Here is a 110520-nt window from a genome sequence, read left to right as displayed (position 1 = left end):
CGGTGGTCGGCCGCCGCGTGCAGTTGAAGAAGGCCGGCCGCGAGTGGCGCGGCCTGTCGCCGTTCAACGCCGAGAAGACGCCGTCCTTCTACGTGAACGACCAGAAGCAGTTCTACCACTGCTTCTCGTCCTCGAAGCACGGCGACATCTTCACCTTCCTCATGGAGACGGAAGGCCTCAGCTTCCCCGAGGCGGTCGAGCGGCTGGCGGGCGAGGCCGGCGTCAGCCTGCCGGCGCCCACCGAGGACAATCGCGCCAGCGAGCAGAAGCGCGCCGGGGCGATCGAGGTCATGGAGATGGCCGCCCGCTGGTTCGAGGAGCGCCTGCGGTCGGGCCAGGGCAGCGAGGCCCGCGCCTACCTCGAGCGCCGCGGATTGCGGGACGAGACGCAGCGGGCCTTCCGCCTCGGCTACGCGCCGAACGACCGCTACGCCCTGCGCGACCACCTCGCCGGGCAGGGCGTCGAGAAGGCGCTGATGGTCGAACTCGGCCTGCTCGCGGCCGGGGAGGGCGTCTCGGTCCCCTACGACTATTTCCGCGACCGGGTGATGTTCCCGATCACCGACACCCGCGGCCGGGTCGTGGCCTTCGGTGGTCGGGCGCTCGCCAAGGAGGTGCGCGCCAAGTACCTCAACTCGCCGGAGACGCCGCTCTTCCACAAGGGCCGGACGCTCTACAACCTGCACGGCGCCCGCAAGGCCGCCCACGAGCGCGGATCGATCATCGCGGTCGAGGGCTACGTCGACGTCATCGCCATGACGCTCGCCGGCCACCCCGAGACGGTGGCGCCGCTGGGCACCGCCCTGACGGAGGACCAGCTCGCCCTGCTCTGGCGCCACGCCGACGAGCCGATTCTCTGCTTCGACGGCGACAAGGCCGGCCAACGGGCGGCCTACCGGGCCCTCGACATCGCGCTGCCGCTCCTCGAACCCGGCCGCTCGCTGCGGATCGCGCTGCTGCCGGGCGGCCAGGACCCGGACGACCTGCTGCGCTCGGGCGGCCCGACGGCCATCGACCAGGTGCTGACGGCGGCGCTCCCCCTGTCGGAACTGCTGTGGCGGCGCGCCCTCGAGGCGGGACCGGTCGACACGCCGGAGCGCCGCGCCGGCCTGACGCAGACCCTGCGCACCACCGTCGCGACGATTCGCGACGAGACCGTGCGGCGCTACTACCGCGACGATATCGAGGAGCGCCTGCGCGGCCTGTCGCCCCGCGGCAACCGCGCCGCCGGCGCGGCCCCGCGCGGGCGGCAGCGCTTCACCCGCCCCGGCGAGCCCGTCTCGCCGCGGATCACCGGGAGTCCGAGCCCCTCGGTCACGGCCTCGGCGGGCTTCACGGGCGCCGCTTCGGTCCGCGAGGCGGTCATCGTCGGTACCCTGCTGGCCCATCCCGAGATGATGGCGGAGTTCGGCGAGGAGGCGGCCGAACTCGACTTCGAGGATCCGGACGCGCGGGCGCTGCTGTCGGTCCTGCTGGCCTGCGCGGCCGAGGACGAGCACGCGGCGCCCGAGGTGTTGCAGAACCGCATCAATCGCGCCGGACTCACAGGGGCGGCCGACCGAATCCTCGCCCTGGCCCGCTCGCGGGACCGCACGACCCTGGCTCCGCACGCCGATCCGGCCCACCGCGCAGACGCGCTCCGACAGGCGATGATCTTGCACCGGCAGGCAGGAGCGCTACATAGCGAACTTCGCGAAGCACGGCAGGCGTTTGAGGACGATCCGACCGATGCCGGGTGGGCATGGCTCTGCGAAGTGAAGGCGAGGCTGGAGACCGTCATCGCCGCCGAGGCGGAGGCCGATACACCGGTGTCGAGCGACTCGACGGCCGTGTAATGCCTGTGTCATGGCGGTGGCGGGGGACCCGGTCCCGCCATAGTTAACAATCGGTCAAGCCTCGGGCTTGCATACGGAAACCGACGACTCACGGCGACTGGAGCGATCCGGCGCCGACCTCATACAGCGGCGCCGACGGCGTGGACCGGCCTCATCAGGGCCTCCGCAACGCGCCGCGTGCGAAACAATAGGCTGATCATGGCGACGAAGGCAACGGAACGGGACGAGACGGACGCTGCCCCCGAGCAGCAGACCGACGGGCCGCTCCTCGACCTGACGGATGCTTCGGTCAAGCGGATGGTCAAGCTCGCCAAGAAGCGCGGCTACGTGACTTACGAGGAGGTCAACGAGGTTCTGCCCGAGGGCCAGTCCGATCCGGACCAGCTCGAGGACGTGCTGTCGCAGCTCTCCGAGATGGGCATCAACGTCGTCGAGGCCGAGGAGACCGACGAGGCCGCCGGCGAGAAGGCCGCGGACGGCGAGGAGGAGGAGGCGGAGGGCGGCGAGGTCGCCGAGGTCGCTCCGGCGCGCGCCGTCGCGGTCGCCACGACCACCAAGGAGCCGACCGACCGCACCGACGATCCGGTGCGCATGTACCTGCGCGAGATGGGTTCGGTGGAGCTCCTGTCCCGCGAGGGCGAGATCGCGATCGCCAAGCGCATCGAGGCCGGCCGCGAGGCGATGATCGCGGGTCTCTGCGAGAGCCCGCTGACCTTCCAGGCGATCATCATCTGGCGGGACGAGCTCGTGGAGGGCAAGGTCCTCCTGCGCGACATCATCGACCTCGAGGCGACCTACGCGGGCCCGGACGGCAAGAACGCGCCGCAGCTCGCCGAGGGCGAGGAATCCGAGGACGGCGAGCCGCCGGCGCCCCCGGAGGGCGGCGACGACGAGGACGACCTCGAGAACAACGTCTCGCTCGCCGCGATGGAGGCGGAGATCAAGCCGCGGGTCCTCGAGACCTTCGACGCGATCGCCGCGAACTACCGCAAGCTGCGCAAGTTCCAGATCGAGGGCACCGAGCGCAAGGCCGCCGGCGAGCAGAACACGCCCGCTCAGGAACAGAAGCAGGCCGAGCTGAAGGACATCGTCGTCGCCGACGTGAAGTCCCTCTCGCTGAACAACAACCGCATCGAGGCGCTGGTCGGCCAGCTCTACTCGATCAACAAGCAGCTGATCGGCCACGAAGGCCGGCTGATGCGCTTCGCCGAGAGCCACGGCGTGGCCCGCGACGAGTTCCTGCGCCACTACCAGGGCTACGAGCTCGACCCGAACTGGATGGAGCGCGTCGGGACGCTGGGCGGCAAGGGTTGGAAGAACCTGGTCGAGCGCGGCTCGAAGCAGGTCGCGGAGCTGCGCGCGCAGATCCTCGACCTCGCCTCCGAGACGGGCCTGGAGATCGGCGAGTACCGCCGCATCGTCAACATGGTTCAGAAGGGCGAGCGCGAGGCCCGGCAGGCGAAGAAGGAGATGATCGAGGCGAACCTGCGCCTCGTGATCTCGATCGCCAAGAAGTACACGAACCGCGGCCTGCAGTTCCTCGACCTGATCCAGGAGGGTAACATCGGCCTGATGAAGGCGGTCGACAAGTTCGAGTACCGGCGCGGCTACAAGTTCTCGACCTACGCCACGTGGTGGATCCGGCAGGCGATCACCCGCTCGATCGCCGACCAGGCGCGCACGATCCGCATCCCGGTGCACATGATCGAGACGATCAACAAGATCGTCCGCACTTCGCGCCAGATGCTGCACGAGATCGGCCGCGAGCCGACCCCGGAGGAGCTGGCCGAGAAGCTGGCCATGCCGCTGGAGAAGGTCCGCAAGGTCCTGAAGATCGCCAAGGAGCCGATCTCCCTCGAGACGCCGATCGGCGACGAGGAGGACAGCCATCTCGGCGACTTCATCGAGGACAAGAACGTCGTCCTGCCGATCGACGCGGCGATCCAGTCGAACCTGCGCGAGACCACGACGCGCGTGCTGGCCTCGCTCACGCCCCGCGAGGAGCGCGTGCTGCGCATGCGCTTCGGCATCGGCATGAACACCGACCACACCCTCGAGGAGGTCGGCCAGCAGTTCTCGGTGACCCGCGAGCGCATCCGCCAGATCGAGGCGAAGGCGCTGCGGAAGCTGAAGCACCCGTCGCGCAGCCGGAAGCTGAGGAGCTTCCTGGACAACTGAGCCTGCGCCGCGGATCGCGCGGCGCTTCCCCGTCGCCCGCGTTGCCCCGGTGCCGCGCGGCATCCAGTCTGGCGCCATGCTCGAACGCCGCCCGCCAACGCCCGGATCCCCGACGGCCTTCGCGGACGGCTCGGAGGCTGACGACGTGCCCTTCGGCGCGCTCCAGCCCTCCGTGGGCATCCGCGACTGGCTGCTCGGCGAGGGCGCGCGGATGCCCAACGCCGAGGAGATGCTGGCCGGGCTCGCCGAGCGCCTGATCGCGATCGGCGTGCCGGTGGACCGGGCCTCCACGGCCATCGACACCCTGCACTCGGAATATGCCGGCGTCGGCCGCATCTGGACCCGGGACGGCGGCACCACCGTGCGGCTGTTCCCGCACGGCGCCCGCTCGACGGACGCCTATCTTAACAGCCCGTTCCACACGGTCCACGAGACCGGCGAGTGGCTGATCCTCGACCTGTCGAAGACCCCGGACGACGCCTACGCGATCGTTCCGGACCTGAAAGCCGGCGGCTACACCCACTACGTGGTGGCGCCCCTGTTCTTCACGAACGGCACGCAGAACGGAATCACCTTCGCCACCCGCGCACCCGAAGGGTTCCGGGACGACGACATCGCGATCCTGCGCTTCGTCATGCCGGCGCTGGCGGCCGTGATGGAGATGCGCGTCCTCAACAAGCAGCTCGACCACGTGCTCCGGCTCTACGTCGGCGACGAGCCGCACCGGGCGATCCTGGCCGGGGACATCCGCCGCGGGCAGGTGACCCGGATCCGCTCGGCGATCCTGTTCGCAGACATGCGCGACTACACCCGCACCACCGCCGACATGACGCCCGAGGAGGCCGTGGGCCTGCTCAACGTGTTCTTCGACTGCCTCGTGCCGCCGATCGAGCGGGAGGGCGGCGAGGTCCTGAAGTATCTCGGCGACGGCCTGCTGGCGATCTTCCGGGAGTCCGGCGACGACCTCGGCGGCGCGGCCAAGGGCGCGCTCACCGCGGCGCAGCACGCCCTGGCGGCCCTCGACGAGGCGAACGCCCTGCACCAGTTCCCGGTGCCGGTGGCCGCGGGCATCGCGCTCCACCACGGCGAGGCCGCCTACGGCAATGTCGGGTCCGGCTCCCGCCTCGACTTCACGGTGATCGGGCGCGACGTGAATCTCGCGAGCCGCATCGCGCAGCTGAACCGCGCCCTCGGCGAGCCGCTGCTGATGTCGAAGCCGTTCGTGGACTTCCTCTGGGGCGACCCGATCCCGCTGGGCGAGCACCGGCTCAACGGCTTCGACGAGCCGATGGCGGTGTTCCGGCCGAAGTTCCTGCGCCCGCGCAGATCCAGCTGACCAGGTCTCCGATCGCGGTCCGGCCCGGTCCCGACGTCGCGCGGCGGCCGCCAACATCCGCTCGCGAGCCCGCAGCGTGCCTGTGCGCCGGCCGCCTCACCACGTCGGCACGAACGGCATCGCGTAGGGGGTGTGCCGGCATCCCCAGACCGGGTCGATCATCTTCGCCATCACGTCCCGTGCCAGGGCGCCGGCGCGTATGGCGACCTCCCTCGGGACGTGGGTCCGTTCGAGGATCTTCAGGCAGGCGTGTCCGCAGGCGCTGTACTGGCCGAGATGGTACGCGTTGAGGGCGAATTCATCGAGCAAGCCGTACTCGTAGACCCACGGATTCAGGGAGATCCCCTCGCTCGGAAGCGCGAGCGCAAGGCCCGCCTCCGCGTATCGATACCCGTCCGCGAACCGCTTCCTGAGCCTGCAGAACCGACTGGCCCCGTGGCGCGCTTCCGCCCGCGCCGGACGGACGGAGGTCGCGCGCTCGTAGAGCTGCAGCACCCTGTCCTCCGGCTCATCGAGGCGCTCCGCGTTCACCGCGGCCATCAGCAGGTTGAAATAGATCTCCTCGTCCCATCCGCCGAGATCGGCGCGCTTCAGGAAGCATGCGAGGGCCTTCCGGTACTCGCCGGCGGCATCGTAGGTGGTCCCGAGGTACATCGTGTACCGGGCGATCATGAAGGGGTCTGTCTCGACCGCCAGCGCCTTCTCGAGGACGGCGATATCCCGCGCGTCCGCAGTCGTGTCGCGGTGCCGGGCGCCGTCGTCGCCCCGGCGCATCGCGAGGGGGAGGATCGGAGTCTCCGACACGCCGGGGCAGCTGAGGAATTCGTGCAGGACGCCCCGGTAGCGCCAGTTCTCCCGGTTGCTGACGAGCTGGTTGCGCCAGTATCGCGTGTGCTCGTCGACGATCTCGAACCGATAGCCGGGCGCGCGCAGCTTCGGCATCGTGAAGTCCGCGGGGATGATCAGCTCATCGTCAGCGTCGATGATCAGGGTGTACTGCGCGCGCCGCCGCGCGAGTTTCAGGGCCTCGTTTCGATTGTAGGCGAAATCGACCCACGGTCGCTCGACCAGCGCTCCCGGAATGTCCGCGAGCGCCGCGCGGACGATGTCCTGGGTTCCGTCCGTCGACCCGGTATCGACGATGACCCAGTGATCGATGAGCGGTCGAACAGAATCGAGGCACCGACGGATAACGTGGGCCTCGTCCTTCACGATCATGGACAAACAGATCGTCGATCCGCGATTTTTCATCCTGACTCTGCCCCACCGCGCGCTCAGAACTCGCATCCGCGGCCGTCGATGCATCTAGCACCGCCGACATGCATTGACAAAGCGATCGAGATTGTAGGTAAAGCTTCGATTAAACGGGTCAATCGTCGAAATAAGTGCGTGCCGGATAAGGAATTATAGCGAACTACGGCTCATATATACATGATTCGAGATGATTCGATTTGGTGGAAGCGTGAGACCGGTGCCGGAAACTCCAACGGCTCAGGACGGAGTGCGCGGTCGACCGGCTCCCCTGATCGATCTCGGAAGGCAAGCCGGGCGGCCTTCCAGCCGTCCTGCCGCGGCCCGGAGATCTGCACGCATCGCGCGCGTTTCAGCCCCTGAGCGTCATCGTGCTGCCGGAGACGCCGAAATCGCGCAGGCGCCTCAGGAACGACATGCCCAACAGGCTGGTCGACAGGAGCCCGCGCGGGATCACGACCGCGTCGACGTCCCGCACCGTGATCGATCCGATCTGCACGATCGCGATCCGGATCGGCGCGACGCGGACCGTCCCGTTGGCGGTATTCCAGACGCGCGTGAAATCGGACGGTCCGACCTGGATCCCGATCCGCGCGGCGTCCTCCTCCGAGAACGCGCAGGCGCTCGCCCCCGTATCCACCATCATCGGCAGCGAACGGCCGTCCACGAGGGCGTTGACGAAGAAGTGGCCGTTGCGGCCGGCCTGGAGGGCTACGCCGGCGACGGCAGCGCCCGCGAGATCCGGCTCCGGCGCCGGCGCGATGGCGAGTGCTACCGGCACCGACCGCGCGCCTTCGCGCAGCTTCAAGAGTGCCGTGACACCGAGGAAGCCGAGCATGCAGATCAAGAGGATTGTGCGCACGCGAATTCGCCCGTGACGTGGAGTGGCGGCGATCCGCGGAGTTCCCGGATCCCGGCGATGAGATGCCAGACCCGTGAAGGGATGGTGCGCGATCGCGAGCGCGGCCGCGACCGGCGGACGGATTCCGCTCCGCTTGGTGTCCAGTCCGTCACCGCGATCGGCCGATTGTCGCGGGAGAGCCGTCCTGGACGCGGCGCGGGGTTGACCGGCACCGGCCGGGAGGCCACATCTGCATCTGTTCCAGGGAGATCCCCGGCAAGGGGCTGAGAAACCGCTGGCACGTCCGTCAGGACCTGCGGCGCGGAAATCCTTCGAACCTGATCCGGCTCATACCGGCGTAGGGATTGGACCGCGGCCGCCCGAAAGGCAGGCCACAGCTTCTCACAGAAGCAGACGGCCCGGTCCCCGCGACGGCAATTCGCGGAGATGCCCGTGCCCCTCGACCGCCCCGCCTCACCGATCGGCCGCCGCCGCAGCCCCGACGGCGGTGTCGCGCCCGAAACCCTTCCGGCGCGGACCGACGTCGCCGTGGTCGGCGCCGGGCTGATCGGGCTGTCGATCGCGTGGCGCCTCGCCCAGGCCGGCAGCGCCGTGACAGTGCTGGAGCGGGACACGATCGGGGCGGGCGCGAGCCTCGCGGCCACAGGCATGCTGGCCCCGGCGGCCGAGCACGAGCCGGGCTCCGACCCGCTGCTCCCGCTCGCCCTGGACTCGCTCCGGCTCTGGCCCGAGTTCCGCGACGCCCTGGAGGCGGAGTCCGGCCGCGCGATCGACTACCGGGCCGACGGCACCCTGGTGCTGGCGGTCGGCCGCGACGAGGTCGAACGGCTGCGCTTCCGCTACGACCTGCAGCGCCGCTCGGGGCTCGAGGCCACCTGGCTGCCGGGCAGCGAGGTGCGGCGCCTCGAGCCGGGCCTGCGCCCCTCCGTCACTGCCGGCATCCACTGCCCGCTCGACCATCAGGTCGACCCCCGTCTGGTGATGGACGCCCTCACCGAAGCCTGCCGCCGGGCCGGCGTGATCCTGGTGGAGCGGACCCCCGTCACCGCCCTGGACTGGTCGGGCGGCCGCGTGACCGGGATCCGCGCCGGCGACCGCGTCGTCGCGGCGGAGACCGTCATCCTCGCCTCCGGCGCCTGGAGCGGGGAGGGCGGCCTGCTGCCCGACGCGCTCGCCCTGCCGGTCCGCCCGCTGAAGGGCCAGTCCCTGGCCCTGCGCACGACCGCCCGCACCGGTACCCTGGCGCGGATGGTCTGGACCGAGCAGGTCCACATGGCGCCGAAGAGCGACGGCCAACTCATCGTGGGCGCGACGGTCGAGGATTGCGGCTTCCGGCCCGGCGTCACCGCGGGCGGCCTCTACGCCCTGCTCGAGGGTGCCCGCCGGGTGCTGCCCGGCATCGAGGAGATGGAGGTGGAGGCGGTGTGGAGCGGCTACCGTCCGACCTCCGACGACGACGCGCCGATCCTGGACGCGATCGCCCCGGGCCTCGTCGCCGCCACCGGGCATCACCGCAACGGCTACCTGCTCGCCCCGGTCACCGCCGACGCGGTCGCCGCGCTGGTGCTGCGCGGCGCGCTGCCGGCGGTGGCGCGTCCCTTCACCCGCGCGCGCTTCGGCCAGCCGGAAGCGCTGAGGGCCTCGGCATGAAACTGCTCGTCAACGGTGAGCCGCGCGAGTGCGCGGTCGAGACGGTGGACGCCCTGTTCCGCCTCGAGGCGGAGGAGAGCGGCATCGAGAGCCCGCAGGGCGTCGCCATCGCGCTGAACGGCCGGGTTCTGCGCCGCCGGGACTGGGTCGAGACCCCGGTCTCGGAGGGCGACCGCGTCGAGATCGTCCGCGCCATGCAGGGAGGTTGAGCATGGACCAGAGTCACACGCCACCGCGCCCCGAGGGCGGGGACGACAGCCTGACCATCGCCGGGGTGACGCTGTCGTCCCGGCTGTTCATCGGCACCGCCGGCTACCCGACGCAGGCGATCATGCGCGACGCCGTCGCGGCGAGCGGCGCCGACGTGGTCACGGCCTCGATCCGACGGGTCTCGCTCCAGGGCCACGGCTCGGACACGGTCAAGATCCTGAAGGGCAAGCGCTTCCTGCCGAACACGGCCGGCTGCGAGACCGCCCGGGACGCGATCATGACCGCCGAACTCGCCCGCGAGGCGCTCGACACCAACTGGATCAAGGTCGAGGTGATCGGCGACCGCGAGACGCTCTACCCGGACGTGATGGAGCTGATCGAGGCCTGCCGCCATCTCGTGGACGACGGCTTCGTGGTGCTGCCCTACTGCAACGACGACCCGATCGTGTGCCAGCGCCTGGAGGATGTCGGCTGCGCCGCCGTGATGCCCATGGGCTCGCTGATCGGCTCCGGGATGGGTGTCGCCAACCCGGCCAACCTCGAGCTGATCTGCCGCCGGGCGACGGTGCCGGTGGTGGTCGATGCCGGCATCGGCACCGCCTCGGACGCGGTGATCGCCATGGAGCTCGGCGCCTCCGCCTGCCTGATCAACACCGCCGTCGCCAAAGCCGACGATCCGGTGCGGATGGCCCGCGCCATGGGCCGGGCCGTGGAGGCCGGGCGCGACGCGCACCGCGCCGGGCGGATCCCCCGCCGCGGCCGGGCGGAGCCGTCGAGCCCGCAGCTGGGCCTCGTCGGCTCGTGAGGGCGCTGCCGTCGCCGCTGCTCACGGTGACGGATCGGCACGGGCATCCGCGGCCCCTCGCCGAGACCGTGCAGGCGGTCCTCGACGGCGGCGGGCGCTGGATCTGGTTCCGCGACAAGGACCTGGAGCCGGAAGCGCGTCGGCGCCTCGGCGCGGGCGTCGCCGCGCGCGTGCGGGCCCTGGGGGGCTTCCTGACGGTCGGCGGCGACGTCGCGCTGGCGCGGGCGCTGGAGGCCGACGGCGCGCATCTCGGCGGCGGCGCGGGGCCGGAGGCGATCGCCGCGGCGCGGTCGGCGCTCGGTCCGAGCGCGCTGATCGGCGTCTCGGTCCACGCGCCGCGCGAGGCCGCGGCCGCCGCGCAGGCCGGGGCCGATTACGTCACCCTCAGCCCGATCTACGCGACCGCGAGCAAACCCGGCTACGGGCCGGCGCTGGGTCTCGAGGGACTCACGGATAGCCTCGGCGCCGGCCTGCCCGTGGTGGCGCTCGGCGGTCTCGGTCCCGGGGCGGTCGGGCCCTGTCGCGCGGCCGGGGCGGCGGGTTTCGCTATCATGGGCGGCCTGATGCGAGCCGCGGATCCCATCGAAGCGACCCGGGCGCTCTTGAAGGCGTGGGGCGCCACGTAGATCTCCGCCGCCCCGTGAAAGTCAGCCGCCGGCTCTGCGAGCACAGCGAAGCCATCCGGGGACGCGCGACGTCCGGGGATGCCGCGCGGCCCTCGATCGCCCGCGCCGCGCTAGGACGGCCGATGCCGGGGCAGCACTAGGAGCTGGTAGGCCCGTAGGGCGGCCGCGGGATCGCCCGGTGCGCTGCGCGGAGCGCCGCCGACCAGCGCTCGCGCAGATCGTGGAAATAGCCCTCGCCGGCCTCGATCCGGTGATTCACCTCGAGTGTCAGCGCGTTCCGGCGGGCGACCGCGATGTCGATCGGCAGGCCAACACCGAGGTTCGACCGCATGGTCGAGTCCATCGAGACGAGGCTCACCTTGAGGGCGTCGTAGAGGTCGGTCGTGTACTTCACCGCCCGGTCGAGGATCGGCTTGCCGTACTTGTGCTCGCCGATCTGGAGGAACGGCGCGTCGGTGCTGCACTCGATGAAGTTGCCCGCCGAGTAGATCAGGTACAGCCGCATCTCGCCGTCCCCGATCTGGCCGCCGAACAGCAGCGAGATCGAGAAGCGGATGTTGGCCGCCTCGAATCCGTCCTTCTCGATGGCGCGCACCCGCCGGATGGCGCGGCCGATCAGCTGCGCCGCCTGGAACATGGTCGGCGCCTCGACGAGTTTCTGCAGCGGCTCGCCCTCCTCCTCGCCGGGGACACCCTCCTGGAGCAGGCTGAGGACCGACTGGGTGATCGAGAGGTTGCCCGCGGAGGCGAGCATCATCACCCGCTCGCCGGGAACGTTGAAATGGTGGAGCTTGCGGTAGGTCGAGATATCGTCGAGCCCCGCATTGGTGCGGGTATCGGCGACCATGACCAACCCTTCCTCCACCAGGACACCGACGCAGTAGGTCATCGTCTTCGGGCTCTCGTGCGGTCGGCGGACCGGTCTCGGAACGATCAGGATTGAGCGGCGGCCCTGCCTTGCTCGACCCGCAGCTTCACGTCCAGTGTCTCGGTGCCACCGCCGGTGCGGCTGCCGCGAATCGGCGCGGCCCCGAGGTAGTCCAGGCCGGTGGCGACGCGGATGTAATTGTCCGCCGGGCTCACGTCGTAGCACGGGTCGAACGCCACCCAACCGAGATCCGGCACCAGGGCCTCGACCCAACCGTGGGGCGCCTCGACATCCGCCTGCCCGTCGTCCCGGGCCCGGTAGCCGGCGACGTAGCGGGCCGGGACGCCGATGTGACGCGCGGCGGCGATGAAGACGTGCGCGAGGTCCTGGCAGACGCCGCTTCCGGCCGCGAACGCCTTGGCGGCCGGCACCGCGTTGCTCGCAGGTCCGGCCTCGTAGGCCACCGCGCCGTGGACTGCCCCCATCAGCCGGTGGAGCAAGCCGAGGACGGCGCCGTCGCCCTCGGCGGCCACGCGCTCCGCGAAGGCGTGCAGCTCCGGGCTGGCGGCACACAGGTCCGTGTCGCGGAGGTAGAACTCGTCCGGCAGGCGCTCCACCGTTCCGCGGACGACGCCGTGCGTGTCGTCGGTATCGACCTCGCCGGTGACCCGGATGGTCAGAGCGTCGGCCGGCTCGTCCGGGGTGAACCAGTGGACGACGTTGCCGAACCCGTCCTCGCGGGCAGTCAGCCGCCCGTCGACAGTGGTATCGATTCGCCACCCGCGGACGTACTGCCCGTCATGATCCCGCGGCGTCAGCCGTAGGACCTGCACGAGCCCGCGGGCCGGCTGCTCGTAGGTGTAGATGGTCTCGTGAACCACGCGGATGCGCATGCGCCGTCCCGTCCGTCTCGTTCAGCCGACCAGATACTGCTTGGCGATCGCCTCGCCCACCCTGTTGTTCTCGGCGATGAACGCCTCGACGAACTCGTGCAGCCCCGTGGCGAAGACCCGGTCGATGTCCTCGCCCTCCAGCTTCGCCAGCATGTTGCCCGCGAGGCGCTGGCTCGGTCCCCGGCGGCCGTAGGCGTCGGCGATCAGGTCGAGATACTCGACGATCACGCCGTAGCAGTTCGCGAAGGAGCGCGGCATCTGCTTGTTGAGCATCAGGAGGTCGGCCACCAGCAGCGGCTTGATGCTCTCCCGGTAGACCCAGTGGTAGGCGTTGAACGCCGACACTTCGCGCAGGATCGTGGTCCACTGGAAGTAGTCGAGGCTGCCGCCCACCGTCTCGTCGTGCGGCAGCAGGATCTGGTACTTGACGTCGAGGATCCGGGCAGTGTTGTCGGCCCGCTCGATCGCCGTGCCGAGCCGCGTGAACCAGAAGGCGTCGTTGCGCAGCATCGTCCGGAAGGCCGAGCCGTCGAAGGTGAGCGAGACCGTCTTCACCCAGTCGAGGAAGCGGCCGAACTCGTCGCGGTTGAGGTCCTTGCCGGAATAGTTGCGCAGCTCCAGCCACGCGCCGTTGATCGCGTCCCACATCTCGGTGGTCAGCGCGGTGCGCACCGAGCGGGCATTCTCGCGGGCCGCCTCGATGCAGGAGCGGATCGAGGACGGGTTATGCGGGCTGAAGGCCAGGAAGTCGCAGACCGTGTCGGCGTTGACCGCGCTGTAGTGCGTCTTGAACGCGTCGGGGTCGCCGGCCGAGGCGAGGGCCGATTCCCACTCGTTGCTCCCGCCGCCGCCGTAGCTCGTCGGCAGCGACGCGAAGCGGTGCGCCGCGTCGAGGATGCGGGCGACGAAATCGGCGCGCTCGACGTAGCGCGAGAGCCAGAAGAGGTTGTCGGCAGTCCTGGAGAGCATCGGTCTTCAGCCAAGTCGTGCGGACCACAATGTCCGCGCCTCGGAACGTCGGGACGGCCTGGACCTCAGGCGTCGAGCACCCAGGTGTCCTTCGTGCCACCGCCCTGGCTGGAATTGACCACCAGGGAACCTTCCTTCAGCGCCACCCGGGTCAGGCCGCCCGGGACGATGCGGATCTTGTCGGCCCCGCACAGCACGAAGGGCCGCAGGTCGACGTGGCGGGGCGCGACGCCCGAGGCCACGAAGGTCGGGCAGGTGGAGAGCGACAGGGTCGGCTGGGCGATGAACCCGTCCGGGGCGTGCTTGAGCTTCTTGGCGAAGTCGTCGAGCTCGCGCTTGCTGGCGTGCGGCCCGACCAGCATCCCGTAGCCGCCCGAGCCGTTGACCTCCTTCACCACCAGGTCGGACAGGTTGTCCATCACGTACGCGAAGGCGTCCTTCTCGCGGCAGCGGTAGGTCGGCACGTTGTGCAGGATCGGCTCCTCGCCGGTGAAGAACTTCACGATCTCGGGCATGTAGCTGTAGACCGCCTTATCGTCCGAGATGCCGGTCCCGACCGCGTTGGCGAGGGTCACCGAGCCGCGCTCGTAGGCGTTCATCAGCCCCGGCACGCCGAGGACCGAATCCGGGCGGAAGACCAGCGGGTCGAGGAAGTCGTCGTCGAGGCGGCGGTAGATCACGTCGACCTTCCGCGGCCCCTCGGTGGTGCGCATGTAGACGACGTCGTCCTTGGTGAAGAGGTCGGACGCCTCCACCAGCTCGACGCCGAGCTTGTCGGCCAGGAACGAGTGCTCGTAGAACGCGGAATTGTAGCGCCCGGGGGTCAGGAGCACGACGGTCGGGTCGCGGGTCGCCGAGCCCGGCGCGAGGCTGCGCAGCGTGGCGAGCAGGGCGTCCGGGTAGTTCTCCACCGGCGCGACCCGGTGCTTCGAGAACAGGTCCGGGAACAGGCGCAGCATCACCTCCCGGTTCTCCAGCATGTAGGAGACTCCCGAGGGGATGCGGGCGTTGTCCTCCAGCACGAAGAAGTCGTTCTCGCCGGTCCGGACGATGTCGATGCCCGCGATGTGGACGTAGAGGTCGTGCGGCACGCGGAAGGACCGCATCTCCATGCGGTAATGGGCGTTGCGGTAGACGAGGTCGGCCGGGATGATGCCGGCCTTGATGCATTCCTGGGCGCCGTAGATGTCCTTCAGGAACAGGTTGATGGCCGTGACCCGCTGCGTCAGCCCGCGCTCCAGGAAGGCCCATTCCGGCTTGGTGATCACCCGGGGGATGATGTCGAACGGGATCAGCCGCTCGGTCGATTCGTTGTCGCCGTAGACCGCGAAGGTGATGCCGATCCGGCGGAACAGCAGCTCGGCCTGGCTGCGGCGGGTGTTGAAGTGCTCCGGCGGCGTCGAGTCCAGCCACGCCTTGAGCTGGCCGTAGGCGTCGCGAACGGCGGCCGGATCGGCGGCGCCGGTGCCGAGTCCGTTCATCTCGTCGAAGGCCGTCACCGCCATCTCGCTCCTCCCGTACGCTCCCGCTCTTGAGGCAAGAGGCGCGCCACCCGTTCATGGCTATATCCGCGGGCGATAACGCTCAAGGCGGCCGGAGGATCAGATCAACTTGAGGCCTTTCAGGCTGGCGTGACCGTTTCGGCCGAGGATCACGTGGTCGTGGACGACGATCTTGAGCGGCGCCAGGACCGCCACGATCTCGCGGGTCATCGCCACGTCGGCCGCGGAGGGGGCCGGGTCGCCGGACGGGTGGTTGTGGGCCAGGATGATGGCCGTGGCCGACAGTTCGAGCGCCCGGCGGGCGACTTCGCGCGGATAGACCGGCGTGTGGTCGACGGTGCCGCGTCCCTGAACCTCGTCGGCGATGAGGTGGTTGCGCTTGTCGAGGAACAGGACGCGGAACTCCTCGCGCGGGGCGAACGCCATGGTGGCGCGCAGGTACTCGTGCAGCGCGCTCCACGAGCCCAGGAGCGCGCGCTCCCGGATCGCGCCCCGGGCGAGCCGCCGCGCCGCGGCCTCGATCACCTTGAGGTCGGACGCGACCCCGGCGCTCACGCCCTCCACTTCCATCAGCCGCGCCGGCTCGGCGCTGACCACCTCGGCGAAGCTGCCGAACCGGGCGACCAGCGCCTTGGCGAGGGGCTTGACGTCCCGCCGGGGTATCGCCCGGAACAGGACCAGCTCCAGCAGCTCGTAATCGGGCAGCGCGTCGGCCCCCGCCGTCGCGAACTTCTCCCGCAGGCGGTCGCGATGGCCGTGGTAGTGCGGCGCCTCCTTCTCGACCGGGGACGGGGCGGCGCTGTCGGCGAACAGCCCCGCCTCACCGTCGTCCGGCCGCGGCGACACGGCCGGTCAGGCGGCCGGGTTGACGGGCTGATGCAGCCCCTTCGGCGAGATCGTGAAGATCTCGACGCCGGTCTCGGTGACGCCGACCGTGTGCTCGAACTGGGCGGAGAGCGAGCGGTCGCGGGTCACGGCGGTCCAGCCGTCGCCCAGGACCTTCACGGCGGGCCGGCCGAGATTGATCATCGGCTCGATCGTGAAGAACTGTCCGGGCTTGAACGGCACGTCGTAGCTGGCCTCGACGTAGTGCAGGATCGTGGGCGCGTCGTGGTAGGTGCGCCCGAGGCCGTGGCCGCAGAAGTCGCGCACCACCGAGCAGCGCTCGCCCTCGGCGTAGGACTGGATCGCCCGGCCGATATCGTTGGTCGAGCCGCCGGGCTTCACGGCGGCGACGCCGCGCATCAGCGCCTCGTAGGTGATCTCGCACAGGCGCTGGGCCTTGCGGGGCACCTCGCCGACATAGGCCATCCGGCTCGAATCGCCGTGCCAGCCGTCGAGGATCAGGCAGATGTCGAGGTTGACGATGTCGCCCTCGCGCAGCGGCTTGTCGTTGGGGATGCCGTGGCAGACCACGTGGTTGATCGAGGTGCAGATCGACTTCGGGTAGCCGCGGTAGAGGAGCGAGGCCGGATAGGCGCCGTGATCCATCGCGAAGGTGTAGGCGAGCTTGTCGAGTTCCTCGGTGGTGACGCCGGGCTGCGTCGCCTCCATCAGCAGGTCGAGGGCCTCGGCGGTGAGCCGCCCTGCGCGGCGCATGCCCTCGAATCCCTCGGGACCGTGGATCGGCGGTTCCGGGGCGCGGCGCGCACCCTGCGCACTGGCCTGTTCCTGCTGCATGATCGGGACTTTTTTCGCGGCGGCGTCAATCGGGCTCCGCCTTATGTACGGCGCGGGGCGCGGGAGTCCAAGCCGCATCGGTCACCGGTCGGGCGAGGCTTGCGCCGGTCGCGGGGCTGGCGGCATAAGCGGCCGCGAGACGCCCGGGTGCGCGCAGGCAGATTCGCCGCGCGGTCGGTCGCGGGGCAGGCGAGGGCCGGATGGCAGGCAAGGCGGTACCGCACTTCCACAACGAGCCGGGCGTGCCGGTGATCACCGTGGGCGTTAAGGAGTTCATGTGCATCGGCGCGCTGCCGCCGTTCGACCACCCGCACGTGTTCCTCGACATGGGCGCCGACAGCGAGATCATCTGCCAGTACTGCTCGACGCTCTACCGGTACAGGGCCGGCCTGAAGGCCGATCAGGCTGAGCCGCAGGCCTGCGTGTGGCGGGACGACGCCAAGGTCGCGGCGGAGTAGGCGCCGCCGACCGTGCCCTCTGGCAGTCCATCTCTGCGGATCGGGATCGTCGGGGCCGGGATCGGCGGCCTGACGGCGGCGCTGGCTCTGTCGGATGCCGGCCACGCCGTCACGGTGATCGAGCGCCGGACCGGCTTCAGCGAGGTCGGGGCCGGGATCCAGATCTCGCCCAACGCGAGCCGGATCCTGGCCGGGCTCGGGCTCTCGGCGGCCCTGCGTCGGGCGGCGAGCGAGCCGCCCGCCGTCGAGGTGCGCGCCCTCGACAGCGGCCGCCGCATCGGCGGCGTGGCGCTCGGCGCGCAGGCGCTGAGCCGGTTCGGCGCGCCCTACTACGTGATCCACCGCGCCGACCTGCAGACGCTGCTGCTCGACGCGCTCCGGAGTCGCTCGACGATCCGCCTGCTGATGGGCCGCACCGTCACGGCCGTGTCCCGGACGGCCTCGGAGGCCGTCCTCACCGTCGAGGGCGCGAGCGGGGCCCAGCCGGCCGCCTTCGACCTCGTGATCGGCGCGGACGGGCTGCGGTCGCGCCTGCGCGCGCATCTCGATCCGGCCCCGCTCCGGCCCGGACAGGCCGCGGCGTGGCGGGCGCTGATCCCCATGGAGGCGGCCCCGCAGGCGCTGCGCGGTGCCGCCACCGGCCTGTGGCTCGGCCGCGGCCGGCACGTGGTGCATTACCCGGTGCGGGACGGGCAGTTCCTCAACGTGGTGGCGGTCGTGCCCGAAGCTGTGGGCGACGAGGGCTGGGGCCGGCTCGGCGAGCCGGCCGTGCTGCGCGGGCATCTGCGCGGCTGCGCCGCGTCGCTGCGCGACCTCCTGAGCCTGCCGGATTCCTGGCTGGTCTGGTCGCTCGCCGACCGGGCCGTGGCGCGCCCGCTCGCCCGCGACCGGCTCGCGCTGATCGGCGATGCCGCCCACCCGGTGCTGCCCTACCTGGCGCAGGGAGCGGCCCTGGCGATCGAGGACGCCGCGGTCCTGACCCGTGCCCTCGCGGACCACGCCGACGTGCCGGCCGCGCTCGTGGCGTTCTCGGGCGCGCGGACCGCCCGGGTGCGGCGGGTCCAGAAGGCGGCGCGGAGCAACGGCCGGACTTACCACGCCGGCGGCGTGGTGGCGTTCGTGCGCAACGCCGTGATGGCCCGCCTCGGCCCGGACGGCATGCGGGACCGCTACGCGTGGCTGTACGGCTGGACGCCCCCCGCTTGATCGGACCCGCCGCCCCCGCTACCGAGGGCGCATGCGGACGTGGCGGAACCGGTAGACGCACGAGACTTAAAATCTTGCGGCCGCAAGGCCGTGCGGGTTCGAGTCCCGCCGTCCGCACCAGCACGCATCGCGACGCCGGACCGGGGCTCCGGAGGGGAATGGCGTGGTCTACGTGCTCATCATCATGCTGGCCGGCTCGGGCTCGGCGATCGGGTCCGTGGAGTTCAACACCCGGCAGGCCTGCGAGGCCGCCGCGAAGCAGATCGCGGACGCCGAACGGCCCTATGGCGGCGCCTCCCCGGTCACCGTGTGCGCGCCGAAGGGGTGAGCGCCGGGCGGTCCGGAATGCGCGGGATCGGTCGCATTCGAGCGATCGCCGAAACCGGCTCTTCGCGCCTCCCTGCCAGGGTCAGGCCCGGGAGATTCCGGCATGATCGACGCCCTTCAGACCGCCGCGACCGGCATGACCCGGGCCACCGATCGGCTCGGGAAGGCCGCCGAGACCATCGCGGCGAGCGGCGCGCCCGTCGGCGACGCGGGCCTGCCGCCGGCCGCGCAGGTGGACCTGTCGGGGGCCGCGCTGGACCTGATCGGGTCGCGGTCGGCCTTCGCGCTGAACGCCGCGGTGGCGCGCTCCGCCGACCGCATGATGGGTCAGCTCCTCGACGTCACCGCCTGAGGGCGGGGAGGGCGAGACCGGCCAGGATCGCGGCCGCCGCGAAGAGCAGCGTCACGCCGACGAGGCGGTAGGCCACGACCCCCACCACGCCGCCCGCCAGGAAGGCGCCCACGGTCGAGAGGTACAGCCGCAGCCGCACCGGATCGTGGGCCTTCAGCGGGTCGGCGCCCGGCGCGCCGCGATCGAGCCAGCGCGCGAGCTCGATGCCGATATCGGTGATCATGCCGGTCACGTGCGTGGTCCGGACCCGCGACTCGGAGATCTTGGTCACGGCCGCGTTCTGGAGACCGAGGACGAAGCTCAGGCCGAGCACGAGGGCGTGGCTCCGTGCCGGCTCGTGGAGCGGCAGCACGAGCAGGCCGACGGCGACGAGGAGGATCGCCTCCGCGCAGACTCCGTAGGCGTAGGCGCCCGGACGGCGCCCGCGGCGGCGGCGGCGGATCAGCAGCGTCGCGGTGGCGGCGCCGAGGACGAACAGGATGACGAGCAGGCCCGCCTGCAGGGCCAGCAGCAGGTCGCCCGTGCCGGTCCGGTCGGAGATGGCCGAGACGTTCCCGGTCATGTTCGAGGCGTAGAGGCCCACCGCGTAGAAGCCGGCGGTGTTCAACGCGCCGGCCACCCCGGCGAGGGAGAGGGCGAGCGCCCTGTCGGCCTCCGGGGTGCGCGTCTCGCCTTCGTGGACCAGCATGGACCCGTCGATGACCCGTCGGTGGGTGCGGACCGCCGGATTCGGCCGGCGCCGCCACCGTCTTAAGCCACGAGCCCGGGCCCCGTCACGGCGCCCGGCGCAACCCCCGGCTCACCAGCCGCGATAGCCGTAGCCACCCTCGTATTCGCCGCGCCAGTGGCGGGCCGGGCCGTAGCCGACCGGGACCCGCTCGTAGGTCACGGTCCGGCGGGTGGCGTAGACCGGCGCCTCCTCCTCGTAGACGCGGTAGACCGGGGCCGGCCGCACGACCACGGGGGCCGGGGCGTAGCCGTAATCCGCGTCGCCGTAACCGTAGCCGGGCGCCGCGTGGGCCTGGGTCGCGGCGCCGATCAGGGCGCCGGCCGCGAGGCCGCCGATGATGCCGGCCGCGATGGCGCCGCCGCCGCGGGCCTCGGCGGCGGTGGAGGCCAGGGTGCCCGCGCCGATCAGCGCGGCGGCCGAGAGCAGAGCGATGCGTGTCATGACCTGTCTCCGGTGGGTGCGGGGAGCGCCTGCGGCGCCCCGGATCACACGAGGGACAATGCCGCGCCCGCGCTGCACCGAAGCTGAAGCCGGCCTGCAGCCACGGTTCAGCTTGTCGGCCCGGCCTCCGGATCGGGGGCGGTCCGGACGTAGCCGCGGGAGATCAGGCGGCTGCGCTCGCGCGTGCGCCGCTCCGCCTCCATCAGGTCGGACAGGGCGTCGGCGATCGCGCAGCGCAGGGCGATCCCGGCATCGCCGCCCGCGAAGCCGAGATAGGCGGAGCTGATCGCCTCGACGGGGCATACGTGATCGTCGCGCTGGGCCAGGACCTGGGTCAGCATCGGGTTCTCCTTCGTCGCATCCAGGAACGAAAAGAGAACAAGCCATAAGGGTTAACGTTCCGTCAACGGCGGCCGGGCCGGCCGCGCTCGACCGGCCAAACCCTGTGGACAACGCCGTTTCCGGTGCCGGGCAGCTGTGGATAAGCCGGCTCACTCGGGCATGCGCGGCAGCGGCTTGCCGTCGGCGGGAATCGGGTAGCGGGCCGCGTTCAGCTCCATCGCCAGGAACGTGTAGTAGCCCGAGATCGCCGCCAGATCGACGACGCCGGGCTTGCCGAACCGGGCCTCGGCGCGCGCGAAGGTCGCGTCGGAGACGCGCCTCGTGTCCTGGAGCTCGGCGGTGAAATCGTACACGAGGGTCTCGTCGTCGCTCATCTTCGCCGGCCGGCGGCCGTCGCGGATCGCCGCGATGATGTCGGCGGAGATGCCGGCCTTCTCGGCGATCGGCGCGTGGACGTACCACTCGTAGTCCTGCGTCCAGCGGCGGGCGGTCATCAGGATCACCAGCTCCGAGAGCGTAGTGCCGATCTTCGGCTTGAAGCGGAGATAGTCGCCCATCGACCGGGCGAGCGTCATCACCTCCGGCGAGTACATGAGCGGCTCGAACGGCCCGAAGGGCGGCTTGCCGCGTGCCTGCGCGAAGGCCTCGGCCGCCTGCTTCTGCTCGGGCGTGTAGTCCTGGGGCGGGATGGTCGGCAGCCGGTCCTGCGCCCGCGCCGCGCCGGTCGCCAGCGGCAGGGCCAGGGAGAGGGCGGCCAGGGTCAGCGCGCGGCGGCGGAGGGTCATCGTTTCGCTCCCGTCGGATCTGTGCAGTCGCGCCGCACGATCGCGGCGGCGCCGCGCAGTTGCCAGAGCTCGGGACGGGGAGCCCGTGTCGAATCGTGCCCGGCGTCACGGGACGCCGGACGCGGCGCCGACCCGGGTTCGCGCCGGTTGCGCTCGGCGCCGCGCCGCGCCATCAGCGGCCGCGATGGCCGGTTCCGTACCCGTGCTGCCGATCGAGGCGGCGCTCCCCGATCTGCGCCGCGCGCTCGCCGCGCGGAACGCCGCCGTCCTGGTGGCGCCCCCGGGCGCCGGCAAGACAACCCGCGTGCCCCTCGACCTCCTGGCGGCGCCCTGGCTCGACGGGCGCAAGATCATCCTGCTGGAGCCGCGCCGCCTCGCGGCCCGGGCCGCCGCCGCGCGGATGGCCCAGACGCTGGGCGAGCCGGTCGGCGGCACGGTCGGCCTGCGCGTCCGCCTCGGCTCGAAGATCTCGGGCCGCACGCGGATCGAGGTCGTCACCGAGGGCGTCTTCACCCGGATGATCCTGGACGATCCGGAGCTGTCCGGAATCGGCGCCGTCCTGTTCGACGAGTTCCACGAGCGTTCCCTCGACGCCGATCTCGGCCTCGCGCTGGCGCTCGACGCGCAGGGCGGCCTGCGGGAGGACCTGCGGATCCTCGTCATGTCGGCGACCCTCGACGGCGCCCGGGTCGCGCGGCTGATGGGCGACGCCCCGGTGGTTGCCTCCGAGGGCCGCGCCTTCCCGGTGGAGACCCGGTACGTGGAGCGCGACCCGAACCGTCGGGTCGAGGACTCGGTTGCCGAGGTCACCTTGCGCGCCCTGCGGGCGGATCCGGGCTCGATCCTGGTGTTCCTGCCCGGACAGGCGGAGATCCGCCGGACCACCGACCTGCTGGCCGAGACGGTCGGGCCCGACGTGCAGCTCGCGCCGCTCTACGGCGCGCTGACGCCCGCCGAGCAGGACCGCGCCGTCGCGCCGGCATCCGCCGGCACGCGGAAGGTCGTCCTCGCGACCAGCATCGCCGAGACCTCCCTGACCATCGAGGGCGTCCGGATCGTGGTCGATTCGGGGCTGGCGCGGGTCCCGGTCTACGAGCCGGGCCTCGGCCTGACCCGTCTGGTCACGGCCCGCGCCTCTCGCGCTTCCGTGGACCAGCGCCGGGGCCGTGCCGGACGCACCGAGCCCGGCCTCTGCTGGCGGCTCTGGTCCGAGGCCGGCACGAACGCCCTGGAGCCGTTCACGCGGCCCGAGATCCTGTCGGCCGACCTCGCCGGGCTGCTCCTCGACTGCGCCGCCTGGGGCGTGACCGACCCCGGCGCGCTCGCCTTCCTCGACCCGCCCCCGGCGCCCGCCCTGGCGGAGGCCCGCGCCCTGCTGAGCGAGCTGGGCGCGCTCGACGCCGACGGCCGCCTGACGCCGGTCGGCGCGCGGCTGCGGGCGCTGCCGCTGCCGCCGCGGCTCGCCCGGATGGTGACGGTGGCGGCCGGCACCGGTCAGGCCCGGGCCGCCGCCGACCTCGCCGCCGTGCTGGTGGAGCGGGGCCTCGGGGGCGACGGGGTCGACCTCGACGAGCGGGTCGAGCGGTTCCGCCGCGACCGGGGCGGGCGCGCCGCCGACATGCGCCGGCTCGCCGAGAGCTGGTCCCGGATCGCCGGGGCGGGAGGTCCCGCGAGCCCGGACGCCGGCGCCTCCGGCGCCGGGCCGCTCCTGGCGCTCGCCTATCCGGACCGCGTGGCCCGGGCGCGCGGCCGCGAGGGCGAGTTCGTGATGGCGAGCGGCCGGGCCGGGCGCCTCGACCCGGCGAGCCCGCTCGCCCGCGAGACCCATCTGGTGATCGCCGACCTCGCCGGATCGGCCGGGAACGCCCGGATCCTCGCCGCGGCGGCGATCGGCGCCGAGGCGATCGAACGGCTGTTCGCCGACCGGATCGAGTCGCGCACCGAGATCGCCTTCGATCCGCCGGCAGCCGCCCTGAGGGCGCGGGCGGTCCGGCGGCTCGGCGCGGTCAGTCTCGGATCACGGCCGCTGCCGGTGCCGTCAGACATGGACAGCGCCGCGATTCTGGCGCGCGGCATCGCCGATCTCGGGATCGACCGGCTTCCGTGGACGCCGGCCCTGGCGCAGTGGCGAGCCCGGGTGAACTTCCTCCACGCCGCCGAGGGCGCTGCGTGGCCCGACCTGTCGGACCAGGCGCTGGCCCGGGCGGCGGAGACGTGGCTGGCGCCGTCCCTCGTGGGTCGCGCCGGCCTGGCGTCGGTCACGGCGGGCGATCTGGCGGACGCTCTCCAGACGCTGCTGCCCTGGGACCTGCGCGCCCGGCTCGACGCGGAGGCGCCGACCCATGTCGAGGTGCCGACCGGCTCGCGCATCCCCGTGGATTACACGGCCGAGGAACCGGCGCTGGCGGTCCGGGTGCAGGAGCTGTTCGGCCTCGACCGGCACCCGCGGGCCGGTGGCCGGCCGCTGGTCCTGCACCTGCTGTCGCCGGCGCAGCGGCCGATCCAGATCACCCGGGACCTGCCGGGCTTCTGGCGCGGTTCCTGGGCGGCGGTGCGGTCCGAGATGCGCGGGCGCTACCCGCGCCATCCCTGGCCGGAGAATCCGCTCAGCGAGGCGCCGACCCGGCGGGCCAAGCCCCGGGGAACCTGACATCCGCCCACCGAAACCTCGACACGAACGGACCCGACGCGATGACTACGGATAAGGATGCCTACGATCCCGCCGCCGAGGGCTGGGCGCTGGTGGAGGACAAGGGCTTCATCGCCCATGTCGGGCCGCTGCACGTCCGCGGCGCGGACGGCGCCTACGCGTTCCGGGCCGATCAGAAGCACGCCAACCTGATCGGCGTGGTCCACGGCGGCATGCTGATGAGCTTCGCCGACCGGGCTCTCGGCGAGACCGCGATGCGCGCCGCCGAAGGCGCCAACTGCGTGACGATCCAGCTGGAGATGAAGTTCATCGATGTCGGCCGCCTCGGCGACTGGATCGAGATCCGGCCGCAGGTCGTCAAGCGCACGGGCTCCCTCGTGTTCATGCGCGGCGACGTCCGCGACGGCACCCGTCTCCTCGCCTCGGCGGACGGCGTCTGGAAGATCCTGCGGCGCCGGCCGAGTTGACCGGCTCAGGACAGGTGTCCTAGCCTGTCGGCGCGCGTCGCGGCCCGTTGCAGGATGCGCGGTTGGAGGATCGTATGCGACCGTCGCGGACCGATGCATCCGGGATCGCGGCCGAGCGCGGCCGTGTCCCGCCCTCCCGGCGCACGGTCCTCGCGGCCCTGGGAACACTCGCCGTCACGGCCGGCGACGCGGCGGCGCAGCCCGCGCCGCCCAGCACGGTGACGAGCCCGCCGCGCGACTTCCGCCCGGGAGCGCCGCCGACCACCTACTTCACCGATCCGGACATCGTCACGGTCGACCCGGCCTTCGAGCCCTACATCGTGTCGAACAGCGCCATCCGCCGGCTCTGGACCGGCGCCCTCTGGGCGGAGGGACCGGCCTGGAACGCCGTCGGCCGCTACCTCGTCTGGAGCGACATCCCGAACAACCGACAGATGCGCTGGCTGGAGGAGGACGGGCACGTCTCGACCTTCCGCATGCCGAGCAACAATTCCAACGGCAACAGCTTCGATCGCCAGGGGCGGCAGCTCACCTGCGAGCACGCCACCGGGCGCGTCGTCCGCTACGAGCTCGACGGCTCGGCGACGGTGCTGGCCGATTCGTTCGAGGGGAAGCCGCTCAACTCCCCCAACGACGTGGTCCAGCACCCGGACGGCGCGTACTGGTTCTCCGATCCGCCCTACGGCGCGCTCCTCTACGAGGGCCTCCCCGACGCGGCGGGCGGTCCGAGCAACCCGCACGGCCATCTCGATCCGCGGCTCGGCCAGCCGGCCGGGACCGGCCCGCGGCGCCGCGTGCTGCCGAACGCGGTCTACCGGATCGACCCGTCCGGGCGGGTCGACCGGGTTCTCACCGACGACGAGGTGCCCGACCCCAACGGCCTGTGCTTCTCGCCCGATCACCGGACGCTCTACGTCTGCTCCACCGGGAAGGGGCCCGGCGATACCGGACCCGGCGGCAAGGGCGAGATCTACGCCTTCGACGTCGGGACCGGGGCGGCGCTGTCGAACAAGCGCCTGTTCTCGGACTGCGTCGTGGACGGGGTGAAATGCGGGCCCGACGGCCTGCGGGCCGACGTAGACGGCAATCTCTGGGTGTCGAGCAACGCCGGTCGTGCCGTGGGCTACAACGGCGTCACCGTCTGGACACCGCGGGGCAAGCTCATCGGGCGGATCCGCCTGCCGGAAGTGTGCGGGAATCTCACCTTCGGCGGTCCCAAGCGCAACCGCCTGTTCATGGCGGCGAGCCAGTCGCTCTACGCCGTGACGGTGAACACCCAGGGTGCCGGTCCGGCCTAGGATCCCGCCCCTGCGATCCGGCAAGGGAGCGGCGCCGATCCTCCGATCGGCCATGGCTGAGCGGGCATCGGGACGCTATCTGTCACGGGCATGAGCGAGGATCCCGCCCCCGACCCGACCTTGAGCCGCCTCAGCGCGGCCCTGGGGGAGTTGCCGAAGCGCGGACTGCCGCCGGTGGAGCGGTGGGACCCGCCCTATTGCGGCGCCATCGACATCCGCATCGCGGCGGACGGGACGTGGTTCCACAACGGCTCGCCGATCCGCCGGGACAAGCTGGTCAGGCTGTTCGCCAGCATCCTGCGGCGCGAGCCGGACGGCCGGACCGTCCTGGTCACGCCGGTGGAGAGCGTCGGCATCACCGTGGACGACGCGGCCTTCGTGGCCGTCGAGATGGCGGTGGACGGGAGCGGGGCGGAGCGGCGCGTCTCCTTCCGGACCAACGTCGACGATCTGGTCAGCGTCGATGCCGAGCACGCCCTTCGCTTCGAGGCGGCACCGGACGGGGCGCTGAAGCCCTACCTCCATGTCCGCCGCGGGCTCTGGGCGCTCGTGACCCGGGCGCTCACCTACGACCTCGTGGATCTCGCCGAGGAGCGCGTCGTCGACGGGAAGCCCTGGCTCGGCCTGTGGGCCGGCGGCGCCTTCCACACGATCGCGCCGGTCGCCGCCGCGTGAGCGACCCGCTCGCCGATTTCCTCGCCCGCGCCGCCGCCGGCCTGTCGCCGGATCCGCCCGGGCCGGACGATCCGACCTCCAATCCGCGGGGCGACCACAGCCTCGATCCGGACGGGACGGCCGTGATCCCGCCGCCGCCGCACCGCCGGGCCGCCGTCCTCGTGCCGGTCGTGCCGCGCGCGGACGGTCCGACCCTGATCCTGACGATGCGGGCCGCCAACCTGCGCGACCATTCCGGGCAGGTGGCGCTGCCGGGGGGCAAGATCGATCCCTCCGATCCCGGGCCCGCGGACGCGGCCCTGCGCGAGGCCTTCGAGGAGATCGGGCTGCCGCCCGAGGCGGTGCGGCTGCTCGGCTATCTCGACCCGTACCTCTCGGGCACCGGCTTCCTCGTGACCCCGGTCATCGGCTTGGTCGATCCCGGCGCGGTCCTGACGCCGAACCCGAACGAGGTGGCCGACGTCTTCGAGGTGCCGCTCCCGTTCCTCTTGGACCCGGAACGCTACCGCCTGCGCTCCCGCGCGTGGCAGGGCCGCGAGCGCTGGTTCTACGCCCTGACCTTCGGCGAGCGGCTGATCTGGGGCGTCACCGCCGGAATCCTGAATAATCTGCGCGAACGGCTCTACCCGGAGGCCGGGCCGGGCGACGCCGGGCGCCCGGCGCGTTAGGCTGGCCCCATGCTCCGCCGCGTCCTCGAAGAGTTCGGCCTCTTCCTCGTCCCCTTCGCGCTGTTCCTGGTCTACCTGCTGCTGTCCGGCCGCAATCCCCTGCGGCGGGTCCACTGGGACGCCCACCTGTTCCGCCTCGTCCTGGCCGGGCTGGCGGTGGTGATCGGCACCCTCGTCTACGAGGGGCTGTTCTCCGAACGCCGCCAGGGGGGCTACGTGCCGACCCACATGGAGAACGGCCGCCTCGTGCCCGGCGGCTTCCGGTGAGCCGCGCCCTCGATCCGGCGGGCCTGAGCGCGCTGCTCGAACGCCCGGGGGTGCGCCGCGTCCTCGCCGCCCTGGACGCGCCGGGCGCGGAGACCCGGCTGGTCGGCGGCTGCGTCCGCGACGCGCTCCTCGGCGCGCAGACCGCCGACATCGACATGGCGACCACGCACCGGCCCGAGGCGGTGATGCGGGCGGCGCAGCGGGCGCACGGCCTCAAGGCGGTGCCGACCGGCATCGAGCACGGCACGGTCACCCTGGTGACCGAGGAGGGGCCGATCGAGGTCACGACTCTGCGCGAGGACGTCGAGACCGACGGGCGGCACGCGGTCGTCCGCTTCGGCACCGACTTCCTGCGCGACGCCGAGCGCCGGGACTTCACCGTCAACGCGCTCTCCCTCGGCGCCGACGGGAGCCTGCACGACCCGGTGGGCGGCCGCCCCGACCTCGCGGCCGGGCGGGTGCGCTTCATCGGTGACCCGGCGACACGGATCCGCGAGGACGCCCTGCGGATCCTGCGCTTCTTCCGCTTCCATGCCCGGTTCGGTGCCGGCGCGCCCGACGCCGCGGCCCTGGCTGCCTGCGTGGCCGCGCGGGACAGCCTCGACCGGCTCTCGCGCGAGCGCGTGCGCGCGGAGTTCCTGAAGCTGCTGGCGGCCCCCGGCGGCCCGGCCCTGGTGACGACGCTGAGCGCGACCGGCCTGCTGGCGCGGATCACCGGCGGCGTCGGGGAACTCGGGCGGCTCGCGCGCGCCGCCGGGGCGGGCCTGCCCCCGGTGAAGCGCCTCGCGGCTCTCGCCGTCGGCGCCCGGCACGACGCCGACCGGCTGCGCGAGCGGCTGCGTCTCTCGAAGAGCGAGCACGGACACCTCCTCGGCTACGCCGAGGTGCTGGCCGATCTCCACGGATGCGCGGTGCTGGACGCGGTCGCGGCGCGGGCCCTGGCGGCGCGGCACGGGCTGTCGTGCCTGGCCGATACGCTGGCGATCCTGGCCGGAGAGCCGCGGCCCGCGGTGACGGAGGCGGCGCGGGCGGCCCTGCGGGCCCTGGAGGGGGAGGGGGCGTCGCCGGCCTTCCCCCTGGCGGGTGCGGATCTGGTGGCGGCCGGGGTGGCGCCAGGCCCCGGCATCGGGCGTGGGCTGGCCGCGGCGCGGAAAGTCTGGCTGGAGCGGGGCTGCCCGACGGACGCCGCCGCGCGGGCCGACCTGCTGGCGCGGGCGCTGGAGAGCGCCCGCTGACCGGGATCAGAGCTTGAGGAGCGCCTTGGTCTCCTGGAGCTGGACGATCTGGCCGTTCAGCTCCTCGCGCTTCTGCAGATCCTCGGTGGCGTCGCGCTGCATCTCGACCGCCTCGATGTCCCGGTCGAGGGATTCGTGGGTCAGCTCCTCGATCGGGGCGGCGCGCTCGGCCAGCACGGTCACGGCCGTCGGCCCGATATCGGCGAAGCCGCCGCGGACGTAGATCCGCTTGCCGCTGCCCTGGCTCTCGGTGATCACGATGACGCCGACGCGCAGGGAGGTCAGCACGGGCGCGTGGCCCGGCATCACGGTCATCTCGCCCTCGGTGCCGGGCAGCTGAACGGCGGTCACCTCGCCGGAATACAGCGTCCGCTCGGGGCCGACGAAATCGAAGTGGAAGGTGGCCATGGCCTGACGTGTTCCCGGATCGGCGGCGCGCGCCCCGCCTCGCGGGCGGAGCGTCTCGGAAAAGGCTGCGCGGACGGCACCGGTCAGGGTCGCCCGCGCAGCCTCTGCCCCCTTCCCGCGCGGGGAAGGGGTGGTGTCGTCTTACGCGGCCTTGAGCTTCTTGGCCTTCTCCTGGGCCTCCTCGATGGTGCCGACCATGTAGAAGGCGGCCTCCGGGAGGTCGTCGTAGTCGCCGTTCACCAGGCCCTTGAAGCCCTTGATGGTGTCTTCCAGCGCCACCTGCTTGCCCGGCGAGCCGGTGAAGACCTCGGCGACGGAGAAGGGCTGCGAGAAGAAGCGCTCGATCTTGCGGGCGCGGGCGACGGTCAGCTTATCCTCCTCGGACAGCTCGTCCATGCCCAGGATCGCGATGATGTCCTGGAGCGCCTTGTAGCGCTGCAGGGTCTGCTGGACGCGGCGGGCGACGTCGTAGTGCTCCTCGCCGAGGATCGCCGGCGACAGCATGCGCGAGGTCGAGTCCAGCGGATCCACCGCCGGGTAGATGCCCTTCTCGGCGATCGAGCGCGACAGCACGGTTGTGGCGTCGAGGTGGGCGAACGAGGCGGCGGGCGCCGGGTCGGTCAGATCGTCGGCCGGCACGTAGATGGCCTGCACCGAGGTGATCGAGCCCTTGGTCGTGGTGGTGATGCGCTCCTGGAGGGCGCCCATGTCGGTGGCGAGGGTCGGCTGGTAGCCCACCGCCGAGGGGATGCGGCCGAGGAGCGCCGACACCTCGGAGCCCGCCTGCGTGAAGCGGAAGATGTTGTCGACGAAGAACAGCACGTCCTGACCGTCGTCGCGGAACTGCTCGGCGATGGTCAGGCCGGTCAGGGCGACGCGGGAGCGGGCGCCGGGCGACTCGTTCATCTGGCCGTAGACCAGGGCGCACTTCGAGCCCTCGGCGGAGCCGTGCTCCTTCGGGTCGACGTTCACCTTGGACTCGATCATCTCGTGGTAGAGGTCGTTGCCCTCGCGGGTGCGCTCACCCACGCCGGCGAAGACCGAGTAGCCCGAGTGCACCTTCGCGATGTTGTTGATCAGCTCCATGATCAGCACGGTCTTGCCGACGCCGGCGCCGCCGAACAGGCCGATCTTGCCGCCCTTCGCGTAGGGGGCGAGCAGGTCCACCACCTTGATGCCGGTGACGAGGATCTGCGCCTCGGTCGACTGCTCGGCGTAGGAGGGGGCCGGCTGGTGGATGGCGCGGTAGGTGGTGGCCTGGACCGGGCCGGCCTCGTCGATCGGCTCGCCGATGACGTTCATGATGCGGCCGAGGGTGTTCATGCCGACGGGAACCTTGATCGGCTCGCCGGTGTCGGTGCACTCCTGGCCGCGGGTCAGGCCCTCCGACGTGTCCATGGCGATGCAGCGGACGGTGTTCTCGCCGAGCTGCTGGGCGACCTCGAGGACGAGGCGGGCGCCGTTGTTCTTGGTCTCCAGGGCGTTCAGGATCTCGGGCAGGTGGCCCTCGAACTGCACGTCGACCACGGGGCCGATGACCTGGGTGATCTTGCCGACCTTGTTGGAGCCGGTGCCGGGGAGTGCGGTGTTCGCCATGGTAAACCTACCCTTCAAGCTGTGCGGTCGGGTCGCGGTGCCTCAGAGGGCTTCCGCGCCCGAGATGATCTCGATGAGTTCCTTGGTGATCATGGCCTGACGGGTCCGGTTGTAGACCAGCGTCTGCTTCTTGATCATCTCGCCCGCGTTGCGGGTGGCCGAGTCCATGGCGCTCATGCGGGCGCCCTGCTCGGAGGCGGCGTTCTCCAGGAGCGCCCGGTAGATCTGAACCGTCAGGTTCTTCGGCAGCAGGGTCTCCAGGATCGCCTCCTCGGACGGCTCGAATTCCAGGGCGGCGTTGCCGGCAGCCGCCTTCGCGGTCGTGTCGGCAGCGGGCAGCTCCGCCGGGATCAGGCGCTGGGCGGTCGGGATCTGCGAGATCACCGAGCGGAACTCGGAGTAGAACAGGGTCGCGACGTCGAACTCGCCGGCCTCGAAGCGCGTCAGGATCTTGTCGGCGATGCTGGCGGCGAACTCGTAATCCACCGGCCGGTTGCCGCGGATATCCATGCTCTCGACGATCTGGTCGCGGTACTGGCGGCGCAGCGCGTCGAGGCCCTTCTTGCCCACCGTCATGATCTTGACGGTCTTGCCCTCGGCGGCGAGCTTCTGAGCGTATTCGCGCACCGCGAGGCGGACGATCGACGAGTTGAACGCGCCGGCGAGGCCGCGGTCACCGGTGCAGACCACCAGCAGGTGCGTCTGCTCCGAGCCGGTGCCGGAGAGAAGCTTCGGGGCGCCGACGCCGCCGACGAGGTTGCCGGCGAGGTTGCCGAGCACCGCGGACATCTTCTCGGCGTAGGGACGGCCGGCCTCGGCGGCCATCTGCGCCCGGCGCAGCTTGGCGGCGGCGACCATCTGCATGGCCTTGGTGATCTTCTGCGTCGCCTTCACCGAGGTGATGCGGTTGCGCAGGTCCTTCAAACTCGCCATCGGGTGAGGTCCAGGTCCGTTCTATGGGCCTCTCCTTCCCTCGGCGGGAAGGAGCCGGAAGTGCGGGCGGTGCAGCGGGGACCGGGATCCCCCCGCACCACCCGAGATCCCTCCCCGCGGGGAGGGGCCTCACATCAGCCGATCGACTTGGCGACGCTCTCGACGACGCTCTTGAGCTTGCCGGCGTTCTCGTCCGACAGGTCCTTGGAGGCGGCGATCGAGTCGAGCAGGTCCTTGTGCTTGGAGCGCAGGGTGCTCAGCAGCGAGTCCTCGAAGGCGCGGACCTTGGTCACCGGGAGCTTGTCCAGGTAGCCGTTCACGCCGGCGTAGATCACCGCGACCTGCTCCTCCATCTTCAGCGGCGAGAACTGCGGCTGCTTGAGGAGCTCGGTGAGGCGGGAGCCGCGGTTCAGCAGCGCCTGAGTCGAGGCGTCGAGATCCGAGCCGAACTGCGCGAAGGCCGCCATCTCGCGGTACTGCGCGAGCTCGCCCTTGATCTTGCCGGCGACCTTCTTCATCGCCTTGGTCTGGGCCGAGGAGCCCACCCGCGACACCGAGAGGCCGACGTTCACCGCCGGGCGCACGCCCTGGTAGAACAGATCGGTCTCGAGGAAGATCTGGCCGTCGGTGATGGAGATCACGTTCGTCGGAATGTAGGCCGAGACGTCGTTGGCCTGGGTCTCGATGACCGGCAGGGCCGTCAGCGAGCCGGCGCCGGCGGCGTCGCCCATCTTGGCGGCGCGCTCCAGCAGGCGGCTGTGGAGGTAGAACACGTCGCCCGGATAGGCCTCGCGGCCCGGCGGGCGGCGCAGCAGGAGCGACATCTGGCGGTAGGCCACGGCCTGCTTGGACAGGTCGTCGTACACGATCACGGCGTGCATGCCGTTGTCGCGGAAGTACTCGCCCATGGCGCAGCCGGCGAAGGGCGCGATGAACTGCATCGGCGCGGCGTCCGACGCGGTGGCGGCGATGACGATGGAGTATTCCAGGGCGCCCTGGTCCTCCAGCACCTTCACGAACTGGGCCACCGTCGAGCGCTTCTGGCCGATGGCGACGTAGATGCAGTAGAGCTTGGCCTTCTCGTCACCGCCGGCGGTGTGGCCCGGCTTCTGGTTGAGGATCGTGTCGAGGGCGATGGCGGTCTTGCCGGTCTGGCGATCGCCGATGATCAGCTCGCGCTGGCCGCGGCCCACCGGGATCAGGGCGTCGATCGCCTTGAGGCCCGTGGCCATCGGCTCGTGCACCGACTTGCGCGGGATGATGCCCGGGGCCTTCACGTCGACGCGGCGACGCTCGGTGGACTGGATCGGTCCCTTGCCGTCGATCGGGTTGCCGAGGGCGTCGACGACGCGGCCGAGGAGCCCCTTGCCGACCGGCACGTCCACGATGGCGCCGGTGCGCTTGACGGTCTGACCTTCCTTGATCTCGCGGTCGGAGCCGAAGATCACGATGCCGACGTTGTCCTGCTCGAGGTTCAGGGCCATGCCGCGCACGCCCGACTCGAACTCGACCATCTCGCCGGCCTGGACGTTGTCGAGGCCGTAGGCGCGGGCGATGCCGTCGCCGACGGACAGGACCTGCCCGACCTCGGAGACCTCGGCCTCTTCGCCGAAGTTCTTGATCTGGTCTTTCAGGATCGCGGAGATCTCGGCGGCGCGGATGTCCATACTCGGGCCTCTGTCGCTGATGCGTCTATGCGTGTTCGGTTCGGATGGGGGCGCTTATCGCGCGGCCCGCATCGCGAGGCGGATACCGTTGAGCTTGGTCTTGAGAGAGGCGTCGACCATGCGCGAGCCCATCTTCACGACGAGGCCGCCGATCAGGCTCGGGTCGACCACGAGGTCGACGTCGACGTCGGCCTTGGCGATGTCGCGCAGCGACGCCTTGATCTCCTCGATCACCGCGTCGGACGGCCTCTCGGCCACGCGCACCTGGGCCCGGACGATGCCCTTCGAGTCCTGGACCAGGGCCCGGAACGCGTCGATCATGTCGGGGAGCGCGAAGAGCCGGCGGTTCGAGGCCGCGAGGCGGATGAAGTTTCCGGCCAGGCCGCCGATCCCGGCCTTGTCGAGCACGGCGCCGATCGCGGCCTCCTGCTCCTCGGCGCTGAAGACCGGGCTGCGGACGAGGCGGCGGAGATCCGCGCTCTCCTTCAGCAGCCCGTCGAATTGATTGAGGGACTCGGCGACCGCGTCGACCTGGCGCTCGTCGCGCGCGAGTTCGAACAGGGCGGAAGCGTACCGGCCCGCCACGCCTGCGACCAGGGGACCAGCCTCGGAACCGTTCTGCGCCACCCGTCGCTCTCTTCTCTGGTTGCCCGCCCGCTCCGCGCGCTCCGGCTGGAGCGCGGTGCGAGACCGTTCGGGACGTGGGATCGCGCCGACAGCGGACAGGTCGAGAACTGTCCTCGTGGCGCGGCGACCGCCTAGCATGCCAGCATGGCCGCGCGCAACACGGCAGGCGCGCGTCGCTGCGCGTCAGGACGGCGGAAGTGTGACGCGGGGAACGCGTCAGCAGGCGAGCCGGTCGCAGCGCCGCACGCTCGCGATCATCTTGGCCATGGCGCCGGCGCCCGGATGGCCGAGGATGCCGCTGTTGCCGAGGACGTAGGACGGCGTCGCGTAGAGGCCGAGATCCGCGGCCATCCGCATCTGGCTCTTGAGCGCCGCGCGCACCTCCTCGCTGTCGGCGATCGCCTCCACTTCTGCCTGCGGGATCCCGAGCGCGGCCGCGGCCGTGAGCGCGCCCGGCCCGTCGATGCGGCCGGGCTTGCCCAGCAGCGTCTGGTAGAAGCGCCACGCCGCCTCGGAGCCGATCTTGCGCTGCACCGCCAGCATCACCTTGGCGGCCTGCGCCGATTGCGGCGACAGGATCGGGTTGTGGACAAGACCGATCCGCAATTCCGGGTCGCTGTCGTGCAGGGCGACCACGTCGGCGGCCGCCTTCCGGCAGTACGGGCAGTTGAAGTCGAAGAACTCGTAGAGCGTGGTGCCGGCATCCCGCGGCCCGACATAGGTCACGCCGCGCAGGCCCGGGATCTGCCCGGTGATCTCGCCCGGCAGGATCGAGTTCGCCACCGCGCGCCCGTCGTCACCGGTGACCGCGACGCGCTGGCCGTAAGATTGCGCGGAGGCGCCGGTCAGGCCGGCCCCGAGGGCGGCGGCCGCGGCGAGGAGGAGGCGTCGCGAGACAGGCTTCGAAACAGGCATGGACTCGTCCGGGGCGTGGCTGTCCCGCTCCGGCCGCGCCGAAGCGGAGCCGGACCAGAACCAGGGGGTCGAGTCGGTTTGATGGCCGAGCGGCGTGAACGTCGCCCTACCGCGTGGCCGGCGCGGCCTAGCGCAGCCCCTTCGGCCGGTCGCCGGTCGCCCAGGCCAGGGCCTGCTCCAGCCGGTCGTTGCCCCAGAACAGCTCGCCGTCGTCGGCCAGGAAGGTCGGCGCCCCGTAGATCCCGCGGGAGCGCGCCTCCTCGACGCTGACCCGGAGCTTGGTCTTGTTGGCCTCGGCGGCGGCGGCGCGCACGGTCTGCGTGCCGTCGAGCCCGAGCGAATCGAGGATCTCCGCCACGGCCGCCGGCTCCGCGATCGAGCGGCCCTCGGCGAAGCTCGCGGTGAAGACCGCCTTCGAGAACGGCACCAGCCACGCCTGGTCCTGGCCGAGGATCGCGACCCGCACCGCGCTGAGGCTGTTCTGTGGAAACTGGGCGGGGCGCGTCACCGGCGGCAGGCCGAGGCGGGCGGCCTCGCGCTCGACGTCGCGCCACATGTTCTTGCCCTTGGCCGCGTAGAGGTTGAACGGCGAGGTGGTCCAGCCCTGCGCGGCGAAGAGCGGCCCGACCAGGAAGGGGCGCCACCGGATCGCCACGTCCGCCTCGGCGGCGGCGGCCTCGACGCGCATGGCCGCGAGGTAGGAGTAGGTGGAGGCGAATTCGTACCAGAACTCCAGAATTGGCTGGCGCGCCATAGACTTCGCTTCTCCGATGCACTCTCGCGGCGATGACGACTGGCAACGCCCGCGCCGTTTCTGACACAGCCGCAAGGCCGCCGTGAGGCGAAACGCGGCCGATCCTCCGGCATTTGGCCTACGCGCGAGATGGCGCGCCGGTTGCAGGCCGGTGACACCCGCGATAAGCCGCAGACGCCCCGTCCCAGTTCCGGAAGCCGCATGTCCGTCCCCGCGAAGAGCCCCGTGAAGAAGGTCGTGCTGGCCTATTCCGGCGGCCTCGACACATCGATCATCCTGAAGTGGCTGCAGACCACCTACGGCTGCGAGGTCGTGACCTTCACGGCCGATCTCGGCCAGGGCGAGGAGCTGGAGCCCGCCCGCCGCAAGGCGGAGCTGCTCGGCATCAAGCCCGAGAACATCTACATCGAGGACCTGCGCGAGGAATTCGTCCGCGACTACGTCTTCCCGATGTTCCGGGCGAACGCCGTCTACGAGGGCGTCTACCTGCTCGGCACCTCGATCGCCCGGCCGCTGATCGCCAAGAAGCAGATCGAGATCGCCGAGAAGGTCGGCGCCGACGCGGTCTGCCACGGCGCCACCGGCAAGGGGAACGACCAGGTCCGGTTCGAGCTCGGCTACTACGCGCTCAAGCCGGACGTCACGGTGATCGCGCCCTGGCGCGAGTGGGACCTGCGCTCCCGCGAGCAGCTCATCGCCTTCGCCGAGCAGCACCAGATCCCGATCGCCAAGGACAAGCGCGGCGAGAGCCCGTTCTCGGTGGACGCCAACCTCCTGCACGCCTCCTCCGAGGGCAAGGTGCTGGAGGATCCGGCCGTCGAGGTGCCGGACTACGTCTACTCGCGCACGCTCTCGCCCGAGGAGGCGCCCGACCAGCCGACGATCATCACGATCGGGTTCGAGCGCGGCGACGCCGTCTCGATCGACGGCGAGAACCTGTCGCCCGCGAGCCTGCTGGCCAAGCTCAACGAGCTCGGCCGCGCCAACGGCATCGGCCGGCTCGACCTCGTGGAGAACCGCTTCGTCGGCATGAAGAGCCGCGGCATGTACGAGACGCCCGGCGGCACGATCCTGCTGCCGGCGCACCGCGCCATCGAGTCGATCACGCTGGACCGGGGCGCCGCGCACCTCAAGGACCAGCTCATGCCGCAATATGCCGAGCTGATCTACAACGGCTTCTGGTTCTCGCCGGAGCGCGAGATGATCCAGGCCCTGATCGACAAGAGCCAGGAGAAGGTCACCGGCACGGTGCGGCTGAAGCTCTACAAGGGCGGCGTCCACGTCGTCGGCCGCGAGAGCCCGCACTCGCTCTACGACCAGGATCTCGTGACCTTCGAGGAGGGTGCGGTCGCCTACGATCACCGCGACGCGGCCGGGTTCATCAAGCTCAACGCCCTGCGGCTGCGCACGCTGGCCCAGCGGAAGAAGCGCGAGGGCTGAGCCCGCTTCCGGTCGCCGCCGCGCGGGCGGCGACCGGCCTCGGCCGTCAGGCGGGCAGCCAGCGCTCGGCCGCCCGACGGAAGTCACCGGGTCCGAGATCGGCGTAGCGCAGGAAGATCTGCAGCGCGGGCTGCAGCTCGCGGTGGAGGCGCACGAGCCGCGTCTCCGCGTCCTCGTCGTCGTTCGCGGCCGCGCCCGGCACGCCGGCGAGATGGCGCTTCATCGCGTCCGTGTAGGCGCCGTCCGCGCCGTAGGGCCGCTCCGGATCGACGCGCGGCACCCCCTGCTCGGCATTCCACCCGATATGCAGCCGCGGGATCAGGGCGAGGTGCTCGGGCGTCACCGCGAAGGTGATGACGTCCGGTGTCTCGCCGGTCGCCGCGTCGCGGAAGACGTCGCCGACCGCGCTCGGGTCGAGCTTCGCCAGGCCGTTGTGGTACTGGTACCGGCCCGGCTTCAAGTGCGCGTTCTGAACGAAGACCGCGAGGCCGTCCTCCAGCGCCCGGTGCTCCTCCTCGGCGCCCTCGTCGTCGCCGGTGACGTTGGCGATGTCGCCGTCGCGATCCAGGCTGCCGTAGGGCGCCGCGGGGTGGATGGTCGGTGCGCCCGGCGCGGCGCCGCCCCAGGCGACGACCATCCGGCGGATCAGGGCGATGCGCTCCAGGCTCAGGTCGTAAACGGCATCGCTCATCGTGGGTCGGTCCCGGGTCTCACGCTTGGAAGGCCCGTCTTACAGAGGCGCACCGCCCCCTGCTACCGCCGCAGGCAGCCCGTCAGCCCGTCGATCTGCCCCATCATGGCCTGGATCCGCGCGGCCCGTCGGCGCACGCCGGGAGAGGGCCGGCCGGCGCTGCGGGTGATCGGGTTCGGCAGGACGGCGGCGAGGAGGGCGGCCTCGTTGCGGGTCAGCCGGCTCGCGTCCTTGCCGAACCAGTGCCGGCTCGCGGCCTGCGCACCGTAGATCCCGTCGCCCCACTCGGCGACGTTGAGGTAGATCTCCATCATGCGGCGCTTGCCCCAGAGCGTGTCGAGCGCCAGCGCCAGCGGGATCTCGATGGCCTTGCGGATGTAGGAGCGGCCGGGCCAGAGGAAGACGTTCTTGACCGTCTGCATGGCGATCGTGGAGGCGCCGCGGCTCGGCGAGTCCTCGTCCTCGACCACGTCGCGGATCGCGCCGAAATCGACGCCGTGATCCAGGCAGAAGCGCTGATCCTCCGAGGCGATCACGGCCTGGGGCAGGGCCGGCGCGATGGCGGAGAGCGGGACCGGATCGCGGCTCACCGGCTGAAGCGTCAACCACCGTCCCAGCATCAGGGTCGACGGCGGCATCACCGCGCTATAGACGAGCGCCAACGTCAGCGCGAGGACGAACCCGACGGCGGGGAGCAGCAGCAGCGCTCCCACGGCCTGGCGGACGCGGCGGGAACGGCGCGGGCGCGCGAGCGGAAGGTCGCGACCTGCCGTCTCCCGCCTGCGTCGAGCCCCGTCCACCGTGAGTCCGTCCCCGCCCAACTGACACCCGATTGGTTTCCGCAAGGCCAGGACCGGACGTAAGCCCGATGACCCCGACCCCCTCAACGCAGGCACCGACCGGTTCGGTCAAGGCAGTCACGCCGGCCGCCGATTTTACCCACAGGTTGACGGAGGTCGCCGGCACCGTCGAGACCTTCCTGGTCGAGCGCCTCGGCCCCGCGGTCGGACCCGGCGAGATCGCCCGGCCGCCGCGCCTGATGGAGGCGATGCGCCACGCGGTGCTCGGCGGCGGCAAGCGCCTCCGGCCGTTCCTGGCCATCGAGACCGCCCGGATGCTCGGCGGCTCCGAGGCCGCCGCGCTGGCGGCCGGCGCCGGCGTCGAGCTGGTCCATTGCTACAGCCTCGTCCACGACGACCTGCCGGCGATGGACGACGACGACATGCGCCGCGGCAAGCCCACGGTCCACAAGGCCTACGACGAGGCCACCGCCATCCTGGTCGGTGACGCCCTGCAGACGCTGGCCTTCGAGATCGTCGCCGACCCGGCCTGGCAGCCGGACGCGCGCGTCCGCGCCGATCTCGTGCTCGGCCTCGCCCGCGCCTCGGGCCTGGGCGGCATGGTCGGCGGCCAGCTCCTCGATCTCACCGCCGAGGGCCGGTTCGGCGCGGCCAACATGGACGTGGACGACACCCTGCGGATGCAGGCGATGAAGACCGGGGCGATCCTGGCCTTCTCGGTCGAGGCCGGGGCGATCGTCGGCGGCGCCGACAAGGACCAGCGGGCCGCCCTCCTGCGCTACGGCCTCGCCCTGGGGCAGGCCTTCCAGATCGCCGACGACATCCTCGACCGGGAAGCCTCGCCCGAGGCCATGGGCAAGGCCACCGGCAAGGACAAGGATGCCGGCAAGGCGACGCTCGTCGACCGTCTCGGCATCGACGGCGCCCGCGCCGAGTGCGACCGCCTCGTCGGCGTCTGCGAGGACGCGGTGTCGTCCTGGGGGGAGGGCGCCCGCGTCCTGCGCGACGCCGCCCGCTTCACGGTCGCCCGCAAGACCTGATCGCGCCGGGCGGGGAAACCCGCCGGCCGCCTCGGGCGGCCGGGCCGGGCCCGACCACCGCGAGCACCGCGCCACGTCCGCGGTCGGCGCGCCACGGGCGGTCGCGACACCGCCGGATCGACGCGCTCCGCGGGGCGGACCCGCGCCGTCCCGATCGGGGCGATCCGAACCGGACGCGGGGCCGCGGAGCGCGCGGCGCCCGTCAGAGCCGGTTGTTCTTGTTGTGGACGTCGAGGCACACGGCGGCGAGCAGGACGACGCCCTTGATCACCTGCTGCCAGTCGACGCCGATCCCCAGGATCGACATGCCGTTGTTCATGATGCCGATGATGAAGGCGCCGATCACGACACCCGAGACCTTGCCGATGCCGCCCGCCGCCGAGGCGCCGCCGATGAAGCAGGCGGCGATCACGTCGAGCTCCATGCCGACGCCGGCCTTGGAATTCGCGGTGTTGAGCCGCGCGACGAAGATCATGCCGGCGAGACCCGCCAGCGCGCCCATGTTGGCGAAGGTCAGGAAGGTCAGCCTCTCGGTCTTGATGCCAGAGAGGCGCGCGGCCTTGATGTTCCCGCCCAGCGCGTAGATCCGGCGCCCGATCGTCGTCCGCGTCGTCACGAAGCCGTAGAGCGTCACCAGCGCCAGCAGCACGAGGAGCACGTTGGGCAGGCCCCGGTAGGCGCTCATCTGCCAGGCGAAGGCCAGGATCAGGATGGCGGTCACGCCGTTGCGGCCGATGAACGCCGCCACGGAGTCCGCCGGGCTCCCGTTCCGCAGCCGCGCCTGCCACCTTCGCCAGCCGAGCCCGATCAGCGTCGCGACCAGCGCGAGGGCGATCAGGACGGAGGTCCAGGGTCCGGCGACATTGACGAGGAAGCCCTTGGCGAGGAGCTGGAACACCTCCGGGAACGGCCCGACGGAGGTGCCCTGGAGCAGCACCTGCGTCAGGCCGCGGAACACCATCATGCCGGCCAGGGTGACGATGAAGCTCGGTATGGCGAGGTAGGCCACGAAGTAGCCCTGCAGACCGCCGATGGCCGCCCCCACCGCGAGGCACAGGAGGGCGGCCGGGACCGGGTCGACGTGGAAGCGGACCATCAGCAGGGATGCGAGCGCCCCCACGAATCCGACCACCGAGCCGATCGACAGGTCGATATGCCCGGCCACGATGACCAGCAGCATCCCGAGCGCCATCACCACGACGTAGCTGTTCTGGAGAATCAGGTTGGTCAGGTTCAGCGGCTGGAACAGGACGCCGCCCGTCGCGACCTCGAAGAACAGCGTGATCACCGCCAGTGCGACGACGAGCCCGTAGGCGCGCAGCTGCGCCACCGGCAGGCGGCCGCGCCGGGCCCGGACCTCCCCCGTCGCGGCCGCGGCGGCCGGGATGATGTCGCTGCCGGGCCTCATGGATTTGCTCGCTGTGATGTCGGTCATCCGTTCAGGCCCCTGGAGCGCATGATCGCGCGCATGATCGCTTCCTGGCTGGCCTCGCCGCGATCGAACGCGCCCACGAACCGCCCCTCGTTCATCACGTAGATGCGGTCGCAGAGGCCGAGCAGTTCCGGCATCTCGGACGAGATCATGAGGACGCCGCGCCCGTCCTCGGCCAGCTCGTTGATGATGCTGTAGATCTCGTACTTGGCGCCGACATCGATGCCGCGCGTCGGCTCGTCGAGGATCAGCACCTTGGGCTGCGTGAACAGCCACTTGCTCAGCACGACCTTCTGCTGATTGCCGCCCGACAGGTGCACGGTCGGCTGCGTCACCCCGAGGGAGCGGATGCGCATCTTGGTGCGGTAGCCGGTCGCGACCCGGTGCTCGGCCGCCTCGTCGATCACCGCGGCGGTGGAGATGCCCGGCAGGTTCGCGAGGGTCGTGTTCCGGGCGATGTCCTCGCCGAGCACCAGCCCGAGCTGCTTGCGGTCCTCGGTGACGTAGGCGAGGCCGGCCGCGATCGCCCGGTCGATCGTCGAGACGTCGACCTCGACACCGTCGATCCGGACGGTGCCCCGGATGTCCTGCCCGTAGGACCGGCCGAAGAGGCTCATGGCGAGCTCGGTCCGACCGGAGCCCATCAGGCCCGCGATCCCGACGATCTCGCCCATGCGCAGGCTCAGGCCGACGTCGCGCACCACCGCCCGCTCGGCGTGGATCGGGTGATGGACCGTCCAGTCGCGCACCTCCATCAGCACCGCGCCGATCCGCGGCGTGCGGACGGGGTAGCGGTTCTCCAGCGTGCGGCCGACCATCGCCCGGATGATGCGGTCCTCGTCGATCAGGCCGCCGCGGCAGTCGAGGGTCTCGACGGTGGTGCCGTCGCGCAGGACCGTGATCCGATCGGCCACCTTGGCGATCTCGCTGAGCTTGTGAGAGATCAGGATCGACGCGATGCCCTGCGCCTTGAAGCGCAGCAGCAGCTGCAGCAGCGCCGCGCTGTCGGTCTCGCTCAACGACGCGGTCGGCTCGTCGAGGATCAGCAGCTTGACCTCCTTGGAGAGCGCCTTGGCGATCTCCACGAGCTGCTGCTTGCCGACACCGAGATGGGTGACGAGGGTGTCGGGGCTCTCGTCGAGTCCCACCGTCGCCATCAGCGCGCGGGCGCGGGCGTGGACACGGTCCTGGTCGATGATGCCGAAGCGGGCCGGCTCGTTGCCGAGGAAGATGTTCTCGGCGATCGACAGGTACGGCACCAGGGCCAATTCCTGGTGGATGATCACGATGCCGAGGCGCTCGCTGTCCGTGATGTCCCGGAAGTGGCCCGGCCGGCCCTCGTAGGTGATGTCGCCCGTGTAGGACCCGTGGGGATACACGCCGCTCAGAACCTTCATCAGCGTCGACTTGCCGGCCCCGTTCTCGCCGACCAGGGCGAGGATCTCGGCGGGCTCGACGGTGAGATTCACGTCGTCGAGAGCCTTCACACCGGGGAAGGTCTTGGAGATTCCCCGCATTTCGAGGACGGGCTGCATGCGGCGCCTACCAGCTCGGACTGCACGTTCGGCCCCCGCGCCGGCCATCGCGGCGCGGGGATGGGATCGGGCGGAGCCGCCGGGCTCCATCCCGGCTGCGATCACTTGAGCTGGTCGAGCGTGTAGTACCCGGTATCGACCAGGGCCTGCTTCCAGTTGGCCTGGGTGACGATCACCGGCGTGAGCAGGTAGGAGGGGACGACCTTCTTGCCGTTGCTGTAGGTCTTCACATCGTTGACTTCGGGCTGTCGGCCGGCCTCGATGGCGTCGATCATCGCCACCGCCACCTTGGCCAGATCCCGGGTGTCCTTGAAGATGGTCGCCGTCTGCTCTCCGGCGATGATCGACTTGACCGATTGCAGCTCGGCGTCCTGGCCGCTGATTACCGGCAGCTTCACGTCGCCCGAACCGTAGCCGACGCTCTTCACCGACGAGAGGATCGCCGTGGAGATGCCGTCGTAGGGCGAGAGCACGGCGTCGAGATGGGCGGTGCCGTAATAGGCCGAGAGCAGGTTATCCATCCGCGCCTGAGCGGTCGCCGCGTCCCAGCGCAGGGTGGACACCTTGTCCATGCCGAACTGGCCCGAGCGCACCACGAGCTTCCTCGCGTCGATGTAGGGCTTCAGCACCGACAGGGCGCCGTCGTAGAAAAAGTATGCGTTATTGTCGTCGGGCGAGCCGCCGAACAACTCGATGTTGAAGGGGCCCTTCCCGTCCTTCAGGCCGAGGGCGTCGACGATGGATGTCGCCTGCTGAACGCCGACCTTGTAGTTGTCGAAGGTGGCGTAGTAATCGACGTGCGGCGTCCCTTTGATGAGCCGGTCGTAGGCGATCACCCGGACGCCGCGCTCGCCCGCCTTCGACAGCACATCGCTGAGGGTCGTGCCGTCGATGGAAGCGATCACCAGGATCTTCGCGCCCGTGGTGAGCATGTTCTCGATTTGGGCGAGCTGCGTCGGGATGTCGTCGTCCGCGTATTGCAGGTCCGGCTTGTAGCCCTTGGCCTTCAGAAGCCTGACGATGTTGTTGCCGTCGTCGATCCAGCGCTGCGACGACTTGGTCGGCATGGCGACCCCGATCGGATCCCCGCCGGCCGCCTGCACCGATGTCACGGCCGACGCTCCCAGGAGCGACAGGCCCAGGAAGTATGTGAGAACGGTCTGCCTGGCGTTCATAAGCCCCCCTCATGTTCACAGCTGGACTTCGTTCTGAGCTGAAGCGAGTCCGTGCTTTTGTTTTTATCGACGCGTTGCTCTTATTACTGCGAATTGCTCTCTGACTGACCGGGTCTTTGGACAATCCTCAGCTGATGCCGGCCCGTCTGACGTCGCGCCAGCCGACCCGGATGACTTCGCCGGATCGGCAAGGCGCAGCGAGAGTCCGGCGCCGCCGACGTCCCCTCCGAGAGACCGGGCCGCGACTCCGGACTCGCCGGCCTCCAAATTTGTATGAGTTATGAAACGGGCCGTCAATCGGCCCGGACAGGGTGCCGGCACGCCGCGCGGGCTCGGGCAGGGGTGGGTGCGAAGCGGGCTCGGGCGCGGTTCGATCGCCTGCTCGCGCGCTCCGTTCGGGCGCGGCAGGGCGCACGGCCCGGAGGCAGGCAGCCGGTCGGGGTCGCGCGGCCGCTCGATCGGTGCGGCGGCCGCGGCCGCTCGGCGCGATCGGATCGGGGGTGGGCTGTGTCGAGCCTTGTCTCGTCGGGCGGAGTCGGCGCGCGTCGCTGCGCGGACCCGAGAACCGCGTCGTGTCAGCCGCGGCCGACGAACGGCATCTTGGTGGCCATGATGGTCATGAACTGCACGTTGGCCTCCAGCGGCAGGCTCGCCATGGAGAGCACGGCCTGACCGACATGGTCCGGATCCATCACCGCCTCGGCCCGCAGGGACCCGTCCGCCTGCGGGACGCCGGCCTTCATCTTGCCGCCCATGGGCGTGTCGGCGTTACCGATATCGATCTGGCCGCAGGCGATGTCGTAGGCCCGCCCGTCGAGGGAGGTCGCTTTGGTCAGCCCGGTGACGGCGTGCTTGGTCGCCGTGTAGGCGATGGAGTTCGGGCGGGGCGCGTGGGCCGAGATCGAGCCGTTGTTGATGATCCGGCCGCCCCGGGGATCCTGGTCGCGCATGATCCGGAAGGCGTGCTGCGTGCACAGGAACAGCGCCGTGAGGTTGGTGTCGACCACCTGCCGCCAGGTCTCGAGGGGCAGGTCCTCGAGGGGGACCGCCGGAGCGCCGATCCCGGCATTGTTGAACAGCAGGTCGAGACGGCCGAACTCCGCCTTGGTGCGCGCGAACAGGGCGGCGATCGAGTCGGGATCGGTCACGTCGGTGGGGACCGCCAGGGCCCCGTGGCCGATCTGCGCGGCGACCTCGTCGAGGGGGGCCTGACGCCGCCCGGAGAGGACGACGCGCCATCCGGCCCCGGCGAGCGCCAGGGCGGCGGCCTTGCCGACACCCGTCCCGGCCCCGGTCACGATCGCGATCCGCTCAAGCCCCGACATGCGTTCCTCCCGGTTCCGGTGTTTCACCGCCTGTAGCGGATGGCCGCCGCCGCGCGAAGGCACCGGCGTTTCAGATGCGGGCCGCGGTCACGGGGCGTACCGGCGGCCGCCATGCGCTATGGTGGTCGAAAGACGCGGGGATGGGAACGGAACGATGGGGTTGGGTTCGTCGGCAGGCCTGCGCGGGACGATCGAGGCGGCGGTTCCAGCGTGAGCGAACCCGAGATCCCGTTCCTGGCCGGGCTCGACGCGCCGGCGGTCGCGGCCGTGCGGGCCCGGATGGTGCCGGTGGCGGTGCCGGGCGGCCGCACTCTGTTCGAGCAGGGCGATACCGGGGACGCCCTGTACACGCTGGTCTCCGGGGCGGTCGGCGTCTCGGCCCGCGACCATGCCGGGCGGCCGACCCGGATCGCGCGCCTGCGGCCGCCCGAGACGTTCGGGGAGATGGCCCTGCTGTCGGACGCCCCGCGGGCGGCCACCGTGATGGCACTGCGCGATTCGCACCTCCTGCAGCTCACCAGGGACGCGTTCGAGGCGGTGATCGCCGAGCACCCGCACACGCTCCTCTACTTCGCCCGGATGCTCGCAGACCGCCTGCGGGCGATCTACGACGGCTACTCCGTCCACCACGCGCCGCGGATCTTCACGATCCTGGCGGTGACCGAGGGGCCGGATCCGGCGCGGGTGGCGCGGCAGCTCGCCGCCGCCTTCGACGTCCTGCTGCCCGGGGAGACCGGCTGCCTGACCGACTGGCCGGAGGGCGCCGACGAGGCGTGGTTCCAGGCCTTCGAGGGCGACCACGCGCGCACGATCTTCGCGGCGCACGACATCGATTGCCCCTGGTGCCGGCAGAGCCAGCGGCGGGGCGACCACGTCCTGCTCCTGGCCGAGCCCGGCGCGCCGCCGCGTCCGGGCGCGGCGGCCTATCTCGACCGGGTGCGCTCCGACTGGATCCGCATGGATCTCGTCGTGCGCCAGGATCCCGGGGCCCGGCGCCCGAAAGCCCTCCATCCGGAGGTCGCCGCGCTGCCGGCGGCGATGCGCATCCAGGTCCGGGACGGCGACCGCGCGGATCTGCATCGCCTCGCGCGGCTCGCCAGCGGGTCGGCCCGGGGCCTCGTCCTCGGCGGCGGTGGCGCGCGGGGGCTCGCTCATCTCGGGGTGCTCAAGGCCCTCGACGAGGTCTCCTGCGCGCCGGACTTCGTCGGCGGGACCAGCATGGGGGCGATCATCGCGGCGAGCCTCGCCATGGGCTGGAGCGTCGCGGAGATCCAGGCGCAGATCGAGGCGTTCTTCGCCACCAGCAACCCGATCAACGACTACACGCTGCCGCTGCACGCGCTGACCCGCGGCGCCAAGGTCGATGCCGGCCTCGCGGCGCGCTACGGCGGCGTGCGCATCGAGGACCTCTGGCTGCCGTTCTTCTGCGTCTCGTCGAACCTGACGACCGGCAACACCATGGTTCACCGCTCGGGCGACCTGCCGAAGGCCCTGCGCGCCAGCATCGCGATCCCAGGCCTCCTGCCGCCCGTGCTCTGCGACGAGGGCATCCTGGTCGACGGCGGCATGATGAACAACCTTCCGGCCGACGTCGCCGCCGGGCTGGAGCGCGGGCCGGTCCTGGCCGTCGATGTCGGGACCGACCGGGCGTTCCAGGACATGCCGCGGCGCGGCTGGAGCGGCCGGCTCATGCGCAAGCTGATCGGCTCGCCGCTGGCGATGCCGGGACTGGCACCGCTGCTGCTGCGCGCCGCCACCGTGTCGAGCGACTCGCAGAGCCTGATGGCGGCCGCCCACGCGACCGCGGTGCTCAAGCCGCAGCTCTCCGGCATCGACCTGCGGGCGTGGTCGCGCTTCCGGGAATCGGCGGAGCTGGGCTACCGGGAAACCCGCGCGGGCATCGCGACCGGCACCCTCGCGCGCTGGCTCGACCCGGTGCGGTGAGATGTCCGCGTGCGCAGGCGCACGCGCGGCGCCCGTGGCCCTGTAACCCAGGGCGTCCGGCGACGATCTCCGCTGCAACGCGTCGTTCGGAGACCGGACCCATGACCCAGCTCGCCACGCCCCTGACCGGCACCGTGCCCGGTTCCGCGCAAGATCGGCGCACCGCGACCGACCATTCCGCGCCGCAATCCCTGCTGCACGGCGCCGCCTTCGTGCTGCTGTGCCTCTGGACGCGGACCGCGCCGGAGCGCCTGCGCGACCAGCTCTCCCCGGAGGCCGGCGACGGCGCCGCGCTCGGCTTCTGAGCGGATCGGACCGGCAGTCGCGCGCGTTCCCCGCCGCGAGGGATGCCGGGCATGACGGAGCGCGCGAGGATGACCGTCGCGGGAGTGAAGTTTCGCCGGATCGCCCTGCCCGAGGTCGCCCTGCACGTGGCCGAGGCGGGCCCCGAGACGGGTCCGCCGACCATCCTGCTGCACGGCTTCCCGGAATCCTGGTACGGCTGGCGCCACCAGATCGGGCCCCTCGCCGAGACGGGTCTGCGGATCATCGCGCCGGACCAGCGGGGCTACGGCCTCAGCGACAAGCCTGCGGGGATCGCCGCCTACCACCTGGACCGGCTGGCCGGCGACGTCCTGGCGCTGGCCGACGCCTGCGGCGCGCCCGCGGTGCGGCTGGTCGGCCACGACTGGGGCGGCCTCGTCGCTTGGTGGGTGGCGAGCCGGCACCCCGAGCGGATCGACCGGCTGGCGATCCTCAACGCGCCGCATCCGGCCGTCGTCGGCGCCTACATGCGGCACCATCCGGGCCAGTGGCTGCGCAGCACCTACGTGGGCCTCTTCCAGCTGCCGCGCCTGCCCGAGCGGCTGCTCACGGCGGATCGCTGCCGTGCCCTGCGGCGCGCGCTGACGAGCTCCAGCCGTCCGGGCGCCTTCGCGGAGGCCGATCTCGACCACTACGTCGCGGCGTGGCTCCAACCCGGCGCGATGACCGGCATGCTGAACTGGTACCGGGCCCTGGTGCAGCTGCCCCGGGCGCGGCCGCCGCGGGTGCGGGTGCCGGTGCTGATCCTCTGGGGGCGGCGGGACACCGCGCTGCAACCCGGCCTGGCGGAGGCGAGCCTCGCGTACTGTGACGCCAGCCAACTCCGCTGGTACGAGCGGGCCAGCCACTGGCTCGCCCACGAGGAACCCGAAGCGGTCAACGCCGATCTCGCCGCGTTCCTCCGGTAGCCGCCGGGGCCCCGCGCAGGAACGCCGGCCGGTTCACGCGGGCAAGTTGCAGAACGCTATTCAGTGCACGGACGGATCTCGGAAGTCTCGGCGCCGGCGCGTTCGAGCACGCGCCGGCCGCAGCGGTAATCCGTGCGGCTTCCGGGAGCCCCGCAACATTTTTCGCCTCCCCATCCGGAACATGACGAGCACTTGTCACTTGGTGGTGGCCCACGAGGGCTGATCGGAGCTACTCCACGATGTCTTTTCGTTCTTTCCTGACCGCGGGTGTGGTCTTCGGCGGCCTTCTGGCCGGAACCGTCGCGTCGCAGGCCGCGCCCGCGATCGCGCAGCCCGGCCTCGCCGGATCCGACATGGTCGAGACCGTGGCGATGCATCGCCACCACCGCATGCATCATCACCGGATGCACCGTCATCACTCGACCCGGCACGAGCGCCGGATGCGGCGCATGAACACGATGCGGCACGGCAACCCGAACGCCCGCAATCCGTCGCGCCCGGGCTACCAGCAGCAGCTCGGCAACACCACGGGCGGCCCGCGCTACTGACATCCGACCCGCGTCCGGATCCCGCACAGGCTGCGCCGGATCCGGGCGCCATCCACCGGCGATGCGCCGTCCGGGCGCCTTCTCCCCAGCCGCGTCGGTTCGCGCAGCCTGATTCGCCCGCGGCGCTCTGCTAAGACGCGGCATGGCCCGAACCGCCGTCCGCCCCACCGCCGACACGACGCCCCCGCCCGGCCTGGACCCGGCCGGCGCGACGCCGATGATGGCGCAGTACATCGAGATCAAGGCCGCCAATCCGGACTGCCTCCTGTTCTACCGGATGGGCGACTTCTACGAGCTGTTCTTCGAGGATGCGGAGACCGCGTCCCGGGCGCTCGGCATCGTCCTGACGAAGCGCGGCAAGCACGCGGGCAGCGAGATCCCGATGTGCGGCGTGCCGGTCGAACGGTCCGACGACTACCTCAACCGTCTCATCGCCCTCGGCCACCGGGTGGCGGTGTGCGAGCAGACCGAGGATCCGGCCGAGGCCAAGAAGCGCGGGCCCAAATCCGTGGTCCGCCGCGAGGTCGTGCGGCTCGTCACCCCCGGCACGATCACGGAGGACCGGCTCCTCGACCCGGCCCGCGCCAACCTCCTCCTGGCGATCGGCCGCCGGAAGACCGGGGAGGGGGCAGTCGCCTACGGCCTCGCCGCGGTGGACATCTCCACCGGCCGCTTCTCCCTGAGCGAGGTCGCGGGCGGCGACCTGTCCGGCGCCATCGCCCGGCACGACCCGCGGGAGATCGTCCTGTCGGAGGCGATCCACGCCGATCCGGCCCTCGCGCGGCTCTGGCAGGAGAGCCGCGCCGCCGTCGTGCCCCTGGCACAGGCCGAGCTCGAGCCCGCCGCCGCCGAACGGCGCCTGCGCGAGCAGTACGGCGTCTCGACCCTGGAGGGGTTCGGCCAGTTCACCCGGGCCGAGATCGCGGCGGCCGGGGCGGCGCTCCTCTACATCGCCCGGACGCAGCTCGCGGCCCGTCCGCCCCTGGCCGTCCCGACCCGCGAGGATGGCGGCGCGACTCTGGCGATCGACGCGGCGACGCGGGCCAACCTCGAACTCACCCGCACCCTGTCGGGGGAGCGCGCCGGGAGCCTCCTCGCGACGATCGACCGGACCGTGACGGCGAACGGGGCGCGGCTGCTCGCCGAGCACCTCGCGGGCCCGCTCACCCACCTCGACGCCATCGCCCGGCGGCACGCGGCGGTGGCGTACCTGGTGGAGGACGCGCGCCTGCGCGGCGGCCTGCGCGACGCCCTGGCGCGGGCCCCCGACCTCGCCCGGGCGCTCTCGCGGACCGGGCTCGGCCGTGCGGGCCCGCGCGACCTCGCGGCCATCCGCGACGGCCTCGCGGTGGCGGCGGATCTCGGCGCCCGCCTCGCCGCCATCCCCGGTCTCCCGGTGGATCTCGCCCGGCTGGCCGAGCACCTGGCCGAGGCCGACCCGGAGCTCATCGCGACGCTGGCGGCGGCGCTCGCCGACGAGCTGCCCCTGAGCCGGCGCGACGGCGGCTTCGTGCGCGCGGGCTACCACCCGGAGATCGACGAGGCGCGGACCCTCGGCCAGGATTCCCGCAAGGTGATCGCGGCCCTGCAGGCGCGCTACGCCGAGCAGACCGGCTGCCGGACACTGCGGATCAAGCACAACAACCTGCTGGGCTACTTCATCGAGGTCCCGCAATCCGTCGGCGAGGCCTGCCTGAAGGGCCTGCAGAGCGAGTTCGTCCACCGCCAGACCATGGTGGACGCCATGCGCTTCACCAGCGTCGAGCTGGGCGAGCTGGAGTCGAAGATCTCGGGCGCCTCCGACCGCGCGCTGGCCCTGGAGGCCGCCGTCTTCGACGACCTCGCGGCCCGCGTGCTGGCCCGGGCCGAGCCCATCGCCGAGGTGGCCGAGGCGCTGGCCGGGCTCGACGTGGCGGCGAGCCACGCGGAACTCGCCGTCGAGCTCGACTGGCGGCGCCCCGTGGTCGACGAATCGCTCAGCTTCGTCGTGGTCGGCGGCCGCCACCCGGTGGTCGAGGCGGCCCTGCGCCGGGCCGGCGAGCCGTTCATCGCCAACGATTGCGACTTGTCCGGCGACACGCGCGGCCGGATCCGCCTGATCACCGGCCCGAACATGGGCGGCAAATCGACCTTCCTGCGCCAGAACGCGCTGATCGCGGTGCTCGCCCAGATGGGCGCCTTCGTGCCGGCCGCGGAGGCGCGGATCGGCCGGGTCGACCGGCTGTTCTCCCGCGTCGGCGCCGCCGACGACCTCGCCCGGGGGCAGTCGACCTTCATGGTCGAGATGGTCGAGACGGCGGCGATCCTCAATCAGGCGACGCGGCGCTCCCTGGTGATCCTGGACGAGATCGGCCGCGGCACCGCGACCTTCGACGGCCTGTCGATCGCCTGGGCCTGCCTCGAGCATCTTCACGAGGTGAACGCCTGCCGGGCGCTGTTCGCCACGCATTTCCACGAGCTGACGGCCCTCGGCGACCGGCTGGCGCGCCTCGAGAACGCGACGCTGAAGGTGGCCGAGCACCGGGACGGCGTCGTGTTCCTGCACGAGGTCGTGCCGGGGGTCGCCGAGCGCAGCTACGGGCTGCAGGTGGCCCGGCTCGCCGGACTCCCGGGCAGCGTCGTGACCCGGGCCGGGGCGATCCTCAAGAGCCTCGAGAAAGCCGAGCGGGGCCGCCCGGCCCGCGCCCGGATCGACGACCTGCCGCTGTTCGCCGCGCTCGCTCCTCCGCCGCCACCGGAGCCTCCGCGGGAGGATCCGCTGGGCGCGCTGCTCGACGCGATCGATCCGGACGCGCTGACGCCGCGCGAGGCGCTCGACGCGCTCTACCGCCTGAAGCGCGAGCGCGCGGCGCGGGGCTGAGACCCGGCGGCCGCGCCGCGGCGGCTCGGCCCGAAGATCCTCAGGTCGGCGCGGGCGAGAACCCGTCCGGGCAGGCCGGCCCGTCGCGGCCGGCCCGGCGATCGGCCACGTAGTCGAGGGTGCTGGCCACGACGCGCTCGGAATAGGGCTTGGCGATCACCCCGATCGCGCCGGCGAAATCGGCCGGGATGCGCTTGGCGTTGGCGGTCATGAACACCACCGTGGTGCGCCGGTCGGCCGACAGCGCCCGAGCCACGTCGATCCCGGTCGGGCCGTCGACGAGGTGGATATCCACGAGGGCGACGTCGGGCGCCGTGGACCGGCCGAGCGCGATGGCCTCCGTCGCGTTGCCGGCGACGCCGACCGTGACGTGCCCGAGATCGTCCAGCAGGGATTCCAGCTCGAGGGCGATCAGGGCCTCGTCTTCCACGACGAGGATGCGGAGCGCGGCGTCCGCGGCGGCGTTCCCGGTCCCCATGCGCTCCTCGTCCTCCGGCCCCGCGGCCGACGAGCTTGATGCCTCCACGTCGATTTCTCAAGCCAGCTGCTTGAGCGGGATGTCGATCTCGACGGTCGTGCCCGGACCGGCATCCGCCCAGGCGATCGTCCCGCGCATCTGCCGGACCACCATCTCCACGAGATTGCGACCGAAACCCGCCGGGTTCGGCGCCGCCGCGGCGACGCCGACGCCGTTGTCGCGGATCGTCATGTGCATCCCGCCATCGGTGCGGCGGGCGACGATCGACACGCGTCCCTCCCGCTCGTCCGGGAAGGCGTGGCGCAGGGCGTTGGCCGTCAGTTCGTGGATCATCAGCGCGAGGGGGGCCGCCATCGCGGCGGCCACCGCGATCGGTTCGACATCGGCCTCCACCCGGCGCCGCTCCGGGTCGAGGCCGGCATTCATGTCGGCCAGGAACTCGGCCGCGAAGTCGCCGAGGTTGAAGTGCGTGCAGTCGCCCTCGGAGTAGAGCATCCGGTGCGCCGTCGAGAGGGCGCCGATCCGCTCCGCCATGCCCTGGAGCGCGTCCCGCGCCTCGCCCTCGGGCGTGCGCCGCGCCTTCAGGAGCATCAGCGAGGAGATCACCTGAAGATTGTTCTTCACCCGGTGATCGACCTCGTGCAGCAGGGCGGTCTTCTGCTCCAGGGCCGCTGTCAGGTCCTGGGTCCGGGCCGCGACGAGGCGCTCCAGCTCGTCGTTGGTGCCGCGCATCGCCACTTCCATCTGGTGGACGTGGGTCATGTCGGCCTGGGCGGCGTAGAAATAGGCGAGCCCCTCCGCGTCGCGCACCGGGGTGATGGTCATCGCGTTCCAGAACGACGACCCGTCCTTGCGGTAGTTCAGCAGCTCCACCGAGATCGGCTCGGCGGCCTCGACGGCCGAGCGGATGCGCTGCACCGTCGACCGGTCTGTGGCCGGGCCCTGCAGCATGCGGCAGTTGCGCCCGACGATCTCGTCGGCGGCGTAGCCGGTGGCGGTCAGGAACGCGTCGTTGGCCCAGGCGATCGGGTTGTCGGGGGCGCGGGCATCGGTGATGACCATCGGCGACGGGCTCGACGCGAACGCGTCGACGAGCGTCGCGAGGGGCGGACCGGTCTCGGATCGGGCACTCAACGCATCATTCCACAGTCAGGCGGTGATCCCGTTCGTCCGGCGGCGCCACCATCGCGCTCCGACCGCGGGACGTGGACACCGCGTTAAGCAAGCTTCTACCAAGATTGGGGCGCAAGACAGCACGATCCAGCGAGAACAGGTGCGGCGTAAGGCTGCCACGATTTCGCGGGATCAAGGCCACGAACGCTCAGGAGTTCCATGCCATGGCGAACCAGCCACAGGCGACGCGTCGCTTCCGGCTCCGCGACATCGTCGAGGACCGGCGGATCGTGCTCATGCTGGCCCTCGGATTCTCGTCCGGCCTGCCGCTGCTCCTGGTGCTGGGGACCTTCACGCTCCGCCTCGCCTTCTCGGACATCGACGTGCGGGCGATCGGCCTGTTCAGCTACGTGGCGCTGCCCTACTCGCTGAAGTTCCTCTGGGCGCCCGCCATCGACCGCCTGAACGTGCCGGTGCTGAGCGCCCGCCTCGGGCGCCGCCGCGCCTGGATGGTGACGACGCAGGCCGCGGTCGCCCTGTGCCTGATCCTGATGGCCTTCTCGGATCCGAAGACGAACCTCGCGCTCCTGGGCCTCGGGGCCTTCCTGGTGGCGTTCTGCGCGGCCAGCCAGGACGTCGTGATCGACGGCTGGCGCATCGACGCCGCCGGCAGCGACTTCCAGGGCATCCTGGCGGCGACCTCGAACCTCGGCTACCGCATCGGCCTGATCACCGCCGGCGCGGGGGCGCTGTTCATCGCCTCGGCGGGGGGCTGGACGCTGGCCTACCTGATCATGGCCGCGCTCATGCTGGTCGGGATGATCGCCGCCTTGCTGGCCCCGGCCTTCGACGCGCCGCGCGCGGCGCGAGCCGAGACGCCCGGCCGGTCCCGGTTCTGGTCGATGCGCCGCGCCATCCTGGAGCCGCTGACCGAGCTGCACGGCCGGTTCGGCGGCGCGCTCTGGGGCATCCTCCTGCTCGTGGCCCTGTTCCGGCTGCCCGACTTCCTGTCCGGCGTGATGGCGAGCCCGCTCTACCGGACGCTGGGCTTCGACCTGAAGGAGATCGCCACCGTCACCAAGCTCTACGGCATCTGGGTCGGCATCGCGGGCGGCTTCGCGGGCGGCTGGGCGCTGGCCCGGCTCGGCCTGTTCCCGACGCTGCTGCTGGGCGCCTTCCTGGCCGCCGCCTCACACCTCGCCTTCGCGTGGCTGGCGGCCGGCGCGCCCGAGATCTGGCGCCTGACGGTGGCCATCTCCATCGAGAATTTCTGCGGCTCCTTCGCGGGGATCGTGCTGATCGCCTACATGTCGAGCCTCACCAGCCCGGCCTACGCGGCGACGCAGTACGCGCTGTTCTCCTCGCTCTACGCGCTGCCGGGCAAGCTGATCGCCGGCTCGTCGGGCTTCGTGGTCGCGGCGATCGGCTATCCGGCCTTCTTCGTCATGACCTCCTTGGTGGGAATCCCCGTCCTGGCGCTCTGCCTGGCGGTCGGGCGGCGGAGCGGGCGGGCGGAGGCCGCGGCGCCGGCGCGGGACGCCCAGGAGCCGGGGAACCGCATCCCGGGGCCCGAGCTTCCTACCACGGCGCGCGCCCCGGGGGCCGCGTGAGTGGGACAGATCCAGGGATCGACGGATGAGCACGAGCGACCTCACCCTCGCCGGCGAGACGCTGCCGGCGGAGACGCCAGAGACGGTGCTGAGCGACGCGGATCTCGCCGCCCTGCGCCGTGCCGTGCAGGTGCTGGAGCGACCGAGCCTCGCGGCGCGGCTCTCCGCGGCGGCCGGCGCGCCCCTCGACATCATCGGCCGATCGCTGCCGGCCCCGGTCACCGAGGCGGTCAGCCGCAGCACCGAGGTGGCCATGCGGGGGGCGCTGCGGGTCGCCCTGGCGACGCTGCCGCGCAAGGAGCTCGTCCCGGCCGAGGGCGAGGGGTTCGGCGCCGTCGCCGCGAAGGCCGAGGGCCGTCTCGCGCGGCTGCTCGGCTCGGGCGACGCCAAGCACAAGGCGATGGCGGCGCTCTCGGGCGCGGTCGGCGGCGCGTTCGGCCTCGCCACGCTGGCGGTCGAGCTTCCGGTCTCGACCACGCTGATGCTGCGCTCGATCGCCGAGATCGCCCGGGAGGAGGGGGAGAATCTGGAGACGCCCGAGGGCGCGCTCGCCTGCGTGCAGGTCTTCGCCCTCGGCGGCCGGGCCATGGCCGAGACCGAGGCGGGCTCGGCGCTCACCGAGAGCGGCTACTTCGCGGTCCGCGCCGCCCTGGCCAAGACGCTGTCGGAGGCCGCCCGCTACGCCGGGAGCAAGACGCTCCTCGACCAGTCGGCGCCGGCGCTGATCCGCTTCACCGCCCAGATCGCGGCGCGCTTCGGTCTGGTGGTCTCCCAGAAGGTCGCCGCGCAGGCGGTGCCGATCCTCGGCGCCTTCGGCGGGGCGGCGGTCAACACCGCCTTCATGAATCACTTCCAGTCGACCGCGCGGGCGCATTTCACCGTGCGGCGGCTGGAGCGCGCCTACGGTGCCGCCGCCGTGCGGGCCGCCTACGAGGTCGAGAAGGCGGCCCTCGGGATCGCTTGATCCGCCCGCGGTAAAGCCGCAAGGATCCGGGCCATCCGCACGGGGCGGAGGCACGGAGGCGGCTCTGATCGGCAACGGCGAGATGGTGGCCCGGCTGGCGATGGCGGCCCTGTTCGGCAGCGTGATCGGCCTGGAGCGGGAGCGGCTGCTCTGGGCGGCTGGCCTGCGGACCCACATGCTGGTCTGCGTCGGTTCCTGCCTGATCATGCTGGTCTCGGCCTTCGGCTTCGCCGACGTGCTGGGCGCCGAGCACGTCGTGCTCGACCCGTCCCGCATCGCCGCGCAGGTGGTCTCCGGCATCGGCTTCCTCGGCGCGGGGACGATCCTGCTGCGGGGCGAGGTCGTGAAGGGCCTCACCACGGCGGCGAGCCTGTGGGGCGTGGCGGCGATCGGGCTGGCGATCGGCAGCGGCCTCTACGTTCCGGCGCTGGCCGCGACCGCGCTCATCGTCGGCATCCTGGCCGGCGTGAAGCCCTTCGAGGAGCGCTGGCGCGACCGGATGCGCGCCCAGACGCTGCGGCTGACCGCCCGTCGGGGCACCATGTCGATCGACACCCTGCAGGCGGCGACGGGCGAGCGCGCCTCGCGCGTCCGGACCTTCACGGTCCGTCCGGGCCCCGACCCCGACCACGACGAGGTCACCATCACCTTCGTGCGCCTGTCGCGGACGAGCTTCGAGACGATCGCGGCGAAGCTGCGGGCGATGCCGGACGTCACCTCCGTCGACGTGGCGGAGAGCTGACCGCGTCCGACGCGGTGCTCAGCGCGCCCCGGCGCCCTCGCCGTCGAGGAACAGGCGGTACGCCGGGTTCTCGGTCTCGTCGGTGGCCGGGTAGCCGAGCGCCTCGATGACGGCGTCGAACCGGGCGCGCTCGGCCGGCGGCACCGCGATCCCGGCGAGCACCCGGCCGTAATCGGCGCCGTGGTTGCGGTAGTGGAACAGCGTGATGTCGAAGTCCGGGCCCAGCGCTTCCAGGAACTTCATCAGCGCGCCCGGCCGCTCCGGGAACTGGAAGCGGAACAGGCGCTCGTGCGCCACGCCGACGGCCCGGCCGCCGACCATGTAGCGGACGTGGACCTTCGCCATCTCGTTGTCGCTCATGTCGAGGACGCGGTAGCCGGCCTCCCGCAGCGAGCCGATCAGCTCCTGCTTCTCGCGCTTGCCGCCGCCGACGTTGATGCCCACGAAGATCTGCGCCTCGGAGCCCGGGGCGTGGCGGTAGTTGAACTCGGTGACGGCGCGCGGACCGAGCGCCTGGATGAAGGCGCGATAGGCGCCCGGACGTTCCGGGATCGTCACGCCGATCAGGACCTCGCGCTGCTCGCCGATCTCGGCGCGCTCGGCGATGTGGCGCAGGCGGTCGAAGTTCAGGTTCGCCCCCGACGAGATCGCGATCAGCGTGCCGTCGCCGCCCTCGCGCTCGGCGTAGAGCTTGGCACCGGCGAGGCTCAGCGCCCCGGACGGCTCGGAGACCGCGCGGGTGTCGTCGAAGATGTCCTTCACCGCGGCGCACATGGCGTCGGTGTCCACGGTGATGACCTCGTCGAGGTGCTCGCGGCAGAGCCGGAAGGTCTCCTCGCCGGCCTGCCGCACGGCGACGCCGTCGGCGAACAGGCCGACGCTGGGCAGGCTGACCCGGGTGTCGGCCGCGAGCGCCGCGGCCATGCAGGCGGCGTCCTCGGGCTCGACGCCGATCACCTTGGTGCCGGGCCGCAGGTACTTCACGAAGGTGGCGATCCCGGCGGCGAGCCCGCCGCCGCCCACCGGCACGAAGATCGCCTCGATCGGGCCGGTATGCTGCTCCAGGATCTCCTTGCCGATGGTGCCCTGGCCGGCGATCACGTCCGGATCGTCGAAGGGATGCAGGAAGGTCAGGCCCTGCTCGGCCTCGAGGATCTTGGCCTGCGCCAGCGCCTCGTCGAAGGCGTCGCCGTGCAGCACGACCTCGGCCCCGCGGGCCCGGCAGGCATCGACCTTGATGGAGGGGGTGGTGCGCGGCATGACGATCACGGCGCGCGCGCCGAGCTTGGCGGCGGCGAGCGCGACGCCCTGCGCGTGGTTGCCCGCGGAGGCGCAGACCACGCCGCGGGCGATCTGGTCGGGCTGCAGGCCCGACATCTTGTTGTAGGCGCCGCGCAGCTTGAACGAGAAGACCGGCTGGAGATCCTCGCGCTTGAGCAGGACCGGCCGGCCGAGCCGCTGCGTCAGGCGCGGCATCGGATCGAGGGGGCTCTCGATCGCCACGTCGTAGACGCGGGCGGTGAGGATCTTGCGGATGTAGTCCGTCACGGTGTGGAGTCTCGGCCGATGCGCGGGGCGATGCCGGCCAGATAGACCCTCCGGCCCGCGGATGCGAGCGCGGCCCGCGCGCGGCAGGTCAGCCGAGGCGTTCCACCAGCGCGGCCACCCAGACGAGCAGCGCCGCCATCTGCGCCATGAAGGTGCCGGCGGAGGCGAGGTCCTTCACGGTGCCGATCATCGGGTGATGCCCCGGATGGACGTGGTCGCAGAGCTTCTCGACGGCGGTGTTCAGGAACTCCGCGGCCAGCATCAGCAGGAGGCTGACCATCAGGGCGACGCGCACCCAGAGCGTCGCGCCGAGGAACAGGGCGACCGGGATGCCCAGGGCCAGGAGCACGAGTTCCTGGCGCACGGCCCGCTCGGTGCGCGCGCCGTGGCGCAGGCCGCGCCAGGAGTTGAGGAAGGCGAGGACCAGGGCGTTCATCGGATGGCGGCCTCCGGCACGGACCGGCTGATCCACTTGGCGAGCAGCGGGCCGGTGAGCAGCACCACGAACAGGCGCAGGGTCTGGACGGCGAGCACGAAGGAGACGTCCGCCTTCGAGCCGACCGCGATGATCGCCACCGAGTCGAGCCCGCCCGGGCTCGTGGCGAGGATCGCGGTCAGCAGGTCGATGGGCAGCAGCAGGGTCAGCCCCCAGCCCCAGGCCGCGCAGAGGGCGATGACCGAGGAGGTCGCCGCCAGGATGCCCGGCAGGGCGGTGACGGTCAGGCGCAGGGTCTCCCGGGTGAAGCGCAGGCCCACGTAGATGCCGATGCAGGCGTAGGCGAGCTCGAGGAGCGGCACCGGCAGCGCCATGCGCACGAGCCCGGTGGCGTGGAGCAGGCTGCCGAGCACCATCGGCCCGACCTGCGCGCCCGCGGGAACCCGCAGGGCGAGCGCCGCGCCCGCGCCCACGACGGCGACCGCGAGCGTCGCGAGCAGCGAGAGCGGGCCGGTGACCTCGCCCACACCGGCCGACGCGCCCGCGACCGGCGTCTCCATCAGGAAGCGGGCCGCCAGCGAGGCCGAGAACACCACGGCGGCGACGCGCACGTACTGCATGAAGGCGACGAGGCGCGGATCGGCGCCGAAATCCTCGGCCATCGCCACCATGGCGGACGCGCCGCCGGGGGAAGATCCCCAGGCCGCCGTGGTGCCGGGAAGCACGCGCAGGCGGGTCAGGATCCAGCCGACGAGGCCGCTGACCGCGACGGTGACCAGCACGACGGCGACGATGAGCGGCCCGTCCTCCAGCAGGGTCTGGGCGATCTGCCCGGTGACGGCGTGCGCGACGAGGCAACCGATCGCCGCCTGGGAGGCCTGGAACGCGGCCCGCGGGACGCGCAGGCGCGACCCGCCGACACCGAAGGCGATGGCCGCGATCATCGGCCCGAGCAGCAGCGCGGCCGGGAACTGCGCCTGCATCAGGCCGTACGACACGGCCGCCGACGCGGCGGCGAGGGCGGCCCAGAGGCCGAGAGTGCGGAGAGGGGGCAAGGCGACCGATCGGGAGAGGCCCGCTTCAGCCGGCAGGCGTCAGGCGCGCGCTATACCGCAATATTGGCCCTGTCACGGCAGAGTTTCGGCACGGCGCCCCCGCGCCGGGCTCAGGGCTCGCGCGTCAGGGCCGCGAAGGCGGCGTCGAGCCGCGCCCGGGCGTCGGCCAGGCCCGTGCGGCGGGCGTCGAGCCAGTCGCGGTCGGTCCGCAGCCGCGTCTGCGCGGCGCCCAGCATCCGCCGGACCTCCGCGGGCTGCGGACCGCCGAGGCCCTTCGCGGCGTCGATCATGCCGCGGGCCGAGAGAGCCGCCCGGAAGCGGGCCTCGTCGAGGGGCAGGTCCGGCGTCAGCCCCGACCCCGCCGCGGCCTCGGCGTAGATGCGCCGCACCTCCGGGAAGGGCAGGTCGGCCGGGCGCAGGTCGTGGCTGCGGCCGTAGCTCACCAGCTCGGACGCGAAGTGGTGGCCGAGCCGGAACGGAACGTCGGCCTCGCGCTGGAGCGTGTCGGCGAGCTCGGTGGTGGTGGAATAGTCCGCCGCGACCTCGTCGGCGGCGCGCGCCCGGTCGACGACCAGCCCGTCGAGGACGCGGGTCCAGCGCCGGCACATCTCGGCGGCCTCGGCCAGGGTCCGCCCGGGCGGCTCGGCCTGGTTGCGCTTGTAGTCCGGCATGCCGGAATCGACGTTGTGCGCCATGATGACGAAGGCCTGCGCGGCCCCCACGACGTCGCTGGCCTTCATGCGCAGGCTGTAGAGCGCGACGGGGTTGCGCTTCTGCGGCATGATGCTGCTGGGCCCGGTCAGCGCGCCCTCCCGCAGCAGGATCCAGGGCCGGGTCTGGTGGTACTGCGCGTAGAGGTCCTGCGCGAAGCTGCCGGCCGTGGTGGCGAGGTTCGCCGCGAGCCCGGTCAGCTCGATCCCCATATCCATCGGCGCGAGCTGGCCGGAATCGTAGCTGTTCTCCACCGGCGCGTCGAAGCCGAGCAGCGCCGCCAGCCGCTCGCGGTTCACCGGGAAGCTCGACGTTCCCAGGGCGGCCGCGCCCAGGGGCGACAGGTTCAGCCGCGCCCAGGTCTCCCGGAGACGGTCCGCGTCGCGGGCGAGGACGGCCGCGTAGCCCAGATAGATGTGGCCGAGCGTCGTCGGCTGGGCCTGGACGCCGTTGGTGTAGGCCGGGACGATCGTGTCGGCCTCGCGCTCGGCCACGGTCAGCAGGGCCGCCCGGGTCTCGTCGAGCGCCTTGGCGAGGTTCAGGAGGCGGTCGCGCTGCTCGAGCTTCAGCACCGTCGGGATGATGTCCTGGCGGCTGCGCCCGGAATGCATCCGGGTCGCGTCGGCGCCCGCGATGGCGGTGATCAGCGGCTCGATCCGCAGGTAGTCGTCCGGCCGCTCCGCACCCGGCTTCGCGGCGTCGGCGGCGACCCGGTCGAGGGCGCGGGCGATGGTCGCGCCCAGCGCCCGCGGCACGATGCCGGTCTCCACCGTCATGACCAGAGAGGCGCGGTTGATCTGGTCGATCCGGGCGAAGCTGTCCTTCGGCTCGGCGCAAGCCCCCGCGGGCACCAGCAGCGCCAGTGCGACCCAGACCATCGTGCGCCGCATCGAGCCGCTCCCTGCCGTCTCAGTCCTGATAGACCCGTCGCGGCCCGCCTTCCTATTCACAACTGTATAATGCGGGCGTTTGCGGCGGCTCAGGCGACGGTCTCGCCGTCGCGGCAGGCGGCCGTGCCCGCCGGCGCGTGCGCGCGGAAGAAGGCGGCCAGGCTCGCGAGCCCGGCGGCGCGCGGGTCGCTCGCGCGCCAGACCAGCGCGATGGTCCGCCCGGGACCGTCGACGTCGAAGGCGCGGGTGACCGTCAGGCCGCTGGGATCGGGATTCGACGGTACCGCCAGGGCCGGGAGCAGCGTGTAGCCGGCGCCGGCCGCCACCATCGAGCGGAGCGTCTCCAGGCTGGTGGCGTGGCGGCCGACCGAGGAGCCGGCGCCGCAGGCCGCGATCGTCTGGTCGCGCAGGCAGTTGCCCTCGTCGAGCAGCAGCAGGTCCGGGCCGGCGATCTCGGTCGCGGAGAGCGCGCCGCCCCGGGCGAGGGCGTGCTCGGCCGGGCAGGCGAGCCAGAACGGCTCGACGAACAGCGGCGAGACCGCGAGCCCATGGGACGGCAGCGGCAGCGAGACCAGGGCCGCGTCGATGCGGCCGTCGCGCAGGCCCTCGACGATGTCGGCCGTCCGGGATTCCGACAGCGAGAGCATCAGCAAGGGGTACTGCTCGCGCAGGGGCCGCAGCACCAGCGGGAAGAAGTAGGGACCGAGCGTCTGGATCGCCGCCAGCACGAGACGCCCGGTGAGCGGCGAGCCGCGGCCCTCGCTGGCCAGCGCCAGCAGACGCTGCGCCTCCGCCAGGACGACCCGCGCCTGCCGGACGATGGCCTGCCCCGCTTCGGTCAGCAGGATCCGCCGGTTCGACCGCTCGAACAAAGTCAGGCCGAGCGCGGTTTCCAGCTTACGGACCTGCACGCTCAGCGTCGGCTGGCTGACATTGCAGCGCTCGGCGGCCCGGCCGAAATGCCCCTCGTCGGCGACGGCGACGACGTATTCGAGATCGCGGAGCGAGAGACCGGCCAGGTTCATAGGCTGCGTCTATCAGAACCTTTGTGACGATGCATTTGCCTCGGGGTCATGCCGCGGTCATAACCCTTCACCAGAACGGTTCCAGGCTGACCCCGCTGTCCACCGAGAGCCTTCGCAGAACGGAGAGACGGTACGCATGAGCGATCAACGCCCGATCCTGACCACCCGCCAGGGCCACCCGGTCCGCGACAACCAGAGCACCCGCACGGTCGGTGAGCGGGGCCCGGCCACGCTCGAGAACTACCAGTTCATCGAGAAGATCACGCATTTCGACCGCGAGCGGATCCCCGAGCGCGTCGTCCACGCCCGCGGCGCCGGCGCCCACGGCTGGTTCGAGGCCTACGGCAAGATCGGCGACGAGCCGGCCTCCAAGTACACCCGCGCCCGCGTGCTGAACGAGACCGGCGTCAAGACGCCGATGTTCGTGCGCTTCTCCACCGTCGCCGGCGCCAAGGAGAGCCCGGAGACCGAGCGCGACCCGCGCGGCTTCGCGGTCAAGTTCAAGACCGTCGACGGTAACTGGGACCTCGTGGGCAACAACCTCAAGGTCTTCTTCATCCGCGACGCGATCAAGTTCCCCGACATGATCCACGCGTTCAAGCCGGATCCGGTCACGAACCGCCAGGAGGCGTGGCGCTTCTTCGACTTCGTGGCCCAGCACCCCGAGTCGATCCACATGGTGACGCACCTGAAGTCGCCCTGGGGCATCCCGGCCAATTACCGCGAGATGGAGGGCTCGGGCGTCAACACCTACAAGCTGGTCAACGACCAGGGCGAGGCGGTGCTCTGCAAGTTCCACTGGATCCCCAAGCAGGGCGTCCGGAACCTGACCTCGCAGCAGGCCTCCGAGATCCAGGCCAAGGATGTGGGCCACGCGACCCGCGACCTGTACGACAACATCAAGGCCGGCAATTTCCCCGAGTGGGAGTTCGCCGTGCAGATCATGCCGGACGGCCCGAACGACCACCTGTCGTTCGACCCGCTGGACGACACGAAGCTGTGGCCGGTCGACCAGTTCCCGCTGCTGCCCTGCGGCCGGATGGTCCTCGACCGGGTGCCCGACAACTTCTTCGCCGAGGTCGAGCAGTCGGCCTTCGGGACCGGCGTGCTGGTCGACGGCATCGACTTCTCGGACGACAAGATGCTCCAGGGCCGGACGCTGTCCTACTCGGACACGCAGCGCTACCGCGTCGGCGCCAACTACCTGCAGCTGCCGATCAACGCGCCGCAGCCCGGCGTGAAGGTCTACTCGAACCAGCGCGACGGTCAGATGGCCTACACGGTCGACGGCACCGGCCCGAACAAGCACATCAACTACGAGCCCTCGACGCTGGCCGAGGGCCTGCGCGAGGCGCCGAAGCCCGCGAAGGACTACCACCAGCCGGTGGAGGGGCGGCTCGGTCGCTACCAGACCTCGCGCACCGAGGACGACTACACCCAGGCCGGCGTGCGCTACCGCTCCTTCGCGGATTGGGAGCGCGACGACCTGATCGCCAACCTCGTGGCCGACATGAAGCAGTGCCCGGAGCCGATCCAGCTGCGGATGGTCTGGCACTTCTGGCACGCCGACGAGGATTACGGCCGCCGCGTCGCCGAGGGCGCCGGGATCGATCTGGAGAAGGCCAAGGCCCTGCCGCCGCTGCCGGGCCGCGCCGCCCCGGGCAAGCGCCTGCAGTCCGAGACCTACACGGACGGCTCGCAGGCCCACCGGGTCGCCGCCGAGTAAGCCTCGGGCGCGCGCTCACCGATGCAGCCCCGCGCGGTCACCCGGCCGCGCGGGGTTCTCGTTTGGGGAACGGACGGGGCGAAGATGGCGAGTGTCGTGCACCGCGGGCCCGGCCCGAACGCCGTCATCGGCGGCATGCGGGTCACCTACCTGGCGCGCAGCGACGAGACGGCCGACGGCCTCGGCATCTACCGGGTCGCGATGGATCCCCGGACACCGGGTGCCGGGCTGCACCGCCACGCCCGGCTGACCGAGACGTTCTCGGTCGAGGCGGGCCGGCTCGCGCTCCGCGTCGACGGTGCGGACCACGAGCTCGGCCCGGGCGACTTCGCGCTGATCCCGCCCGGCATCGCGCACGCCTTCGCCAACCCCGGCGACCGGCCGGTGCGCTTCACGCTGAGCTTCGCGCCGGCTCTCGGTCGCGAGGGCTTCTTCGAGGGTCTGGCACGGCTGGCCGCGGAGGGACGCCTCGCCGATCCGGCCGCGATGACCGACCTGATGGCGCGCTACGATCAGGAACCGCTGGCCGGCTTCGCCGGCTGGAGCACCGTCAGCGGCTGAGCAGCGGCTGAGCGGCCGCCTCCTGCGGCTCGGGCTCGGCCGCGCTGACCTTCCGGTCGCGCCCGGCGGCGAGGCCGATCAGGATCGCCGCCACGGTGATGCCGACGAACAGGGCCCCGGGGACGGCCCAGCCGCCGGTCGCCTCGTGGGCCAGACCGAAGACCAGCGGCCCCAGCGCGGCGCAGGTGTAGCCGATGCCCTGCGCCATGGCCGAGAGGCCGGCGGCGCTGGCCGCGTCCGCCGCGCGCAGCACGATCAAGGTCAGGCCGAGCCCGAAGCAGCCGCCGATCCCGAAGCCCAGCGCGCAGGCGGCGGGGATCCGGAGGGAATCCGCCCCGAAGGCGAGGACGACGAAGGCCGCGGCGGTCAGGCCGGGAATCACGACGATCCAGGCGCGCTGGTCGCGGGCTCGGGCCGCCAGCATGGCGACCAGCAGCGCGCCCGGCGCCTGCACCAGCGTCGCCAGCGAGGCGTACAACCCGGCGTTGAGCGGCGTCAGGCCGCGGCCCTGCAGCAGCAGCGGCAGCCAGCCGAACAGGATGTAGGCGAGCGAGGATTGCAGGCCCATGAAGCCCGTCACCCACCATGCCAGCGGGTTGCGGAGCAGCCGCCCGGCCGAGGGCGCGGCCGTCGAGGCGGTCCGGCGGGCGAACGGGATCCACACGAAGGCCGCGACCAGCGCGGGCAGCGACCAGACCGCCAGGGCGGAGGGCCAGCCGCCGCCGAGGGCGTGCTCCACCGGCACCGACGCGCCGGCGCCCGCGGCCGCGCCGAGGCACAGGGTCATCGTGTAGAGGCCGGTCATCAGGCCGCCGTTGCCGGCGAAATCGCGCTTCACCAGCGCCGGCAGCAGGACGTTGTCGAGCCCGATCCCGATCGCCGCCAGCGCCGTCCCGGCGAAGAGCGGCACGAGGCCGCCGAGACCGCGGAGCGTCAGGCCGGCGACGAGGATCGTCGAGCCGGCGAGCACCGCGAGGTCGGGCCCGATCCGGCGGATCAGCGGGGCGGCGAGCGCGCAGGCGATGCCGAGGCACAGGACCGGCAGCGTCGTGAGGATGGCGGCGCCGCCGGCACCGAGGCCCGTGCCGTCCCGGATCGTCGCCAGCAGGGGGCCGACCGTGCTGAGCGCCGGGCGCAGGTTGAACGCGACCAGCATCAGCGCGAGGCCGAGCAGGAACCGGTTCGCGGTCGCCCTGTCCGAACTCACGGCCGCCGCCGCGCGATCACGGCCCCGCCCAGGCAGGCGGCCAGCATCAGCGCGAAGGCGGCGTCGCCGAACTGGCCGTAGAGCGTGCCGCCGACGATGCGGGCGGGCAGGTCGGCGTCGAGCCAGGTCTCGGTGTCGAGCGCGGTGCGGGCGACGACGCGGCCATGCGGGTCGATCACCGCGGAGATCCCGGTATTGGCGTCGCGCACGAGCGGCAGCCCCTCCTCGACGGCGCGCAGGCGCGCCTGGGCCAGGTGCTGGCGCGGTCCCGGCGTGTCGCCGAACCACGCGTCGTTGGTGACGTTCAGGATCAGCCCCGGCGGCCGCGGCGCCGGGGCGGCGTGGCCGGCCGGCAGGATCGCGCCCGGGAAGATCGCCTCGTAGCAGATCGTCGCCGCCACCGGCGGCAGGCCCGGCACCGTCAGGATCCGCTGGCCGGCGAGCGACCCGGCCGAGAACCCGCCGGGGACCGCCACGAACTGGCGCAGGCCCACGGCCCGCAGGGCAGCGTCCAGGGGACCCGGCAGGTACTCCCCGAACGGGACGAGGTGGACCTTGTCGTAGCTGTCGGAGATCCGGCCGTCCGGACCGATCACCATGACGGCGTTGTAGAAGCGCAGGCGCTCGCCCGGCAGCGGCTCCTCGGCGCGGGCCGCCCCCGTGATCAGCTGCTGCCCGGGCTTCAGGCCCGCCGCCACCTTGGCCAGGGCGTCGGGATCGCGCTGGATCAGGAACGGGAAGGCGGATTCCGGCCAGACGATGTGGGTCGGCTCCGGCGCGCCGGCCTCCGTCGGGCGCTGGCTCAGCTCGATGTAGCGGTCGACGATGTCGGCCCGGTTCTCGGGCCTGAACTTGGCGTCCTGGGGCAAATTGGGCTGAACGAGCCGCAGCCGGACACCGGCCACCACCGGGTCGGGCGGCCCGAGCCGCTCGGCGCCGTAGAGCGCCATGCCGACGAGCGCGATCGCGGCGGCCGCGCTCGGCCCGAACTGGGCGCGCGGGTTCGAGCCGGTGGCGATCGTCGCGGGCGCCGCGCAGATCAGGGCGGCCAGGATGCCCAGGCCGTAGAGCCCGATCGCGGCCGCCCACTGCATCAGCCAGAGGTTCTGGGCCAGAGCCATCCCGAGGGTGTTCCAGGGAAACCCCGTGAACAGGTGGCCGCGCAGCCAGTCCGCCGCGCCGAGCCCGAAGGCGAGGGCGGCGATCCGCGCCGCGCCGCGGCCCCACAGCAGGCCCGCGGCGCCGAAACCGGCGCCGTAGAACAGGCCGAGGACGAAGGGCAGTCCGATCACGCCGAGCGGCAGAGCCCAGAGAAACTCGTCGGCCTCCACCAGGAAGGCCTGGCCCAGCCACCAGAGCCCGGCCGTGAGGTAGCCGAAGCCCCAGGCCCAGCCGATCAGGAAGCAGGGCCAGAACCGCCGGAGGGTGGTCCGGTCGGCGGCGGCACCGTCCTGCAGCCAGACCGCGACCGTCAGGGAGACCGCGAGGGCCGGCAGGAGACCGTAGGGCGGCATGGCCAGCGCCCCGAGGGCGCCCGCGAGCCACGCCACACCGAGGCGGCGCCAGCCGGTCAGGCGCGCGATCGCCAGCACCGCGCCGGGCACGCGCGCCCGCTCCGGATCGGACATCGGACCCGGAACCGGCCCGCGCATCGGCGCGCCGGCCGCCGCGGGCGACCGGGCGAAACCGTCCGCCAAGCTCGTCACGCCGCGACCGTCACGGGTGCGGCGTCTCGGCGACCGGGGCGTTCGCGGGCGGGGGGAGGGCGAGCGGCACGACGTTGCCGATCCGCGCCGCGCCCTTGTGGAACCGGAGGCGCTTCAGGCGCCGCGGATCGGCGTCGAGCACCTCGAACTCGAGGTCGCCCGGGCCGGCGATCAGCTCGCCGCGCGAGGGAACGCGGCCCGCCAGGGTCACGATCATGCCGCCCAGCGTGTCGATCTCCTCGGCCATCTCGCCGACGGCCGCGACGAGGTCGACGCCCGTGACCTCGGAGACCTCGGCCAGCGGCGTGCGCGCGTCGGCCACGAAGACCTCGCCCTCGCCTTCGACCCGCTGGACGTGCTTGTCCTCGGCGACGTCGTGCTCGTCCTCGATGTCGCCGACCACGACCTCGATCAGATCCTCGATGGAGATCAGCCCGTCTGTGCCGCCGTACTCGTCGATGACCAGCGCCATGTGGGTGCGGGTGGCCTGCATCCGCACCAGCAGGTCGATCGCCGGCATGGAAGGCGGCACGAACAGGACCGGCCGCTGGATACGGGCCGCCGCGAGCGTCGTCGTCAGGTCGACCTTGCCGAGGTCCAGCCCGCGCGGCAGGCGCGCCGCGGGCCGGCGCGGGCGCGGGGCGGCCGGCGCGTCCGCCGCGCCGTCGCCCGCGACCTCGATCGGCTTCGCGACGGCGGGCGCGCTGCGCCGGGCCGGCTCGGCCTTGGCGGCGATGTGGTCGACGAGGTCGCGGATGTGGACCATGCCGCGGGGATCGTCGAGGGTCTCGCCGTAGACCGGCAGCCGGGAATGGCCGGCCGTGCGGAACAGCTTGAGCAGGTCGCCGAGGCTCGTGTCGTTCGAGACGGCGACGATGTCGGCCCGAGGGACCATCACGTCGTCGACGCGCACCTTGTGCAGGCCGAGGACGTTCTTGAGCATGACACGCTCGAGCGGGGTGAGGCCGCTCTCGCCGGCATCCGGCTCCGCCAGCGCCTCCTCAAGACCCTCGCGCAGCGAATCGCGCGGCTTGAGGTGGAGCGCCTGGAGCAGGCGGTCGTACCAGGGCTCCCGGTGCTGGGATTCGCCCTCGGTGGAACTGGGCGCGGCCAGGGCCGCGCCGCGACTTCGATCGTTGCTCATGTCTCTCGGGTCTGGGGTCGCTCGGACGTCGCGCGCTCAGGCATAGGGATCCGGGATGCCGAGGGTCGCGAGTGCCGCGACCTCGAGGGCTTCCATGGCATCGGCCTCGGTCTCGCCGATCTCGTGGTCCTGACCGAGACAATGCAGGGTGCCATGGACGAGGAGGTGGGCGAGGTGATTCTGGAGCGGCTTCGACTGCTCCGCACTCTCGCGCACCAGGGTCTCGTACGCAAGGACCACGTCGCCGAGGGGCGCGGCGGTGCCGGCATGCCGCGGCTGCGGGGCGGCCGGGAAGGACAGGACGTTGGTCGGCTTGTCCTTGCCGCGCCAGGTCCGGTTGAGCTCCCGGACGGCGGCGTCGTCCGTCAGCAGGACGCTGACCTCGACGGGTCCGTCCGGCTTCTCGGGAGCCACGGCGAGCCCGGCCTCGACGGCGCGGGTGACGAGGGCCTCGAGGTCGGCGACCGCCGTCTCCCAGCGCGCGTCCTCGACGGCGAGGTCGATCTCGTGGGGCATGGTCACGCCAGGGGCCGGCGGCGGGGATTCGGATTGCGGTCGGCCTCCTCGCTGCCGTGGGCGGCGCGCTCGTAGGCGGTGACGATCCGGCGCACGAGGTCGTGGCGGACCACGTCGACGTCCTTGAACCGCACGTGGCCGATCCCCTCGACGCCCTCCAGCACGCTGACCGCTTCCACGAGGCCGGATTTCTGACCCGGCGGCAGGTCGATCTGACTGGGATCGCCGGTGATGATCATGCGCGAGCCCTCGCCCAGGCGGGTGAGGAACATCTTCATCTGCATGGAGGTCGTGTTCTGCGCCTCGTCGAGGAGCACCACCGCGTTGGTGAGGGTCCGGCCGCGCATGAAGGCGAGCGGCGCGATCTCGATCGTGCCGGTCTGCAGGCCGCGGTCGACGTGGCGGGCCTCCATGAAGTCGTAGAGGGCGTCGTAGATCGGGCGCAGGTACGGGTCGACCTTCTCGCGCATGTCGCCCGGCAGGAAGCCCAGGCGCTCGCCGGCCTCGACCGCCGGCCGGGACAGGATCAGCCGCTCGGCGTGGCCCTGTTCCAGGAGCGAGACGGCGTGACCGACGGCCAGCCAGGTCTTGCCGGTCCCGGCCGGGCCCTCGGCGAAGACCAGCTCGTTGGTGCGCAGGAGCTTGATGTACGCGTCCTGCGCCGGGTTGCGCGCGCGCACGGCCCCGCGCTTGCGGGTGGCGATCTGCTCGAAATGCGGCCTGTCGGCCTCGGCGGCGATCGCCTCGGCGGGGAACAGGGTCGCCTGCGCGGTGGCCTCGCGGATGGCGCCGTCCACCTCGCCGAGGGTCAGCGTGCTGCCGCCGGTCCGAACCCGGGCGTAGAGCTTCTGGAAGACCCGCCGCGCCGTCTCGGCGGCGTCGGCCGGCCCCTTGATGACGAGGTGGTTCCCGAGCGCGGTGGCGGTGACTTCCAGCCGGCGCTCGATATGGGCGACGTTCTGGTCGTACTGTCCGAAGACGAGGCTCGCGAGGCGGTTGTCGTCGAAGGTCAGCGGCACCTCGACCGCCTCGTCCGATCCGGTCGGCCGCGCCGCCGGGCCGCGACCCCGGAGCGCGCCGCGCGCGCCCGCACCGTCCGATGCGCTCAAGCCGTCATCCTCGCCATCATCCCCACCGCTCCGATCCTCACGCCGCCGCAGCCTCGGAGACGAGTTCCCCGAACAGGCTGTTGGACCCCGCCTCGGTGATCCGCACCGGCACGACCTGCCCGATATGGTGAGGCGCGGCGTCGAACTGGACGGCCAGCAGGTGCGGCGTCTTGCCCGCGACCTGGCCGGGATGGCGCCCGCGCTTCTCCACCAGCACGTCGAAGACCCGGCCCGCGGCCGCCCGCTGATAGGCGTGGCGCTGGCTGTCGAGGAGCGCCTGCAGCTCGGCGAGCCGCGCCGCCATGACGGCCTCCGGCACCTGATCGGTGCGGTCCGCGGCCGGCGTGCCGGGGCGCGTGCTGTACTTGAACGAGAAGGCGCTCTCGAACCCGACGTCGCGCACGAGCCGCAGGGTCTCGGCGAAGTCCGCGTCGGTCTCGCCCGGGAAGCCGACGATGAAGTCGGACGAGAGGGCGATGTCGGGCCGGGCGGCCCGGATCCGGTCGATCAGCCGGCGGTACGCGTCGCCGGTGTGCTTGCGGTTCATCGCGGCGAGGATCCGGTCGGAGCCCGACTGCACCGGCAGGTGCAGGTAGGGCATCAGCGCCGGCACCTCCGCGTGGGCCCGGATCAGGGCGTCGTCGAAATCGTTCGGGTGGCTCGTCGTGTAGCGGATCCGCGCGATGCCGGGAATCTTCGCCACTGCGCGCACCAGATCGGCGAGTCCCGCGGGCGCGCCGTCGGGGCCGTCGCCGTGATAGGCGTTGACGTTCTGGCCGATCAGCGTGACCTCGCGGACGCCCCCGTCGGCGAGCTTCTCGGCCTCGGCGAGCACCGCCGCCACGGAGCGCGAGACCTCCGCGCCCCGCGTGTAGGGGACCACGCAGAAGGCGCAGAACTTGTCGCAGCCCTCCTGCACGGTGAGGAAGGCCGACGCCCCGAGGGTCCGCCGGCGGGGCAGGTGGTCGAACTTGTCCTCGACCGGGAACTCGGTGTCGACGACGCGGCGCTCGCGGGAGCGGGCCAGCAGGTCCGGCAGGCGGTGGTAGCTCTGGGGGCCGACCACCACGTCGACGGCGGGCTGGCGGGCCTGGATCTCGGCGCCCTCGGCCTGGGCGACGCAGCCGGCCACCACGATGCGCGTGTCGAGGCCCTGCGCTTTCCGCTCGCCCTTGAGCACGCGCAGGCGGCCGAGCTCGGAATAGACCTTCTCGGCGGCCTTCTCGCGGATGTGGCAGGTGTTGAGGACCACGACGTCCGCGTCCTCGACCGTGTCGGTCGCCGCGTAGCCCTCAGCGCCGAGGACGTCGGCCATGCGGGCCGCGTCGTAGGCGTTCATCTGGCAACCGTAGGATTTGACGAAAGCCTTCTTCAACGCGCGCCGTCCCGAACCGATCCGCCCCACTCCGCGCCGGGCCCGCGGGGACGGGGCCGGCGGGAGGCCTGTAGCACGCTTCGCGCGCCCCGTCGCGGCGCCCTCGAGACGCGACCGGCCGCCCGCAGGCGGCCGGCGCATGGCTTGGCGCATAGTCTGGCGCCCGGTCCGGCGCGCGGCTCCCGGGGAGGGGCGCTCCCCGGTCCGCCTCAGTGGGCCGCCGGTGCCGCGGCGGGCAGGTCGATGACCATCTGCTGGAAGAACGGCACGTAGGCCTGCAGCATCACGAACAGGCCGACGAGGCAGGCGAGCGCGATCGAGTGCCAGAACACGAAGCGCAGGATCTTGCCTTCCTGACCGAAATAGCCGGTCGCCGTGGAGGCGACGACGATCGACTGGGCGTCGACCATCTTGCCCATCACGCCGCCCGACGAGTTCGCGGCGGCCATCAGCACGCCCGAGAGGCCGAGCTGCTCGGAGGTGATCCTCTGGAGGCCGCCGAACAGCACGTTCGAGGCCGTGTCCGAACCCGTGAGCGCCACGCCGAGCCAGCCGAGCAGCGTCCCGAAGAACGGGTAGAGGATGCCGGTGCCCGCGAAGGCGAGGCCGAGCGTGGCGTCGACGCCCGCGTAGCGGGTGAGGACGCCGAGCGCGAGCATCGCCGCGATGGTGATCAGCGAGTAGCGCAGGGCCCAGATGGTCTCGAAGTAGGCCGTGACGAGGCGCAGCGGCGAGAACCGCATGATCAGGCCGGAGATGATCGCCGCGATCAGCACGCCCGTGCCGGTGTACGACATGTAGGTGAACAGGAAGACCGCGCCCTCCGGGACGGGCTTGGCCACCACCGGCGGCACCTTCATGATCACGTTGTGCAGGCCCGGCACCTCGTACTTCCAGGTGAAGAGCGGGTTGACGATGCCCTTGAACCAGCCGGTCCCCCAGATCGCGACGATGACCGAGAGGACGATCCACGGCACCCAGGCCATCAGGATCTCGCCCTGCGAGGCGGTGCGGGCGCCGACATGGACGGGGGGCGTGCCGGGCACGCCGGCGCCGAGCGCCACGGGCCGCGGGCCGGCGACGGCGAGCGACGGATCGTGGCCGCGCAGGGCCGGCGACGACCAGATCTCCTTGGGCTGCCAGACCTTCAGGAACAGCACGAGGGCCAGCATCGAGGCGAGCGAGGCGCCGATATCGACGATCCACGGGTTGACGTAGTTCGAGATCAGGAACTGCGCGACCGCGAAGGAGGCGCCGCAGACCAGGATCGGCGGCCACACCCGGATCATGCCGCGGAAGCCCGCGAAGACCCAGATCAGCCAGAACGGCACGATCAGCGAGAACAGCGGCAGCTGCCGGCCGATCATCGCGCCGAGGATCTCCGGCGGGTAGCCGGTGACCGAGGCGAGGCCCTGGATCGGCGCGCCGAGCGCCCCGAAGGCCACCGGGGCGGTGTTGGCGATCAGCGACAGGCCGGAGGCGGCGAGCGGCGAGAAGCCCAGGCCGATCAGGATCGCGCCCGTGACGGCCACCGGCGTGCCGAAGCCGCCCGCGCCCTCGAAGAAGGCGCCGAACGCGAAGGCCACCAGGAGCAGCTGCAACCGCCGGTCGGCGGTGATGCCGGCCACCGATTGCTGCAGGATCGCGAACCAGCCCTTCTCCACCGTCAGCCGGTAGAGGAAGATCACGTTGAGGATGATCCAGCCGATCGGGAAGAAGCCCGTGACCATCCCGAGGATGGCGGCGCGGGTGGCGAGATCGGTCGGCATGCCGAAGCCGACGATGGCCACCAGCATGGCGAGGCCGAGAGCGATGACGGCCGCGATATGGGCCTTCACGCGCCCGCTGGCGATCATGGCGAGCAGTGCGATGACCGGCACTGAAGCGGCGAGCGTCGAGAGCCACGGGCTCCCGAACGGATCATAAACCTGGTTCCAGGTTTGCACCGGGCGTCCTCCACAAAGTCCCGTCTGTTCCGGGTTGCGGCCTAGCTAGCAGAGGCGTTCCGACCGCTCAATGCGTTGCATCATGTATTCTGGCGGTGATTTCTACACATTACTCTTGCGCGGATCCCCGGATTCACCCGGCGCAACAGCGCCTCTCCGGGCGAGAGCGGATCTGACCCGTCCAGCGCGGGCCTACATCCAAGCCCTGAGACCGGATTCCCCGCCGGCTCAGGACCTTAGCCCTTGAGCAGCGCGGGGATCGCGGCTCCCGCGGCGCCGACCGGTCAGACCGTCGCGATCTCCGGCCCCTGGAGGCCGATCCCCGGGGCCGCCGGCCTGGGATCCGGCGCCGGCAGGGTCCCGACGCCGCTGCCGGCGCCCCGCAGGGCCGCGCGCACCTCCGCCTCGGCGGCCGCCGTGGCAGCCTTCCGGTCGGTGGTCGCCTCGAAGGCGATCGGCGCCCCCCAGACCACGTGCACGTCGATGGGTCCGCCCTGCACGAAGGCCGCGAGGTGCGGCACCAGCTCCATGTCGCCGTACCACGCGATCTCCGCGCGCTCGGCGCGCGTCACCGGCAGGCCATTGCGCCGGGGATAGGCGATGGCGAGGGGCTGGAGGCGCACCCGGCCGCGCCCGGCCTCGGCCTGGAGCGCCGCGCGGGCCGCGCCGACGAGGGAGGAGCGGAACGGCAGGAGCCGGGTGCCGTCGCCGGTCGTCCCCTCCGCGAACAGGACGACCAGCTCACCTTCGGCGAGGCGGTGCCCCATGGCGGTGCTGACCGCGGCGGTCGCGCCGCGGCGCTGCCGGTCGATGTAGATCGTCCGCTGCAGCCCCGCGAGAGCGCCGATCAGCGGCCAGCCGGCGATCTCGGACTTCGCCACGAAGGAGAGCGGCCGCAGCGAGCCGACCGCGATGATGTCGAGCCACGAGACGTGGTTGGCGAGCACCAGCGCCGCCTCGCCGGGGGCCGGCGGCGTGCCGCTCTGCGTGACGCGGACGCCGAACAGGCGCAGGAAGACGCGGTGGAACAGGATCGGCGCCAGGGTGGCGCGGCGGCCGAGGAGCCGCAGGGCGATCCAGTGGGGCGGTCCCAGCACAGCGAAGGCGAGGGCGAGGGCCGCGACCCGCCAGGCGATGCCGAGGCGGCTCACGGCGTCACAGGTCGGCGCTCATCGTCAGCGCGGTCGCCCGGCTGCCGTCGGCCTTGAGATAGTAGCCGGTGCGCGAGCCCACCTGCCGGAAGCCGTGCCGGGCGTAGAGCCGCAGGGCGGGGGCGTTGCCCTCGTCGACCTCCAGATGAACCCGGGCGACGCCGTCCAGGGCGAGGCTCGCCAAGTGCTCGCGGAGCAGCTTGCGGCTGTGGCCGCCGCCGCGCAGCGCCGGGGACAGCACGACTGTCAGGATCTCGGCCTCGTCGGCGGCCCGGCGCGAGAGCACGAAACCCTGGAGCACGCCCGCGCGCCAGAGGGCGTGCGCGTGGGTCGAGCGCTCGCAGAGCATGCGCTCGAACTCGTGCGCGTCCCAGGGCCGCGCGAAGGCGGTCGCGTGGAGACGGGCGAGGGCGGGGGCCTGCGCGGCGTCGCGCAGCGGGGCGACGTAGGGCTCCGGCGTCAGCGCGTCCCACCACGCGAACCACCAGTCGAAGGGCCAGAAGGGCAGCGGGCGCGTCATCGCCGTGCGATCCGCGCGTGGTCCTGCGGCCGGGCATCCGGTCCCCGCAGGTAGAGGGGGCGGGCCAGCGCCTGCGCCGGGTCGGCGACGAGACCGAGGGAGGCCACCGACGCGATATCGGGACCGCCGACATGGGCGACGCGCGCCGCGACGCCGCGCGCGGCGAGCGCGGCGGCCAGCATGGGCGCGCCCGAGCCGGTCAGCACCACCGGGCCGGCGCCCAGCTGCTCGGCCGCGGCCTCGACGGCGAGGTGCGCGGGGGCGAGGCCGTCGCCCGGTCCCAGCGCCTGCACGTAGACGGCACCGTGGCGGGCGTCGATCACCGCGGCGATCGTCCCCTCGACGGTCTCGGCCAGAAGCGGCGCGAGGAGCGCCGAGAGGGTCCCGACGCCGACGACCGGCTTGCCGGTCGAGAGGCCGATGGCGCGGGCCGCCGACAGGCCGACCCGCAGGCCGGTATAGCTGCCCGGCCCGACCGTCACGGCGACCCGGTCGATCGCCTCAAATCCGCCCTCGACCCGGGCGATCACCCGCTCGATCAGCGGCAGCAGCGACTCCGCGTGGCCGCGCGCCATCGGCAGCGACTCGGCGGCGAGGGGCGCCTCGACCTCCTCCGCCATGACGCAGGCGGCGCAGGTGTCCAGCGCTGTGTCGATGGCCAGAATACGCACGCTCACTCCCACAAGCCGGTCCGCACCGGCCGCTGCCTCCCCGCGCCGCGACGGGCGCCAAGAGCCTCCAGTGTTAGAACAAAGCCGCCGCCTCGTCAGCGTCGGGGCGACCGCGCCGCGCCGATCACCGGCGGAGTGTTGCCGGCTTGCGCCGGTGCGCGCCCGCGGCCCCGGACAGGGCCGCCGCGTCGGCCCGAAGCTCCGACGCCGGGGCAGGGACCGGAACGCGGCANGGTCGGCGTGCCGCCTCAGTGACGCGGAATCTCAGGGACGCGGAGCAGGCCGCGCGGCATGGCCGCTCGGCCGCTCACGCCGCCGCGCGGGCGTCGACCCTCAGATCGCCTGGACCTCGCGGATCTCCGGCAGGAAGTGCCGGAACAGGTTCTGCACGCCGTGCCGCAGGGTCGCGGTGGAGGACGGGCAGCCCGAGCAGGCCCCCTTCATCTCCAGGTAGACCACACCCTCCTTGTAGCCGCGGAAGGTGATGTCGCCGCCGTCGCCGGCCACCGCCGGCCGGACCCGGGTCTCGAGCAGGTCCTTGATGGTCACGACGGTGTCGTGGTCCGCCTCGTCGTAGAACTCGTCGCCCGGCTCGATCTCGCCGTGGCCGCCCTCGGCCATCACGGGCGCGCCGGACTGGAAGTGCTCCATGATCGCGCCGAGCACCGCCGGCTTGACCTGCGCCCATTCCGAACCGTCCTCGGCCTTGGTCACCGAGATGAAATCGTGCCCGAAATAGACGCCCGCCACGCCCGGGACGGTGAACAGCGCCGCGGCGAGGGGCGACCGGGCGGCCGCCTCGGCGTCCCGCGCCTCGAAGGTCGATTCCGCCAGCACGACGCGGCCGGGCAGGAACTTCAGGGTGGCCGGGTTCGGCGTGGCTTCGGTCTGGATGAACATGGTGGCAACACTCCGCTGCGCCGGTTCAAGGCCGGCCGGGACAGGCGCCCGAGGCGCCGCTGTCCATGTGGACCGGCGAGCGGATTTTCTCAACCTGTCGTCCCGTCCCGCCGGCCCGCGAGAGTGGACATTCGGACGGCGGCGCGACAGGACGAACGCCATCGAATGCCAGAGGAGCCGGCAGTGGACGTGACCGCGGACCAGACCCTCGCGCAGGACTTGCTGAAGGATCTGCGCGAGGCTCAAACCAAGCTGGACGCGGCGCGGGCGGAAGCGGCCTCGCTCAAGGTGCTGCTGGCGCTGCGCACGCATCAGCACGACCAGGCCTGGCAGGAGGGACAGCGCCTCGCCGCGGCGCTCGCGGATGCGCAGGCCCGCGCGGAGGCGGCGACCGTCGCGCGGGCGGAGGCCCAGGCGAGCGCGGCCTCGTCCGAAGCCGCCGCGATGGCCGACGAGCGCACTGAGGCGGTCCGGACGGTCCTCGGCGCGGTGCTCGCGAGCATCGGGCACCGGGCCCTCGACCGGCGGCGGTTCCAGGACCTGATCGCCCGGGCCGGCCGCGAGGCGCCGGATCAGGGCCCGGGCGCGGCCCGGCACGCGGTGCTGCTGACCGAGGCGCGGCGGGTGCTGGGGATCGCCGAGTAGCCCCCGCTCCGACGGCTCCGACGCGCCGCGACCGGTCGCGGGCGGCAGGGTTAACCGACGCTTAACCCGGCTCTCCCATCGTCGTCCCGGGACGGACAGGAGATCGATCGCATGCTGATCAGCGAGCACCACGTGCGCGAGTGCGCCTACTACATCTGGGAAAACGAGGGCCGGATCCACGGGCAGGCCGCCGCCCACTGGATCCGCGCCGAGGCCGAGCTGCGCGCCAACGCGATGCTCGCTGCCGCCGCGACGGTCGTGGTCGCCGAGGCCGCCCCGAAGGCCGCGCCGGCGAAGACCGCCGCCAAGCCTGCCAGCGCCAAGCCTGCCAGCGCCAAGCCCGCCGCGTCGAAGCCCGCCGCGTCGAAGGCCGCCGCCAAGCCTGCGGCCGCAAAGACCGCGGTCGCCAAGCCCGCGACCGTGAAGCCCGCGACCGTGAAGGCCGCCGCGAAGCCGGCCGCCCCGAAGCCCGCCCGCGCCTCCAAGGCGGCGGTGACTGCCGGCCTCGCCGCCAAGGCGAAGCCCGCCCGGACCCCGGCCTCGATGCACTGACGGCCGGCGCCCCGGCGCCGCCAGGACCTTCTCCGAAGCCCGTCCCTCGCGCAGGGGCGGGCTTCCGTCGTCGAAGGGAGCCGCGTTCGCGGCGCCCGGACGGAACAGGCCCGGCGCCGATCGGTTGTCCGCCCTGACGCGGGCGCCGGGCTCCGCGACGGGGCTGCGATGCGCGCGGTGATCTTCGACATCGACGGGACCCTGCTCGACAGCGTCGACCTGCATGCCCGCGCCTGGGTGGAGGCCTTCGCGCATTTCGGCGTGACGACCGACTTCGCGGACGTCCGCCGGCAGATCGGCAAGGGCGGCGACGAGCTGATGCCGGTCTTCCTGTCGGAGGAGCGGGTCGCGCGGGATGGCGAGACGATCGAAGCCTACCGCTCGGACCTGTTCAAGCGTCGCTACCTGTCCGAGGTCCGACCCTTCCCCGGTGTCCGGCCGCTGTTCGAGCACATCCGCGCCGCCGGCCTGACAATCGCGCTCGCCTCGTCGGGGAAGCGCTCCGAGGTCGAGCACTACACCGAGATCCTGGAGATCGGCGACCTCGTGGATGTGGCCACCAGCTCGGACGACGCGGACCGGTCGAAGCCGCATCCGGACATCTTCGAAGCCGCGCTGGAGAAGCTCGACGGCGCGCCCCGCGACGCGATCATCGTCATCGGCGATACCCCCTACGATGCCGAGGCGGCCGCGAAGGCGGGGCTGCGCACCGTCGGCCTCCTCTGCGGCGGCTTCCCGGAAGCGGACCTGAGAAGCGCCGGCTGCGTGGCGATCTACCGGGACCCCGAGGATCTGCTCAACCGATTCGCGCAGTCGCCGCTGGCGGACAGCTGAGCGGCAGACCGGCAAGCGGATTCCGCGACCGGCCCGACGTCGTCCACACTTTCCCGCCACGCTGTTGCCGCGCGGTGACGCGGAGCGATGCCGGCTACGTATTCACGCGAAAGGGACTGGTGTCGGTCGATCGAAAGGCGTAGCGACCCGCCCGCCAATCTGGACTCCTTCGAAGGACGAGCGCCTCGCATGCCCCAGACTCACCAGGCCGGCCCGGCACCGCGCTTCGTACCGGCCGCCAAGTCGCTGCCGGAGCAGATCGCCGACGCGGTCGAGAGCCGGTCGACCCCGCTCAGCCAGCTGCTCCGCCTGATGGCCGCCCTCGATGCCGAAGGCGGCAACGAGGCCCTGCGGCTGCGGCTCCGCGCCCGGATCGGCGCGCCGCTCGACGCCTGACGCCCGCGCCGCGGGTCAATGCCGCCGGTGCCGATGGCGCCGGCCACCGCTCCTCGCCGCCGGTGCGGCCGCCTTCGCGACGCGGTCCATGCAGGCGAAGTAGATGCGGCGTCCGATCTCCTCCAGTTCGAGACCCTGCGGGTTGGGCGCCGAGAACACCTTCGCGCGGGCCTCGTTGCGGCAGGCCGCGTCCTCCGGGCTCCGGATCGGCGGCTCGGCGCGGGCGGCCCCGCAGGCCAGGGCCGAGACGATCCAGGTCGCTGCGATGATCGATACTCGTGTGCTTGCCAGGGTACTCGGCATACGGACGTTCGGACCTCACTCGCTCAGGACCGAGATAGAGCGTCTCGATCACCCGTGAAGCTTGGTCAGAGTGCCGGCTCCGGCAAAAATCGACGGCGCGCGCCTCAGGGCACGATCCAGAGGCACGGACCCCCGCCGGACACGGTCAGGCATTCGTAGGGCGCGCCGCCGATCAGGGCCCGCTGCTCCACGGTGCCGATCGCGCCGCGCGGGATCCGCCTGCAGCCGGCCTCCGATGGGGCGGGGCCACCGCTGCCCGAGGCCGCGTCGATCCGGCGGGCGGCGATCAGAGTCTCGCAGGCGATCACCGAGTCGGTCCCCTGGGCGCGGGCGTTCCGGGGCGCGAGGCCGAGGGGGAGGGCGAGGAGGACGAGCGCCGCGATGGGCGCCAGCGGGGATCGGGATCGCATCGCGGCCTCGGCTGCCCGCGCCGCACGGGCGCGTCGCGGTTCGGACGCCCTCAACGCGTCGTCGCGCGCGTTGGTTGCCGGCGGCGGAAGCGGACCCCGGACGCGACGACGCCCGCCTTGCGGGCGGGCGTCGTGGGCGTCCGAAGCTCGGGGGAGCCGACGGCCGGCGCTCAGCGCTTGGTCTTCACCTTCGCCTTGCGGGCCGCGTAGCGCGCGTCGCGCTGGGCCTTCTTGGCGGCCAGGTCGGCCGACTTGCGCTCCTGCGCGGCGGCCAGCTCGGCGGCCTCGCGCGCGAGCTGGGCGGCGAGTTCCGCCTCCTCCCGCTGACGCTTCTCCTCGGCGGCCTTGCGCTCGGCGGCGATCCGGGCGGCCTCGCGCTCGCGGGAGCGCTCCTCGCGGGCCTTGGCCACTTCGGCGCGGGCCTTGGCCTTGGCGATCACCTCGGGGTCATCGGCCGCGGGGCGTGCCTTGAACTTGGCCAGCAGGGCGGCCTTGGCGTTCTGCGAGTTCTGGCGACGGTCGTCGAAATTCCTGTAGTCGAATGCGCTCATCTGACCTTTCTCAGTTGGGTACGTCTCGCGTGTCGCGGGGACATCCGGCGGGGCCGGGCACGTACTGAGTCTGCAGGTTCCGACGCCATCCCCGCGCCCCGGAACCGCACCGATCCACCGGCTGTACCGATGGTCCGACCCGAGCGTTCGCCTGCGTCTGAACGCTCGGGTCGGACCATTGTTCGAAGATCGCAAAGCCCTTAATCAGAGCTTCACGCCAGATGCAATCGGCGAGACCTGCGCAGGCGGCCGGCACAGCGACAATCCCGGCCCTCTCTGTAAGAGTCCTGGCCGGCGATGCGCAAAAACCTCAGACCGGCGTCTGGCCGAGGCCCGCTGCCCGGGTCTGCATCCGTCCCGAGGACTTCGCTGCACGCGGCAGATAGGTCGCGCACGGGACGACGACAAGATTCGCCGGCGGGTCCCCGCGGGTGCATCCTGGCCGAGCGACGCGCGCCGCAGCCCGGCGAGCGCCGAACCGATGGCTGAGGGATGGACCTATACTTCCATCACAAAGCAGACCTGCAAATTCGACAGAGTATTCCTCGTGGTTCCCCCGACGCCCGGCCCCGGCCCGGCTCCCGCCCGGGGGCGACCATCTGCCCAGGATCTGCCCATCCGCCACAGCCTATTTTCTGTGCACGTGCCGTGAAGCCCTTCGAATCGATCGCCAGCACCCGGGAAACTGCCTACGCTCTGGGCAGATCGCCCGGCCAGCGGGCGGAGGCGCCGGGGCGCTCGCGGCACGGGGCCTGCTAGCCGCGATCGATGCGACCCGTGCGGTCGGCTTGAGGAACGCCATGCCCGAGACATCCCCCCCGTACGAACCCGAGAGCTACGCCGCGGCCGCGGCGGCCCTTCTCGGCCTCACCCTCGATCCGGCGTGGATCGCGCCGGTGACCGCGAACCTGCGCGTCCTGGCCGCCGCGGCCGAGTTGGTGGAGGCCTTCCCGCTCGCCGACGAGATCGACGCGGCGCCGAGGTTCGAAGCGTGAGCGCGAGCAGCCCCGCGACGGCCGCCACGATCGCCGCAGCGGTCGCGGAGGGTCGAACCACCGCGCGCCAGGTCGTCGCGGCGGCCCTCGACCGGATCGGCCGATTGGACGGCCGGGTCGGCGCCTTCACCGACGTGCTGTCCGCCCGCGCCCTGGCCCGGGCCGACGCGCAGGACGCGGCGCTGCGGAACGGGTCGCCGCCGGGCCCGCTGGCCGGCGTGCCCTTCGCGGTGAAGAATCTGATCGACATCGACGGCCTGCCCACCCGCGCCGGATCGAAGATCAACCGGGAGCGGGCGCCGGCCGAGCGGGACGGCGCCCTGGTCCGGCGCCTGGAGGCCGCGGGGGCGATCCTCGTGGGCGCCCTCAACATGGGCGAGTACGCCTACGACTTCACCGGCGAGAACATCCACGACGGCGACGCCCACAACCCGCACGCCCTGGATCACATGACCGGCGGCTCGTCGGGCGGCTCGGGCGCGGCCCTCGCCGCCGGGATGGTGCCCCTGACCCTGGGCTCCGACACGAACGGCTCGATCCGCGTCCCGGCCGCCTTCTGCGGCTGCTTCGGCCTCAAGCCGACCTACGGCCGCCTGTCGCGGGCCGGGAGCTTCCCGTTCGTGGGCAGCCTCGATCATCTCGGGCCGATGGCGCGGAGCGTGACCGACCTCGCGCTCGCCTACGACGCCATGCAGGGCCCCGATCCGGACGATCCGGTGGCGACGCTCCGCCCGGCCGAGCCGGTCCTGCCCGGGCTCGACGCGGGCCTGGACGGGCTGCGCGTCGCGGTGGCCGGCGGCTATTTCGCCCGCGGCGGCGATCCGGAGGCCTTCGCGGCGGTGGCGCGCGCGGCCGAGGCCCTGGACGCGCGGCGCACGGTCGAGCTGCCGGAGGCGCACCGCGCCCGCGCGGCCGCCTACCTGATCACCGCGGCCGAGGGCGCGACGCTCCACCTCGACCGTCTCCGCACCCGGCCGCAGGATTTCGACCCGGCGGTGCGCGACCGGCTGATCGCCGGGGCGATGATCCCGGCGCCCCACGTGGAGCGGGCGCAGCGCTTCCGCCGCTGGTACCGGGCGCGGGTGCTCGCGCTGTTCGAGACCGTCGACGTGATCCTGGCCCCGGCCACGCCCTGCCGCGCCCCGCGGGGCGGCCAGACCCACTTCGTCCTCGACGGCGTGACGCTGCCGGTGCGCGCCAATATCGGGGTCTTCACGCAGCCGATCTCCTTCATCGGCCTCCCGGTCGTGGCGGCGCCGATCCGGCTCGACGCCGGGTTGCCGCTGGGGGTCCAAGTCATCGCCGCCCCCTGGCGCGAGGATCTCGCCTTGCGCGTGGCGCACCACCTCGAACGAATGGGCGTCAGCGCGTCGCCCGTCGCGGAGCTTGCCCGATGATCATCGACGATCCCGCCGTGAAGGCCGAAGTCGAGGCCGCGTTCCGGGCCTACGAGACGGCGCTGACCACCAACGACGTCCCCACCCTGGAGGCGCTGTTCCGGGACGATCCGCTGACCGTCCGCTACGGGATCGGCGAGAACCTCTACGGCATGGACGCGATCCGCGCCTTCCGCCGGGCCCGCTCCCCGGTGGGCCTGGAGAGGACCCTGGCGCAGACGCAGATTACGACCTACGGGCGCGACTTCGCCACCGCGATGACGCTGTTCACCCGCGCCAGCGCGCCGGGCAAGATCGGCCGCCAGAGCCAGACCTGGGCGCGCTTCCCGGAGGGCTGGCGGGTCGTCGCTGCCCACGTGAGCCTGATCGACGCCGCGTAGGCGCAACCGGCCCGCGCCCCCGCGGCGGGGCGTGTGGCCGCGGGCTTGCATAAGGTCGGGCGTATTCCGAGCCGTCTGGCGCGGACCAACGCGAGTACCCGACCCAAGATGCTGTCCCGTCTGAGAAAACTCGGCGCCCGTGCGGCGCTGGCCGGCGCCCTGGCGCTCTCCGCGAGCACCGCTGCCCTCGCGCAGGGGACGCTGCGGATCGGCATGACCGCCTCCGACATCCCGCTGACCACCGGCCAGACCGACAACGGCGGCGAGGGCATGCGGTTCATGGGCTACACGGTCTATGACGGGCTCATCAATTGGGACCTGTCGAGCGCCGAGCTGGCCTCCGACCTCGTGCCCGGCCTCGCCACGAGCTGGGGCGTCGACGCCGCCGACAAGACCAAGTGGACCTTCAAGCTCCGGCCGGGCGTGAAATTCCACGACGGCTCGGACTTCACCGCCGACGCGGTGGTCTGGAACCTCGACAAGCTCCTGAAGGCCGACGCGCCGCAATACGACCCGCGCCAGTCCGCGCAGGGCAAGACCCGCATCCCGGCGGTCGCGAGCTACCGCGCGGTCGACCCGCTGACCGTCGAGATCACCACCAAGGCCCCCGACGCGACGCTGCCCTACCAGATCGCCTGGATCATGATGTCGTCGCCGGCCCAGTGGGAGAAGCTCGGCAAGTCCTGGGACGCCTTCGCCAAGCAGCCCTCGGGCACCGGCCCGTGGAAGCTGACCCTGTTCGCCCCGCGCGAGCGCGCCGAGATGGTCCCGTTCAAGGAGTACTGGGACAAGGACCGCGTCCCGAAGCTCGACAAGCTCGTGCTGATCCCGCTGCCGGAGGCCAATGCCCGGACCGCGGCCCTGCGCTCCGGTCAGGTGGACTGGATCGAGGCGCCCGCGCCGGATGCCGTAGCCTCGCTCAAGAGCGCCGGCTTCACCATCGTCACCAACGCCTACCCGCACAACTGGACGTGGCACCTGTCGCGGGTCGAGGGCTCGCCCTGGAACGACATCCGCGTCCGCAAGGCGGCGAACCTCGCCATCGACCGCGAGGGCCTGAAGGAGCTGCTCGGCGGCCTCGCCATCCCCGCCAAGGGCTTCATGCCGCCCGGCCACCAGTGGTTCGGCCACCCGACCTTCGACATCAAGTACGATCCGGAGGCCGCCAAGAAGCTGCTGGCCGAGGCCGGCTACAGCCCGGCCAAGCCCCTGAAGATCAAGGTCGCGATCTCGGCCTCCGGCTCGGGCCAGATGCAGCCGCTTCCGATGAACGAGTTCGTCCAGCAGAACCTCGCCGACGTGGGGATCCAGGTCGACTACGAGGTCGTGGAGTGGAACACCCTCATCAACATCTGGCGGGCCGGCGCCAAGGCCGACATCTCCCGCGGCGTCTCGGCGATCAACTATTCCTACTTCATCCAGGACCCGTTCACCGGCTTCATCCGCCACCTGCAGTGCAATTTCGCTCCGCCGAACGGCACGAACTGGGGCTATTACTGCGACCCGGCGATGGACAAGCTGTTCGATCAGGTCCGCAACACCTTCGACAAGGCCGAGCAGACGAAAGTCCTGGAAAAGGTCCACGAGAAGTACGTCGACGACGCGCTGTTCGTCATGATCACGCACGACGTCAATCCGCGGGCGATGAGCCCCAAGGTGAAGGGCTTCGTCCAGGCGCAGAACTGGTTCCAGGATTTCTCGAAGATTACGATGGCGACCGCGGGGCGGTAGCGAGACGCGGCTCTCCTCCCTCGCGCGGGGAGGAGAGCCCTTACGGTCGGGCGTGACAACAGGGCCTTGAATGCTGCTCTACATCCTCAAACGGCTGGTCTACGTGACGCCCGTGGCGTTCGGGGTCAGCGTCGTCTGCTTCCTCCTCGTCCACCTCGCGCCGGGGGATCCCCTCAGCGCGGTCCTGCCCGCCGACGCCACCCAGGCCACCATCGACGAGATGCGGGCCGCCTACGGCTTCGATAAGCCCCTGCCGGTCCAGTACCTGATCTGGCTCTGGCACGTGCTGCACGGCGATCTCGGCACCTCCATCGCCACCGGCCGGCCGGTGCTCGGCGAGGTCAGCCGCGCCGTGGTGAACTCGCTGATCCTCGCCTCCGTGGCGACCGTGATCGGCTTCACCTTCGGCACCCTGTTCGGCTTCGTGGCGGGCTATCACCGCAACTCGGTGGCCGACCGCGCGGCCTCCGCCGTGTCGGTCTTCGGCGTGAGCGTGCCGCATTACTGGCTCGGCATGGTCCTGGTGATCGTGTTCTCGGCCAATCTCGGCTGGCTGCCGCCCACCGGGGCCGGGCCCGACGGCTCCAGCAACTGGCGCCCCGACTTCGAGCACCTGCGCTACCTGATCCTGCCGGCGATCACGATGTCGGTGATCCCCATGGGCATCATCGCCCGCACGGTCCGGGCGCTCGTGGCCGACATCCTGTCCCAGGACTTCGTCGAGGCCCTGCGCGCCAAAGGCATGGACGAGCGCGGCGTGTTCCGCCACGTCGTGCGCAACGCCGCCCCGACGGCGCTCGCCATCATGGGCCTGCAGCTCGGCTACCTGCTGGGCGGCTCGATCCTGGTCGAGACCGTGTTCGCGTGGCCCGGCACCGGCTTCCTCCTCAACGCCGCGATCTTCCAGCGCGACCTGCCCCTGCTCCAGGGCTCGATCCTCGTGCTGGCGATGTTCTTCGTGGTCCTCAACCTGCTGGTGGACGTGATGCAGACCGCCCTCGACCCGCGCATCGAGCGCGCCTGAGCCGGAGCCCGATGATGACCGCTCCCGTCACCGCGGCCTCCGTCGCCCTCGACGGCGGCGTGCTCGCCGCCGAGGACGTGGCCCACGGGCCCGAGGCCGCCTTCGCCCCGTCGCGGGGCTTCTGGGGCCATGTCGGCCACCGGCTCGTGCGCGACCCCGTCGCCATGGGCGCGGGCGCCGTGATCCTGATCGTCGTGCTGATCGCGATCCTGTCGCCCTGGATCACGCCCATGGACCCCTACAAGGGCTCCATGCTGCGCCGCCTCAAGCACGTGGGCGACGCCACCTACTGGCTGGGCTCGGACGAGCTCGGCCGCGACATGATCAGCCGGCTGATGCTGGGCTCGCGGCTGTCGCTGTTCATCGGCGTCACCCCGGTGCTGATCGCCTTCGTGATCGGCTCCGGGATCGGGATCCTCGCCGGCTACGTCGGCGGCTGGACCAACACGATCCTGATGCGCACCATCGACGTGTTCTTCGCCTTCCCGTCGGTGCTGCTGGCGATCGCGCTGTCCGGCGCGCTCGGCGCCGGCATCTTCAACTCGATCGTGTCGCTGACCTGCGTGTTCGTGCCCCAGATCGCCCGCGTCGCCGAGAGCGTCACCACGGGCATCCGCAAGCGCGACTACATCGACGCCGCCAAGCTGTCGGGCGCCTCGGCCCTGACGATCATGCGCGTGCAGGTGCTCGGCAACGTCGTCGGGCCGATCTTCGTCTACGCGACCAGCCTGATCTCGGTGTCGATGATCCTGGCCTCCGGCCTGTCCTTCCTCGGCCTCGGCGTGCGGCCGCCCGAGCCCGAATGGGGCCTGATGCTCAACACCCTGCGCACGGCGATCTACGTCAACCCGGTCGTGGCCGCCCTCCCGGGCGTCTGCATCTTCATCGTCTCGATCGCCTTCAACCTGTTCTCGGACGGCCTCCGGTCCGCCATGGAGATTCGCCAGTGAGCGTCATCCCGGACGCCCCCGACCCGTTCGCCCGCGACCGCGGCGGACCCGCCCAGCCGCTCCTCTCGGTCTCGGGCCTCGTGAAGCACTTCCCGGTCCGCAAGGCCGGCGGCAAGCGCCAGGTGGTCCGCGCGGTCGACGGCGTCGACTTCGACGTCCTGAAGGGCGAGACGCTCGGCATCGTCGGCGAGTCCGGCTGCGGGAAGTCGACCACCGCCAAGCTGCTGATGGGCCTCATCGAGCGCGATTCCGGCACGCTGCTGTACGACGGCCAAGCGGTCGGCGAGCGCGCCATGCCCTGGCGGTCCTACCGCCGCCAGGCCCAGATGGTGTTCCAGGACAGCTACGCGTCGCTCAACCCGCGCATGACCGTCGAGCAGTCGATCGCCTTCGGCCCGAAGGTCAACGGCGTGCCCGCCCGGGAGGCGGTGGAGCGCGCCCGCGGGCTGCTCGCCCGGGTCGGCCTGGAGCCGAAGCGCTTCGCCGGCCGCTACCCGCACGAGATCTCCGGCGGCCAGCGCCAGCGGGTGAACATCGCCCGATCCCTCGCCCTGGAGCCGCGGCTGGTGCTTCTCGACGAGGCGGTCTCGGCGCTGGACAAGTCGGTGGAGGCGCAGGTCCTGAACCTGCTCCTCGACCTCAAGGCCGAGTTCGGCCTGACCTACATCTTCATCAGCCACGACCTCAACGTCGTGCGCTTCATCTCCGACCGGGTCATGGTGATGTATCTCGGCCGGGTCTCCGAGATCGGCCCGTCCGACACGGTGCTGGACGCGCCGGCGCACCCCTACACCGAGGCGCTGCTCGCCTCGATGCCGTCGCTCGATCCCGACAACCGCACCCAGGCGGCGCTGCTCGCGGGCGACCCGCCGAACCCGATCGACCCGCCCGCGGGCTGCCGCTTCCACCCGCGCTGCGCCCTGGCGGAGGACGTCTGCGGCCGGACGGAGCCGCCCCTCGACACGATCCGGCCGCTGCACCGCGTCGCCTGCCTCGCCCGGCAGCCCGGCTCGGGCCACTCCGCGGCCCCCGCGGGCGCGCTGGCAGCATGAGCACCCCGATGTCCGGTTCAGAACCCGCGGTCGCCCTGAAGGACCTGCGCGTCGCCTTCGGCAAGGTCCAGGTCGTCGACGGCGTCGACCTGACCCTGGAGCGCGGCCAGGCGCTGGCGCTCATCGGCGAATCCGGCTCCGGCAAGAGCGTGACCCTGCGGGCGATCCTGCGGCTGTTCCCGGAGGGGCGCAGCCGGATCGAGGGCGGCATCCGGGCCGCCGGCAAGGACGTGCAGGCGCTGACCCGACGCCAGCTCGCCGATTTCCGCGGCGGCGACGTCTCGATGATCTTCCAGGAGCCGCTGCTCGCCTTCGACCCGGTCTACACGGTCGGCCGGCAGATCACCGAGGCGATCCTGCGGCACGAGACGATCTCCAGGGACGAGGCCCGCAAGCGGGCGCTCGCCCTGTTCGAGCGGGTGCGGATCCCGAGCCCGGAGCGGCGCCTCGACAACTACCCGCACGAGATGTCGGGCGGGATGCGCCAGCGGGCCATGATCGCGCTCGCGCTGGCCTGCCGGCCGCAGGTGCTGCTCGCCGACGAGCCGACGACGGCGCTCGACGCCACGGTGCAGATCCAGGTGCTGCTGCTCCTGCGCGAGCTGCAGCGCGACCTCGGCCTGTCGATCGTGATCGTCACCCACGACCTCGGCGCGGCCGTGGAGGTCGCCGACCGGATCGCCGTGATGTACGCGGGCAAGATCGTCGAGACCGGCACGGCGCATCAGGTGGTGCTGAACCCGCACCACCCCTACACGATCGGCCTGCTGCGCAGCCGGGCGGAAGGGGCGCTCGCCAAGGGCTCGCGGCTCGAGACCATCCCGGGCAGCCCGCCGGATCTCGCGAACCGCCCGCCGGGCTGCCCGTTCGCGCCGCGCTGCTTCCTGGCCGAGGAGCGCTGCCGCCGCGAGATGCCGCCGGTCGCCGAGATCGCGCCCGGCCACCGCGTCGCCTGCTGGCGGACCGAGGAGGCCTCGGCGGCCTACCGGGCCGGGCCGACCCCGGTGCGCGCCGCCGAGCCGGTCCCGGCCTGACCTCGACGCCCCCGCGCCGAGGCATTATCCGGCTCGGCGCGGTCCCGCGGCGGCGGACCGCGTCCGAACCGGCCGCGCGGGCGTCACGATGAGCCAAGTCCTATCCGGGCCAGTCCCGTCCGAGATCCTGCTCGTTCCCCGGGGCGAGGCCGGGCACTTCCTGCCGGCGGCCCTCGGCTGGCTGGGCAAGCGGGTCACCGTCACCACCCAACCCGGCCCGGCGAACCACGTCCTCTGCCTGCCGGTCCTCGATTTCGTGCGCCTCGGCTTCCCGGAGGCGAACGGGCGCCTCGACCTCCTCGAACCGGGGGATGCCGAGAACCTCCGCGCCGGGCGCGCCGCGCTGCTCCTCGACCTCTCGAACGAGGGGCCGGGCCTGCACGCGCCGACCTTCGAGGCACTGCACCGGAACCTCGAAGAACGCGCGATCCCGCGCGAGCGGGTGATCCTGGTCACGCAGAACCGGCTGCTGCGGCTCGACTACGAGCGCCTCTACGGCGAGGGCCTGCGGTTCTGGATCTTCGAGTTCTTCCCGCTCCAGGTCGCCCTCTGGCTGGACGACGCCGCGGGTCCGCGGCTCTTCCCCCAGCATCGCCTCGACCGCACCGGCTACGCGCCCTTCGCCCGCGCCGCCGGCCCGGCCCGGTTCCTCTGCCAGAACGCGGCCCTGCGCTGGCACCGGGTGCTGCTCTACCGCTGGTTCCAGCTCAGCGGGCTGGACCGGGACGGGCTGATCTCCTTCCACGGCATCGGCGAGGACAACCCGAAGGCCGGCGGCATCAACGTCTTCCACGCGCCGCCGGAGATCGAGGCGGCCTTCGGGCCGCTGCTCGCCGATGTCGGCAGCTGGATCCCGCGCCGGGCGCGGCGGATCGATGCCGATCAGGGCACCGACATGGTCATGACCCTGGACACCCGCGCCTACGCGGCGTGCGACCTCACGGTCATCTCGGAGACCGACTTCTTCGAGCCGGGCGTCGAGCGGATCACCGAGAAGTCCCTCAAGGCGGCGGCGACGGGCCTGCCCTTCGTGACGGTGGGCGCGCCGCGCGCCGTGGAGCGGCTGTCCGAGCTGGGCTTCCAGACCTTCGGCGGCCTGATCGACCACCATTACGACCTCGTGCCCGACCCGGCCGAGCGCCTGCCGCTCGTGTTCCGGTCGATCGAGCGCGCCTGGGCCGCGTGCCGGGACGACCGGGCACGCTGGCATCGCCTCGCCCGGGAACAGGCCGAGGCCAACGTGGCCCACGCGCGGCGCGGATTGCTGCCGCAGCTCGAGCGGGTGATGGTCGCGCCGCTGATCGAGCGGCTGAACCGGTTCATGGAGACGGGCGCGATCGTGCACTGAGCGCGTCTCGAGGGTGGCCGTTCGGACGGGGATCCGGCGCACCGCGCAGGGTCTCCGCCAAGCGCCGCACGGCCGGCTCGATCGCCCGCTCCGGCACGGCGGCGTAGCCGAGGAGCAGGCCCGGCTCCGCCGGCCCGGCGTGGTAGGCCGAGAGCGCGACCGCCGAGATCCCCGCGCGCCCGAGCGCCGCCGCGGCGGCCACGTCGCTCAGGGCCGGGCCCCAGGCCGGCCCCGGCCGGGCGATGACGTGCATCCCGCCCTCCATGGCGGCGACCGCCGCGACGTCCCCGGCGTGGCGGCACGCGGCCTCGATCAGCGCCTCCTGGCGCAGGGCGTAGAGGCGGCGGGTCCGCCGGAGATGACCGGCGAGGTGTCCGTCCTCGATGAAGCGCGCCAGCGCCCACTGGCCGATCCCGGGCGGGGCGGGGCCCGTCTCGGCCAGCGCCTGATTGACGGGTGCCACGAGGCCGCGGGGCAGCACGAGGTAGCTCAGGCCGAGGGCGGGCAGCAGCAGCTTCGAGAAGCTGCCGACGTAGATCACCCGGCCGCCGCGATCGAGGGTGCGCAGGGGCGCGAGCGGGCGCCCGGCATAGCGGTAGGCGCCGTCGTAATCGTCCTCCACGACCCAGCCCGAGACCGCCTCGGCCCAGGCCAGGAGGTCGAGGCGGTTCTCCAGGCTCATGGCGTGCCCGAGGGGGTAATGGTGGGCCGGCGTCACCACCGCGAGCCGCGCGCCGGGCGTCCGCGCGGCGGCCGGGGTCACCGACAGGCCCCCGGGACCGACCGGGACAGGGATCGGGTTCAGGCCCGCGCTGGCGAGGGCCTGCGCGATGCCGGGGAAGCCGGGCTCCTCGACCAGGGCGGCCTCGCCGGGATCCAGGAGCAGCTCGGCGAGCAGGCGCAGGCTCTGGCGGATGCCCGCGGTGACGATGACGTCGTCGGCCTCGCAGGCGACGCCGCGCGCTTGGCCCAGATAGGCGGCGATGGCGCCGCGCAGGGCCGGCGAGCCGCGCGGGTCCGGCCGCTCGGTCGGGCCGTGGCGCCATTCGGCCTGCAGCAGGCGGCCCCAGACCTCGAACGGAAAGGCGTCCTGGGCCGGCCGGCCGAGGGCGAAAGCGTCCGGCACCGCCGGACCCGCCATGTAGCGCCGCGGCGGCGCGGCCACGAGGCGGGTGCCCCGCCGGGACAGGTTCGGGGCCGGCTCGGTGCCCGGCCGCCGGAGCGGACCGGGCGCCGGCAGCGCGTCGTCCGGCAAGGTCGCGGCGACGCGCGTCGCGGAGCCCGGCCGCGCCGTCAGGTAGCCCTCGGCGGTCAGCTGCTCCAGCGCCAGGACGACGGTGCCGCGCGCGCAGCCGAGGTCGGCGGCCAGGACCCGCGAGGCCGGGAGCCGGGCCCCGCGCGGCAGCCGGCGTTCGAGGATCGCCGCGCGCAGAGCCTCCCGGAGCTGGGCGTGCAGCGGCGCCGCGGCCGCGGCGTCGAGGGTCAGCGTCAGGGGCAGGGGAGCCCGGGCCATGCAGCGAATTGGTCCAGTCGCAGTTCGAGAATTGGACCTTTCGCCTGGACCGCCGAACGGTCAAGCACGGGTCCGCACGACCGCCGCAGGACAGGCCCATGTACCAGCCGCCGCATTTCCGGGACGATTCCCGCGCCGCGCAGCACGCGCTGATCCGCGCCAACCCGCTCGGCCTGCTGGTGACCGCCGGGGCGGGTGGCCTGACGGCCAACCCGATCCCGTTCCTGCTGGACGATGCCGGTCCCCACGGGGTGCTGCGGGCGCACCTCGCCCGCGCCAACCCGCAGGGTCAGGATCTCGCCGCGGCGGAAGAGTGCCTGGTCGTGTTCCAGGGGCCTCAGGGCTACGTCACGCCGAGCTGGTACGCGAGCAAGAGCGAGCACGGCCGGGTGGTCCCGACCTGGAACTACGCCACCGTCCACGCCTGGGGCCGGCCGCGGGTGATCGAGGATGCGGACTGGCTCGGGCGCCAGATCGCCGACCTCACCGCCCTGCGTGAGGCGCCCCGGGCCGAGCCGTGGGCGGTCGCGGACGCGCCGGCGCCCTTCGTGGCCGCGCAGGTCCGGGGGATCCTCGGCATCGAGATTCCGATCACGCGGATCGAGGGAAAGTGGAAGATGAGCCAGAACAGGCCCGAGGCCGACCGACACGGGGTCATCGCGGGGCTGCGCGCCGAGGGCGAGGCGGGTCTCGCCGGGCTGGTCGCCGAGCGGAGCGGGCTGTGAGCGCGCGCCTCAACGGCTTCGGCCAGCCCATCGGCCAGGCCTTGCCGGACTGGAGCCCGCGCCCGCGTCCGCCCCGCGCGCCGATGGAGGGCCGGTTCTGCCGGCTGGTACCCCTCGACGCCGCGGCGCACGCGGACGCGCTCTACGCCACCTACAGCGCCGCCCCCGACACGCGCGGCTGGACCTATCTCGGCGACGAGATGCCGGAGAGCGCGGAGGCTTATCGGGCGCGCCTGGCGACGCAGCAGGCGAGCGAGGACCCGCTGTTCCACGCGATCCTGGATCCCGCGAGCGGCGACGCCCTCGGGATCGCCTCGTATCTCCGGATCGATCCCGGCAACGGCGTGATCGAGGTCGGCCACCTCCACTTCGGCCCGCGGCTGCAGCGGGCGCCCGCCGCCACGGAGGCCATGGCGCTGATGATGGCCCGCGCCTTCGACGAGCTCGGCTACCGACGCTACGAGTGGAAATGCGACAGCCTCAACGCCCCGTCCCGGGCGGCGGCGCTGCGGCTCGGCTTCACCTTCGAGGGCATCTTCCGCAACGCCGTGGTGGTGAAGGGCCGCTCCCGCGACACGGCGTGGTTCTCCATCACCGACGCCGAGTGGCCGCGGGTCCGCGCCGGCTTCGCGGCGTGGCTGGACCCGTCGAACTTCGACGGGGCGGGTCGCCAGCGGCGCGGGCTCGCGGACCTGCGCGTCGCCGCGGGCTGAGCCGACTCAGGGGCCGCCGGCCAGGAACGCCTCCGCGCTGCGCAGGCTGAGCGCCATGATGGTCAGGGCCGGGTTCGCCGCGAGCGAACTCGGGAAGGTCGAGCCGTCGCAGATCCACAGGTTGTCGATGTCGAAGCTGCGGCCGTGCGGGTCGACCACGGCGCTCGAGCCGTCGCGGCCCATCCGACAGGTTCCGAGGGTGTGGGCGACGCGCTCCAGCACCCAGATGTCGTCCGCCCCCGCCTCCTCCCAGAGTCCGCGCATGACCTTCGTGGCGTGCGCGTTGAGGCGGTTCTCATTGGTGCTGTAGCCGAAGCTGATCTGGGCCTTGCGCATCCCGTGCGCGTCGGTCTCGTCGGCGAGGGTCAGCACGTTGGCGTCGCAGGGCAGCGTCTCGCCGTTGATGCCGATGCCGGCGAGGTGGTTGTAGCGGTCGAGGTAGTCGAGGAGCGGCTGCCCCCACAGGCCGCGCCCCCGCGCCGCCGAGTTGCCGAAGGTCACCGGCACCACGCCGAGGCTCTGGATCAGGTAGCCGCCCGCGAAGTCGGCGCCGGCGCGGACGAAGTCCTCGGTGATCAGCGAGGACGGGTAGCCCCGGTTCATGCGCACCTCGTGGTCGAAGGTACCCCAGACCTGCGTCGCCACGTGGCCCATGTAGTTGCGCCCGATCTGGCCGCTGGAATTGGCGAGCCCGAGATGGAGCAGCAGGCGCGGCGTCTCCACGGCCCCGGCGCAGAGGAAGACCGCGCCGCAGCGCTGCCGCCGCTCCGCGCCGTCCTGCCGGTAGACCACGCCGGTGATCCGGCCGTCGGCGCCGCGCTCCAGGCCGTGGACGAAGGCCTCGGCCCGGATCTCGGCGCCGCGGGCGACCGCGTAGGGCAGGTAGGTCACGTCCATGCTGGCCTTGGCGCCCGTGCGGCAGCCCTGGTGGCAGAAGCCGCAATTGATGCAGGCGTTGCGGCGCGGTCCGTCCTCGGACTGGAAGTCCCGCGAGACCACGGCGGCGGGCGCGTCCGCCCAACGGATGCCGCGGGCCTCGCAGGCCCGGGCCATGATCTGCGCCGGACCGTTGCGCGGGACCGGGGGCAGGGGATAGCGGCGGTCGGCATCCCACGGGTAGCTCTGCGCGCCCGAGACGCCGAGGAACCGCTCGACCCGCTCGTAGAACGGGAGCAGGTCCTCGTAGGTCAGCGGCCAGTCGACACCTTCCCCCGACTCCGTGTGCAGACGCAGGTCGCGGGCGTCGGCCCGGGGCACGAAAGCGCCCCAGTGCAGCGTCGAGCCGCCGACGCCGGTGCCGCTGTTGTTCGCCCCGAAGGCTTCCGGAGTCGAGCCGCCGCTCAGCCGCTCCTCGGTCCAGTAGATCTCGTCCGCGAGCGTCTCGTCGAAGGCGAAGCGCTCCGGCGTGAAGTTTGGTCCGGCCTCCAGGGCCACGACCTTCAGCCCCGAAGCGGCGAGGCGCGCGAGGAGCGGCGCGCCGCCCGCGCCGGTCCCCACCACGACCGCGTCGACGACCTCGTCCGCGCGGTAGGTCCGCATCCCCGCGAGGTTCATCGTCCCGCCTCCGTCCGCAGCGCCCGTGGCTCCCAGGGTTCCGGCGCGTCGAGCCCGACGGCGCGGAAGCCCGGCAGGTCGTCGGCGATCTCGCCCGGCCGGTCGCCGCCGGCACCGATGCCCGAGAAGCCGATCCGCGCCAGCGCTGCCGGGTGGCCGAGCCAGAGACGGACCGCGTCGGCACGGAGATCCTCGAACCAGAGCCGCATCCGGTCGGCGTCGAGGCGTCCACCGAGGCTCTCCGGAACCTTCAGCCCCGCGCGCTCGCACAGGGTGAGCAGCCCGTCCTGCTCGGCCGCGTCGAGGGCGACGAAGGGGCGGTCCCGGGCGACGCGGGCGGCGGCGTCGAGGGTGCGCAGGGCGGCGCGGTAGGCCTCCGCGTCCGGCGGCAGCGCCGCGAAGCGCCAGCCATCGCCGTCGCCGGATGCCAGCCGCCGGTCGAGGCGGGCGGCCAGATCGAGGTGCGGAACCGGCATCGCGCGGGCGAGGGCGGCCCGCAGGATCGCGAGCTCCACCGCGTCGAGGGCCGCCGGTTGATAGGCGGGATCGTCCGGCGCGACGCGCGCCGCCAGGGTGCCGCGCAGGCGGCTGTTCACCCGTTCGGAGGCGATCAGCGCCGCGTAGTCCGGCGGGACCGCCGGGCCGGCCTCCACGGACCGGCGTGGCCGGTCGCCGAGATGGGCGCGCAGGTGGTCGGCCAGGGCGGCGGGTCGCTCCAGCGGCAGGAGGTGGCCGACGCCGTCGACGGTGACGAGGTGATGGTGCGCGAGATGGGGCACCGTGAGGGCCCGCTGCGCGTCCGGCCCGAGGTCGGCATCCTCGGAACCGGCCAGGATCAGCGCCGGGGTGCGCAGGATCCCGATGCGGCGGCACCAATCCTCGTTCGCGCCCTCCTCGAGCCACGCCTTCCAGGCGGCGGGCTCGGCCCGCAGGACGTCGGCCACCGCCCGCGCCTCGGTCTCCGGATCCAGGCCGTCGCCCACGTTGGCGCGCACGAAGGCCTCGGCCTCGCGGCGCCGAGTCTCGGGGTCCGCGTCGATCCAGGCGAGCATCTCGGCACGCCGGTCCTCCGGGATCGGCTCCGGGCTCGGCGGCGAGCCGGAGACCAGGATGAGGTCGGTGAGGCCCGTCAGTCCCGCCTCGCCATCCTCGGCCCGGCGCGCGAGCGCCAGGGCCACCTTGGCCCCCATGCTGTGCCCGGCGATTCCGAACCGCGCCGGTGCCCGCGCGCGGATGGCCTCGGCCACGTGATCGGCCATCGCGGCGACGGAATAGCCCGGCGTGTCCGCGGCGTCGCCGAATCCCGGCAAGTCTACCGGCACGCAAGTCAACGGCATCCCGTCGAGGGCGCGCGCGAGACGCTCCCAACTTCGGGCACTTCCGCCCAGGAAGTGCAGGCAGAACAGGACTTCGGGTTCAGACATCGCCGAGACATCGCGCGGCGCCACAATGCTTCAAGCGTACGCGACGCCGCATGCGCGAAGTCTTGTCCCGGACCCGTTGGCCCAGTCGTGACCGCGTGCGATCAGGAGGGTCGGAGGAGGCGGCGATGGCGGATCTCGAACAGGCCTGGCGCGTGGAGGAGGCCTGCCTCAACGCTTGGCCGAGCCCGCGCGAGCTCCTAGTGCACGGTTATCTGCTGCGCGCCGCCGGAGGCCGCTCGAAGCGGCAGAATTCCGTGAACCCCATGCGCGGCAGCGGCGCGCCCGGACCGGCCGTCGAGGCCGCGCGCGCGATCTACGGACGCCTGGGACAGCGCCCGATCTTCCGCGTGCCGGCGATTGCGCCGCAGATGGAGCCGCTCCTCGCCGGCGGCGATTACACCGTGGTCGACGAGACCTGCACGCTGATCCGCGCCCTCGACGACGTGCCGACCGCGCCCGATCCAACGGTGGCAGTCGCCGCGGCGCCGGGGCCGGACTGGCTGGCCCTGCGCGACGCGGTGAACCGCGCCGATGCCGCGGCCGCGCAGGTGTTCCGCGACACCGTCAACGCCCTGGCCCTGCCGCGGGCCTTCGCGGCCGCCGCGGCCGAGGGCGGCATCGGCGCCATCGCCTTCGGGGTGCTCGATCGCGAGCTGATGGTCATCGAGGCGGTGGCGACGCCCGAACCCCTGCGGGGCCGCGGCCATGCCCGGCGCGCGGTCGGCGCGCTGCTGCGCTGGGGCCGGGCGGAGGGCGCCCGGGCCGCCTGCCTGCAGGTCGTCGCCGCGAACACGCCGGCACGGGCGCTCTACCGCACCCTCGGCTTCGAGCACGAGTTGTACCGCTATCACTATCGGGTCGGCCCGGAGCCTAGCTGAGACGCGGTGGGGGGCTCGGCCCAGTTCCTTCATCCGGCCCCGGCCGTCGTCTCAGGCGTCGAACAGCGATCCCTGCCGCGTCGCGGCAGGGCGCGTGCCGGTCCGCTTGCCCGGCGCCGCCGGTGCGGCCGCGCCGCCGCGACGTCCGGGCTTCGCCGGCCGGGACGGATCGACCGGCAAGGACGGATCGTCCGTCCCGTCGGGCACGGCCGTCACGGTCCCGTCGGCGAATTGCAGGCTGAGACGCTGCGCCGCCGCCGCCGCCGCCGCGCGGCGGACGGGGAGCCCCGCGGCGTCGCGCACCAGCACGTAGCCCCGGTCGAGCACCGCGCGGTAGCTCAGGGAGCCGAGCAGGCCCGCGAGACCGTCGAGCCGGTCGCGGCGCCGCTCGATGCCGCGCGCACCCGCCTGGGCGAGGCGCTCCGACAGGGCGAGCAGCCGGTCGGTTCGGCGCGCCTGCAGCGCCCGGGCCCGTTCCAGGCTGGCCTCGCGCGCGACGACGAGGCGTCGCCCGAGCTGGATCAGGGCCTCGCCCTTGCGCTGGACATCGTTGCGCAGGGCGTGGAGCGGCCGGTGGTCGATCCGCGCCAGCCGCGCGCGTGCGTTGGCGAGGGCCACGTCGGGCGAGCGCCGGGCCATCCGGTCGAGCAGGAGCTGGAGCCGCGCGCGGTGGCGGCTCGCGCCCGCCGCCAGCGCCGGGGCGAGGCGCGCCTCGGCGAGGTCGAGCCGCTGGCGCTTGGCCGCCAGCAGGGCGTCGGCGCTCGGCAAGGCGCGCCCGAGAGCGCGCAGGTCGGAGCGGTCGCGGTCGATCCGGCGCCCGACCGCTCCCCTGCCGCGGGCCGCCAGGTCCGCCACCGTGGCGATCAGGTCGGCGCGGACCGGCACCGCCATCTCGGCGGCGCCCGTCGGGGTCGGCGCGCGGCGATCCGAGACGTAGTCGATCAGCGTGGTGTCGGTCTCGTGCCCCACCGCCGAGATCAGCGGGATCGCGCTCGCGAAGGCGGCGCGGACGACGCACTCCTCGTTGAAGGCCCAGAGATCCTCGATGGAGCCGCCGCCGCGGGCCACGATGAGCACGTCCGGGCGCGGGATCGGGCCCCCGGCCGGGAGGGCGTTGAAGCCGCGGATCGCGGCCGCGACTTCCTCGGCCGCGCCGTCGCCCTGAACCCGCACCGGCCAGACCAGGACCGGCCGGGGGAAGCGGTCCTCCAGCCGGTGGAGGATGTCGCGGATCACCGCGCCGGTCGGCGAGGTGACGACGCCGACCACCCGCGGCAGGTAGGGGATCGGCCGCTTGTGGTCCGGCGCGAAGAGACCCTCGGCGGCGAGCTGCTTCTTGCGCTCCTCCAGGAGCGCCATCCAGGCGCCGAGCCCGGCAGGCTCCAGGCTCTCGATGACGATCTGGTACGAGGACTTGCCCGCGAAGGTCGTGATACGGCCGGTGGCGACGACCTCCAGACCCTCCTGAGGTCTCTGGCGAAGTCGTCCGAACACGCCCTTCCAGACCACCGCGTCGATCCGCGCCTGCCCGTCCTTCAGGGAGAAGTAGGCGTGGCCCGAGCCGTGCTGGCCGCGATACCCCGAGATCTCGCCGCGCAGGCGGACGTGCCCGAAGGCGTCCTCGAGGGTGCGCTTCAGGGCGCCCGCGAGCTCGCCCACCGACCATTCCGGCTGGTTCGCGTTGAGCACGCTGGTCGGCGGGATGTCCGCCGCGGGCTGGGCTGCGGGGCGCGGGGGCGGCACGAGGGGCATGGCCGGACGCTAGGGGGCTCCGGCGGGACAGTCAAAGGGCCGCTGTGGAGACGGGCTCGTGCGCGTCCCGAGCCGGGCTGGCCGCGACAGCGGCGCCGTCTGTCCTATCGGAAGGTTCCGCCGCCTACTCCACGGCGAGCTCGCGCGGCCGGTCGGAGATCGCCACCGGCGGGACCAGCAGCGACAGGAGCAGGGTCAGCACCGCCACGGCGAACACCGTCCAGAACGTGCCGTGCAGCGCGTGCTGCAGGCCGCCCCGGATCGCCTCCCCGCCGGCCCCGAGGCTTGCCGGATCGTCGAGCAGGCGGCGGAGCTGATCGGAATTCACCGCCGGGCCGCTCGACGGATTGGCGAGCCGGTAATTCAGCACGGCCCCGAGGACGGTCGCGCCGAGCGTCGAGCCGAGGTTGCGCGAGAAGATGTTCGAGGCCGTCGCCGCCCCGCGCTGCGCCCAGGCGACGCTGTCCTGGATGATCACGATGGCGGCGGTGGACAGGAAGCCCATGCCGAGCCCCATCACGACCGAGCCGCAGGCCGCCACCACCGGGGAGGTGTCCGTTCCGAGCGCGACGAAGGCGACCGCGCCGAGGGGCAGGAGCGTCGCGCCGACCAGCAGGATGGGGCGCAGGCCGAACCGGACGAAGCTGCGCGCCGCCGTAGTGGCGCCGATCGGCCAGCCGAGCACCATCAGGGTCAGGGTCAGGCCGGCGATCAGGGGCGATTGCCGCAGCACGCCCTGCACGTACATCGGCAGGAACGCCGTGAGCCCGATCACCGTCATGCCGGAGAGGAGCGTCGCGGTGTTGGCGGTGGCGATGGGGCGCTGCATCCACAGGCGGATGTCGAGCATCGGGTCCGGCGCGCGCCGCTCCTGGACGACGAACAGGAGCGCGGCCACCACGAAGGCCAGCGCCGGCCACAGGGCGGCCTCGGCCGACTCGCCCGCCTCGGTCAGCGCGATCATCAGCGCCGCGATGGCGGCGGTGAACAGGGCCGCGCCGATCGCGTCGATCTGGCGAGGGCGGCGCTCGACGCCCTCGTGGAGGAAGCGCAGGAACAGGCCGGCCGCGATCACGCCGACCGGCAGGTTGATCCAGAAGATCCAGGGCCAGCTCAGGTGACCGATGATCAGGCCGCCGACCAGCGGGCCGGCCACCGAGGAGATGCCCCAGACGCTGGCGAGATAGCCCTGGACCCGGCCGCGTTCCCGCGCCGCGTACAGGTCGCCGACGACGGTCAGGCTCACCGGCTGGATCGCCCCGGCGCCGACGCCCTGGATGAGGCGGAACAGGATCAGCGAGGGCATGGACCACGCGAGCCCGCACAGGAGTGAGCCCGCCAGGAACACCGCGATGCCGAACAGCAGCACCGGCCGACGCCCGTACAGGTCCGAGAGCTTGCCGAACACCACCGTGGTGGCCGTCTGGGTCAGCAGGAAGGAGGCGAACACCCAGGCGTAGAGGTGGAGGTCGCCGAGCTGGCCGGCGATCTGCGGCATCGCCGTCGAGACGATCGTCGCCTCGATGGCGATCATGAACATCGCCGCCATCACCGCGGCGAGGACCAGCGGGCGGCGCGTCTCTGAGGGCGTGGGCATCGCGCCGGTCTAGGCCCGCCGCGCCTGCCTACCTAGCGTTGAACACGGCATCCGGCTCCTCCGCGGCGAGATCCGTGCGCGAGCGCACATACCCGGGGCGCGGGCTCCGCGTCGGACGCATGGATGAGGCGCCGCGATGCGATCCGTGCATACATAATCCGCGATGACCCGAATTTGCCGATCACGCCTCGGAATCGGCGTCGAGGTCGCGCCCGCGCGTCTCGGGCAGCAGGACAGCCGCGATCGTCCCGACGAGGCTGAACGCGGCGAGGTAGTAGGCCGGCGCGAGCCGGTCGCCGGTCGCGGCGATCAGCCAGTTCACCACATAGTTGGTGCTGCCGCCGAACACCGAGACGGAGACCGCGTAGACGATCGACAATCCGGCGCTGCGCACCGCCCGGGGCAGGGCCTCGGGGATGCCGACGATCACCGCCGCGGCGTTGATGGACGACAGGGCCGAGAGCAGGAAGGTGACCGCGTACACGCTGGCGGCGCTCGGCGCCCGCACCACCCAGGCGAAGGCCGGGATCGCCAGGATCAGGATCAGCGCCCGCGGCCAGATCATCACCGGTCGCCGCCCGTACCGGTCGGCCAGCCAGCCGCCGAGCAGCGGGAAGATCACCGAGGCGAGCCCGAGCGCGATCGGCACCGCCGTGGCGGCGGTCTCGCTCAGGCCGAGGGTTGCGCCGGCGAAGACCGGCATGTTGGTGCCGACCGCGTTCGACACGGTCGAGGCCGCGATGACCAGGAAGGTCAGGCCCAGCAGGCGGCCGTGCTCGCGCAGGAGCCGGCCGACCACCGCCGTCGTCGAGGCCGCCGCGTGCGGATCCTCCTCGGCGCCGGCCGTCTCGGGCAGGTGACTGCGGATGACGAGGCCGACCGGCACGACGCACAGGCCGAGGGCGAACATCAGCCGCCAGCCCCACTGCGCCATCGCCTGATCGCCGACCGCGAGCGCCAGGGCGGTCGCGACGATCCCGGCGAACAGGGCCGCGCAGCCCTGGCTGGCGATCTGCCAGCTCGTCACGAAGCCGCGCCGGTCCGGGGGCGCGGCTTCCAGCAGGAAGGCCGTCGAGGGGCCGACCTCGCCGCCGAGGGCGAGACCCTGCACGAGGCGGCCGGCAATGACGATGACCTGCGCCCAGCCGCCGATCGTCGCGTAGGAGGGGCAGGCGGCCAGCAGGACCATGCCGACCGCCATCAGCGCGATGGTGATCAGCATCGCGGGCTTGCGGCCGGCCCGGTCCGCGAAAGCGCCGATCAGCACGCCGCCGATGGGCCGCATGACGTAGCCGATGCCGAACAGGGCGAGCGATGCCAGCAGGCTGTGGGTCGGGTCGTTCGCCGGGAAGAAGGCCTCGCCGATCGGCTTGGCGAAGAAGGCGTAGACGGTGAAATCGTAGAACTCGAGGGCGTTGCCCAGGACGACGGCCCCGACCGACTTGCGGTCGAGGGCGGGATGATGCGCGCCGGGATGCGGTGCGGTCCGGGCTTCCATCAGCGGGACGATCCGTCGACCGGGTGCTTGGCGAGACCGCCGGTGACGGGCGTCTCGCCCTCAGCCAGCGCCTCGTCGTAGCCGGACAACCAGAGCGTGCGCGCCTCCGTCCCCTCCGCGTAGGGGCAGGCTTCCCGGGCCAGCCCCTTGGCGGGCGCGGCCCGGCCGAGGGCGCGGGCATCGAGGTCGTTCGGTGGCGTATCCATGCGGGCGCAGCTCCGTTCCGGTTGGCTGCGGCGCGATGTAGGGCGCGGAACGCGGGCGTCGCCGATCTCAGTGACGCGTCGGGGTCCCGTCCGCGGGCAGCGCCACGGCCTCGCTGAACGGGAATTCCAGCACGACCTCGCCGTCGGCGTCCGCGACCACGAGGCACGCGGTCATCAGCCGGGCCTGATCCTGCGGGTGGCGCAGGGCGGCGCGGATCGTCTCCCGCGCCGCCTCCCAGGCCGCGTCCGGATCCCGCAGCTCGATCCCGGTCGGATCGGAGATGACGTCCTCGCCGATCTGCGTGTGGAAGAAGTAGCGCGGCATGGCCTTCACCGGTTGCGGGGGCGCCACTTGGAGCGGAGCGACCCGCTACAGGTGGTGACGGCCGCGCGCCGGACCAGCCCTCGGCGCAACCCGCCCCGTCGGCCCTCAGCCGTTCGCGGCCCGCGCCTCCGGCGCGGACGGGACCGGGCGGAGCGACCGGACCTGGCCGGTGACGCCGCCCGCGCGGTGCTGCTTCTCCATCGCCATCAGCGGCCGCAATTCGGGCTCGGCGAAGTCGAGGAGCTTGGCGTTGCGCCAGCGCGGCTTGCCGGACCCGCGGCCGAACCAGCGAGGGCGCTCCTCCTCGACCAGGAGTACCAGCCGTCCCGTCCAGGTCTTCCGGAACCAGAAACGCCCCGTCAGAGACATCGTCCCATCCTCGCCGTCGAGCCGCCCCCGGTCTGGCCGCCTCAATAGCGAACTTGGCCGTTCGCGTACTGATGAAGACGCGGGTGAACCGGCGCACCACCGATATCCACAGCCCCGCGCGAGGGCCACGGCCGTCCTCAGTGCGCGATGTGCCAGACCGACAGCGCCAGCACGACGAGCCAGACGAGGCCCGAGAGACCGAACACGAACCCGCGGAGGATCGCCGTCTCGAGCGCGGCATGCGCGGAGTGCGGCTCCCGCGCCCGTAGCGCACCGTCTTGCCGCGAAGGCTTCGGACGCGCCCGGACCGGGCGCGGCTTCGGCGCGGCGAGCAGACGCGTCAGGCTGTCGGGGAGCGGTCTGGGGTCGGGCTGCACGGCAGCCGCGAGCCTAGCGGGTCACGCGCCCGCGCGACAAGCCGCGCGGGGCATGAGCAGGTCCACGGCAGCGGACCGATTTCTCGCGTACCGACCCCATGCTACAGCTCGATCCCGGGGCGGCTCGATCCCGGGGCGGCCAGTCAGCCCGTCGGTCCGCGCGCATGTCCCTGCCACCTGTTCTGATCACCGGCGTCGCCGGCTTCATCGGGAACCAGCTCGCCCTGCGCCTCCTCGAGGCCGGCCGGCCGGTGGTCGGCCTGGACAGCGTCAACGCCTACTACGACGTGCGGCTCAAGGAAGCCCGTCTGCAGCGCCTCGCGGGCTTCCCGGGCTACAGCTTCGCGCGCCTCGACCTCGCCGACCGCGACGGGCTCGACGCGCTGTTCCGCCGCCACGCGTTCCGCACGGTGATCCATCTCGCCGCCCAAGCCGGCGTCCGCTACTCGCTCACCGATCCGCACGCCTACGCGGCGAGCAACCTCGTCGGCTTCCTGAACATCCTCGAGGCCTGCCGCCACGGCGGTGTGGGGCACCTGCTCTACGCCTCCTCCAGTTCCGTCTACGGCGGCGTCACGGCGATGCCGTTCTCGGTGCACCAGAACGTCGACCATCCGCTCAGCCTCTACGCCGCGACCAAGAAGGCGAACGAGCTGATGGCGCACAGCTACAGCCACCTCTACGGCCTGCCGACCACGGGTCTGCGCTTCTTCACCGTCTACGGTCCCTGGGGTCGGCCGGACATGGCGCTGTACCTGTTCACCCGCGCCATCCTGGCGGGCGAGCCGATCCGCGTGTTCAACGAGGGGCGGATGCTCCGGGACTTCACCTACATCGACGACATCGTCGCGGGGATCCAGGCGCTGGCGGAACGGCCGGCCGCGCCGGACCCCGCGTGGAGCGGCGCGGCGCCGGATCCCGGAACGAGCTCCGCGCCCTACCGGATCTACAACATCGGCAACAACGAGCCGGTGGCACTCCTGGAGATGATCACCCTCCTCGAGGACGCGCTGGGCCGGAAAGCAGAGAAGATCCTTCTGCCGATGCAGCCCGGCGACGTTCCAGCGACCTACGCCGACATCGACGATCTCGTGCGGGATGCCGGCTTCCGGCCCGCCACACCGCTGAAGACGGGGATCGGGCACTTCGTCGACTGGTACCGGACCTATCACGGGGCCTGAGAGAGCGGCGCCGCGGCCGTCCCGCGGAGCCAATCCGATCACGCGGTGTTGAGGGAAGCGGCGACCTGGAACGGCCGCAGATCGGCCCGCGGCCGACGGCCATCCCAGACTAGGCCGTTGCGCCCGCCGGGCAGATTCATTTAGAGCTGTTCCAGGCAGCCAAGCTCTGCCCGCATCGCTGCCGCAGCGGCGGCCAACAGGAGGAAATCCATGCGTTCACTCGTTTTCGGCGCCGTCCTTGCCGTCGTCATGCCCCTCGCCGCGCAGGCCCAGGAGGCCGGTGACGCCGCCGCCGGCGAGAAGGCGTTCGCCCCCTGCAAGGCGTGCCACAACTTCCAGAAGAACGGCGTGGGCCCCGATCTGAAGGGCGTCGTCGGCCGCAAGGCGGGCACCTACGAGGGCTACAACTACTCGGCCGCCCTGAAGAACTCGGGCATCACGTGGGACGAGGCCAACCTGCACGAGTGGCTGAAGAACCCGAAGGCGAAGGTGCCCGGCACCAAGATGATCTTCCAGGGCTACCCCGACGACAAGAAGATCAACGACGTCATCGCCTACCTCAAGACGCAGTCCTGAGGCGCAGTCCTGAGGCGCAGGCTCGCGCGCAGACGGGAGCGGCCACCCGGCCGCTCCCGGCCCAGGCGCGCCGGCCTCAATCAGGCATGAGCCCGGCCTGCAGGCTCAGCCTGAGGGTGACGAGATCGTGAAGCAGATCCTTGCGGCCCTGGATATCGAGGCCGGTCATGCCGCCCGCCTCGTCGGGAAGGCAGGCGAGCTCATCGCGCAAGGCCTCGCCGGCGGCGGTGAGGAAGATACTGACCTGACGCTCGTCGACCCGGTCGCGGGCGCGGCGCACCCGCCCGGAGGCTTCCAGGCGCTTCAGGAGCGGTGTCAGCGTCCCCGAGTCCAGGAACAGGCGGTTCCCGATCTCCTTGACCGACAATCCGTCCTGCTCCCACAAAACCAGCAGGACGAGGTATTGCGGATACGTCAGTTCGTGGCGCCCGAGAAGGTTGCGGTAGGCGCGGCCGAAGGCGTGAGCGGCGGCGTAGACCGCGAAGCACAGCTGGTTGTCGAGGCGCTGCCGCTCCTGCTGGGAAAGCTGGTCGGCACGCGTGTGCCCCGCCCGGTCCGGCTCGATGCCGACCTGCGAGGCCGTGGGGCCTGACATAGGAAAACTCTCTCTGGTAAAGACGGGCTCGCGTACCGGTATGGCGAGGGGCTACTCTTAGGCAGTTCGCTAAACCTATACAATTGGGGCGACCCACCAGGAGTTGCCAGGCGTTCCGCGCGGGACCGCTCAGCGATCCATCAGCGGATGCAGATCGCGGACCATCGCCTTCAGGCGCTCGTCGAGCACGTGCGTGTAGATCTGCGTCGTCGAGATGTCGGCATGGCCGAGAAGCTCTTGGACGATGCGCAGATCGGCGCCGTTCTGCAGGAGGTGACTGGCGAAGGCGTGGCGCAGCACGTGGGGGCTCACGCGGTCCGGGTGGAGACCGGCCGCCGCGGCCAGCACCTTGAGATCGCGGGCGAAGGCCTGCCGGGTGAGGTAGCCGCTGTCGCTGTCGGCGGGAAACAGCCACGGGGAATCCTCCGGCACAGCCGGAAGATGCGCCGCCATGGCGGCGCGGGCCGCCTCGGTCAGGGGCACGAGGCGCTCGCGGCCGCCCTTGCCCCTGACGATCAGGTAGCGCTCGCGACTCGCGCCCGCCGTGCGGGGCAGGGCGACCAGTTCCGAGACGCGCAGGCCCGTGGCGTAGAGCAGCTCGAGCAGGCACACCATCCGGCGCGCCCGGCGGGCCGGGCCCGGAGGCTGGTCGGCGCCGGCGGCGGCCTGCGCCGTGGCGAGCAGCCGGTCGACCTCCGCGATCGACAGCACCTTGGGGAGCGCGCGTCCCCGGCGCGGACCGGACACCGCGACGCTCGGATCGCTCTCGGCACCGCCCTCGGCGTACAGGAACTTGTGGAAACCGCGGACGCAGGACAGGCGCCGCGCCGCCGAGGACGCCTTCAGGCCCCTCGTCTCGAGGTCGATGAGGAAGGCTCGCAGCGTGCCGGCATCCACGTCGCCGAGCGCCGTGCCCGAGCGCGCGAGATAACCGAGGTAGTCGTCGAGGTCCCGCCGGTAGGCGCTCAGGGTGTTGAGGCCGGCCCCGCGCTCGGCGGCCAGCATGTCGAGGTACTCGGCGACCTCGGGACGGGGTGCCCGGGCGGCGTCGCCGCCGCTCTCCGCCCCGCTCAACGGTTGCCCGGCTGCAGCTTCGAGGCGGGGATGGTCACGCTCATCTCCCGCGGCGTCGGCTGGACGAAATGCGCGAGCGCGAACATGGCCGCGTAGACCAGACCCGCCAGGATCGCGAGGGTGGCAAAGAAACGGAACAGGGTCGGCACGTCGGTCGAACCTCGGGCAGACGGGCGCTGGCGGCGGAGAGGGGGCGGGCGAAGGCCTTCTGCGAGCCGCCGCCGGTGCCCGGGTTCGACCACGTGAACAAGGCGCTGACAAGGCCCGCGACGACACAGCGATGCGTTTCGCAGGCCGCTTGAATCGCGCTAAGAGCCTGCCGCAGGATGTGTGGCTGCCCGGGCGACAGGCGCGCGGGGGCCGGTGGAGAGGCGGGGACGCCGCACGGATGCGATGCAGGAGCCGATGCAGGAGGCCATGAGCGGGGAGGAGGCGGGGGAACCGATCGAGGCGCGTCTGCGCCGCGCGCTCGGCCTGCGCTCGATCGTGCTCGTCGGCCTCATGGGGGCGGGCAAGAGCACCGTCGGCCGGCGCCTGGCGAGCCGCCTCGGGCTGATCTTCAAGGATGCCGATATCGAGATCGAGGCCGCGGCCGGCCTGACGATCCCCGACATCTTCGCGATCTACGGCGAGCCGAGCTTCCGCGACGGCGAGGAGCGGGTGATCTCGCGCCTGCTGCGGGCCGGCCCGCTGGTCCTGGCGACCGGCGGGGGCGCCTACCTGCGCGAGGCCACCCGCGCGCGCATCGCGGAATCGGCGGTCTCCGTCTGGCTGAAGGCCGATCTGGACGTGCTGATGCGGCGCGTGCGCAAGCGCGGCAACCGTCCGCTGCTGCAGACCGAGGATCCGGAGGCGACGATGCGGGACCTGATGGCCGTGCGCCACCCGGTCTACGCCGTCGCCGACGTGATGGTCATCTCGCGGGAGGTGTCGCACGACCGGGTCGTCCAGGACGTGCTGGAGGCGCTGGATGCCCATCTCAGCGGCGAAGGATCCATCCCCGTAGCCGCCCAGTGAGACCCGAGCGAACCGACCCATGACCGAGCCCCGTCCGGACCTCCTGACCGTCCACGTGCCCCTCGACGCCGGCCGCGCCTACGACATCCAGATCGGGCGGGGGCTGATCGACACGGCCGGCGCCGCCGTCGCCGCGCTCGGGGGCCGCCGGGCGGCGATCGTGACGGACGCGACGGTGGGCGCGCTCTACGCCGCGCGGCTGCGGACGAGCCTGGAGCGCGCCGGCCTTCAGGCGGGCGTGGTGACGGTGGCGCCGGGCGAGGCCTCCAAATCCTACGCGGGCTACGCGGAGGTCTGTGACGGGCTCCTGGCCCTGAAGGTCGAGCGCGGCGACCTCGTCGTGGCGCTGGGCGGCGGCGTGGTCGGCGACCTCGCGGGCTTCGCGGCCGCCACTCTTCGGCGGGGCGTGCGCTTCGTGCAGGTCCCGACGAGCCTGCTCGCACAGGTCGATTCCTCGGTCGGCGGAAAGACCGGGATCAACGCGCCGCTGGGCAAGAACCTGATCGGCGCGTTCCACCAGCCGCGCCTCGTCCTGGCCGACACGGCGGCGCTCGACACGCTGTCCGAGCGCGAGATGCGCGCCGGCTACGCCGAGGTCGCCAAGTACGGGCTGATCGCCGATCCGGGTTTCTTCGACTGGTGCGAGGCGAACTGGCGCGGGATCTTCGCGGGCGGCCCGGAGCGCGAGCAGGCGGTCGCGTCCTGCTGCCGGGCCAAGGCCGCGGTGGTGACCCGGGACGAGCGGGAGGACGGCGAGCGTGCGCTGCTCAATCTCGGGCACACCTTCGGCCACGCCCTGGAGCGCCTGACCGGCTACGATTCTGCCCGATTGGTCCACGGCGAGGGCGTGGCGATCGGGATGGCCCTCGCCTTCCGCTTCTCGGCCCGGCTCGGGCTCTGCGCCGGCCAGGATGCCGGCCGCGTCGCCAACCACCTCGCGCTCGCCGGCCTGCCGACCCGTCTGCAGGCCGTCCCGGGCGGGTGCGGCGACGTCGAGGCGCTCCTCGACGCGATGACCCAGGACAAGAAGGTCCGCGACGGCGCGCTGACCTTCATCCTCGCGCGGGGGATCGGCCAGAGCTTCATCGCCCCCGGCGTGGACCGCGCGGAGGTGGCGGCATTCCTGCGGGACGAATTGGCGGCGGACCGGGCCGTCTGACGCCCGCGAGGGCCGGCTGTGGCCTTGCCTTACGCGGGCCGGGCCGCTATGAGCCTGCCACGTCCGGCGCCGGACACCGCGCGTCGCTGACGGTCCCGTCGGGGCCAGGGCCGCAATAGCTCAGCTGGTAGAGCACCTCATTCGTAATGAGGGGGTCGGGGGTTCGAATCCCTCTTGCGGCACCACTTTCCTCGATAACCGAATCCTCCTCCTGGAAGGTCTGGCGCGGCCGGACCTCCGTTCGACGACCCGCGCCGGTACGAGCCCGCGAAGCCCTGTCGCGGGTCGCCCTCACGCCGTGGCCAGCACGGCCGCGATCACCGCCACGCCGACCGCGAGCCACGCCGCGTAGTCGCCGATCAAGCCGCTGTGGAGCACTTCCAGCGCGCGGGTCGGCGCCGATTGCGAGGCGCTGACTGGCCGGACCACCGATGCGGGCAGGTGCCTCCGGAACAGGCCGTAGCCCGCGCCGGCGAGGGCGGCGGCGAGCGAGGCCCAGGGAAGCCAGACCGGCCCCTCCGCCAGCGCGACCACGGCCGGCCGATGCATGAAGGCCGACGCCGCCCGCGGGAGGGCGTGCTCGATAAGGCCAGCCGGCAGACCGATATCGAGGGCGAGGAGGAGGCAGCACGGCGCCAGCATCAGCCAGAGCGGCCGGTTGGCCTTCTCACGCTCGTCCTCGCTCGGGGCCCCGGCCTCGTCGCCGGGATCGGGCCCGAGCCCGAGGAAGATCCGGCCCGCGGCCCGCAGCACCGCGGCCCCGGTCAGCGCCGCACCGATGGCGCCGGCCGCCAGGGCGATCCCGTGGCCCTGCTGCGCCAGCGCACCCTGAACGAGGCGCGTGCCCTGGTCGAGCACCCCGAGGGGCAGGCCGCAGAGCAGCAGCCCGGCCAGAGCCATGGCGACCCCGGCGGGCCAGATCCCCCGCCCGAGGCCGCGCAGGGCGATCTCGTCGATGCTGGCCTGGGTGGCGAGCAGGATGCCGGCGATCATGAACAGGGCCCCCTTCACCAGCCCGTGCCCCACCACGTAGACGAGCATCCCGCCGGTCCCGTCCACCGTGAGGGCGCCGAGACCGGTGAGCATGATCCCGGCATGCGAGATCGTCGAGAAGGCGAGCATGCGCTTGAGGTGCCGCTGCAGCAGCGCCATCCAGCCACCCAGGAGGGCGGTGAAGCTGCCGAGGCCGATGAGGAGGGCCGGCAGGGCTTGCTGGACCTGATCGGAGCCGCCGAACACGACGGCGCTCACCTTCGCGAGGCCGAACAGCCCGAGCGAGACCATCGATCCGGAGAAGATCACCGAGACCGGGCTCGGCGCCACCGCGTGGGCGTCGGCGAGCCAGAACTGGAACGGCACGATCGCGCCCTTGATCATCAGGGCGGTCGCCACGAGGCAGAACGCCCCGGCCACCACCGGATCCCGGCCGCCCCGCGCCACCGCGGCCGCGATGCCCTCGAAGTCGAGCGTGCCGGTCTGGGCGTAGATCAGCCCGATGCCGCCGAGCATCAGGAAGCCCGCGAGGCTGTTGACCACCGTGAAGTTGATGGCGCCCGCCAGCGACGATTCCGCCAGATGGTAGGCCGTGAGCGCGAAGGCGGCGACGCTCATCACCTCGAACCACACGAACAGATTGAACATGTCGCGGGTGAAGCAGAACCCGACCATGGCGGCCAGGAACAGCAGCATCAGGATGTGGAAGTGGCCGTGGGTGCGGTCGAAGAAACCCCAGGCGAACACGAAGGTCAGCGCGTAGAGCAGCCCGATGAAGGCCGCGACCCAAGCGCTGGCCT

At 72.2% G+C, this 110520-nt stretch carries 110 protein-coding genes, 2 tRNA genes and 1 riboswitch (2 of these 113 cut by a window edge); of the genes, 52 read left to right on the top strand and 60 right to left on the bottom strand.

Features of this window, described 5'->3' with window-relative positions:
• The 3 genes from dnaG to ACTJK8_RS08090 form a co-directional block, all read left to right on the top strand.
• Window positions 1-1835, top strand: partial view of a DNA primase gene (dnaG, locus tag ACTJK8_RS08100; protein ID WP_024831065.1) — the 3' portion only. 55 nt of this gene lie to the left of the window's left edge; the window shows 1835 of its 1890 coding nt (coding positions 56-1890); its start codon lies beyond the left edge, outside the window; its stop codon occupies window positions 1833-1835.
• A gap of 198 nt (window positions 1836-2033) precedes the next feature.
• The gene (gene rpoD, locus ACTJK8_RS08095; protein WP_440761771.1) at window positions 2034-4013 is read left to right on the top strand and encodes an RNA polymerase sigma factor RpoD; all 1980 of its coding nucleotides are present in this window, start codon (window positions 2034-2036) and stop codon (window positions 4011-4013) included.
• 76 nt (window positions 4014-4089) lie between these two features.
• The gene (locus tag ACTJK8_RS08090) at window positions 4090-5349 is read left to right on the top strand and encodes an adenylate/guanylate cyclase domain-containing protein (protein ID WP_024831064.1); all 1260 of its coding nucleotides are present in this window, start codon (window positions 4090-4092) and stop codon (window positions 5347-5349) included.
• A gap of 96 nt (window positions 5350-5445) precedes the next feature.
• Here the strand turns inward: ACTJK8_RS08090 and ACTJK8_RS08085 are convergent, their stop codons facing one another.
• Together ACTJK8_RS08085 and ACTJK8_RS08080 are read right to left on the bottom strand one after the other, a co-directional pair.
• Entirely contained in the window at window positions 5446-6636 is a 1191-nt protein-coding gene (locus ACTJK8_RS08085) for a glycosyltransferase (RefSeq protein ID WP_440761770.1), read from the bottom strand.
• 316 nt (window positions 6637-6952) lie between these two features.
• On the bottom strand, window positions 6953-7462 hold the full coding sequence (locus ACTJK8_RS08080; RefSeq protein ID WP_274852277.1) for a TIGR02281 family clan AA aspartic protease: 510 nt from the start codon (window positions 7460-7462) through the stop codon (window positions 6953-6955).
• 233 nt (window positions 7463-7695) lie between these two features.
• A riboswitch (TPP riboswitch) is annotated at window positions 7696-7824 on the top strand.
• 64 nt (window positions 7825-7888) lie between these two features.
• On the opposite strand from ACTJK8_RS08080, the gene thiO reads away from it, so the two are divergent.
• Genes thiO through ACTJK8_RS08060 form a run of 4 tightly spaced genes read left to right on the top strand, consistent with a single transcriptional unit; the run spans window position 7889 to window position 10753 of the window.
• Window positions 7889-9112 carry a glycine oxidase ThiO gene (gene thiO, locus ACTJK8_RS08075; protein WP_041372252.1) on the top strand — a complete coding sequence of 408 codons (1224 nt, stop codon included), beginning with the start codon at window positions 7889-7891 and terminating at the stop codon, window positions 9110-9112.
• A complete protein-coding gene (gene thiS, locus ACTJK8_RS08070; RefSeq protein WP_012317585.1) occupies window positions 9109-9321 on the top strand; it encodes a sulfur carrier protein ThiS in 213 nt (70 codons plus the stop codon). Before thiO ends, thiS begins: the two co-directional genes overlap by 4 nt.
• A gap of 2 nt (window positions 9322-9323) precedes the next feature.
• Window positions 9324-10127: a thiazole synthase gene (locus tag ACTJK8_RS08065; protein WP_012317586.1), complete on the top strand. Its 804-nt coding sequence runs from the start codon at window positions 9324-9326 to the stop codon at window positions 10125-10127.
• The gene (locus ACTJK8_RS08060; RefSeq protein ID WP_053620247.1) at window positions 10124-10753 is read left to right on the top strand and encodes a thiamine phosphate synthase; all 630 of its coding nucleotides are present in this window, start codon (window positions 10124-10126) and stop codon (window positions 10751-10753) included. Before ACTJK8_RS08065 ends, ACTJK8_RS08060 begins: the two co-directional genes overlap by 4 nt.
• Window positions 10754-10889: 136 nt before the next feature.
• Here the strand turns inward: ACTJK8_RS08060 and ACTJK8_RS08055 are convergent, their stop codons facing one another.
• The 6 genes from ACTJK8_RS08055 to map form a co-directional block, all read right to left on the bottom strand.
• Window positions 10890-11642, bottom strand: coding sequence for a peptidase (locus ACTJK8_RS08055; RefSeq protein WP_012317588.1), 753 nt, complete (start codon window positions 11640-11642; stop codon window positions 10890-10892).
• A 44-nt stretch (window positions 11643-11686) separates the two neighbouring features.
• Window positions 11687-12514, bottom strand: a complete 828-nt coding sequence (locus tag ACTJK8_RS08050; protein WP_012317589.1) for a transglutaminase family protein — start codon at window positions 12512-12514, stop codon at window positions 11687-11689.
• Window positions 12515-12535: 21 nt separating this feature from the next.
• A complete protein-coding gene (locus ACTJK8_RS08045; protein WP_012317590.1) occupies window positions 12536-13483 on the bottom strand; it encodes an alpha-E domain-containing protein in 948 nt (315 codons plus the stop codon).
• Window positions 13484-13548: 65 nt separating this feature from the next.
• On the bottom strand, window positions 13549-14988 hold the full coding sequence (locus tag ACTJK8_RS08040) for a circularly permuted type 2 ATP-grasp protein (RefSeq protein ID WP_024831059.1): 1440 nt from the start codon (window positions 14986-14988) through the stop codon (window positions 13549-13551).
• A 96-nt stretch (window positions 14989-15084) separates the two neighbouring features.
• Complete coding sequence (radC, locus tag ACTJK8_RS08035; RefSeq protein ID WP_012317592.1) at window positions 15085-15831, bottom strand: RadC family protein; 747 nt, start codon at window positions 15829-15831, stop codon at window positions 15085-15087.
• Window positions 15832-15837: 6 nt separating this feature from the next.
• Window positions 15838-16665, bottom strand: coding sequence for a type I methionyl aminopeptidase (gene map / locus ACTJK8_RS08030; RefSeq protein ID WP_012317593.1), 828 nt, complete (start codon window positions 16663-16665; stop codon window positions 15838-15840).
• A 200-nt stretch (window positions 16666-16865) separates the two neighbouring features.
• Between map and ACTJK8_RS08025 the strand changes: the two genes are divergently transcribed.
• The 5 genes from ACTJK8_RS08025 to ACTJK8_RS08005 all read left to right on the top strand — a co-directional run bounded on the left by ACTJK8_RS08025 (window position 16866) and on the right by ACTJK8_RS08005 (window position 19008).
• Entirely contained in the window at window positions 16866-17123 is a 258-nt protein-coding gene (locus ACTJK8_RS08025) for a zinc-finger domain-containing protein (RefSeq protein ID WP_024831057.1), read from the top strand.
• Window positions 17124-17135: 12 nt separating this feature from the next.
• Window positions 17136-18329 carry an FAD-dependent monooxygenase gene (locus ACTJK8_RS08020; RefSeq protein WP_024831056.1) on the top strand — a complete coding sequence of 398 codons (1194 nt, stop codon included), beginning with the start codon at window positions 17136-17138 and terminating at the stop codon, window positions 18327-18329.
• Window positions 18330-18362: 33 nt separating this feature from the next.
• Window positions 18363-18449 (top strand) — tRNA-Leu (locus ACTJK8_RS08015).
• 43 nt (window positions 18450-18492) lie between these two features.
• Window positions 18493-18657, top strand: coding sequence for a hypothetical protein (locus ACTJK8_RS08010; RefSeq protein WP_012317596.1), 165 nt, complete (start codon window positions 18493-18495; stop codon window positions 18655-18657).
• A gap of 102 nt (window positions 18658-18759) precedes the next feature.
• Complete coding sequence (locus ACTJK8_RS08005) at window positions 18760-19008, top strand: hypothetical protein (protein WP_012317597.1); 249 nt, start codon at window positions 18760-18762, stop codon at window positions 19006-19008.
• Here the strand turns inward: ACTJK8_RS08005 and ACTJK8_RS08000 are convergent.
• The 4 genes from ACTJK8_RS08000 to ACTJK8_RS07985 form a co-directional block, all read right to left on the bottom strand.
• Entirely contained in the window at window positions 18998-19696 is a 699-nt protein-coding gene (locus tag ACTJK8_RS08000) for a YoaK family protein (protein ID WP_012317598.1), read from the bottom strand. The two genes, ACTJK8_RS08005 and ACTJK8_RS08000, sit on opposite strands and share 11 nt — an antisense overlap.
• Window positions 19697-19807: 111 nt before the next feature.
• Complete coding sequence (locus ACTJK8_RS07995; protein ID WP_024831055.1) at window positions 19808-20179, bottom strand: hypothetical protein; 372 nt, start codon at window positions 20177-20179, stop codon at window positions 19808-19810.
• 107 nt (window positions 20180-20286) lie between these two features.
• The gene (locus ACTJK8_RS07990) at window positions 20287-20520 is read right to left on the bottom strand and encodes a hypothetical protein (protein WP_012317600.1); all 234 of its coding nucleotides are present in this window, start codon (window positions 20518-20520) and stop codon (window positions 20287-20289) included.
• Window positions 20521-20670: 150 nt separating this feature from the next.
• Entirely contained in the window at window positions 20671-21306 is a 636-nt protein-coding gene (locus ACTJK8_RS07985; RefSeq protein ID WP_053620242.1) for a carboxymuconolactone decarboxylase family protein, read from the bottom strand.
• A 184-nt stretch (window positions 21307-21490) separates the two neighbouring features.
• Here ACTJK8_RS07985 and hrpB point away from each other — a divergent pair, with 184 nt between their 5' ends.
• The 7 genes from hrpB to ACTJK8_RS07950 all read left to right on the top strand — a co-directional run bounded on the left by hrpB (window position 21491) and on the right by ACTJK8_RS07950 (window position 28566).
• On the top strand, window positions 21491-23956 hold the full coding sequence (hrpB, locus tag ACTJK8_RS07980; protein WP_440761769.1) for an ATP-dependent helicase HrpB: 2466 nt from the start codon (window positions 21491-21493) through the stop codon (window positions 23954-23956).
• A gap of 41 nt (window positions 23957-23997) precedes the next feature.
• Entirely contained in the window at window positions 23998-24423 is a 426-nt protein-coding gene (locus tag ACTJK8_RS07975; protein WP_012317603.1) for a PaaI family thioesterase, read from the top strand.
• Window positions 24424-24497: 74 nt separating this feature from the next.
• Window positions 24498-25721 carry an SMP-30/gluconolactonase/LRE family protein gene (locus ACTJK8_RS07970; protein ID WP_440761768.1) on the top strand — a complete coding sequence of 408 codons (1224 nt, stop codon included), beginning with the start codon at window positions 24498-24500 and terminating at the stop codon, window positions 25719-25721.
• Between the two features lie 90 nt (window positions 25722-25811).
• On the top strand, window positions 25812-26396 hold the full coding sequence (locus tag ACTJK8_RS07965) for a DUF1285 domain-containing protein (RefSeq protein ID WP_012317605.1): 585 nt from the start codon (window positions 25812-25814) through the stop codon (window positions 26394-26396).
• Window positions 26393-27064, top strand: a complete 672-nt coding sequence (locus ACTJK8_RS07960; protein WP_059408440.1) for a CoA pyrophosphatase — start codon at window positions 26393-26395, stop codon at window positions 27062-27064. The genes ACTJK8_RS07965 and ACTJK8_RS07960 overlap by 4 nt, the downstream gene beginning before the upstream one ends.
• A 9-nt stretch (window positions 27065-27073) precedes the next feature.
• Window positions 27074-27331, top strand: a complete 258-nt coding sequence (locus ACTJK8_RS07955; protein WP_012317607.1) for a DUF6111 family protein — start codon at window positions 27074-27076, stop codon at window positions 27329-27331.
• Window positions 27328-28566, top strand: coding sequence for a CCA tRNA nucleotidyltransferase (locus tag ACTJK8_RS07950; RefSeq protein WP_059408439.1), 1239 nt, complete (start codon window positions 27328-27330; stop codon window positions 28564-28566). The genes ACTJK8_RS07955 and ACTJK8_RS07950 overlap by 4 nt, the downstream gene beginning before the upstream one ends.
• Before the next feature lie 6 nt (window positions 28567-28572).
• On the opposite strand, the gene ACTJK8_RS07945 is transcribed toward ACTJK8_RS07950, so the two are convergent.
• The 7 genes from ACTJK8_RS07945 to ACTJK8_RS07915 form a co-directional block, all read right to left on the bottom strand.
• Window positions 28573-28974: a F0F1 ATP synthase subunit epsilon gene (locus ACTJK8_RS07945; RefSeq protein ID WP_012317609.1), complete on the bottom strand. Its 402-nt coding sequence runs from the start codon at window positions 28972-28974 to the stop codon at window positions 28573-28575.
• A gap of 141 nt (window positions 28975-29115) precedes the next feature.
• Window positions 29116-30570, bottom strand: coding sequence for a F0F1 ATP synthase subunit beta (gene atpD, locus ACTJK8_RS07940; RefSeq protein WP_012317610.1), 1455 nt, complete (start codon window positions 30568-30570; stop codon window positions 29116-29118).
• A gap of 42 nt (window positions 30571-30612) precedes the next feature.
• Window positions 30613-31503, bottom strand: coding sequence for a F0F1 ATP synthase subunit gamma (locus ACTJK8_RS07935; protein WP_012317611.1), 891 nt, complete (start codon window positions 31501-31503; stop codon window positions 30613-30615).
• Between the two features lie 134 nt (window positions 31504-31637).
• Window positions 31638-33170 carry a F0F1 ATP synthase subunit alpha gene (atpA, locus tag ACTJK8_RS07930; protein WP_012317612.1) on the bottom strand — a complete coding sequence of 511 codons (1533 nt, stop codon included), beginning with the start codon at window positions 33168-33170 and terminating at the stop codon, window positions 31638-31640.
• Between the two features lie 54 nt (window positions 33171-33224).
• Window positions 33225-33797 carry a F0F1 ATP synthase subunit delta gene (locus tag ACTJK8_RS07925; protein ID WP_012317613.1) on the bottom strand — a complete coding sequence of 191 codons (573 nt, stop codon included), beginning with the start codon at window positions 33795-33797 and terminating at the stop codon, window positions 33225-33227.
• A 216-nt stretch (window positions 33798-34013) separates the two neighbouring features.
• Entirely contained in the window at window positions 34014-34712 is a 699-nt protein-coding gene (locus tag ACTJK8_RS07920) for a DsbA family protein (RefSeq protein WP_440761767.1), read from the bottom strand.
• A gap of 127 nt (window positions 34713-34839) precedes the next feature.
• Window positions 34840-35466 (bottom strand): 2-hydroxychromene-2-carboxylate isomerase, encoded by a 627-nt coding sequence (locus tag ACTJK8_RS07915; protein ID WP_012317615.1) that lies wholly within the window; start codon window positions 35464-35466, stop codon window positions 34840-34842.
• Window positions 35467-35667: 201 nt separating this feature from the next.
• On the opposite strand from ACTJK8_RS07915, the gene ACTJK8_RS07910 reads away from it, so the two are divergent.
• The gene (locus ACTJK8_RS07910) at window positions 35668-36906 is read left to right on the top strand and encodes an argininosuccinate synthase (protein ID WP_012317616.1); all 1239 of its coding nucleotides are present in this window, start codon (window positions 35668-35670) and stop codon (window positions 36904-36906) included.
• A gap of 46 nt (window positions 36907-36952) precedes the next feature.
• Here ACTJK8_RS07910 and ACTJK8_RS07905 read toward each other — a convergent pair whose 3' ends face one another.
• Window positions 36953-37597, bottom strand: a complete 645-nt coding sequence (locus ACTJK8_RS07905) for a hypothetical protein (protein ID WP_012317617.1) — start codon at window positions 37595-37597, stop codon at window positions 36953-36955.
• Between the two features lie 62 nt (window positions 37598-37659).
• Window positions 37660-38430 carry a monofunctional biosynthetic peptidoglycan transglycosylase gene (gene mtgA / locus ACTJK8_RS07900; protein WP_373866300.1) on the bottom strand — a complete coding sequence of 257 codons (771 nt, stop codon included), beginning with the start codon at window positions 38428-38430 and terminating at the stop codon, window positions 37660-37662.
• Window positions 38431-38465: 35 nt separating this feature from the next.
• Between mtgA and ACTJK8_RS07895 the strand changes: the two genes are divergently transcribed.
• Window positions 38466-39437: a polyprenyl synthetase family protein gene (locus tag ACTJK8_RS07895; RefSeq protein WP_012317619.1), complete on the top strand. Its 972-nt coding sequence runs from the start codon at window positions 38466-38468 to the stop codon at window positions 39435-39437.
• A gap of 202 nt (window positions 39438-39639) precedes the next feature.
• Here the strand turns inward: ACTJK8_RS07895 and mmsB are convergent, their stop codons facing one another.
• The 4 genes from mmsB to ACTJK8_RS07875 all read right to left on the bottom strand — a co-directional run bounded on the left by mmsB (window position 39640) and on the right by ACTJK8_RS07875 (window position 44904).
• Window positions 39640-40872, bottom strand: coding sequence for a multiple monosaccharide ABC transporter permease (mmsB, locus tag ACTJK8_RS07890; protein ID WP_440761766.1), 1233 nt, complete (start codon window positions 40870-40872; stop codon window positions 39640-39642).
• Window positions 40869-42404: a multiple monosaccharide ABC transporter ATP-binding protein gene (gene mmsA / locus ACTJK8_RS07885; protein ID WP_440761765.1), complete on the bottom strand. Its 1536-nt coding sequence runs from the start codon at window positions 42402-42404 to the stop codon at window positions 40869-40871. Before mmsA ends, mmsB begins: the two co-directional genes overlap by 4 nt.
• A gap of 101 nt (window positions 42405-42505) precedes the next feature.
• Window positions 42506-43579, bottom strand: coding sequence for a multiple monosaccharide ABC transporter substrate-binding protein (chvE, locus tag ACTJK8_RS07880; protein WP_266285337.1), 1074 nt, complete (start codon window positions 43577-43579; stop codon window positions 42506-42508).
• 575 nt (window positions 43580-44154) lie between these two features.
• Entirely contained in the window at window positions 44155-44904 is a 750-nt protein-coding gene (locus ACTJK8_RS07875; RefSeq protein WP_024831046.1) for an SDR family oxidoreductase, read from the bottom strand.
• Between the two features lie 210 nt (window positions 44905-45114).
• On the opposite strand from ACTJK8_RS07875, the gene ACTJK8_RS07870 reads away from it, so the two are divergent.
• The 5 genes from ACTJK8_RS07870 (at window position 45115) to mutS (ending at window position 51488) form a co-directional block, all read left to right on the top strand.
• A complete protein-coding gene (locus ACTJK8_RS07870; RefSeq protein ID WP_440761764.1) occupies window positions 45115-46848 on the top strand; it encodes a patatin-like phospholipase family protein in 1734 nt (577 codons plus the stop codon).
• A 101-nt stretch (window positions 46849-46949) separates the two neighbouring features.
• Entirely contained in the window at window positions 46950-47153 is a 204-nt protein-coding gene (locus tag ACTJK8_RS07865; RefSeq protein ID WP_029359879.1) for a hypothetical protein, read from the top strand.
• Window positions 47154-47222: 69 nt separating this feature from the next.
• On the top strand, window positions 47223-48080 hold the full coding sequence (locus ACTJK8_RS07860) for an alpha/beta fold hydrolase (protein ID WP_029359878.1): 858 nt from the start codon (window positions 47223-47225) through the stop codon (window positions 48078-48080).
• Window positions 48081-48319: 239 nt separating this feature from the next.
• On the top strand, window positions 48320-48628 hold the full coding sequence (locus ACTJK8_RS07855; RefSeq protein WP_012317627.1) for a hypothetical protein: 309 nt from the start codon (window positions 48320-48322) through the stop codon (window positions 48626-48628).
• 142 nt (window positions 48629-48770) lie between these two features.
• A complete protein-coding gene (gene mutS, locus ACTJK8_RS07850) occupies window positions 48771-51488 on the top strand; it encodes a DNA mismatch repair protein MutS (protein WP_012317628.1) in 2718 nt (905 codons plus the stop codon).
• Window positions 51489-51528: 40 nt separating this feature from the next.
• Here mutS and ACTJK8_RS07845 read toward each other — a convergent pair whose 3' ends face one another.
• Both ACTJK8_RS07845 and ACTJK8_RS07840 read right to left on the bottom strand, forming a co-directional pair.
• A complete protein-coding gene (locus tag ACTJK8_RS07845) occupies window positions 51529-51966 on the bottom strand; it encodes a response regulator (RefSeq protein ID WP_012317629.1) in 438 nt (145 codons plus the stop codon).
• A gap of 57 nt (window positions 51967-52023) precedes the next feature.
• A complete protein-coding gene (locus ACTJK8_RS07840) occupies window positions 52024-53100 on the bottom strand; it encodes a histidine kinase dimerization/phosphoacceptor domain -containing protein (RefSeq protein ID WP_046154842.1) in 1077 nt (358 codons plus the stop codon).
• 203 nt (window positions 53101-53303) lie between these two features.
• On the opposite strand from ACTJK8_RS07840, the gene ACTJK8_RS07835 reads away from it, so the two are divergent.
• From ACTJK8_RS07835 to ACTJK8_RS07825, 3 genes are all read left to right on the top strand, one after another.
• Complete coding sequence (locus tag ACTJK8_RS07835) at window positions 53304-54689, top strand: AmpG family muropeptide MFS transporter (RefSeq protein WP_024831043.1); 1386 nt, start codon at window positions 53304-53306, stop codon at window positions 54687-54689.
• Between the two features lie 25 nt (window positions 54690-54714).
• Window positions 54715-55653 carry an EcsC family protein gene (locus ACTJK8_RS07830; RefSeq protein ID WP_012317632.1) on the top strand — a complete coding sequence of 313 codons (939 nt, stop codon included), beginning with the start codon at window positions 54715-54717 and terminating at the stop codon, window positions 55651-55653.
• Between the two features lie 82 nt (window positions 55654-55735).
• Window positions 55736-56395 carry an MgtC/SapB family protein gene (locus ACTJK8_RS07825; protein ID WP_012317633.1) on the top strand — a complete coding sequence of 220 codons (660 nt, stop codon included), beginning with the start codon at window positions 55736-55738 and terminating at the stop codon, window positions 56393-56395.
• An 18-nt stretch (window positions 56396-56413) separates the two neighbouring features.
• On the opposite strand, the gene ilvA is transcribed toward ACTJK8_RS07825, so the two are convergent.
• The 5 genes from ilvA to ACTJK8_RS07800 all read right to left on the bottom strand — a co-directional run bounded on the left by ilvA (window position 56414) and on the right by ACTJK8_RS07800 (window position 62060).
• Window positions 56414-58030 carry a threonine ammonia-lyase, biosynthetic gene (ilvA, locus tag ACTJK8_RS07820; RefSeq protein WP_076729411.1) on the bottom strand — a complete coding sequence of 539 codons (1617 nt, stop codon included), beginning with the start codon at window positions 58028-58030 and terminating at the stop codon, window positions 56414-56416.
• 1 nt (window position 58031) lies between these two features.
• Window positions 58032-58379 carry a diacylglycerol kinase gene (locus tag ACTJK8_RS07815; RefSeq protein WP_012317635.1) on the bottom strand — a complete coding sequence of 116 codons (348 nt, stop codon included), beginning with the start codon at window positions 58377-58379 and terminating at the stop codon, window positions 58032-58034.
• The gene (locus ACTJK8_RS07810; RefSeq protein ID WP_012317636.1) at window positions 58376-59434 is read right to left on the bottom strand and encodes an AbrB family transcriptional regulator; all 1059 of its coding nucleotides are present in this window, start codon (window positions 59432-59434) and stop codon (window positions 58376-58378) included. The genes ACTJK8_RS07815 and ACTJK8_RS07810 overlap by 4 nt, the downstream gene beginning before the upstream one ends.
• A 110-nt stretch (window positions 59435-59544) precedes the next feature.
• Window positions 59545-61035 carry an argininosuccinate lyase gene (locus tag ACTJK8_RS07805; protein WP_440761763.1) on the bottom strand — a complete coding sequence of 497 codons (1491 nt, stop codon included), beginning with the start codon at window positions 61033-61035 and terminating at the stop codon, window positions 59545-59547.
• 89 nt (window positions 61036-61124) lie between these two features.
• Window positions 61125-62060, bottom strand: a complete 936-nt coding sequence (locus tag ACTJK8_RS07800) for a LysR substrate-binding domain-containing protein (protein ID WP_043073138.1) — start codon at window positions 62058-62060, stop codon at window positions 61125-61127.
• Between the two features lie 136 nt (window positions 62061-62196).
• Here ACTJK8_RS07800 and ACTJK8_RS07795 point away from each other — a divergent pair, with 136 nt between their 5' ends.
• On the top strand, window positions 62197-63786 hold the full coding sequence (locus ACTJK8_RS07795) for a catalase (RefSeq protein ID WP_063109991.1): 1590 nt from the start codon (window positions 62197-62199) through the stop codon (window positions 63784-63786).
• Window positions 63787-63870: 84 nt separating this feature from the next.
• Complete coding sequence (locus tag ACTJK8_RS07790; protein WP_012317640.1) at window positions 63871-64347, top strand: cupin domain-containing protein; 477 nt, start codon at window positions 63871-63873, stop codon at window positions 64345-64347.
• Here the strand turns inward: ACTJK8_RS07790 and ACTJK8_RS07785 are convergent.
• From ACTJK8_RS07785 to ACTJK8_RS07735, 11 genes are all read right to left on the bottom strand, one after another.
• Window positions 64337-65554, bottom strand: coding sequence for an MFS transporter (locus ACTJK8_RS07785; protein ID WP_043073139.1), 1218 nt, complete (start codon window positions 65552-65554; stop codon window positions 64337-64339). The genes ACTJK8_RS07790 and ACTJK8_RS07785 overlap by 11 nt on opposite strands.
• Window positions 65551-67182: an apolipoprotein N-acyltransferase gene (lnt, locus tag ACTJK8_RS07780; RefSeq protein WP_440761762.1), complete on the bottom strand. Its 1632-nt coding sequence runs from the start codon at window positions 67180-67182 to the stop codon at window positions 65551-65553. Before lnt ends, ACTJK8_RS07785 begins: the two co-directional genes overlap by 4 nt.
• A gap of 88 nt (window positions 67183-67270) precedes the next feature.
• Window positions 67271-68404 (bottom strand): hemolysin family protein, encoded by a 1134-nt coding sequence (locus ACTJK8_RS07775; protein ID WP_209649866.1) that lies wholly within the window; start codon window positions 68402-68404, stop codon window positions 67271-67273.
• Window positions 68405-68440: 36 nt separating this feature from the next.
• Window positions 68441-68920, bottom strand: coding sequence for an rRNA maturation RNase YbeY (gene ybeY / locus ACTJK8_RS07770; protein WP_029361556.1), 480 nt, complete (start codon window positions 68918-68920; stop codon window positions 68441-68443).
• Between the two features lie 2 nt (window positions 68921-68922).
• A complete protein-coding gene (locus ACTJK8_RS07765) occupies window positions 68923-70029 on the bottom strand; it encodes a PhoH family protein (protein ID WP_041372253.1) in 1107 nt (368 codons plus the stop codon).
• Window positions 70030-70066: 37 nt separating this feature from the next.
• Complete coding sequence (gene miaB / locus ACTJK8_RS07760; protein ID WP_440761761.1) at window positions 70067-71404, bottom strand: tRNA (N6-isopentenyl adenosine(37)-C2)-methylthiotransferase MiaB; 1338 nt, start codon at window positions 71402-71404, stop codon at window positions 70067-70069.
• 209 nt (window positions 71405-71613) lie between these two features.
• Window positions 71614-73350, bottom strand: a complete 1737-nt coding sequence (locus ACTJK8_RS07755; protein WP_012317647.1) for an L-lactate permease — start codon at window positions 73348-73350, stop codon at window positions 71614-71616.
• A 284-nt stretch (window positions 73351-73634) separates the two neighbouring features.
• Window positions 73635-74501, bottom strand: a complete 867-nt coding sequence (locus tag ACTJK8_RS07750; RefSeq protein WP_012317648.1) for a lysophospholipid acyltransferase family protein — start codon at window positions 74499-74501, stop codon at window positions 73635-73637.
• A 4-nt stretch (window positions 74502-74505) separates the two neighbouring features.
• Window positions 74506-75021 carry a GNAT family N-acetyltransferase gene (locus tag ACTJK8_RS07745; protein ID WP_012317649.1) on the bottom strand — a complete coding sequence of 172 codons (516 nt, stop codon included), beginning with the start codon at window positions 75019-75021 and terminating at the stop codon, window positions 74506-74508.
• Window positions 75018-75692 carry a tRNA (adenosine(37)-N6)-threonylcarbamoyltransferase complex dimerization subunit type 1 TsaB gene (tsaB, locus tag ACTJK8_RS07740; RefSeq protein ID WP_012317650.1) on the bottom strand — a complete coding sequence of 225 codons (675 nt, stop codon included), beginning with the start codon at window positions 75690-75692 and terminating at the stop codon, window positions 75018-75020. The genes ACTJK8_RS07745 and tsaB overlap by 4 nt, the downstream gene beginning before the upstream one ends.
• A gap of 333 nt (window positions 75693-76025) precedes the next feature.
• Window positions 76026-76592, bottom strand: a complete 567-nt coding sequence (locus ACTJK8_RS07735; protein WP_012317651.1) for a NifU family protein — start codon at window positions 76590-76592, stop codon at window positions 76026-76028.
• Window positions 76593-76775: 183 nt separating this feature from the next.
• Between ACTJK8_RS07735 and ACTJK8_RS07730 the strand changes: the two genes are divergently transcribed.
• The 4 genes from ACTJK8_RS07730 to ACTJK8_RS07715 all read left to right on the top strand — a co-directional run bounded on the left by ACTJK8_RS07730 (window position 76776) and on the right by ACTJK8_RS07715 (window position 79019).
• On the top strand, window positions 76776-77237 hold the full coding sequence (locus ACTJK8_RS07730; protein ID WP_106427809.1) for an atp-dependent helicase: 462 nt from the start codon (window positions 76776-76778) through the stop codon (window positions 77235-77237).
• 111 nt (window positions 77238-77348) lie between these two features.
• Complete coding sequence (locus ACTJK8_RS07725) at window positions 77349-77789, top strand: DUF2934 domain-containing protein (protein ID WP_012317653.1); 441 nt, start codon at window positions 77349-77351, stop codon at window positions 77787-77789.
• A 168-nt stretch (window positions 77790-77957) separates the two neighbouring features.
• Entirely contained in the window at window positions 77958-78623 is a 666-nt protein-coding gene (locus ACTJK8_RS07720) for an HAD family hydrolase (RefSeq protein WP_012317654.1), read from the top strand.
• A gap of 189 nt (window positions 78624-78812) precedes the next feature.
• On the top strand, window positions 78813-79019 hold the full coding sequence (locus ACTJK8_RS07715; protein ID WP_012317655.1) for a hypothetical protein: 207 nt from the start codon (window positions 78813-78815) through the stop codon (window positions 79017-79019).
• 15 nt (window positions 79020-79034) lie between these two features.
• On the opposite strand, the gene ACTJK8_RS07710 is transcribed toward ACTJK8_RS07715, so the two are convergent.
• The 3 genes from ACTJK8_RS07710 to ACTJK8_RS07700 all read right to left on the bottom strand — a co-directional run bounded on the left by ACTJK8_RS07710 (window position 79035) and on the right by ACTJK8_RS07700 (window position 80283).
• Window positions 79035-79322 carry a hypothetical protein gene (locus tag ACTJK8_RS07710; protein ID WP_012317656.1) on the bottom strand — a complete coding sequence of 96 codons (288 nt, stop codon included), beginning with the start codon at window positions 79320-79322 and terminating at the stop codon, window positions 79035-79037.
• A gap of 104 nt (window positions 79323-79426) precedes the next feature.
• Window positions 79427-79732 (bottom strand): hypothetical protein, encoded by a 306-nt coding sequence (locus tag ACTJK8_RS07705; RefSeq protein ID WP_012317657.1) that lies wholly within the window; start codon window positions 79730-79732, stop codon window positions 79427-79429.
• A gap of 170 nt (window positions 79733-79902) precedes the next feature.
• Window positions 79903-80283 (bottom strand): DUF6481 family protein, encoded by a 381-nt coding sequence (locus ACTJK8_RS07700; protein ID WP_012317658.1) that lies wholly within the window; start codon window positions 80281-80283, stop codon window positions 79903-79905.
• Window positions 80284-81083: 800 nt separating this feature from the next.
• Between ACTJK8_RS07700 and ACTJK8_RS07695 the strand changes: the two genes are divergently transcribed.
• From ACTJK8_RS07695 to ACTJK8_RS07655, 9 genes are all read left to right on the top strand, one after another.
• Window positions 81084-81278, top strand: coding sequence for an AtzG-like protein (locus tag ACTJK8_RS07695; RefSeq protein WP_012317659.1), 195 nt, complete (start codon window positions 81084-81086; stop codon window positions 81276-81278).
• The gene (locus ACTJK8_RS07690; RefSeq protein WP_182177556.1) at window positions 81275-82675 is read left to right on the top strand and encodes an AtzE family amidohydrolase; all 1401 of its coding nucleotides are present in this window, start codon (window positions 81275-81277) and stop codon (window positions 82673-82675) included. Before ACTJK8_RS07695 ends, ACTJK8_RS07690 begins: the two co-directional genes overlap by 4 nt.
• The gene (gene hpxZ / locus ACTJK8_RS07685; RefSeq protein ID WP_024831028.1) at window positions 82672-83055 is read left to right on the top strand and encodes an oxalurate catabolism protein HpxZ; all 384 of its coding nucleotides are present in this window, start codon (window positions 82672-82674) and stop codon (window positions 83053-83055) included. The genes ACTJK8_RS07690 and hpxZ overlap by 4 nt, the downstream gene beginning before the upstream one ends.
• A 108-nt stretch (window positions 83056-83163) precedes the next feature.
• Window positions 83164-84786, top strand: coding sequence for an ABC transporter substrate-binding protein (locus ACTJK8_RS07680; protein WP_012317662.1), 1623 nt, complete (start codon window positions 83164-83166; stop codon window positions 84784-84786).
• A 70-nt stretch (window positions 84787-84856) separates the two neighbouring features.
• Window positions 84857-85810, top strand: coding sequence for an ABC transporter permease (locus tag ACTJK8_RS07675; RefSeq protein WP_012317663.1), 954 nt, complete (start codon window positions 84857-84859; stop codon window positions 85808-85810).
• A gap of 14 nt (window positions 85811-85824) precedes the next feature.
• Window positions 85825-86760, top strand: a complete 936-nt coding sequence (locus ACTJK8_RS07670; protein ID WP_012317664.1) for an ABC transporter permease — start codon at window positions 85825-85827, stop codon at window positions 86758-86760.
• Window positions 86757-87812 carry an ABC transporter ATP-binding protein gene (locus ACTJK8_RS07665; RefSeq protein WP_012317665.1) on the top strand — a complete coding sequence of 352 codons (1056 nt, stop codon included), beginning with the start codon at window positions 86757-86759 and terminating at the stop codon, window positions 87810-87812. The genes ACTJK8_RS07670 and ACTJK8_RS07665 overlap by 4 nt, the downstream gene beginning before the upstream one ends.
• Window positions 87813-87820: 8 nt before the next feature.
• On the top strand, window positions 87821-88846 hold the full coding sequence (locus tag ACTJK8_RS07660; RefSeq protein ID WP_043073152.1) for an ABC transporter ATP-binding protein: 1026 nt from the start codon (window positions 87821-87823) through the stop codon (window positions 88844-88846).
• An 88-nt stretch (window positions 88847-88934) separates the two neighbouring features.
• Window positions 88935-90194: a hypothetical protein gene (locus tag ACTJK8_RS07655; RefSeq protein ID WP_234741324.1), complete on the top strand. Its 1260-nt coding sequence runs from the start codon at window positions 88935-88937 to the stop codon at window positions 90192-90194.
• On the opposite strand, the gene pdxR is transcribed toward ACTJK8_RS07655, so the two are convergent.
• Window positions 90166-91707, bottom strand: a complete 1542-nt coding sequence (pdxR, locus tag ACTJK8_RS07650) for a MocR-like pyridoxine biosynthesis transcription factor PdxR (protein WP_070998578.1) — start codon at window positions 91705-91707, stop codon at window positions 90166-90168. The two genes, ACTJK8_RS07655 and pdxR, sit on opposite strands and share 29 nt — an antisense overlap.
• Window positions 91708-91805: 98 nt before the next feature.
• Between pdxR and ACTJK8_RS07645 the strand changes: the two genes are divergently transcribed.
• Both ACTJK8_RS07645 and ACTJK8_RS07640 read left to right on the top strand, forming a co-directional pair.
• Window positions 91806-92432, top strand: coding sequence for an FMN-binding negative transcriptional regulator (locus ACTJK8_RS07645; RefSeq protein WP_012317669.1), 627 nt, complete (start codon window positions 91806-91808; stop codon window positions 92430-92432).
• Window positions 92429-93145 (top strand): GNAT family N-acetyltransferase, encoded by a 717-nt coding sequence (locus ACTJK8_RS07640; RefSeq protein WP_043073155.1) that lies wholly within the window; start codon window positions 92429-92431, stop codon window positions 93143-93145. Before ACTJK8_RS07645 ends, ACTJK8_RS07640 begins: the two co-directional genes overlap by 4 nt.
• A gap of 6 nt (window positions 93146-93151) precedes the next feature.
• On the opposite strand, the gene ACTJK8_RS07635 is transcribed toward ACTJK8_RS07640, so the two are convergent.
• Window positions 93152-94699, bottom strand: a complete 1548-nt coding sequence (locus ACTJK8_RS07635; RefSeq protein WP_012317671.1) for a GMC family oxidoreductase — start codon at window positions 94697-94699, stop codon at window positions 93152-93154.
• Window positions 94696-96123, bottom strand: a complete 1428-nt coding sequence (locus tag ACTJK8_RS07630) for an alpha/beta hydrolase (protein ID WP_012317672.1) — start codon at window positions 96121-96123, stop codon at window positions 94696-94698. Before ACTJK8_RS07630 ends, ACTJK8_RS07635 begins: the two co-directional genes overlap by 4 nt.
• Window positions 96124-96248: 125 nt before the next feature.
• Between ACTJK8_RS07630 and ACTJK8_RS07625 the strand changes: the two genes are divergently transcribed.
• Complete coding sequence (locus ACTJK8_RS07625) at window positions 96249-97001, top strand: GNAT family N-acetyltransferase (protein WP_012317673.1); 753 nt, start codon at window positions 96249-96251, stop codon at window positions 96999-97001.
• A gap of 51 nt (window positions 97002-97052) precedes the next feature.
• Here ACTJK8_RS07625 and xseA read toward each other — a convergent pair whose 3' ends face one another.
• The 7 genes from xseA to ACTJK8_RS07590 all read right to left on the bottom strand — a co-directional run bounded on the left by xseA (window position 97053) and on the right by ACTJK8_RS07590 (window position 103125).
• A complete protein-coding gene (gene xseA, locus ACTJK8_RS07620; RefSeq protein WP_012317674.1) occupies window positions 97053-98753 on the bottom strand; it encodes an exodeoxyribonuclease VII large subunit in 1701 nt (566 codons plus the stop codon).
• 124 nt (window positions 98754-98877) lie between these two features.
• Window positions 98878-100350 carry an MDR family MFS transporter gene (locus ACTJK8_RS07615; RefSeq protein WP_012317675.1) on the bottom strand — a complete coding sequence of 491 codons (1473 nt, stop codon included), beginning with the start codon at window positions 100348-100350 and terminating at the stop codon, window positions 98878-98880.
• 181 nt (window positions 100351-100531) lie between these two features.
• Window positions 100532-101848: an MFS transporter gene (locus ACTJK8_RS07610; RefSeq protein WP_440761760.1), complete on the bottom strand. Its 1317-nt coding sequence runs from the start codon at window positions 101846-101848 to the stop codon at window positions 100532-100534.
• Window positions 101848-102054, bottom strand: coding sequence for a ribosome modulation factor (locus ACTJK8_RS07605; RefSeq protein ID WP_012317677.1), 207 nt, complete (start codon window positions 102052-102054; stop codon window positions 101848-101850). Before ACTJK8_RS07605 ends, ACTJK8_RS07610 begins: the two co-directional genes overlap by 1 nt.
• A gap of 67 nt (window positions 102055-102121) precedes the next feature.
• The gene (locus ACTJK8_RS07600; protein ID WP_012317678.1) at window positions 102122-102379 is read right to left on the bottom strand and encodes a DUF6894 family protein; all 258 of its coding nucleotides are present in this window, start codon (window positions 102377-102379) and stop codon (window positions 102122-102124) included.
• Between the two features lie 105 nt (window positions 102380-102484).
• Window positions 102485-102748, bottom strand: a complete 264-nt coding sequence (locus ACTJK8_RS07595; RefSeq protein ID WP_012317679.1) for a hypothetical protein — start codon at window positions 102746-102748, stop codon at window positions 102485-102487.
• 137 nt (window positions 102749-102885) lie between these two features.
• Window positions 102886-103125: a hypothetical protein gene (locus ACTJK8_RS07590; RefSeq protein ID WP_012317680.1), complete on the bottom strand. Its 240-nt coding sequence runs from the start codon at window positions 103123-103125 to the stop codon at window positions 102886-102888.
• 164 nt (window positions 103126-103289) lie between these two features.
• Here ACTJK8_RS07590 and ACTJK8_RS07585 point away from each other — a divergent pair, with 164 nt between their 5' ends.
• Together ACTJK8_RS07585 and ACTJK8_RS07580 are read left to right on the top strand one after the other, a co-directional pair.
• Window positions 103290-104306 carry an NAD-dependent epimerase gene (locus ACTJK8_RS07585; RefSeq protein ID WP_024831014.1) on the top strand — a complete coding sequence of 339 codons (1017 nt, stop codon included), beginning with the start codon at window positions 103290-103292 and terminating at the stop codon, window positions 104304-104306.
• A gap of 210 nt (window positions 104307-104516) precedes the next feature.
• On the top strand, window positions 104517-104882 hold the full coding sequence (locus ACTJK8_RS07580; protein WP_024831013.1) for a c-type cytochrome: 366 nt from the start codon (window positions 104517-104519) through the stop codon (window positions 104880-104882).
• A gap of 76 nt (window positions 104883-104958) precedes the next feature.
• Here ACTJK8_RS07580 and ACTJK8_RS07575 read toward each other — a convergent pair whose 3' ends face one another.
• The 3 genes from ACTJK8_RS07575 to ACTJK8_RS07565 form a co-directional block, all read right to left on the bottom strand.
• Window positions 104959-105477 (bottom strand): MarR family winged helix-turn-helix transcriptional regulator, encoded by a 519-nt coding sequence (locus ACTJK8_RS07575; RefSeq protein WP_012317683.1) that lies wholly within the window; start codon window positions 105475-105477, stop codon window positions 104959-104961.
• Between the two features lie 129 nt (window positions 105478-105606).
• The gene (locus ACTJK8_RS07570; protein ID WP_024831012.1) at window positions 105607-106551 is read right to left on the bottom strand and encodes a site-specific tyrosine recombinase XerD; all 945 of its coding nucleotides are present in this window, start codon (window positions 106549-106551) and stop codon (window positions 105607-105609) included.
• Complete coding sequence (locus ACTJK8_RS07565; protein ID WP_012317685.1) at window positions 106548-106700, bottom strand: hypothetical protein; 153 nt, start codon at window positions 106698-106700, stop codon at window positions 106548-106550. The genes ACTJK8_RS07570 and ACTJK8_RS07565 overlap by 4 nt, the downstream gene beginning before the upstream one ends.
• Before the next feature lie 244 nt (window positions 106701-106944).
• Here ACTJK8_RS07565 and ACTJK8_RS07560 point away from each other — a divergent pair, with 244 nt between their 5' ends.
• The 3 genes from ACTJK8_RS07560 (at window position 106945) to ACTJK8_RS07550 (ending at window position 108912) form a co-directional block, all read left to right on the top strand.
• Window positions 106945-107568: a shikimate kinase gene (locus tag ACTJK8_RS07560; protein ID WP_245364354.1), complete on the top strand. Its 624-nt coding sequence runs from the start codon at window positions 106945-106947 to the stop codon at window positions 107566-107568.
• A gap of 19 nt (window positions 107569-107587) precedes the next feature.
• The gene (gene aroB, locus ACTJK8_RS07555; RefSeq protein ID WP_024831011.1) at window positions 107588-108727 is read left to right on the top strand and encodes a 3-dehydroquinate synthase; all 1140 of its coding nucleotides are present in this window, start codon (window positions 107588-107590) and stop codon (window positions 108725-108727) included.
• 109 nt (window positions 108728-108836) lie between these two features.
• A tRNA-Thr gene (locus ACTJK8_RS07550) sits at window positions 108837-108912 on the top strand.
• A 106-nt stretch (window positions 108913-109018) separates the two neighbouring features.
• Here the strand turns inward: ACTJK8_RS07550 and ACTJK8_RS07545 are convergent.
• A protein-coding gene (locus ACTJK8_RS07545) for a complex I subunit 5 family protein (protein WP_063110031.1) crosses the window boundary here: on the bottom strand, window positions 109019-110520 show its 3' portion. It continues 253 nt past the right edge of the window; 1502 of the gene's 1755 nt are visible here — the last part of the coding sequence; the start codon falls outside the window, past its right edge; it ends in the stop codon at window positions 109019-109021.

This window comes from Methylobacterium sp. 22177 (assembly GCF_052045615.1).
Taxonomy (GTDB): domain Bacteria; phylum Pseudomonadota; class Alphaproteobacteria; order Rhizobiales; family Beijerinckiaceae; genus Methylobacterium; species Methylobacterium radiotolerans.
This window is presented reverse-complemented; position numbering and strand designations above follow the sequence as displayed.

Coding starts and splice junctions, on each gene's coding strand:
- rpoD (WP_440761771.1), top strand. CDS start 2,034: ATGGCGACGAAGGCAACGGAACGGGACGAGACGGACGCTGCCCCCGAG.
- ACTJK8_RS08090 (WP_024831064.1), top strand. CDS start 4,090: ATGCTCGAACGCCGCCCGCCAACGCCCGGATCCCCGACGGCCTTCGCG.
- ACTJK8_RS08085 (WP_440761770.1), bottom strand. CDS start 6,636: ATGCGAGTTCTGAGCGCGCGGTGGGGCAGAGTCAGGATGAAAAATCGC.
- thiO (WP_041372252.1), top strand. CDS start 7,889: ATGCCCGTGCCCCTCGACCGCCCCGCCTCACCGATCGGCCGCCGCCGC.
- thiS (WP_012317585.1), top strand. CDS start 9,109: ATGAAACTGCTCGTCAACGGTGAGCCGCGCGAGTGCGCGGTCGAGACG.
- ACTJK8_RS08065 (WP_012317586.1), top strand. CDS start 9,324: ATGGACCAGAGTCACACGCCACCGCGCCCCGAGGGCGGGGACGACAGC.
- ACTJK8_RS08055 (WP_012317588.1), bottom strand. CDS start 11,642: ATGACCTACTGCGTCGGTGTCCTGGTGGAGGAAGGGTTGGTCATGGTC.
- ACTJK8_RS08050 (WP_012317589.1), bottom strand. CDS start 12,514: ATGCGCATCCGCGTGGTTCACGAGACCATCTACACCTACGAGCAGCCG.
- ACTJK8_RS08045 (WP_012317590.1), bottom strand. CDS start 13,483: ATGCTCTCCAGGACTGCCGACAACCTCTTCTGGCTCTCGCGCTACGTC.
- ACTJK8_RS08040 (WP_024831059.1), bottom strand. CDS start 14,988: ATGGCGGTGACGGCCTTCGACGAGATGAACGGACTCGGCACCGGCGCC.
- map (WP_012317593.1), bottom strand. CDS start 16,665: ATGCAGCAGGAACAGGCCAGTGCGCAGGGTGCGCGCCGCGCCCCGGAA.
- ACTJK8_RS08025 (WP_024831057.1), top strand. CDS start 16,866: ATGGCAGGCAAGGCGGTACCGCACTTCCACAACGAGCCGGGCGTGCCG.
- ACTJK8_RS08005 (WP_012317597.1), top strand. CDS start 18,760: ATGATCGACGCCCTTCAGACCGCCGCGACCGGCATGACCCGGGCCACC.
- ACTJK8_RS08000 (WP_012317598.1), bottom strand. CDS start 19,696: ATGCTGGTCCACGAAGGCGAGACGCGCACCCCGGAGGCCGACAGGGCG.
- ACTJK8_RS07995 (WP_024831055.1), bottom strand. CDS start 20,179: ATGACACGCATCGCTCTGCTCTCGGCCGCCGCGCTGATCGGCGCGGGC.
- ACTJK8_RS07990 (WP_012317600.1), bottom strand. CDS start 20,520: ATGCTGACCCAGGTCCTGGCCCAGCGCGACGATCACGTATGCCCCGTC.
- ACTJK8_RS07985 (WP_053620242.1), bottom strand. CDS start 21,306: ATGACCCTCCGCCGCCGCGCGCTGACCCTGGCCGCCCTCTCCCTGGCC.
- hrpB (WP_440761769.1), top strand. CDS start 21,491: ATGGCCGGTTCCGTACCCGTGCTGCCGATCGAGGCGGCGCTCCCCGAT.
- ACTJK8_RS07975 (WP_012317603.1), top strand. CDS start 23,998: ATGACTACGGATAAGGATGCCTACGATCCCGCCGCCGAGGGCTGGGCG.
- ACTJK8_RS07970 (WP_440761768.1), top strand. CDS start 24,498: ATGCGACCGTCGCGGACCGATGCATCCGGGATCGCGGCCGAGCGCGGC.
- ACTJK8_RS07965 (WP_012317605.1), top strand. CDS start 25,812: ATGAGCGAGGATCCCGCCCCCGACCCGACCTTGAGCCGCCTCAGCGCG.
- ACTJK8_RS07955 (WP_012317607.1), top strand. CDS start 27,074: ATGCTCCGCCGCGTCCTCGAAGAGTTCGGCCTCTTCCTCGTCCCCTTC.
- ACTJK8_RS07945 (WP_012317609.1), bottom strand. CDS start 28,974: ATGGCCACCTTCCACTTCGATTTCGTCGGCCCCGAGCGGACGCTGTAT.
- atpD (WP_012317610.1), bottom strand. CDS start 30,570: ATGGCGAACACCGCACTCCCCGGCACCGGCTCCAACAAGGTCGGCAAG.
- ACTJK8_RS07935 (WP_012317611.1), bottom strand. CDS start 31,503: ATGGCGAGTTTGAAGGACCTGCGCAACCGCATCACCTCGGTGAAGGCG.
- atpA (WP_012317612.1), bottom strand. CDS start 33,170: ATGGACATCCGCGCCGCCGAGATCTCCGCGATCCTGAAAGACCAGATC.
- ACTJK8_RS07920 (WP_440761767.1), bottom strand. CDS start 34,712: ATGCCTGTTTCGAAGCCTGTCTCGCGACGCCTCCTCCTCGCCGCGGCC.
- ACTJK8_RS07915 (WP_012317615.1), bottom strand. CDS start 35,466: ATGGCGCGCCAGCCAATTCTGGAGTTCTGGTACGAATTCGCCTCCACC.
- ACTJK8_RS07910 (WP_012317616.1), top strand. CDS start 35,668: ATGTCCGTCCCCGCGAAGAGCCCCGTGAAGAAGGTCGTGCTGGCCTAT.
- ACTJK8_RS07905 (WP_012317617.1), bottom strand. CDS start 37,597: ATGAGCGATGCCGTTTACGACCTGAGCCTGGAGCGCATCGCCCTGATC.
- ACTJK8_RS07895 (WP_012317619.1), top strand. CDS start 38,466: ATGACCCCGACCCCCTCAACGCAGGCACCGACCGGTTCGGTCAAGGCA.
- mmsB (WP_440761766.1), bottom strand. CDS start 40,872: ATGACCGACATCACAGCGAGCAAATCCATGAGGCCCGGCAGCGACATC.
- mmsA (WP_440761765.1), bottom strand. CDS start 42,404: ATGCAGCCCGTCCTCGAAATGCGGGGAATCTCCAAGACCTTCCCCGGT.
- chvE (WP_266285337.1), bottom strand. CDS start 43,579: ATGAACGCCAGGCAGACCGTTCTCACATACTTCCTGGGCCTGTCGCTC.
- ACTJK8_RS07875 (WP_024831046.1), bottom strand. CDS start 44,904: ATGTCGGGGCTTGAGCGGATCGCGATCGTGACCGGGGCCGGGACGGGT.
- ACTJK8_RS07865 (WP_029359879.1), top strand. CDS start 46,950: ATGACCCAGCTCGCCACGCCCCTGACCGGCACCGTGCCCGGTTCCGCG.
- ACTJK8_RS07860 (WP_029359878.1), top strand. CDS start 47,223: ATGACCGTCGCGGGAGTGAAGTTTCGCCGGATCGCCCTGCCCGAGGTC.
- ACTJK8_RS07855 (WP_012317627.1), top strand. CDS start 48,320: ATGTCTTTTCGTTCTTTCCTGACCGCGGGTGTGGTCTTCGGCGGCCTT.
- mutS (WP_012317628.1), top strand. CDS start 48,771: ATGGCCCGAACCGCCGTCCGCCCCACCGCCGACACGACGCCCCCGCCC.
- ACTJK8_RS07845 (WP_012317629.1), bottom strand. CDS start 51,966: ATGGGGACCGGGAACGCCGCCGCGGACGCCGCGCTCCGCATCCTCGTC.
- ACTJK8_RS07835 (WP_024831043.1), top strand. CDS start 53,304: ATGGCGAACCAGCCACAGGCGACGCGTCGCTTCCGGCTCCGCGACATC.
- ACTJK8_RS07830 (WP_012317632.1), top strand. CDS start 54,715: ATGAGCACGAGCGACCTCACCCTCGCCGGCGAGACGCTGCCGGCGGAG.
- ACTJK8_RS07825 (WP_012317633.1), top strand. CDS start 55,736: ATGGTGGCCCGGCTGGCGATGGCGGCCCTGTTCGGCAGCGTGATCGGC.
- ACTJK8_RS07815 (WP_012317635.1), bottom strand. CDS start 58,379: ATGAACGCCCTGGTCCTCGCCTTCCTCAACTCCTGGCGCGGCCTGCGC.
- ACTJK8_RS07805 (WP_440761763.1), bottom strand. CDS start 61,035: ATGCGGCGCACGATGGTCTGGGTCGCACTGGCGCTGCTGGTGCCCGCG.
- ACTJK8_RS07800 (WP_043073138.1), bottom strand. CDS start 62,060: ATGAACCTGGCCGGTCTCTCGCTCCGCGATCTCGAATACGTCGTCGCC.
- ACTJK8_RS07795 (WP_063109991.1), top strand. CDS start 62,197: ATGAGCGATCAACGCCCGATCCTGACCACCCGCCAGGGCCACCCGGTC.
- ACTJK8_RS07790 (WP_012317640.1), top strand. CDS start 63,871: ATGGCGAGTGTCGTGCACCGCGGGCCCGGCCCGAACGCCGTCATCGGC.
- lnt (WP_440761762.1), bottom strand. CDS start 67,182: ATGTCCGATCCGGAGCGGGCGCGCGTGCCCGGCGCGGTGCTGGCGATC.
- ACTJK8_RS07775 (WP_209649866.1), bottom strand. CDS start 68,404: ATGAGCAACGATCGAAGTCGCGGCGCGGCCCTGGCCGCGCCCAGTTCC.
- ybeY (WP_029361556.1), bottom strand. CDS start 68,920: ATGCCCCACGAGATCGACCTCGCCGTCGAGGACGCGCGCTGGGAGACG.
- ACTJK8_RS07745 (WP_012317649.1), bottom strand. CDS start 75,021: ATGACGCGCCCGCTGCCCTTCTGGCCCTTCGACTGGTGGTTCGCGTGG.
- ACTJK8_RS07735 (WP_012317651.1), bottom strand. CDS start 76,592: ATGTTCATCCAGACCGAAGCCACGCCGAACCCGGCCACCCTGAAGTTC.
- ACTJK8_RS07725 (WP_012317653.1), top strand. CDS start 77,349: ATGCTGATCAGCGAGCACCACGTGCGCGAGTGCGCCTACTACATCTGG.
- ACTJK8_RS07720 (WP_012317654.1), top strand. CDS start 77,958: ATGCGCGCGGTGATCTTCGACATCGACGGGACCCTGCTCGACAGCGTC.
- ACTJK8_RS07715 (WP_012317655.1), top strand. CDS start 78,813: ATGCCCCAGACTCACCAGGCCGGCCCGGCACCGCGCTTCGTACCGGCC.
- ACTJK8_RS07710 (WP_012317656.1), bottom strand. CDS start 79,322: ATGCCGAGTACCCTGGCAAGCACACGAGTATCGATCATCGCAGCGACC.
- ACTJK8_RS07705 (WP_012317657.1), bottom strand. CDS start 79,732: ATGCGATCCCGATCCCCGCTGGCGCCCATCGCGGCGCTCGTCCTCCTC.
- ACTJK8_RS07700 (WP_012317658.1), bottom strand. CDS start 80,283: ATGAGCGCATTCGACTACAGGAATTTCGACGACCGTCGCCAGAACTCG.
- ACTJK8_RS07695 (WP_012317659.1), top strand. CDS start 81,084: ATGCCCGAGACATCCCCCCCGTACGAACCCGAGAGCTACGCCGCGGCC.
- hpxZ (WP_024831028.1), top strand. CDS start 82,672: ATGATCATCGACGATCCCGCCGTGAAGGCCGAAGTCGAGGCCGCGTTC.
- ACTJK8_RS07680 (WP_012317662.1), top strand. CDS start 83,164: ATGCTGTCCCGTCTGAGAAAACTCGGCGCCCGTGCGGCGCTGGCCGGC.
- ACTJK8_RS07675 (WP_012317663.1), top strand. CDS start 84,857: ATGCTGCTCTACATCCTCAAACGGCTGGTCTACGTGACGCCCGTGGCG.
- ACTJK8_RS07670 (WP_012317664.1), top strand. CDS start 85,825: ATGACCGCTCCCGTCACCGCGGCCTCCGTCGCCCTCGACGGCGGCGTG.
- ACTJK8_RS07660 (WP_043073152.1), top strand. CDS start 87,821: ATGTCCGGTTCAGAACCCGCGGTCGCCCTGAAGGACCTGCGCGTCGCC.
- ACTJK8_RS07655 (WP_234741324.1), top strand. CDS start 88,935: ATGAGCCAAGTCCTATCCGGGCCAGTCCCGTCCGAGATCCTGCTCGTT.
- pdxR (WP_070998578.1), bottom strand. CDS start 91,707: ATGGCCCGGGCTCCCCTGCCCCTGACGCTGACCCTCGACGCCGCGGCC.
- ACTJK8_RS07645 (WP_012317669.1), top strand. CDS start 91,806: ATGTACCAGCCGCCGCATTTCCGGGACGATTCCCGCGCCGCGCAGCAC.
- ACTJK8_RS07635 (WP_012317671.1), bottom strand. CDS start 94,699: ATGAACCTCGCGGGGATGCGGACCTACCGCGCGGACGAGGTCGTCGAC.
- ACTJK8_RS07630 (WP_012317672.1), bottom strand. CDS start 96,123: ATGTCTGAACCCGAAGTCCTGTTCTGCCTGCACTTCCTGGGCGGAAGT.
- ACTJK8_RS07625 (WP_012317673.1), top strand. CDS start 96,249: ATGGCGGATCTCGAACAGGCCTGGCGCGTGGAGGAGGCCTGCCTCAAC.
- xseA (WP_012317674.1), bottom strand. CDS start 98,753: ATGCCCCTCGTGCCGCCCCCGCGCCCCGCAGCCCAGCCCGCGGCGGAC.
- ACTJK8_RS07615 (WP_012317675.1), bottom strand. CDS start 100,350: ATGCCCACGCCCTCAGAGACGCGCCGCCCGCTGGTCCTCGCCGCGGTG.
- ACTJK8_RS07610 (WP_440761760.1), bottom strand. CDS start 101,848: ATGGAAGCCCGGACCGCACCGCATCCCGGCGCGCATCATCCCGCCCTC.
- ACTJK8_RS07605 (WP_012317677.1), bottom strand. CDS start 102,054: ATGGATACGCCACCGAACGACCTCGATGCCCGCGCCCTCGGCCGGGCC.
- ACTJK8_RS07600 (WP_012317678.1), bottom strand. CDS start 102,379: ATGCCGCGCTACTTCTTCCACACGCAGATCGGCGAGGACGTCATCTCC.
- ACTJK8_RS07595 (WP_012317679.1), bottom strand. CDS start 102,748: ATGTCTCTGACGGGGCGTTTCTGGTTCCGGAAGACCTGGACGGGACGG.
- ACTJK8_RS07585 (WP_024831014.1), top strand. CDS start 103,290: ATGTCCCTGCCACCTGTTCTGATCACCGGCGTCGCCGGCTTCATCGGG.
- ACTJK8_RS07580 (WP_024831013.1), top strand. CDS start 104,517: ATGCGTTCACTCGTTTTCGGCGCCGTCCTTGCCGTCGTCATGCCCCTC.
- ACTJK8_RS07575 (WP_012317683.1), bottom strand. CDS start 105,477: ATGTCAGGCCCCACGGCCTCGCAGGTCGGCATCGAGCCGGACCGGGCG.
- ACTJK8_RS07560 (WP_245364354.1), top strand. CDS start 106,945: ATGCAGGAGCCGATGCAGGAGGCCATGAGCGGGGAGGAGGCGGGGGAA.
- aroB (WP_024831011.1), top strand. CDS start 107,588: ATGACCGAGCCCCGTCCGGACCTCCTGACCGTCCACGTGCCCCTCGAC.